The organism is Pseudomonas chlororaphis subsp. chlororaphis (assembly GCF_003945765.1).
GTDB classification, from domain to species: domain Bacteria; phylum Pseudomonadota; class Gammaproteobacteria; order Pseudomonadales; family Pseudomonadaceae; genus Aquipseudomonas; species Aquipseudomonas chlororaphis.
Map to the genome: position 1 here is coordinate 2,951,847 of NZ_CP027712.1, position 110,443 is coordinate 3,062,289.

Below are 110,443 nucleotides of genomic sequence, written 5' to 3' on the forward strand. Positions count from 1 at the left end.
GGACCACCCCAACCTGTTCCTGGTCGGCGCCGGAGTGTTCCCCACCACCGGCACTGCCAACCCGACCTTGACCATCACCGCGCTGACCTTCCTGGCCGCCGATGTGGTCGCCAGCGATCTGCTCAAGCGTACCGTGCAGGTGCAGGCCAACCAGGCCTGGCAGGGCACCGGTGTGCAGATCAACGGGCAGAGCTGGCAACTGGCGGTTTGCACCGGTGGGCAGTGGACGGCCGACCCTGCCACCGGGATGGTCAGCGCGGCGGGCAATCCAAAGTTGATCGCCAAGCCCGGCTATACCTTGCCCGGTCAACCGGAAGGAGCGTTGATCGGGCGTATCGGCAACAGCGGCGTGCCGTTCCTGGTCGGCAACCAGGCGCAACTGCCGCGTGGCCAGCAGGGGGAGTTGCAATTGTGCATCAATGACGACCTGGACCGGCGTTACGGGGTTGGCCTGAGCGATAACCTGGGCAGCCTGTCGGTGGAGGTGCGCTTCGGGACGGTGTAGGCGCTGTCATAGTAACCCCGCAGTGCTCCGGCTATGCCGCAGTACTGTGGGTTGCTCTCTCAGCCCAATGTTTAGGCAATGACCGCTTTTGGCCGATACCCACCCACACAAGGATATCGAATGATTATGTCAACGGACGAACTGGCGATACGCCAGATCTCAGCGCTTTCTCCGCAAGTCCTGGCACTGGAAGCGGAGGCGGTTGCGGACGGTTTCAGGTTTCTCACGCGCTTGGTCGCAGAGTGGGAGAACGGGTCGAATCGGTTCGATCAATCGGGTGAGTGCCTGTTGGGCGCCTTTCGCAACGGGCAACTGATTGCCATCGGTGGCCTTACTCGTGACCCCTATGTCGGGCCGGATATCGGCAGGCTAAGGCGGTTATACGTTGCGCGTGCAGCAAGGGGCCGGAATCTGGGCAAAGCCCTGGTGCAGCGGCTTTTGGAACACGCAGCTCAGCGATTTTGTGTGGTGCGCCTATCCACGGATACACCACAGGGAGCCGCGTTTTACCTGCGCTGCGGGTTCCAGCAGATACAGGATGATTTTGCTACGCACGCAAAGTCATTGGCCGATGCCACATAACCAGGTCATTGGAGGGCAGATGGGGTGGCGTAGCCGGTCAACGGCGAAGAGTGAAGGTTTTGCAGGCTTGCACAGCCTTGCAGCAGGGGACATCAGCGCGTTAGGCCCATCGTCGGAATGCACTGACGAACATAGTAATTATCGAATTCACCGCTTTCGATGAAGTGAAAACCATGGCGGGTATAGAAACGATTCGAAGCGCTGCCTTTAAGGGCACCCACTCTAATAGGGAGCCCAGCCACATCCGCCTCTTTGAAAATCTGGGCGAGAACAGCAGAGCCTATCCCTGATCCCTGCGCGGTCGGTCTCACATACAAGTGGTCGAGCAAGAGTTCAGTGCGCCGGTGCTTGACCACGACAAAACCAACCCTCTCTCCAGATACCTCGATGTAGCGTGTATTGCGGGCCTCAAACCCGCTAAGAAAGCGCTCGCGTGCGCGCACTGGATCAAATCGCCCAACCCGCTCCAGGCTTTCGCGCATGGCCTCGATTCGAATGGCTACCAGATTGTCCAAGTCGCTTTGTTGAGCCAAGACCAAAATGACCTGGGAATTTTTATCGGCTGTGGCGGGCATCATTTGCGCTCTGACTGTCATTCAGGGAAGCCAGTATAGAGAGAAGGGAAACAAGCGGCCCACCCGCTTTTTCTGTCGAGGCCAACAGGTGAAAGCAGCCACTCAACCGGTAGGTGAAATCAAGCCGGACTTGCAACGCATCGAGTCTCAGGCCCGATCCCGGCTCCTCAATGGAACGGGAAGATGTAGTTCATCCAGGCCGACATGCGCAGGAGGATCTTGCGCATGATCGCCACATGGTGGAAGTGCTGGCTGTAGAGCGCCGCCTGGCCATAGGCGCCACCGGGCATGAGTCTGGCGTAGGGCAGGTAGTCCGGGTCGGTGATTTCAATGACCACTGGCACCCGCCCCGGCGGCGGTGAGCCGGTGTAGCTCAGCAGGGTGCCGGACGGCTGTACCTGTCCTTCGCCGATCACCGTGATGACATTCTTCACCCGGCCCTTGAACACCCGGCCGGGGATACCGTCGAACGCCACTTCCGCCTCGTCCCCCGGGACCAGGCGCAGCAGGCTGTTCTGGCGCATCCAGGCCGCAAAATACTGGCCTTCGTCCGGAACGAACACCATCGACGGGCGCAGCGGCAGCTTGCTCGCCATCATTCCCGGGCGCAGCGACACGTGGGTGACGAAGCCTTTGCTCGGGGCGCGGACCACGGTGCTGTCCAGCTCGAACTGGGCGTTGTCGATCTGAGCCTGCAGGTCGTCGACCCGGGCAATCGCGGCTTCCTGCTCGCGGCGGGTGCCGAAGTTGCGCTTGATCAACTCGTTGATCCGGTACAGGTCGCCCCGCGCCGCCAACTGCTGGGCCTTGAGGGATTTGAGGCGGTTCTCGAAAGGCTCGGGGTCGATGCGAAACAGCACGTCGCCCGGCTCCAGCGGCGTGTTGCCCTGGACCGGCACCTCGATCACCCGGCCGGTGACGACCGGGATCACGGGCACCGAGACGAAGTAGGAGCGCGCCACTTCCGAATAGGGGTGGTTGTAGTTCATCAGGAAAATCAGCGCGCCGATCAATACCACGCCGCCCAGCACGGCGGTGGGCACCGTCCATTTGTTCAGCGGGATACGGAAGATCTTGAAGATGGCCACACAGATGGCGGTGTAGGTCAGGATCAGTAACAGGTCCATGGGTCACGGCTTCCCTTCCGGACGGGGTCCGGCCTGGGATTGTCCTTCCAGTCGCTCGATCCGCTGTCGCAGCTCGGCCAGTTCTTGGGCCAGATCTCTTTCGGCCTGCATCCGCGCCTTGTCGGTCGCGAAACCCCAGCCCCGGTCCTCGCGGTACAACATGGCCCAGATCCACAGGAACGGCCACAGGGCATGGAGCGTGAACAGACTGACCCAGCCTGCCGCGTGAATGGCGTCCTGATGTGGATGGTTCCGATGGACGGCAATTTCGTAGGGAATGTCGTGCAGGACGATGATTCCGTAGAACAGGATTATTCCGGCGAAGATAAGCATGCCCAGCGCAATCTGATCGAGCATGATTCGCCTCCCGGAAGCCTTCAGCTCGCACGCAACCGCTTATGAAGCACCTTGGTCAGCCACGGCCATGGGACAGCCCGATGGCGCGGGCCTTACGCAATCCATACTAGTTCAAGTTCGTTCATCTGCCTGGCTGCCCTGCAGGGCGCGCACGGCCCTGGACCTGGAAAGCTGCGCTCGCCCAGGCCGCGGTTTATGATCGCTGCCTGTCGTCTATCACTGCGAGCCCGATCATGCCTTTTGAACTGGACCTTCTCGAAATCCGCGCCGGCATCGTTGAATTCCCTGTGTGGCATGCGCGCGGTGGTACCTCCACCGGTTTGATCCTGGCTCGCGAAACCCTGCCCGAGGACCCGTTGCTGGTCGAAGAACTGCTGCGCCACCTGATGGGGGTGCCGTTGAGCGGCGAGCTGCCGGGCAATAACCAGATCACCGGCCTGGGCCGTGGCGGGCCCACCAGCAACAAGGTGTTCATCGCCGAGCGCCAGCCCGGCGAGTCGCGGATGGTCAGCACCCTGGCGCAGCTGGCGGCGGGTAAAAGCGCGATCGACTGGAGCGTCAACTGCGGCAACATGTCGGCGGCCTTGCCCCTGTATGCCCTGGAGCGTGGCTGGCTGAGCGCGGACGAGGACAGCGCGCAGATCGAGATCTTCAACAGCAATACCCAGACCACCATGCTCGCGCGCCTGGCGTTCCGCAACGGTCGCCTGCTGAGCGATACGCGCATTCCCGGGGTCAATGGCGTGTTCCCCGGGGTCGACCTGTTTCTCAGCGATCCGGTGGGGGCCAAGACCGGCCAGCTGTTTCCCACCGGGCAACGCATCGACCTGCTCAATGGCGTGCGCGCCACCTGCCTCGACGTGGCGGTGCCAATGGTCATCGTCCAGGCCGCGGACCTGGGCAAGACCGGCCTGGAAACCCCGGCACAGCTGGACGCCGATGCCGACTTCAAGGCCCGGTTGATTGGCTTGATGGTCGAGGGCGGCTTGCGCATGCAACTGCGCAACCGCGGCGGCGCCTTGATGAGCGCCGAGGAGCTGCAACGCAGCGAAACCCTGCCGAAGATCTGCATCGTCAGCCCGGCCCAGGGCGCGGGCGATATCAACACCCGGTATTTCACCCCGCAAAACGCCCATCCTTCATTGGCCGTCTCCGGTGGCTGCTGCCTGGCCGCCGCCTGCCTGGCGCAAGGCACCGTGGCCTATGAACTGCTCAAGACGCCCAAGCCCCTGAGCGCCACCACGGCGGAATACCCGGTGTCGATCGAAAACCCGGCGGGGTTGCTGGACACCTTGATCACCGCGCGCGAGGAGGGTGCCTCAATGCGCATCGACGCGGCCGCCTACCGGCGCAGCGCGCAGATCCTGCTCAAGGGCCGGGTGCCGTTGTACAACGCCTCGGCGGCGTTGGTCGCGGCGTTACAAGGGCGGGGCTGAGGTCCCGGACCGGAAAGGTGGCAGCAAATCCGCTCAACCCCGTGAGCGATATTCGCTGGGGGCGACCCCGAACTCGCGGCGAAAGGCCCGGCTGAAGGCGGCTTCGGATTCATAGCCCAGCTGTTCGGCGATCCGTGAAATGCGCAGGCTGGAGGTCTGCAAGCGCTGACTGGCCAGTTGCATGCGCCAGTGCATCAGGTAGCGCATCGGCGATTGGCCCACCAGGCGGGTGAAGCGTTGCGCCAGGTTGGAGCGCGACTGGTTGACCAGGCCGGCCAAGCGCTCGACGCTCCACGCCGCGCCCGGTTCGGCGTGCAGCAGCGCCAGCGCCTGGCCGACCAGCGGGTCGCGCAGGGCGGCGATCCAGCCGCTGATGCCTTGCGGGGCGTGGGCCAGCCAATGGCGCACGGCCCAGATAAACATCAGGTCGATGATCCGCGACAGCATGATGCTGCTGCCGATCGACGGGTTGCGCACTTCCTTCTGCATCGCCGCCACCGTCAGCGACAGCCATTCACGGGAGCCGATCAGGTCGCTTGGGTCCTCGCCCTGGCAGCTGACTTGCAGCACCCCGGGCAAACCCTGGCTCAAGGCCTGGCCGCACCCGCCCTCGAACCGGAAGACTCCGCTGGTGATGCGCGCTGGCAGGTCCGGGCTGGCATCCGCAGTGCTGTGCAGTTGATGAGCCTGGCCGTGGGGCACGAACAGGATGTCCCCGGGCATCAGGCTGGTGGTTTGGTTATTGCCGTCGAGCCTGAGCTGGCAGCCGGCGTCCTGGATCACATGGAAGCAGGCGCCGCCCGCCGCTCGCTGTAGCAGCTGGCCGGGTTGCAGCAGCGTCTCGCCCAGCAGCTCGCCATGCATCCGCGCCAGGCTGAACACTTCGAAAAACACATCGGCGGACGGGTGCCGGAGGTCGGCTGGCGAGGCGGCTGGGGGCAGGTGTCTCTGCACAGTCTTCGGCTTTTCGGTCATGGTCGGTCGGCACCGTCCCCTTCGATAATGAGCGTGCCCGAGCATAAGCCAGCACGGGGGAGGGCGTCTCCTGCCTGTCACTTGACGAGCGACCTGCCCCGCAATGCCCAGGGCCCGGCAGTACCGCCGCCATCGGCGAGCGGTCTTTATCCAGACAGAGGATTCAAGCTCATGAGTGGTCAGCCTACGATTGTGTTGGTGCACGGTTTTTGGGGCGATGCGGCCCATTGGAGCAAGGTGATCATCGAGCTGGCGCGCAAGGGTTACAGCGCGATCCGCGCGGTGGAAATGCCCTTGACGTCGCTGGCCGATGACGTCGAGCGCACCCGCAAGATGATTGCCCAGGTCGATGGCCCGGTGTTGCTGGTGGGGCATTCCTACGGCGGCGCGGTGATTACCGAAGTGGGCGACCAGCCCAACGTGGTCGGGCTGGTGTATATCGCCGCCTTCGCCCCGGATGCCGGGGAAAGCCCGGGCTGGATCACCCAGCAGCACCTGCCCGCGGCGGCGGCCAACCTCGAGCCCGACAGCGACGGCTACCTGTGGCTCAAGCCAGCGGCCTTCCATGAGAGCTTCTGCCAGGACCTGGGCGCCGACGAAGCGCTGGTCATGGCGGTGACCCAGAAGGCGCCGCTGGCCAGCACCTTCGACGATACCATCAGTGCGCCGGCCTGGAAGAAAAAACCGTCCTGGTACCAGATCTCCAGCGACGACCGCATGATCCATCCACGCAACCAGCAAATGATGGCGGCCCGGCTCAACCCACAAAAGACCCTCACCCTGGCCAGTTCCCATGCCTCGCTGGCCTCGCGGGCGGCGGAGGTCGCGGCCTTTATCCACGAGGCCGCCAGCGCCACCGTCAAGGGCTGACCAGTCCCCCCCTCAGGCCCCGCTCGCGAGCGGGGCCTTGCGGCCTACAGGTCCAGGTCGACCCACACCGCCGCGTGATCCGAGCCGGCGTTTTCCTTCTTGTCCAGCTGCGGGTAGACCTCCCAGCGCTTGGGCTGGCTGCCCGGCCACATGCCCTTGCGCCAGACACCGCCGGCGGTGACGGTGGCGAACAGCGCGGGGGAGAGCAGCAGGTAGTCGATCTTGTTCGCCGCTTTGCAGGTGTCGAAGGTGCCGGGGTAACCGCCGTCGTCGAAGGCCGGATGGACGAAGGCATCCTTGAGGTCGGTACCCTTGAGCAAGGGCTCCAGCGGCGCGCTGTCCGGGGTGTCGTTGAAGTCGCCGACCACCGCGATATAGGCCTCACCCTGGGCCACCAGCGCCTGGTAGATGAGCTTGACCCGCTCGGCCTGGGCCAGGCGTTTTTTCGCCGAGGCCGCAAGGCCGCCGAAACCTTTGCTCTTGAGGTGGTTGACCAGGACGATCAGATGCTTGTCCTTTTGTTTTCCAGAAGGCAGCGGGATATGGAACTGCGCGCAATCGCGGGAAAAGATCAGCTCGCCGTTGGCCGCGGTGTCGTCGACATGGCTGCGCAGCTGGCCGATGGGGTAGCCTGCGGCGGTCATCAGGCCGACATCGATGCCCCGCGTATCGTTGCCGTCGATCAGCATCACATGCCGGTACAGCGGGCCGCCCAGGGCGCCGATGATTTCCGTGTTGAAGTCGCGCAGGGCCGGGCGGCTTTCCGCCTCGACCACCGCCAGCACATCGGCGTGCAGGTCGATCATCACCCGCGCGGTATTGCGCATCGCTTCCAGGTCCACCGGGGCCTCGATCAGCTCCAGCGAACCGACCCACTCGGTGCGGCCGTTGGCGACAATCTCCAGGCCGCCGACCTTGGGCCGCTTGACCAGGCTGCCGCGGTTCTGCCGCAGGATCACAAACGGGCCCTGGTCCGACTTGCTCAGGCCCAGCTCGGTCAGCAGCTTGACCATCTGCGCCTTGTCCTGGTCGGTGTAGATGGGCTCGCCCAGCAGCTGGTTGAGCTTGGCGAAACGCTCCAGCACCGGCTTGCCTTCGGCCCAGCCTTCCAGGTTCATGGCCTTGGCGCGGTTGAACAGGTTTTCAACGTTGTAGGACGCGAGTCTCATCGGGCTCTTCCTTTGCGTGGGGCGGACGTCAATGGGCATTACAACCGATAAAAATGACCGAATGCCGACAGGCGCGGCGTCTTGTTGCCTTCTTTATGCTGAACTCAAGAAAGGGCTAAACCGGCCTGAGATTCCCGGTGGGCGAGTCGCAGAGGGCCGGTGGGGGAGTGATCTGACAGTGAGCACTTCGCCCGAACCGAACGGGGAGGACAGGGCATGCATGATGAGTCCCGCGAGCAGGGCGAGCCGTTCAAGCGGCTGTTCTTTGCCTTGCCCTGCACCGCCGCCCAACGCCGGGCCATTGCCCAGTGGCGCAGCGCCCTGGGGCTCAGGAGCGGCCGTCCGGTGCCGGCGGAAAACTTTCATTTGACCCTGATGTTCCTGGGCTCGGTCACCGTGGCGCAGATTCCGCGGATCTGCGCCGCGGCGGCGAACGTGCGAACGCCCGGTGAGGCGCTACACGTCCCGCTCGACCGCCTGGAGGTCTGGCGCCGGGCCGGGGTCTTGTTGCTGGCGCCGGCACAGGCGCCGCTGGCGTTGCGTCAGCTGGTGTATGCCTTGCAGGAAGCGCTGCTGCCCCTTGGGCTGGTCGATTCGCCGCGGGAATTTCGCCCGCACTTGACCTTGATGCGCGACTATCGGGCAGCGGTTCCCGAGTCCCAGACCCCTGCGGATTTTCAGCTGAGTGCCCGGCACTTCGCCCTGTACGAGTCGCATAAGGGCCGTTATCGGCCGCTGGCCGAATGGGCGCTGGCGCGGTGACGCTCGGGGCAGCCCTGTCGGCAGGTTCGCCGGTCAGCCGAAATCCGAGTGCCCCAGGGCCTGCACGTTATAGTTGATGAGGCCGAATCAATGGGAGGAGGACATGCGCCAGATCGTCAGCAAAGAGCCGTGGTGGGCCGCGCCGCCGAAACCGGGCCAGGATGAGTCCGAGCTGGACTGGGGCTGGCTGGTCACTTACAACGAGGGCGAGCCGCGCTTCGAGTTCGTCAAGGAGCGCCCTTCGGAGCAGGAGATCCGTCAGCGCAAGAGTTGCCGGACCACGCCGTCCGAGTAGCCGGTCGGCGCGGAGGGCAATCTTGCGCGACCCTCACTGCTTGTAGCCGATCTGCCGCAGCAGGTTCTTGCGCCACAGGATGTCGTCATCGCCTTCCAGGCCCTTGGCGCAGAAGCCATCCACCACCCCCAGCACCGCCCGGCCCTGCGCCGTTTCAGCGAGAATCACCTGGCTCGGGTTGGCGGTCGCGCAGAAGATGCGGCACACCTCAGGCACCATCTTCAGGGTGTTGAGCACGTTCAATGGATAAAAACCGTCGCCGAGAAACACGATAAAGCTGTGGCCGGCGGCGATCGCCTGGGCGTTCTTTTGCGCCAGCGCGATCATCGTCGGATCGCTGCCGGACCAGCGCACCAGGCATTGGCCGGAGGCTTCGCAAAAGGCCAGGCCAAAAGCGATGTTCGGCACGCTGGCGACCAGGGCTTCGTGGATGTCCTCGACGGACTTGATGAAGTGGGTCTGGCCGAAAATGAAGTTGGTGGCTTCCGGCTTGTCGATGTTTACGCTGATCAGTTGCATCTCGAACCGCTCCTTGCCGATGTCGCGCGGCGCTGGGGGGGGCGTTGACGGAAAGGGGACGCCCGTCGTAGCCCGTTACCGGCGAGGCGGGATTGCTTCCAGCAACAGATCAAGCATAGCCATTCATTGGCTGCTGCCGGGTTGGTCATGCCTGAACGATGGCCGTCAACAGCTGATCGGCCCGTTCGTTCCTGACCGCCGGTGCCTAGAACTTCGCGTAATTCAATGCGTCGACAATCAGTGAGCCGCCCACGCCGGTCAGCGACAGCAGCAGGGCGCGCACCAGTGGTTCTTGCGAGTAACTTGAGAAGGCTCCGGTATTGAGGGCAACGATGCGTCCGCGGATCAGTTCGAGCTTGTTGTAGATCGGTGCGTCCTCGGGTGTTTCCAGCCGGTAGTTATCCAGACGCTGTAACGCTGCGCCACGTGCCTGTTCCGCGGCACGGCGCAGCGACAGCGCGGAAGCGAGCAAGATCAATGTTGTCAGCAGGAAGGAAATGACGATGCTGGGCGGTGTCGGCCAGTTGTCGAACACGCTGTTGCGTGACGCAATCAGGATCAGCATGACGACCGTGGGGGCATAGATCAGGCGATTGACGGTCGCCGTGCGCTTGGCGATCAGTTGCATGTCCATCCAGTCGTCGATGCAGGGGTGCAGAGGCACGCCGAAAACCCTCCAGTGCTCCTTGCGCAGTGCTTTTGGCCAGATCGCGTAATGCGTGCTCAGGTTGCGGATGAACCGTGTCAGCAGGAGGTTGGCATCCACTACCCAGAACACCAACAGCTGGAAGGTCAGGGTTGGCAGCAGCCAGTTCAACATCCAGATCGATGACTCGCCCCGAATGGGCGCGCCTTCCATTGGCCAGAGCACGAAGAGCGCGCTGGTGATTACGACGAATATCCAGGTGGCGAGGAGGGCGCGCAGCATTCGGGCGCCGAAGGTGCCAGCCACGCAGTGTTCTCTCCAGAAGCTCGTGACGAAAATGATCCTGCGCTTGTCGGCAACATATGACTGGATTGTGGTCGTCAGTCTCTTCGGCGTGTGCCAGTCGCGCTCGCTGACTAAGAGCGGGAACAGGATCAGGAACAGGCAACGTCCCAGGGCGGCTCGCCACCTATGTGGCGTTGTGCCCCTTTCTCGGTTGACCAGGCGCAGTAGCTGCCCCCACAGGCTCATCTGCAGCCTGCTCATGTGTCGATCCAGGTGGTAGGCCTTTTCGATCTCGACACGGTTGATGCGCAGGGTGCGCCAACCCCAGGCCAGCGCCGTGATCGAGATGACCACGGCGAGCAGGCGCAGGGCCAAGGTGGGCCAGGCGCTGATGCCCTCGAACAGGAACATCGGCTCACCCAGCCCGTCATCCGTCAATACACGCCGGATCTGGTACATCCACAGCAAGGCCAGAACGAATACCACGATCGGTACCACGACGTACCACGCCGAGGCGTCGAACAAGCCACTGCTTGCAGGAGCGGGGACCTGTCCGGGTTGCGCTGGTTGGGGCTGATGACGGCGGATAAGTTCCGAGCAAACGATGCCCAACAGGATCAGTACGAAGGCGGTCCACATGAACTCCACGCGCCAGAACCGCATGGCGAGCCACGCCGACAGTCCGGACACCACATACAGCGTCAGCGGGATACTGTGCACCCAGGCTGGCAGTTTGCTGTCTCTGGATTGCGCATAGGTCCACCACCAGCCAAGGAGGATCACCACTACCAGCAGGATGAACGTCAGCGGCCCGGCCCAGAAAAACGACTGCCTTTCATCGAGCTTGTCGCGTACCGACTGAGAGAGTTCGGGATAAGGAGGGGGCGAAGGATCCTGCAGGCAACGCAACGCCATGAGGTCGTGCGTTGCTTGCCGGGTCTGGCCGGGTGTCGCGCAATCCTTGGGGCGTTCGGCGCTCTTCTTGTTTGACAGGGGGATGAAGCCGCTGATGCCCACCTCATAGATGCCCGGCGAAAGCAGCTCCGATTTGTAGTCGAACTTTGCCCGCTTGACGTCGTAGGCCCGGGGGGACTGCGCCGCCAGGATCGCGATGAATACCGCACTTTGCAGACTCTCGCGAAACGGCGGCACATCCTGTTGCAGGGCGCGTGTCAGCGTGAGCCCGTAGGGTGCTGCCAGGACCAGGTTGCGCGTGGTCTGGGCCTGGCCACGCTGGAGCATGCGCGCATCGAGGTTGGTGGAGAAAAACACTTTGTTCGGCATCCGGCCCTTGAGGGCCTGCAGCACCAGCAGCTTGTCGTAGGTATCGGCCCCCAGCACACCGATGGCGCCGATACCGCTGGTGCCCTTGCGGCGATAGGCTTCGTCCTCGCGCGCGATATGGTCGGCGAGGCGGCGCAGGTAATCGAGCTGGGAATTGCCGTCGGACTTTTCCAGCGGGCTCAGATCCAGGGTGTTCTTGTCCTTGCTGTTTTTATTGTCATCGCTACCAGGCGCCTTGTTGCCGCTGGCGGCCTCCTCTGGCAAACGCCCGTCCACGCCTCGCAGGTAACTGAAGCGCAATACCCAGTCATTGACCGCCGCCTGGTCTTTGCTGTCGATGCCGGCATCCTGGGCAACCTGCGATTTAAAGCTCTCGCTCAGTGCGCGGCTGTAGAAACTGTCCCACTCGGAGACCAGCGCGATGCGACTGGGGCGCTGCCAGCCAGTGTCGCAATGTGTTCCGATTAGCTGCGGTGCCCCTTCTCTGCATCGCACACCCGCGACTGGATCCACATGGCGCAGCTTCAGCTCCTCCAGCAGCAGGCGTGTCATGACGCCGTCGTCGCTGACAGTACGCAGCAGTTTCATGGAGGGTTTCGGCGTCGCTGGTGTTTGCTGCTGGGAGATTGCTTCGCCGGGCGAGGGCTTGCCCAAGGCATGCATCAATGTGGCGTAATCAGCGGTGGCCAGGGGGGAGTAAATCTCGATATCGGGCTTGGCGTGGCCGTTGGCTTCGTCCCGATACATATCGAGCAAGACTTTCGAGGTGGAGGGGCCGATGACCTTCAGTAGTGTCTGGTTGGACACACCAGGGCAGGTTTGTGGCGGGCCGCAATCCGAATGAAGCCTGCTCTGCAGGGTGAGGCGCAAGGCTTCGAGTTGTTGTAGCGGGTGTGAGCCCAGATGCTCCTGCTTTACCCAGAGCAGTATGGTCCGGGCGGATGGGCGCTGTTTGTCCTGCATGTCCCTGGGTGGGTCGAATGGATTGGCGATGAAGGCTTCATAGGGGATTTCTGCGTACTTCGACTTTCCTTGCTGACCGGCTTGCGACGTTATCTGCGTGCCTGACAGGTCGTCGGCAAGGGCCAGGCAGCGGATGTGCTGCTCGTCCTCGGGCACCATGCGCGAGTTTTTGAACCCGGCCAGGATTGCATAGCGAATGCGCCGGCGCAGCTCCACTTCATCGGCATAGGGGCCGCCTTCGACCAGCGCCACTATGAGTTGGGGAGGCTCTGGCGGTGGTTGCTGCAGTTCGGCGTCCAGTACCAATGGCTTGCTGACTACAAGCTGGGGGCTGCATTCAAAGTCATTACTTGGGGGCTTGTTACCCTCCTTGAACTTTTTGCGATAACGCTCGAGCGCATCGAACGGGTCCTGCCACAACCGGGCTTCTATCGGTGGTTGCGCCTGGAATTGTGCGCCGATGGGGCGTGGTTCGAGGAAAGGCTCGCGAGTGAGGGCGAAGGTCGAGACGACCAGACTGAGGATGAGGGCGCTACCGGGTAACCAGAGGACGAGGTTGTTACCTGAGCCATTGCTGTTGTCCATGGTCTTTTCCCCCTTCCTTAGGTGTAGGGCCGACCGCTATGCATAGGTATAGCCCCCGGATCAGGCTTTATCTACCGGCCCTCCGACGCTGCAACGAGGGTGTCGCAGGGCCAAACGAGCGTGCTTTCAAGCGGCCTGGGGCGCGCGAGCAATTGGGCCGCTGACCGGTGGCTTCATGCTGGGGGCGGGAACAGGATCGGCGGTCATGCGGCGGGGGCGCAAGGCTGCTATTCCTTCCCTTGGGACAATCGTTTCAGACCAGACGGAATGCGGGTCGATACCGATGCGTGGCCGTGGTCAAGGTGCCTGCCAGGTGCGCGCGCAGAACAACGGGCGCCAGTTTCGCTGGAGGTGGCAAATGTTATTCATTGTCAGCTGGTCAATCAGTCCCGAACGTCGTAACAGTGCGATCGAGCGATTTCTCAAGACGGGTGGGGCGCCACCCGCAGGGGTGAGCATGCTGGGGCGTTGGCATGCCGTCGGTGGTATGACGGGGTTTGGGATCGCGGAAACCAGCGATCTCGCGCTGATGCAGAAATGGGTGCTTGAGTGGAGCGACCTGCTGCGCATGGAAGTGCACCCGGCGTTGACCGATGAACAGGCCGCGCCGCTATTGGCGGCAGCGCTTGGCAGGTAACGGGCAAGCAGACCGTTGGCGATCCGCCGAGGGCTGTCTGCCTCGGCCAATATACGGGGTAACGCTGTTTGTCGGCGTGCCCCGGCCATTCACGAAGTGGAGGTTGTCATGCCAAAGTTCGTCATCGAGCGCGAGATGCCGGAAGCCGGGGCGCTTACGCCGCAGGATCTGCAACAGATCTCGCAAAAATCCTGCAAGGTTATCAGTGAGCTGGGGTCGCAAGTGCAGTGGCTGCATAGCTACGTCACGGGCGACAAGATCTATTGTGTCTATATCTCCCCGGACGAGGAACTCGTCAGGGAGCACGCCAGGCTAGGCGGTTTTCCGGCGGACCGGGTATCGCGAGTCACGTCAATCATCGATCCGACGACGGCGGAGTAGGGGCTGCCGCCGAGGTTCGCGCGCCAACAGCTAAGGAGGTTGTAGGAACGAGCTTGCTCGCGATGAACGTGAGAGCGCCGCGTTTACCCAGTCAGTGGGCGTTATCGTTAACGGCTATCGCGAGCAAGCTTCGCTCATACAGTAACGAGCTGGGATCAGCTTTTTTGTGGTCACGGCGTGCCGCGCGGCGGTCCGCTGGGCGTCTTGATAGACAAACGGCTGCGCAGCGCTTGGCTATGCTGTCGAGTCTATAGCCGGTATGCAGCCGGTCCCCATGTCCCCAGCCCCAAGAGCGCCATGAGAAAAACCACCCAGCAGATGTTGCTCCACGAAATCGCCGACTGGCGCCACCGTGGCCTGATCGATGCCGAGGCGCAGCAGCGGCTCGGCGCCCTGTACGAACGTCCCGAACACCGCTTGTCCACGGTCCTGCAATGGCTGGGCATCGGCGCGGTGCTGCTGATCGGCATGGCGGTGCTGGGCGGCATTGGCCTGCTGGCCGAGTCGGTGCTGGTGGGGGCGGTGCTGTTTTTCGCCGCCGGTGCCGGGCTGTGGCTGATCGGCGCGCGCCTGGCCCGCGACCCGGCGCGGCGCATGCCGGTCACCGGGGTGGCGATCCTGACCATTGGCCTGATCCTGATGGGCGCCAGCCTGTTGCTGGGCAGCTCCGACAGCGAGACCGGCGACTTCGGCAACCTGTCCCTGGCGCTGCTGGTCAGCGCCGCCCTGAGCATCGCCACCGCCTATGGCTATCGCCTGCGCTGGCCGCTGCTGCTGGGCCTGCTTTGCGTCTTCCACGGCCTGGGTTCGTGGGAGTGGTATGGCGGTTCCGGCACGTACTATTTTGGCATCCAGGACCCGCGCTCCATGGCCGTGATTGCTGCGTTGACTGCGCTCCTGGGGCTCTGGCACCAGCGCGCCGAGGATCACGCCTTGCGCCGCTTCAGCGGCTTCGGGCGGTTGTATGTGATCTTCGGATTGTTGTACTTCAACTGTTCGCTGTGGTTCCTCAGCCTGGAGGAAGCTTACCGGCAGACCCTGACCTGGACCCTGTTGTTCACCTTGGGCGCCATCGTTCAGCTGGTGCTCGGCGCGCGCTTCAAGCACCCCAGCTTCACCGGTTTTGGCGTGGTGTTCCTCGGCATCGACCTGTACACGCGCTTTTATGAGTACGCCTGGGAACAAATGAGCGCCGCGGTGTTTTTTGCCGTGGCCGGCGCCCTCGGCATGCTCCTGGGCTGGTTGTTCGAACGCACCGCGCTGCGCGCCGGGGAGGCTGGCCAATGAACCCGGATCGCCGTAATCGCCAGGTGCACAACGCCCTGGACCAATGGCTGCGCGACGGCCTGATCGACACCCAGGCCCACGCGCGGATCGCCCAGCTGTACCCGCAGACCCGCTGGGACTGGCGCTCCCTGGGGCGCTGGTTCCTGACCTTCGGCGCCATCAGCCTGGCGGCGGGCTTGCTGATCCTGCTGCATGAACACCTGACGTTCACCTTGCCGAAACTGGCGGGCGGCCTTGGCCTGTTGATGGTCGGCTTGTTTGTCGCCGGGCGCTGGCTGCTGGGCAAACAGCTGAAGCTGCTCGGCGCGACCCTGGAGTTGCTCGGCGGTTTTGCCCTGATCGGCCTGAGCCTGGTGCTGGGCATGATCTACTCCGACGGCTCGGGCAACTGGCCGGCGCTGTTGCTGGTGGACCTGCTGCTGTTGCTGGCGCTCAGTTATGTGCTGAACAACGTCTTGCTGCTGACCCTGTGCAGCGTGCTGTTCTTTATCTGGTTCGGCGGGCGCAGCGGTTATGAGTCGGGGTGGGGCGCCTACTGGTTCGGCATGAACTACCCGCTGCGCTTCCTCGGCGCGGCCCTGGCCATGGTGCTGTTCGGCTTTGTCCATCTGTGGGGCGAGGCCTCGACGCTGGCCCGTTATCGCGGCTTTGCCAAGGTGTGGATTTCCGCCGGGCTGTTCATGGCCCAGATGTCGTTGTGGCTGCTGTCGTTGTTCGGCAGCTACGACCTGATCGATGGTCCGTGGCACCTGGCCGAGTCCGGCGAACTGGTGCTGTTCAACGGGCTGTGGGCGGCGTTCAGCCTGGGCTTGCTGGCACTGGGCATTCGCCTGCGCTTTTCCATGCTGGTGGGCTATGGCGCGACCTTCTTCATCATCCAGCTATACACGCTGTTCTTCACCCAACTGGCGGACACCCTGGGCTGGTTCGTCAGCCTGCTGATCGCCGGCGGCAGCCTGTTGGGGCTGGTGATCTGGCTGGAAGGCAAACGCCAGCAACGCCGGACTGTGCCGGGCGAAGCCGGATCGGTGTAGGGAAGGGGAGAAGCCCATGCCCGAAGTTGTGGGCATGGGCAGGCGACGGACCCTAGGCTGTCAGTCGTTTTTCGATATCCCGGTAGGTTTCGCTGTCTGTGGCCGCCAGCAGTTTGCGCCCATCCTTGAAGGTGCCGATGAAGGTCACCTCGGTTTCCTTGCCGGCTATCAGGTAGCCCGCAAGCGCACCCACCGGACCCAGCAGCATGGCCCCGGCGATGCCGTAGCCAATGGCGTCCCTGTTGGTGATGCTGTCCTGTGTCGCGATTTCCAGGTGTTTGAATGCGGAGGCTTTGACCTCGACACCCGGCGAGGGGTTGGTCACGGTCGGCAGCTTGAAGACGCCCTGTCGGTACTCGCCATTCCCTTGTAGAAAATCACCAGCCAATACATTGATCTTTGCCATGTTGAATATCCTTGTTCAAGCATTGCGGATTGACCATACAGCGCCGTCCCACGCCCACCGTCAATGGGCGGGCGATGAAGGGCGGTACCACTGATCGGTGATGTTGCGCCTAACAGCATCGGTCTCGAGTGTAGACGCCTGGTTGACGCAGATCAGTGCGCTGGTCGCAATGGGCTACCGCTCGTCCGTTTGATTCTGCGCGGGCTGCAAGGCTGCCACGAGCTGTCTGGTGTTCATGGTTGGCAATGTTAATAAATGTTAGATTGAAAAAATACTTCACATAATCTGTTCATTGGTAGATGATCGGCCACAACCTGATAACAACAAATCACAGGACGGCCCTCGATGTCCGACAAGGTCTCGATTCACCCGCCAGGCGACCCTGTCGCCCCCGCCGCCCGTGCTCCCATTCATCCTGCGGCCCGCCGCCCGCGCCTTGCCGGCGTGGACCAGACTGCTGTCACCCCTGGAGTACCCCATGAATAACAAGAATGTCGGTGTTGTCGGCCTGGGCGCGATGGGCCTGGGCATTGCCCGCTCGCTGCTGCGTGCAGGTTTTAATGTGCATGCCTGTGACGTGCGTGAAGCGGTCACCCAACAGTTCGCCAGCGAAGGCGGGGTGGCCTGCGCATCGCCGGCGCGGATGGCCGAGGCCTGTGATGTGATCATCACCGTAGTGGTCAACGCCGAGCAGACCGAAACCGTGCTGTTCGGTGGAGAGGGCGCCGTGTCGGCCTTGGGTGCCGGCAGCCTGGTGATCGGTTGCGCCACCGTGGCGCCGACCTACGCCGTGGAGCTGGGCGAGCGCCTGGCCGAGCAGGGCCTGCTGTACCTCGATGCGCCGATCTCCGGCGGCGCGGCCAAGGCCGCCGCCGGCGAGATGACCATGATGACCTCCGGCCCGGCTGCCGCCTACGCCAAGGCCGAAGCGATACTCGCCGGCATGGCGGGCAAGGTCTATCGCCTGGGCGACGCCCACGGCCTGGGTTCCAAGGTCAAGATCATCAACCAGCTGCTGGCCGGGGTGCACATCGCCGCGTCCGCCGAAGCCATGGCCCTGGGCCTGCGTGAAGGGGTGGACGCCGACGCCCTGTACGAAGTGATTACCCACAGCGCCGGCAACTCCTGGATGTTCGAGAACCGCGTGCCGCACATCCTCAAGGCCGACTACACACCGCTGTCGGCGGTGGACATCTTCGTCAAGGACTTGGGCCTGGTGCTGGATACCGCCCGCGCCAGCAAATTCCCGCTGCCGCTGTCGGCCACCGCGCACCAGATGTTCATGCAGGCCTCCAGCGCCGGTTTCGGCCGCGAGGACGACTCGGCGGTGATCAAGATTTTCCCGGGCATCGACCTGCCGACCGCCAAGCACGAGCCTGTCTGAGGAAGCTTTCATGACCCATTCCACCGCACGCCCGTTGCTGGGCTGCATCGCCGACGACTTCACCGGCGCCACTGACCTTGCCAACATGCTGGTGCGCGGCGGCATGCGCACGGTGCAAAGCATCGGCATCCCCAGCCGCGAAGTGGCGGCCGGGCTGGATGCCGACGCCATCGTCATCGCCCTCAAGTCGCGCACCACACCGGTCAAGGACGCAGTCGAGGAATCCCTCGCGGCCCTGGACTGGCTGCGCGAACAGGGCTGCGAGCAGATTTTCTTCAAGTACTGCTCGACCTTCGATTCCACCGCCGCCGGCAATATCGGCCAGGTCAGCGAGGCCCTGCTCAAGACCCTGAACAGTGATTTCACCCTGGCGTGCCCGGCGTTCCCGGAAAACGGCCGGACCATTTTCCGCGGCCACCTGTTCGTCCAGGACCAGTTGCTCAGCGAGTCGGGCATGCAGCATCACCCGCTGACGCCGATGACCGACGCCAACCTGGTGCGCGTGCTGCAGGCCCAGACCCAACTGAAAGTCGGCCTGCTGCGCTACGACAGCATCGCCGGGGGCGTCGAGGCGGTGCGGGCGAAGATCGTCGAACTGCGCGCGCAGGGCGTCGGCATGGTCATCGCCGACGCGCTGTCCGACCAGGACCTCTACACCCTGGGCAGCGCCTGCGCCGACCTGCCGCTGCTCACCGGCGGTTCCGGCCTGGCCCTGGGCCTGCCGGGCAACTTCCGCCGCGCCGGCAAACTGCGCGACTTCGACGCGGCGTCGCTGCCGACCGTTGCAGGCGGCGAAGTGGTGCTGGCCGGCAGCGCCTCGGTGGCCACCATCGGCCAGGTCGCTGCCTGGCTGGAGGCCGACCGTCCGGCCCTGCGCATCGACCCCATGGCCCTGGCCGCCGGCGAACCGGTGGTGGAGAACGCCCTGGCCTTTGCCCGCGACAGTGACGAAACCGTACTGATCTACGCCACCAGCACCCCGGCCGAGGTCAAGGCGGTGCAACAGCAGCTCGGCGTCGAACGCGCCGGCGCGCTGGTGGAGAACGCCCTGGGCGAGATCGCCGCGGGCCTGCGCCAGAACGGCGTGCGCCGTTTTGTGATTGCCGGTGGCGAAACCTCTGGCGCGGTGGTCAAGGCGCTGGGGGTCAACTTGTTGCAGATCGGCGCGCAGATCGACCCGGGCGTGCCGGCCACCCTCAGCAACGCCGCCGAGCCGCTGGCGCTGGCCTTGAAGTCCGGCAACTTCGGCAGCCGTGACTTCTTCGCCAAGGCCCTCAGGCAACTGGCCGGAGGTGGCCGATGAGCGCCGCGGCGAACAAGGAACAGGCCCTGCGCGAAGAGATCTGCGACGTCGGCCGCAGCCTCTACCAGCGCGGCTACACCGTGGGCAGCGCCGGCAACATCAGTGCGCGCCTCGACGATGGCTGGCTGATCACCCCGACCGATGTCTGCCTCGGCCGCCTCGACCCGGCGGCCATCGCCAAGGTCAACCTGGCGGGGGAGTGGGTGTCCGGCGACAAGCCGTCCAAGACCCTGGCCCTGCATCGCCAGGTCTATGACCGCAACCCGGGCGTCGGCGGCGTGGTGCACACCCATTCCACCCACCTGGTGGCGCTGACCCTGGCCGGGGTATGGAGGCCGGACGACATCCTGCCGCCGCTGACGCCGTACCAGGTGATGAAGGTCGGGCACATTCCGCTGATCGGCTACCAGCGCCCGGGTTCGCCCAGGGTCGCCGAGCAGGTGGCGCAACTGGCCAACAGCGTGCGCGGGGTGATGCTCGAACGCCTGGGGCCGGTGGTCTGGGAAAGCTCGGTGGCCAAGGCCAGCTACGCCCTGGAAGAGCTGGAAGAAACCGCGCGACTCTGGCTGATGAGCAATCCCAAGCCGGCGCCGCTGGATCAGGCAGCCCTGGATGAGCTGCGCGAGACCTTCGGCGTGCATTGGTAGGTAGCGCGCTGCTGCAACTCGAAACTGTAAACCGACATTGCAAGCACCGCCCGGGAGTCGTCGTCAGGCTCTCGACGGCCCCGGCTTGCCTTTAAAAAACAATAACAACAGGACATCCCCGCATGACGTTCCCTGACTGCAGCTGTTTTGGCTTCACCGGCGCTTCTTTCTCTTATGAGGGAGGGGCCGCGCAATGAGCCCGCTTATCCTGATGTTGACGGCCGGCGCGGGCATTGCGCTGCTGCTGTTCCTGGTGCTCAAGTACAAGTTCCAGCCCTTTGTCGCGCTGATGCTGGTGAGCATCCTGGTGGCGCTGGTGGCCGGGGTGAAACCGGCCGACCTGGTGGCGACCATCGAAGGCGGCATGGGCAAGACCCTCGGCCATATCGCGATCATCATCGCCCTCGGTGCGATGATCGGGCGGATCATCGAGCTGTCCGGCGGCGCCGAGGCCCTGGCCAAGACCCTGATCGAGCGTTTCGGCAACCGCCGCACGCCGCTGGCGCTGACCATCGCCGGGTTCATCATCGGCGTACCGGTGTTCTTCGAAGTCGGGGTGATCATCCTTATGCCGCTGGCCTATGGCGTCGCTCGCCGGGCGCGCAAGCCGCTGCTGGTGTTCGCCTTGCCGATGTGCGCGGCGTTGCTCACCGTGCATGCGTTCCTGCCGCCCCATCCGGGCGCTGTGGCCGCGGCCAGCCAGCTGGGCGCCGACCTGGGCCGGGTGCTGATGTTCGGCCTGCCGATCACCGCCTTCCTGTGCTACGTCGGCTACCGCGTGGCCGGGCGTATGACCCGGCGCTTCTACCCGATGACCGACGACATTCGCGCCGAAGTCTATGGCCCCCACGTGACCAACGAGGACCTGCTGGCCTGGACCAACGGCAATGCCAAGGACCCGCAACAGGCCGCGGTGGCCGTGTCCCACATGGGCCTGGAAGAGTCCACCAGCGCCATAGTCGCCAAGCTGCCGCCAGCACCCGCGCCCGGTTTCGCCCTGATCGTCAGCCTGATCCTGCTGCCGATCGTGCTGATCCTGCTGGGCACCCTGGCCACTTCGCTGCTGCCGGCCGAATCGACCTTGCGCGGTGTCATGACCGTACTCGGCGCGCCGCTGGTGGCGCTGCTGATCGATACCTTGCTGTGCGCCTGGCTGCTGGGTTCGCGCCGTGGCTGGAGCCGCAACCAGGTGTCGGACGTGATCGGCTCGGCTTTGCCGGGCGTGGCCATGGTGATCCTGATCGCCGGGGCCGGCGGGGTGTTCGGCAAGGTGCTGGTGGACACCGGGATCGGCGCGGTGGTCTCCGACCTGCTGCGCACCACCGGCCTGCCGGTGCTGGCCCTGGGCTTTTTGCTGACCATGCTGCTGCGCGCGGTGCAGGGTTCGACCACCGTGGCCCTGGTGACTACCGCCGGGATCATCAGCCCGCTGATCGCCACCCTTGACCTGACCCCCAACCACATGGCGCTGCTGTGCCTGGCCATGGGCGGTGGCGGGCTGGCGATGTCGCATATCAACGACGCCGGCTACTGGATCTTCACCAAGCTCGCCGGGCTCAACGTGGCAGACGGCCTGCGCACCTGGACCGTCATCACTACCTTGCTCGGTACCCTGGGTTTCTGTATTACCTTGCTGATCTGGCCTTTTGTCTGAGCCGTTTTTAGGAGCCAACATGCCTCGTTTTGCTGCCAACCTAAGCATGCTCTACCCGCAACACGGGTTTCTCGAGCGTTTCGCCGCCGCGGCGGCCGACGGTTTCGAAGCGGTGGAATACCTGTTCCCCTACGACTACAGCCCCCAGGAGCTCAAGCAGCGCCTGAGCGACAACGGCCTGGTCCAGGCGCTGTTCAACGCGCCGCCCGGCGACTGGGCGGCGGGCGAGCGGGGCACCGTGACCCTGCCGGGGCGCGAGGCGGAATTCCGCGCCGGCTTCGAGCGCGCCCTGGAATACGCCGCTGTGCTGGGCAACTCGCGCATCCACGTGATGGCCGGCCTGCTGCCCTCGGAAGAGCTGCGCGAACGCCATCATGCGGTGTACCTGGAGAACCTGGCCTACGCCACCGCCCAGGCGGCCAAGGCCGGGGTCACGGTGCTGCTGGAGCCGATCAACACCCGCGACATGCCGGGCTTCTTCCTCAACCGCCAGGACCAGGCCCAGGCGATCTGCAAGGAAGTCGGCGCGAGCAACCTCAAGGTGCAGTTCGACTGCTACCACTGCCAGATCGTCGAGGGCGACCTGGCGACCAAGCTGCGCCGCGACTTCGCCGGCATCGGCCATATCCAGATCGCCGGCGTGCCGGACCGCCACGAGCCGGACCTGGGCGAGTTGAACTACCCCTACCTGTTCGGGCTGATGGATCAGCTGGGCTACGACGGCTGGGTTGGTTGTGAGTATCGGCCGCGCGGCGATACCTCGGCCGGCCTGCAATGGCTGCGGGACTGGAAAGCCTTCTGAGGGGCGGGCAGGGCGGCGCCACGGGGTAGCGCGCGCCGCCCGAAAACCGCGATTCTGCGGGAATCTGAACATTTCTGGAGGTGTCGGCCTTCGCTCCCCAGCTGCGGGTACATTGGCTCCCTGTCGCCAGGGCCATCACTGGTGCCATCAATGGGAGCGGGGAGCATGGAAAAGTCGATATTCGTCGATCAGTCGGGCCTGGACGACGCGCCTTGTCGCCCGCGCGATCTGCATTGGGAACAGATCCCCACCGTGACCCTGGAGCGCATCGAACGCGAATACCGCCGTGCCCGGCGCACCACCATTCTTGGTCAGTGGATCAATATCGCCAGCGTGCTGCTGGTGGTGCTGAGCGCCGCCTGCGGTCTCTGGCTGTGGAACCACTTCCGCGCCCAGGGGCTGGACCAGGGCTTTGGCCTGCGCCAGTTGTTCGTGCTGTTGTTCTTTTTCGCCAGCCTGTGCACGGTGGTGGAGTGGCTGCGGCGCATTCGCCGCACTACCCGGGTGGCCCTCGACGGGCTGGGCGAAGACCTGCGGGATATCGCCTGCGTGCTGTGGTTCAGAAAGCAGCACCGGTGAGCGGCACCCGCGCAGCGGCTGTCAGTCTTTCGCGGCAACCGCTTGCGAGTCGGACGGCAGCAGCAATTCCACCCCTTGCTTGCGAATCCCGTCCGCCGCGGCCTGGGCCAGGTCGTCGTCGCTGATGATCACGTCGAACTGCTCCAGCCCGGCGATGCGGTACATGCTGAAGGTGCCGTACTTCGAACTGCTGGCCACCAGCACCACCTGGGACGCCGACTGCATCGCCACTTGCTTGACCTCGACCTTCAACGCCGACGGCGTGGTGATGCCGCGACGCAGATCCCAGGAGCTGGTGGACATAAACGCGATATCGGTCACCACCTGGCGCAGGGTTGCCACCGCCAGCCCGCCGACGCAGGAATGGTTGTCGTGGTCGAGCTGGCCGCCGGTGTGGATCACCGTGACCTGCGGCGCCTCCATCAGCGCCTGGACGATACCGAAGTCATTGGTCACCACGGTCATGCCCGACAGCGCCTTGATGTACGGCACGATCTCCAGGGTGCTGGTGCCGGCGTCAAGGTACACCGTCATGTCCGCGTGCAGCAGGCGCGCCGCCAGCCGCGCCATGGCCTGCTTCTGCGGCAGCTCGACCACCGCCTTGCTCTGGTGGCTCGGCTCGCTGTGCAACTGGCTGGCGATACGCACCCCACCGGTCACCGAATAGGCCCGGCCTTCCTGCTCCAGCAGGGCAATGTCGCGACGCACGGTCATGTGCGAGCAGTCGAACATCTCCATCAACTGATGCACGCTCAACACCTGGTGCTTGCGCAACTGGCGCAGAATCAGCTCGCGACGCTGCTCGGGAATCATCGGGGCGCCGCTATCGCTGGCGATGTCCTTGGGGTTGGGCATTGAGGCTCCGCAGTGGCTGGGCAGAAGGCAGGTAACTGGCGGACATAGTAGCGAATCCGCGAGGTGGGAACGAGAAGCACGCAACCGATCGTCCCCCCGTACCACCGCGCGGCTCTGCTTCTGTAGGAGCGCAGCTTGCGCGCGAAGAACGATGACGCGATATTCCTGCATTGCGCGTGACGGCTATCGAGCATCGACCGGCGAGCAGTTACCAAGGAGCGGTCATGGACCCCAAGCGTTATGAACACCTGACGATCAGCGTCGAGCCCCATGAAATGCGCATGAGCCATTGGGTGTACGGGCCCAGGGTGGTGGATGCTCGCGATGGCCGGGTCGTGCTGGACTTGAGTGGCGGGCCGTGGGACCTGGTGTCCTGCTCGCCATCGACGGCGGCGGTGGAGCTGCTGTTGCGCAAGTATCCCGGAGAGCGTGAGGCGCTCCGCCTGAGCATTCGCCTGGCCGACAACAGCCTGTGGCTGGAGGGCACTGCGGTTGCCACCGAGGATATCGAGGGGGCGTTGGAGAGGGCGCATGGCTGAGCCGCGCCGTGGCTCATGCCGGCGAAGCGTCACCGGGGCCTGACGACCGTTGGTAAGCTGGTGGTTCTTTATTTTGCCAAATGGCATTAAAGTGAATGCCATCTGTCATCAGGCCGGGAGATGATCATGACCGCCGCCGCCAAGAAAACAGCCACCGTGAAACCTTCGGCCGAGGCTGAGAAGGCCAAGGGCAGTGCGCCCAAGGCCATCGCCAAGGTCGAACCGCGCAAGCCCTCCGCCAGCCGCATCCGTAGCCCCAAGGCCAACCTGCTGCGCGAAGAGGCGGCGGTCTATGCGCTGCCTTCGCCCATGGTGCGCGGGCTGCTGCCGGGCACTGACGCCGATGACCCGATGGCGGTGTTCAGGGCCACCCAGCTGGGGTTCTCCCTGGGCGCGGTGATCGAGCTGGTGGAGTCGGTCGAGGCCTTCAAGCGCTACAACGTGCTGGCGAAGATCGTCGGGTTTTCCGAGCGCACCCTGGCGCGGCGGCTGAAGAACCAGGACCAGGCCCTGACCCCCGAACAGAGCGCCCGCGCCTTGCACTACGCGCAAGTGCTGGAAAAGGCCGAGGCGGTGCTGGGCTCCCGGGCGCTGGCCGAAGAGTGGATGACCCAGCCGGCGCTGGGCCTGGATGGCGAAGTCCCCATCGACCTGCTGGCCAACCCGGTGGGCTATGAACTGGTGACGGACTTTCTGCACCGGCTCGAGTTCGGGGTCTACTGATGCTCACCGACCCCTTGGCCCCGGCCCTGCATTTCTGGCGCCTCGACCAGGCCCGGCATGCCTCGACCTGGAACAGCGGCATTGGCGCCGAAGGCAGCGGCGGGCGCTGGAACCCCAAGGGGGTGCAAGTGGTGTACGCCAGCCTGGACGCCTCGACCGCGATCCTGGAAGTGGCGGTGCACAAGGGCTTCAAGGCCCTCGACTGCCTGCCCCACACCCTGACCGCGGCCCGGGTGCTGGACCCGTCGCGGGTCCACACCGTCCGCCCCGAAGACATCCCCAACCCCAACTGGCTGATCCCCGGCACCCCCAGCCACAGCCAACAAGCCTTCGGCGCCAGCCTGCTGGAACAGCATCCCTTCGTGCTGATCCCCTCCAGCGTGTCGCGCCATAGCTGGAACCTGCTGATCAACCCCTTGCTGGCCACGGGGTTGTATGAGCTGGTGTTGCAGGAGCGCTTTGCGCTGGATGGGCGGTTGAGTCCGCCGGAGCATGTCGTGTAGCGCAGCAGCACCGAGCAATTTCAGAATCTTCCTACACCCCGGCTCTAGCCACTTAGCGTAACGTTCCGTTGCCAACTGCAACCAAACTTGCCCCCATCTTGATGGGGGCTTTTTTATGGACGATGTGGAAGTGGACACGGATGAGCGGCTATGTACCCAACGCCCCGAAGGGCTATCGCAATAGAGGCGTGGAGCCTGTCGATATTGGTGAACAGCGCTGGGCCGAATACAAAGACCTGCCAGCTAAACCAGAGGCAAAACCTGGTCCTGTTGGCTGTGTCTTCGCCAAGTCCTGCACCTTGCCCAATGGGGTGATAAACCACAGCAACCCCGGTGGTTTTGTGCCCGTCGAGTCGTTGAAACAGTACGGCACCTTTGCGGTATTGGGCACCGGCTCGCCGATAGCCGCAGGCGCTGCTCCACTGCAATGGATTGGTGGTTCAGCGAGTGCTTCAGCCCTCGCAGCCCGACTGGGAGGCGCCCTGGCCTTGGCGGGTTCCACGGCTGTGGGTTTCGCGGCATTACTGCTGCCTGACGATACGTCAGCTGACAGCGCCTTCTATACCTCCGAGCAATACGCGCAGTTAAGCCAAGGGAACACCCGTGTACGGGTCAACGTAAAACACCTGCCGGATGGCTCTGTGAGCGTGTACGGGTTCTATACCGGGACCAAGACGGAGTGGCAGCAGGTGCCTGTCATCGAAGCGAAGAGCCGTGGCGATCAGCTCGTAGCAGACATTGGAAATGGGATAGAGGTCATATGGACCCCGGCAGCCGATCCAAAGGCTGTGCTAGGAATCCCCGCCTTGGAAGGCGCCTCGTTGAAGCCCGGGACCTGGGTTTTTCCTCCCACTGAGCAGGCCGATAAGATACTGGTCAACCCAGTGCATCCCCCCGACTACCAAGACGCGATCATCTGGTTTCCCAACACGGGTATTCAGCCGATTTATATTTCGCTGAGTGTTCCGGGGGACCATAGCTATCATCCCGCCCCTAAAGGACTGACGGCCTTTCCTGATGCCAAATGGGCCAAATCGAAAGCCTCAATTCAAGGGGGCGGAGGGAAGCGGCACCGTTGGGTGGATAGCTCAGGAAAAATTTACGAATGGGACAGTCAGCATGGGACTGTTGAGATGTACGACAAACGGGGTAAGCATCTAGGCGAGTATGACCCCGAGACAGGGGAACAGACCAAACCGGCTAAGCCGGGTAGGACAACCCCAAAGTAATCGTTAGGAGTAGTTCATGTATTTATGTATTGCAGGCTTTTTCCCCGATGGTCACGAAAATGAATTTGTGCAATTTGAACTGGACGTAGCACCGGAATTCAATCAGACCGTGCTTGATCTGGTCGGCTGGGGCTCCCTCGAAGAGGGCGTGAGACATGGCGTTATGGAGTTAACCGCAGCACAAGTCAGGCAGATTGAGAATGTGCTTGGAAAACCCATACCGAGTGATCTGGATATCTGTATTAGCGTTTTTGCCTAGAAACTGGGATGCGGTCTATGCACCTGTACCTCACCGGCTTTTTACCCGATGGCTTTGATGACACGTCATTAAAATATGAGCTGGACGTCGCTCCAGAATTTGAACAGAAGGTCATGGACATCTTGGGCTGGGAAAGCCTCGCTGCAGAGGCTGATGGTGAGTTGCCACTGACCAAGGAGCAGGTCAGTCAGATAACCGTAGCCATCAAGGAGTCCTTACCCGATCACCTCGATTTGTTTATTGGTGTCGTCGCGTAGCGCCATTGTTGGGGCGATAGAAGTACGAGCTCAATGTACCTCACGAGTTTGAACGAAAAGTTCTGGATACTCTTGGATGGACAGACTTGGAAAACGGCCCCGAGGGCGATTGGCTGCTTAACACGATGCAGGTACAGCAGATTGCAAAAATTGTTGGCGAAGCTCGCCGGCCCGATGTGGTGATCGTTAAAGACCCGAAAAAACCGCCGACTCAGGACAATATCAAGCAGGTGGTGGAGATGAAGTTTTCGCCTGATCCACCGGATAGAAAACAGGCAAGAGCCTACGAGAAGATTGCTGGCGATGAACGCAAGCTCGTCGAAATGAAATCTACCGATTGCGACTGTAGCCAGGAAAACCAGCAGTCCAAGGTTCCCGTGGAGCAACTGGGATGGGCTGCGGCTATCGCTGGTGGAGTGATGTTTATCCTGACGCGCGGTCGCTCCCCTCGACCCATGATCCCAGCCTATTAATTCGGAGGAAGTCTTATGGAACAGGAGTTCAATTTGGCTGAGGAGCTGGCCAAACAGCCTCATCTGCTGGAAGTGCCCGGCAACCTGCTAATGAAGGGTGGCCCCGAGGACTATATCGGCGCCGTGCTCTGCCTACGGGGCACGCTCTACTTCAAGGAGGTCCATACCCCTCTGGTGCGCGAGGCGCTGTGCCAGTGCTTCGACGACTTCAAGCGACTGGCCGAGCCTTATCTCACCTGGCTTTGGCGTGAGGAACCGCCAGAGGGCAAGCCTCTGACTGCGTACCGTGATGCAAAGCCATTACGCGACATGCTGGCCAATATGGATGAGGATTACCCGCTGAGCTTTTACTACACCAGCGGCAAGCAATCTAACGATGCGAGTGCTTGGTACTTCGATATTTTTGGCCAAGCCGCTTGGGAAGCAAAGATAGGGGATGACCTTAGCGTTCTGGAATTCTCCGTACCACTTCTCTACCAGGAACAGCAGCCGCTGAGATTCTTGCAACTGTTCCTAGACTTTGCACGGCGACTGAACCCAGAGCAGGGCTATGCTGGCCATGCCTACAACCTCTCAATAACCAACCGGGACGATAATCAGCCGACTGAGGCTTTTATGGCTGCGCGCATGCCTGGCCTGGATGTCGGCACTGCGGGATTGTTGGCTAATCGTCCGAAGTTCAAACCCACCAGGATCAAGACCGTCAGTTGGCTAACCGTACTCGATCAGGAACGCCTGGACCTCGTTGGGGGGCTGGACGCTTTGCGCGCCCAACTGCCCTCCAGCCATTTCGCTTTCTACGACTACGGTGCCGGCGTGGTGATCCAGGCCGGAGCCTACCCCTACCTCGGCGGTGATGCCGAAGACCCGCGACCCGCCCCCTACGTACTGCTGAACCATGTGCTCAAGGGCATCCGCTACGAGACCGTGGGCTCGCTGCACGGTGGCTCCCACGACGGCGAACTGCGCCTGTTCGGCTGGTCGGCCGATCAGTGGCTCAAACGCCTGGATGTGGATGAGAGTGAGATACCTGGCTGGCGTGCCAAGCTGCTCACTGACGAACCCAGCCTGGACGCTGCGAATACCTTGATAGAGCGCCTCTAGTGCAGGACGTAGCGACGACAAAAGAGCAACTATGCTAGGTCTGATGCGGGAATTGATTGAGCCGATCGGGCTTTGCGTCCTTACGTCGTGGAAAAGCAATGGGAATGGGCTCGATCCGCTTGGGTTGAATTGACCGTCGCTGCCTCTCAAGGTCAGTCTGTTGGAGGTCTGAAGTTGCGTATCGCTTTTCTGGTGAACCGAGACGTGGAGAGCAATCTCACGCTCAACTTCCTGTTGCCCGAGATCCACGAGAGCACAGTGGGGATCTTCCTTTCGGAGAGAGTGGGAGCGGGCAGGCAGGTACCGCGCATGCTCGGGCAACTCGCATTGATCGAGCAGGACCTCTTCAATGCCTTGGCTCCGGGGTTGAGCGGATCGAGCGACCAGGTCGGCAGCGGGCATCGATTCGGTTTTGCAGAGCTGCAGCAACGCTTTGGGGTACCTGTGCGGGTCTTGCCCAGCTTGCGGGAACCGCAGGGCCTGCAAATGCTGCGGGATGCGGGAGCGGATCTGTTTGTCTCAATCCGCTTTGGTCAAATCCTCTCCAATGACGCGTTGGTCATTCCGTCACGCGGCGTCCTCAACCTTCACTCTGGCCTCTTGCCTCACTATCGAGGCGTTCTCGCGACGTTCCGGGCGCTGCTCAATGGTGACCCGGAGATCGGCTGTACGCTCCATTGGATAGACAGTCCCGGCATTGATGTGGGGCGCATCATTGAGACGGCGCGGGTGACGGTCGAAAAGGAGCGCTCCTTGCTGTGGCACATCCTTGCACTTTATCAACCAGGCGCGGGCCTCATCCTGGACGCAATCAGACGCCTGGAGCGCGGCGAGCCCATGACGGGGGCGCCTCAGGATCCATCCGCAGGGGCCTACTACTCCTTTCCCAGCGAAGATGACCTGATGCGCTTCACGACACTGGGGTGGCGGCTCTTCGATCGCGAGGACGTCTGGGATCTGTTCGAGTCGTACGGCTTTCCGTTGCGCACGCGCACGCTTTGAGTGTTGAACGAACGAAGGAAGAGGTTCACCGGGCTGGAGAGGCATTGATCTGGCTTTTTTCTAGCGTTGAATCTGACAGTCTCGCGCGGGCGGCTGCATGACTGTGTTTCCAGTTGCGACCATGGCCGGATAGGCCGCCTCCTCGATACCCCGCGCAGAGCGCAGCCCGCCCTGAGTGACCGCACTCCAGATATTTCCAAGACGATGGGTTAGACATAAACTGCCACGCCTTTGTCGTTGCCCTGTATAGAAGCCCGAGACTAGCCTTTGATCGTCGCTGCCAACTCAGCGATCGGGTTTGGTCGCCCGACTTTGATACAGGCGCAACAGCGCCCCCTTGACGAATGCAGGCGCTTTTTTTGCGCTCGCATTTCCGTGCAATGGCGGCTGTGCGTGGAAGGGCTTCGGCCCTGCCGGGTTCCTGTATCTCCGGTCGACCAATCCGCGCACGGCTGCCACCCATTCGTTTGGTCGCGAACGTGGCAGCTCTCACTTTGATATGGGAGTTTCAATCATGTGCGCTATCAAAACCGCCGCAAATCGTGGTCGCTTCAACGGGGTAAAAAGAGGTGCACTATGAGCACCTCCACCCCGGTCAAAACCCTCGGCTTCGTCACCTTCGGCCCTTGCGGCGACGGCGACCAAACCCTGTTTCGCGTCAACGCTGACGTGCCTCTGCACCAAGCCCTGGAACACGCTTCGACCCTGCTGTACTACGCCAAGAAACTCGCCCTGGATGCGGCGATGGAAGAGCAGGGCGAACGTTACGCCTGGGCCGCGCACTTTCTGGCGGAGATGGGCAAGGCGGTGATCGATGATGTGGGGTTGGGTTTGAGGGAAGGGGAGGAGCTGAAGGTTTAGTGGAGGGATGTTGCAGAGCGCCGTTTCTGGGTGGCAGGGAAGCGGCGTTTTTTAGGGTGGTTACCCCGCATCGCACTGTCGATTTCCCAGAGTCTGGTTCGACTATCTTTCAGGGAATGCAGCCGATGGGTCGCAATGATCGTCGGCGCTCCCTGCCTGAGCACTTTTACGCAGACGAACCAGGAGAAGACCATGCGCAAGCTAATCGTTGCCGCTTTCATGAGCCTGGATGGCGTTATCCAGGCGCCCGGCGGGCCCGAAGAAGATACCAGCGGCGAATTCCGCTTCGGTGGCTGGGTCGTACCCTACGCCGATGAAGCCTTCGGCCGGGCCATGCAGGAGCTGTTCTCGCAGCCGTTCGACTTGCTGCTGGGGCGACGTACCTACGACATATTTGCCGGGTATTGGCCGCACATACAGGCCGGCTCAAGCAACAGCGCCATCGCCGACCTGTTCAACCGCGTGCCCAAGCACGTGGCCACCCATAGTCCCGATACGCTTGATTGGCACAACAGTCATGCGCTGCAAGGAAACCTTGCCGAGGCCATACAGGCCCTCAAACAGCAGGACGGCGCCAACCTGTTGACCCAGGGTAGCGGCGATCTGGTGCGCCAACTGCTTGCAGCCGGGTTGGTGGATGAGTTGCGGCTGATGATCTTTCCTATCGTATTGGGACGGGGCAAGCGGTTGTTTGATGAACACGCACAGGCATTGGCTTTCACTTTGGTGAGCTCGACCAGCACGCCTGGCGGGGTGTTGATTGCCCACTACGTTCGTAGTAGTGAGGTGCGTACGGGAACGTTTGAGGAATAGGAAAGACCGTGACGACGTTGATTTGAGCAGATGTGTACTTGAGTAAATAGTCGTATCTTTGCTCCCCCGCGGACTCATTCCGTCTCTCGTATTGAATGAAACCAATATGGGCTCTTAGGTCAGGTTGCAACACGTAATGACCTGAACTGACAGTCACCTCCGGAGCTTTAGGGTGTGAGTAGAGACTCTTGGGTGCTGGCGCGGGTTTGTTGTGAATGACCGCTAACGGCTGTGGATTCAAGCGGGCTAAATTGTCTGCGGATGCCGTAAGACGCTCGGGGCATGAACTGCTCAGATACCATTTGAATTTTTGCGGTTGGATGTATAAAAGTGGATGGCGCTGCTTGCAGCGGTTTTAGAGAGGTTCACTGCAGGAGGCATTGTGGATACATTCGTATGGTGGCTAGGGTTAGTATCTGCGATAGCTTCAATAGGTAGTGCCATCTGGGCAGGAGTCGAAGCGCGGGCTTCAGCTAGGTCGGCCTCCAAAGCGGAGCTCATGCGGGATCGAATGGTTAACCATCGATACGTGGCCGAATCCCACCAACTCCTCCAGTCCACACGAGCGATGCTTCAGACGGTTTCTGCGATAGGCCCATCGTGCATGCAACGTAATCTTCGTGGTCTTGATATCAGAAATATATCTGCACAACTTGTTACTTATTGCACGACGTTAAATGAAAGTAGCTATCTCTTTGACGGCGGCACCGCCAATCCTGCTATGACGCTGTCAGAAGAGCTTTTGCAAAAGGCAGGAGTCATTGCAGCCGCCCAATCGTTTGAAGACGTGACGCTCGCGGGGCGACAGGCTTTTGCAGCAGTAAATTTGTTTCTGCCTAAGATAAAACAAATATCGGATGATCGACGGGAAAATGTGTGAGGGAGTTCAATGAAACTGACTAATGGTGAACGGCTGATAACGCTGATGCTGTGCGAGTTGTACGACAAGCTGGACGTTGTCGGCGAGGTTGACCCAGACTTTTTACGCACCGCTATCTATACTGAGAACGAGTGGAGCCTAGCGTGGAAATATCCAGGTATTCCTTTTGAGTCGGGGGAGGAGCCGCCTGAACTGCGAGAAGTACTTGATATCTTGGAGATGTGGAGCTTTATCGAAGCTTCATACACAGAGCTAAGCGAGGAAGACAAAAGCTCTTTACTAGCTGAAACACAGCCTTTTACAGCAGCACCAAGATTTCCAGGCTTTGATGGGAACAATGAAGCTGAATACATCAGCATCAGTTCGATACTGATCGACCAGCTTGATCGGTTCCAAGACTTCAGTGGCAGAGACCTCAACGCTCATATGCCAACATTGGACATGTATCGCAGAATGCTTGCCAAATTCAGAGAGGCGAGAGAAGGCAACTGGGATCCTCTAGGCGTCGATGAGCTTGAGAGTATTTTGGCTGAAAGAGTACACCCAGAAAACAGAGCTGATTAGGGCATAGTACTGATCGGCGAATTGTAGTCTCCACCGATGCCAAGTTGTTCGGTTTATTCAGATAAAAATTCTCAGATGATAGAAAACCCCGCCTAAGCGGGCTGGTGGTTAGATTTGGTGCGGTCTCGTACACCTAATCATCCTGTCGAGCGCCGATGCACAACACCAAAATGGCCTCGAAAGGTCCACTTGAGTAGAAAGTTACCGGCTAGTAATGACCATTTTCTCTCCATGGTCGGAGTTGAGGAGTCAAATAGGTCTTAGTCTGATTTTTACCGGTTACAACGTCCAAGCAAGATTGCTGATATTTGATTTTAGTCGCAAAATTAATCGCAGACCAGATATTTATAAGTTTGGTTTTGCCCGCTCTTAGAGGGAAGTCCAAAGTGAAGAATCCGACTTTTGATACAGATGATGATTTCGTGTTTAACGCTTGCGTGGGCAACAATGGATGGGTAGATCACTCAACGTACTCTGATGGCTTTGACGAAGCTGTTACCGATCTGTGTCAGGCAGTATTCAACGGAGGGACTATAGACACTCTGATCTATCCGATAGTTTTTTGCGCTCGCCATAGAATTGAACTTTTCATCAAGTCCCAGTTGAGACGCATTGGTCATATTCGGAGTGGAATATCTGTTCCAGACGAGAAAATTATCAAAACACATAACCTCCAAGTTTTGTGGAATCTGTTTGAGGATATGACTAAGCAGTGCGATAAGCGATATGCTGAGTTGGTTGATAAATGCACACCCACCGTAATGGATTTTTTTGCAACGGACCCAGTCGGAGAAACCTTCCGATATCCATACTCTCAAGATGGCATTAAGCACCTCAAGGATCAGTCCATTATCGGACTACGTCGCTTTACCAAATCATACACGACCCTTACTGAGTTAATGGAAAAAATAGAGGAGCTTTCAGATTTTCTCTACGGAGAATATGCAACAGCTACGTACACAAAATCTTTATCTAGAAGTGATCTTGAATATATCGCCAAACTCCTTCCGGCTCGCGAAGCATGGGCTGATCCCGCAGGTACATTTGATGCTGTGAAACAGAATGTTCTTTCTAATTACGGTATCGGTTCGCGTGAGTACAGCGAAGCACTCAATGTAATCCAGAAGCACAGAGAATTTTCGGGCTACCTAGGAATGGATAACTCTATTCCGAACTGTAATCCAGAAAAACTTCGCGAAATATTTAGGCTGCGCACGAATATCAATCGGTTCTCGAATGGCATGAAAGATATTTTTAATTCGGGGTATTTACAGTCTAGAGCGAAATACATGGAGTATTTGGAGGGCAATTTTAGTGCTGAAGAGCTTGCGAGTTTGCTTGCCTTGTACGAGTTGGGCTCTTCCCGTGGCTACTATTCTGAACGTTACGATGCGCTTTACTCCGATAACTTGATGGAGGTGCAACATAATAAGCGCGAGCAGATGGATTACATCATAAGTAGAGGCCTGATTGAAGATAGGTCTAATTTTGCGCTGCGTAAAATGAATCAAATTAGCATTCTTGCGGAGTTGGCTATTACGGAGCCTCCAGCCAACACGTAGAGCATCGAGGTCGGCGATACCGTGAACAATCAGTAGCCGCACATATTCGACTGCTTGCGTCAAGCAAGTGAGGCTCGCTTCGGCAAATTCGAATTCATCAAATCAGGCTTGAATAGTTATGGACGAAGAAGAACGGAAAAAGGTCGCTGGCTTTCTGTTGAGGAGCATGGAGGCCACCGCCGCCCGTATGCGCGAGCTAATTGTTTTAATGCCGCCGCATGATCTGCTCGGATACATTTACGCCCAGTACATGATGAAAGCGATGTCAGACCAAAGCATTGCTGAGGGGAAGAGGCAGCACGAAGCGGATGCTCCGTCTGATCTGATTAACCAAAATCAATTCCTGTTGGAGTATGTGCACGCGGTTCTAGCATCAGATGTGGCCCCTGCGGACGTGACATTTGACGAAGTCCAGTGCGCCGAACTGTTTGAGCTTTCCAGCGAACTGCGAGAGCAGGCAATGCTTTTCGCCGTGGTCTCATCAGCCGGCACTAAAGATGGTGTCTTCGGCCCAGACACAGCTGACATTGAATTCCGCGCGAAATCCACCTGGGTCATGTTACGCGGGAACCGCTACCAAGTCCTGGAAGGCGAGTTTTACCGCTATGTTCTGGCACCTCACGATGATGTTTTGAAGGAAGTATACGGCGTCAGCTCTGCCGATATTGCTGAAGGTCTCCAGGCCATGGCTAACGCCACGCGTTCTGGGCATGCCGGCGCTGTCTCGGTGATGATGAACCAATTCGAAGCGGCACAGGCATTCGCTAAGGCACAGGGAAAGGCCCTAGAACAAGTTATGGAGGCATGGCTTGAGGCGAATTCCGAACAAACGGAATCTGCTAGGCAAGCGATGGAGGACATGTTTCGGGGCGGCATTGCCAATGTGAGTCGACACACAAAGCTGCCGTCGATACTACTGGGGGATCTAGCGTACCAACGTGGAGAAGAAACTGAGTTCTTTGCAGCGGGTGATTTCGCGGGGACACCCTACCGGACACTACCCGCCCGGAAGAAACCATTAATCCAGCTTGAATCGGACTACTACGCCGTCGATCCATGCTTCACCCGCGATGCGGGGTATCGTGCACTTCTCTACAACCTCCTTCAGAGAAAGTCGGACTACAAGAAGACCTTCGAAAATCGGCAGAAGACGATGAGCGAAGTTGCCTTCGCCGACATCCTGACCGCCCAGCTTCCCGGTGCTGCAGTATTCCAAGAGGTCTACTACAAAGATCCTGCCAGCAAGAAGTGGTCCGAAAACGACACCCTAATTCTGGTCGATGACGTACTGTTCCTGGTTGAAGCCAAGGCTGGCGCGGCCGCGACCATCGCATCTCCAGCGCATGATTTCGGCCGCCATGCCCAGTCCGTGCAGGACTTGGTACTCAAGGCCTACAAGCAATGTGAGCGTTTTTTCAATTATCTTAATTCTGCGGATGAGGTGCAGCTCTATCACCTAGTGGACGGCAAATACGAAGAGTGCGGCCGTGTCCGCCGCTCCAACTACCGTGTGATGGTGCCGATTGGGCTGACGGTCGAGTCGTTCTCTCCCTTCTCGGCGTACTGCAAGGAACTGCCGCAGATTGAGCCGCTACTTGGGAAGCATGCCTTCGTTTCGCTGTCTATCGACGACCTGTTCGTGCTCAAGCGATTCTTGCCCACACCAGGCGAGTTCGTCCACTACATGGAGGTACGGCAATCTGTGGCGGGGAAACGCCGAGCTCATATCTTCGATGAGTTCGACCATCTGGGGGCGTACCTGAAGAAGAACCGTTTTGATCAGGATATTGCCGACCAGCTAAAGGGGGGCAAGGTGGACATCCTCATCTGGGACGGCATGAGCGACATCGTCGACAAGAGTTTCGAGGGTGAAGACTGGGAAAGCAGGCCTTTACCGAAGCAGGACTTCCCAGAGGAGGTGCTGAAGTTGCTTGGAGCGCTCGACGCGACCCGAACAAGCGGATGGCTTTCAGCAGAGAGCCATATCCGTGATTTGGGAGGGGAAGGACGGAGTAATCTGGCTAATATGTTGTCCGACCTTCGCCAAACCCTGAACCAACATCCCGCGCGCTACTTTATTCTGTCCGGGGATGGCGACCCGTTCTTCGTTTGGCTTCAACAACACGGCCATCAAATTGACTGGATTGGGGTGAATGACAAGGCCAGCGCAGCGGCGTTGGCTGTCAAGGCGGCTAATGTCATCGGTGTTGTAGTAGAGGTTAGTGCCGCTGGGACCTACCACCGTGCGCAGTCTTTCGTGATCCACATACCGACAGTGCGAACGGAAGAAAATGACCATATCTACGAAGATGCCGCGCGAATGGCTCGGCCCTCGCGGGCGGTGAATCTCAATCAGCCGAAAAATGTCATCCCTCCCTTGAATATCAAAAAGCCTGGGCGGAATGATCTGTGTCCGTGCGGCAGTGGCGCAAAGTTCAAAAAGTGTCACGGCCGTTAAGTTGATCGAGACCTGTTACGTTATTGGGCGGCCTTTATGTCAGCTTCGACGGTCAAGTTTGGGGTGTTCCTGTTAATAGCAGCCATTCAGAACTCTTACTTCGACCGTTAGCTGAGATGGCCAGTTGTTCCACTTTCAAGCTGGCGTTGAGGTGGGTGTCTATCCGCGCAAAAGCACACTGACAGCCAAAGACATAACGACTAAAAGCACGGATACCCAGGCCCCACCCCACCCAAATACCCGCCCCCCGTTTTTTGTCACTCCAACCCAAACAAGCGCTGCGCATTCCCCCGCCCAATCTTCTCCCTATCGTTCTCACTGATCAGCGCCTGATCAAACCAGTTACTCGCCGTCGCCATGCTTTCATACGGGTAATCCGCCGAAAACAGCACACGATCGACCCCAATTTCGCTGATGGCATCCAGCAAACCCTTGGTGTGGAAGTGGCCGGCGGTGGTCAGGTAGAAGTTGTGGCTGAAGTAGTGGCTGACCGGTTTTTTCGCGTTGCCCAGGCCTTCGCCTTCGCGTTGCATGTGCAGGCGGTGTTCCAGGCGCGGCAGCATCAGTGGCAGGCCTTCGGCGAGGTGGCCGAGGATGAGGGTCAGGTTGGGGAAGCGGTCGAACAGGCCACTGAGCATCAGGCGGATCGCGTGGGTGGCGGTTTCATGGGCGAAGCCCCAGGCCGAGCCGACCAGGGATGGGTAACCCTCGTAGATCCGCCGTTGGCTTGGCAGCGGTTCGCGTGGGTGCAGGTAGACCGGCACGTTGAGCGCCGCGACGCGCTCCCAGAATTCCCATACCGGCGGTTCGTCCAGGTACTGCGCGGTATCGGCGTTGCCGATGTTGGTGTAGCCGTTGATCAGTGCCCCGACCATGCCGTAATCCTTTACCGCACGTTCCAGTTCGTCCGCCGCGGCCCTGGGCGATTGCAGGGCCACCGTGGCGAAGGCCTTGAAGCGTTGCGGGTGGCGGGCGACGAACTGCTCGGTGATCTGCTCGTTGGTGCGTTGCGCGAAGGCGATGGCCTGGCGTGGATCGAGCAGCGACTGGGCACCGGGGGAGGTGAGGGACAGGATGGCGAGGTCGATGCCATTGCGGTCCATATCGGCGATGCGCTGGTCGCTGTCCAGCAGGCGCCTTTCCACATCCGCCATATAGGCCCGGCCATTGCGCGTGGCTTCGCCGGAAGCATCCCACAGGCTGTTGTTCAGCTCGGTGCTGACGTGTTCCTCGAGTACGATTTTGCCTTTCATGCTGATGTAGCCTCTTTAAGGATAAACAGGTACGTAGCGCATCAAACTCGGTCTGGCCTAGGCCTCGGCGGTGGACAGGCTGATGTGTTTGTATTCGATGAAATCGTCGATCGCCGCGACGCCGTTCAGGCGGCCCAGGCCGGACTGGCGATAACCGCCTTCCTCGAATTCGTCGTAGACCTTGGCCCAGTCGTTGATCCACACGGTGCCGGCCTGCACCTTGCGCGCCACGCGCAGCGAGCGCTTGGTGTCGCGGGTCCAGATGGCGGCCGCCAGGCCGTATTCGCTGTCGTTGGCCAGGGCCACGGCTTCGGCTTCTGTATCGAAGACTTGCAGGGTCAGCACCGGGCCGAAGGTTTCCTGTTGCACGATGTCCAGCTTCGAGTCGCTGACTTGCAGCAGGGTCGGGCGGTAGAAGGCGCCGTTGGCCAGCTCGCCTTCGGTGATGGGGCCGCCGCGCACTATGACCTTGGCGCCGGCGGCGATTGCCGCTTCAACCGTTTGATCGACCCGCTGCACGTTGGCCTTGTCGATCAAGGGGCCCATGTCGCTGCGCGGGTCGGACGCCGGGCCGACCCGCACTGCTTGCAGGCGTGCGGCCAGGCGCTCGCGCAGTTGCTCGGCGATGCCGCGCTGCACCAGCAGCCGCGAGCCGGTCATGCAGAACTGCCCGGCGAACACGGTCAGGGCTTTTTCCAGGACCGGCAGGGCGGCGTCGAGGTCGGCGTCGTCGAACACTAGGTGCGGGGTCTTGCCGCCCAGCTCCAGGCCGAAGCGCTTGAGCGACTGAGCGCCCACCGCGGAAATCGCGCGGCCGGTGGCGGAGGAACCGGTGAAGCTGATGATCGGCACCTGGGGCGAGGCGATCAGCCGGCGCGAGCCTTCGCCGCCGGACTCGGTGAACAGGTTGATCACCCCGCGCGGCAGGGAAGGCGCCTCGGACATGACCCTGGCCAGCAGGGCGTTGGTCTGCGCGGTCTGCGCCGGCATCTTGATCACCACCGTGGTGCCGGCGGCCAGGGCCGGTGCCAGCGAGCGCACCATCAGCACCACCGGCGAGTTCCACGGCACGATGATGCCGGCCACGCCCATCGGCTCGCGCAGCACGATGGACAGCACGTCGGGGCGCGGGGTGCCGCTGTGGCCGCGTTCGGTGCGGGTCAGCGCCGCGTAGTAGCGCAGCTTGGAGGGCACCATGCTGACTTCGAAGCGGGCTTCGGGCTTGATCTTGCCGTTCTCCAGCGCCAGTTGCTCGATCAGCGCCTCGCTGTGGCGCTCGAATGCGGCGGCCAGCTCGTCGAGGACCCGGGCGCGCAACGCGCTGTCGTCGCTCCAGCCACTGTTGAAGGCGCGCACGGCCGCGGCGATGGCCGCATCGGCCTCGGCGGCGCCGCCATCGGCGTAGTGGCCGATGACCTTGGAGGTGGCCGGGTCGATGGAATCGCGGTGTTCGGTCGAATCGACCCAGGCGCCGTCGATCCAGTGTTGGGCAGCGGTGTTTTGCGTGGTCATGGCAGTGTTCTCCACATTAGCTGTAGCGACGCGCGATGTATTCGGCGGTGGCGATGGTGGTGATATTGGTGGCGACCGAGATGGCGTCCGGGAAGATCGACGCATCGACTACCCGCAGGCCCTGCACGCCGTGGACCCGGCCTTCCAGGTCGACCACCGCGCCGGGGTCGCCGGCAGGGCCCATGGGGGCGGTGGAGGTGGGGTGGTGGTAGGTGTCGAGGGTGGCCAGCATCGACTGCTCGATCTGTTGGTCGCTGGTGGCCTGGGCGCCCGGGTTCAGTTCCAAGTGGATCAGGTCCTTGAGCGGCGCGGTCTGGCCGATCTTGCGCGCCAGCTTCACCCCTTCCAGCAGGCGGGCGCGGTCCTCGGCCCGGGCCAGGAAGTTGAGGTCGATCAGCGGCGCCTGGGCCGGGTCGCGGCTGGCCAGTTTCAGGCTGCCCACCGACAGCGGGCGGGTCAGGGCCACGGCGAGGACAAAACCGACCTGGGTCGGGCTCTGGTCGTGGGGGAACAGGTGGGTGGCGGTGATGTGCAGGTCGAGGTCGCCGTTTTGCGCCGTGGAGCTGTGGGTCCAGAGCTTGGCGCCGATCACTGGGGACTGATTGCCGATCAGCTCGGGGCGGGCGGCGTAGGCGTTGTAGTAGAAGGGGTGGTCCTTGAGCCGCTGGCCGACGGGCAAGGCGGCGATCAGGGGGATCGACAGCGACGCCAGGTGCTCGCGCGGGCCAATGCCCGAGCGCAGCAGGATAGCCGCGCTGCCGTAGGTGCCGGCGGACAGTATGACTTCGTTCGCATGGATGACTTCGCCGCTGGCCAGGCGCACGCCGGTGGCGCGGCGGCCGTCGAACAGCACCTTGTCCACCAGCACGTCGCCGCGGATCTGCAGGTTGCCGCGGGCTCGCACGGCGTTGTCGAGGTAGGCGATGCCGGTGTTGACCCGCACGCCGTCGACGATGTTCATCGGGTAGGGACCGACACCCTTGGCGTCGGCGCCGTCGAAGTCGTCAATCATGCGGAAACCGTTGGCGACGGTGGCGTCGACGAAGGCCCGCTGCATGGGGCTGATGTCATTGCGGGTCAGCTGGTGCACCGGCAGGGGGCCGTCGTGACCGTGCAGCTGGTTGCTGCCGGTGTTGCGTTTTTCCAGCTTCTTGAACGACGGCAGCAGTTCTTCATAGGACCAGCCGGGCAGGTTCCAGTTGACCAGGTCCTGCTTGCGGGCGCGGATCGCCACCGCGCCGTTGACCGCCGAGCTGCCGCCCAGCACCTTGCCGCGAATCGCGTGGATCGGGTGGCCGATATAGCCGGGCAGGGTCTGGTAGCCCCAGTCGCTGCCGGCATCGCCGCCGACGCTGTCGCTGCTGGCGATCACTTTCGGGTAGTCGCGGGTGCTGTAGACGTGGCCGGCTTCGAGCAGCAGCACGTTGCGCTCGCGGCGTTCGCTCAGGCGCCGGGCCATGACCGCGCCGGCCGAACCGCCACCGATGATCAGCACGTCTACCGGGCTGCCGGCACTGCCGTCGCGCTTGCCGTTGGCGCCTTGCGGGGCTGCCGCGAAAGCGGGGCCGGCGCCCAGCATGGAGCCGATGGCCAGGGTCGCCGAGCCGGCGACTGTCTGGGCCAGCAGTTTGCGGCGCGAAGGATTTTCTGGTTGGTGGTGACTCATCGCTCATCTCCCATAGCAGGCGAATGCCTGTCAGATGGAAGCTGAGGCTAAGGTGCGCTCGGGTTGAGCGACAGCCACTGTAAAGTGAACCGCTGGTTCAGTATTGCTTGACCAGGCGGCGGGCCCTGTGCGCTCAGGCGGTGGCGCCGCCCGGCAGCAGCCCGCGAGCGATCAACGCCGCGTCCCAGGGCGCCGGGCGACCGATTTCCTCGCCGAGAAATTGAATCAGCGCCTGGACCTTGGGCGGGGTTTTCAGGGTCTTGAGGTACACCGCCGAGATCTGCCCGCCGGACGGCGCATAGTCGTCCAGCACCGACACCAGCCTGCCGTCGAGCAGGGCGTCGGCGGCCAGGAAGGTTGGCAGGATCGCCAGTCCCAGGCCGGCCAGCGCGCCTTCGAGCAACTGGTGCCCGGAGTCGGTACGCATGCGCACGCGGACGCGGAACGAGTGCTGCGCGCCGTCCATGGGCAGGCTCCACATGCCGTTGGGTTCGCGGTTGTAGTAGATCAGCCCGTCGTGCCGCTGCAGGTCGCCGGGGTGCTCGGGAGTGCCTTGGCGCGCCAGGTAGTCGGGGCTGACGCAGATCAGGTGGCGGTTCTCGGTCAGTGGCCGTGCCACCAGGCAAGAGTCGTGGAGGTTGCCCAGGCGGATGGCGACGTCGAAATGGCCATCCTGCAGGTTGGCCACCCGGTCATGGGCTTCCATGTCGACGCACAGTTGCGGGTATTGCAGGGCGAAGCGCGCCAGCAGCGGCGCCAGGTAGCGCGGGGTGAAGGCCATCGGTGCCGCCAGGCGCAGGGTGCCGCCGAGGCTGGCCTGGTGGTCCTGCACCGACTCTTCGGCGCGCGCCAGGTCCAGCAGGATGCGTGTGCAATCGGCGTAGAACAGCTGGCCGGCCTCGGTCAGCTTCAGCGGCCGGCCACGGGTCAGCAATACCACGCCCAGGCGCTTTTCCAGCTGCTGCATGCGTTGGCTGACCAGCGACTTGGTGGTCCCCAGGCGTCGCCCGGCTTCGGAAAAACTGGCCGCCTCGACGACCGCGACGAAGGTGCTCATGTCCGAGAATTTATTCACCGCCACTCCTGTTGCCCTGGGTTGAAGAACCTGAAAAGAAACACGCAGGTCCGCGTGCTGCTCAGGGGCGCCATGAGAAGCCAAGCGTATCGGGCAACGCAAGTGGCGAACCGGCCAGAGATGAAGTTGCCACCCGGGGCGACGGACGGGGCTTTTGCCGATGGACAGACGCCCGGGCTACCTGGCGTTGCCGAAGTTTGGCGCGGTTCGCACGGTTTTCCATGGCCCTGCCACTTCGCGGCTATTCTCTAATTTCAGGTCGATGGCCTAAAAGATCCATGTCCACGCCTATGGCCTGATGTCCTGCTCGCCCGGGTAAAAACGCTTTTCTCAGCCTTGCTGAGCCGTATCGGGTGTTGCTTCGAGGACGGGCCCCTCCAGTTCGAGGGCGGTTAATGGCGCTTCACGGTGATCAGGGACGATGACAGTGAGGGCATGCATGCAGTGGCGGCCATGGATATGAGCGTCGGGTCAACGACCGGAGAAGAGGCGGCGGACTTTTTCGTGCAGACCCTGGAACAGGCCAACGATGCCGTGGTGATCATCGACGATCGCAACCAGGTGGTGTTCTTCAACGCGGCGGCCGAACGTTTCTGGGGCTGTCCACGGTGCGAGGTGCTGGGCAGTGATGTCAGCACCCTGGTGCCGATCCCCATCCGCTCGCGGAACGACGGCGAGACCGGGGTCAACAAGATCATCGGCACCAGCCGCGATGTGTGCATCACGCGCAAGGATGGCGAAGAGCGCTGGGGCGCGATGGCGATCTCGAAGATCACCCTGCAGGGGCGCATTTTGTATGCCGCCTTTTTCAAGGACGTGACCCAGACGCGGCTGAAGGATATCGAGCAGCGCTTGCTGTCGATGTCGGTCAATGCCAGTAGCTCGGCCACCTGCATCGTCGACGCCGACGGCCGACTGATCTACATCAACGACGGGCTGGTGCGCTTGCTGGGGTATTCCCGCGAGGAATTGCTGGAGCGCTCGCCGCAGATGTTCTTCGTCGCCGATACCCCGGGGCAGGTCCGGGCCGACGAGCTGCAACTGGAGAGCATCCTCAGTGGCCAGCCCCATGAAGCCTGCGGCCTGGTCAGCAAGCGCAACGGCCAGCGGCTGTGGGTGCAAGTCTGCTCGGCGCCGGTGTTCGACGCCGGCGGGCGGATCGGCAACATCGTCATCGTGTTCACCGACATCACCCGTTCCAGGCTGCCCGAAGTGCTGCAGGACAAGGTCATCGGCGCCTTGTTGCAAGAGCAGCCCCTGGCACGCGTGTTGACGCTGCTGTGCCAGGAAATCGAGCGCCTGGCGCCGGAGGTCATCGTCTCGATCCTCGGCGTGGACCCGCAGGGGTTGCTGCACCCGTTGGCCAGTCCCGGCCTGCCGGCCGACTATTCCCAAGCCATGGAGGGGCTGCCGATCGGGCCCGCCGCCGGCTCCTGTGGCACCGCGGCCTTTCGTGGCGAGCCGGTGCTGGTCACCGATATCGACACCGATCCGCTGTGGGCCGATTACCGTTTGCTGGCACGGCAGGCCGGGGTGCGGGCCTGTTGGTCGATCCCGCTGCGCAACAGCGCCGGCAGGGTGTGCGCGACCTTTGCCCTGTACTTTCGCGAGAGCCGCAAGCCCGATACCACCCATGCCCATCTGATCATGACCGGGACCCACCTGTGCATGCTGGCCCTGGAGCGCGAGGAGGCGCGCCAGTCGATCCGCCACATGGCCTTGTCCGATGCCCTGACCGGCTTGCCCAATCGCAGTTCCCTGTTGGCCGAGGCCAACCGCAGCATCGCCGAGGTGGCCCTGGAGCAGGGCGAGCTGGCGGTGCTGTATGTCGACCTGGACCGCTTCAAGCAGGTCAACGAGGCCCTGGGGCATGCCTCGGGCGATGAGCTGCTGCAGGTCATGGCGCAACGGCTGCGCAGCGTGCTGCGCGAGTCGGACATCGTCGGCCGGCTGTCGAGCGACGAGTTCGTGCTGGTGCTGCCCCGGATGAACGCTACCCGGGTCACGACCTTTCTCGAACGCCTGATGCCGACCCTGGGCGCCCCGGCCGATATTGCCGGGACCGCCGTGGTGCCTTCGGCCAGTGTCGGCGTCAGCCTGTACCCCAGCGACGGCCAGGATATGGAAAGCCTGCTGCATTGCGCCGATATTGCCATGTACCAGGCCAAGCGTACCGAGCGTGGCGGTTTCAGGTTCTTCCTCGAGGAGATGGACCAACTCGCCCAGCAGCGCCTGCAGCTGGAGACGGCGCTGCGCCAGGCCCTGACCAGCGACGGCCTGCATCTGGTCTATCAACCGCAGATCGACTTGCGCAGCAACGGCCTGGTCGGGGTCGAGGCGCTGGCGCGCTGGGAGCATCCGCGCCTGGGCAATATCCCGCCCGCGCAATTCATCGCGCTGGCCGAGGAGTGCGGGTTGATCAACTACCTCAGCCAGTGGGTGCTGTGCGAGGCCTGCGAGCAACTGGCGCGCTGGCGTCGATCGGGCATCAGGGTGCCGTCCATCTCGGTCAACCTGTCGCCGATCAACTTCCACAATCTCAACCTGGCGGCGCTGATTGCCCGCCAGTTGCAGCGTTGCGGCCTGCAGCCGGCGGACCTGTGCGTGGAGGTCACGGAGGGCGTTTTCCTGTGCAGCAGCCCGACCACCGAGCAGACCCTCCAGGACTTGCATACCCTGGGCGTGCGCCTGGCCATCGACAACTTTGGCGCGGGCTATTCCAGCCTGGGCTATCTGCGGCGCTTGCCGATCAACGAGCTGAAGCTGGACCAGAGCTTCGTCGAGGAGCTGGAGCACGACGCCTCCTGCCGCGCCTTGAGCGAGGCGGTCATCGGCATCGGCAAGGGCCTGTCCCTGCGGGTCATCGCCGAGGGCATCGAACACCCCGCGCAGCGCGACATCCTGCAGGCGCGGGGCTATGACGTGGGGCAGGGCCAGCTGTTTTCCTCGCCCTTGCCGGCCCGGGCGTTCGGGCAGTGGTTTGTGGGTTGGCAGAGTTAGCCGGCCGGTCGATGGGGCAGCGCCGCGCTCCAGGCGGACGCGAAGTGGACCGCGACGGGCCTGCGCACGACCCTTTCTTTTCCTTCTTTCCAGGGCCGCTGCGGGCATTGCCCGGTGCCAGGCGTGGGCGTGGTCATTCAAACACTATGTTCTTTAAGTCAAGTTGTTAGCCTGTAGGGATTTTCTGTTTTATGCCGTCGAAAACCAATTAAACCTGACGGTTTGTTAGATGTTTAGTTGTGGGTATTTAGTGTTTCTGCTTATTGGGTTTTGTAACTGTTGGCGTATTCCGTATGGGACTGATGTGATTCGGGAAAATCATTTGTCAGCGGTATTTTTGTGGGCTTTAGTGGGGAGGAAAAACACTCCAGGGACACTGCCATACCGCGTGAGTTAACTCATCGGTGGCTTAAATATAATAAAAAGGTGATCCATGACAGACTCCACAAAAGTGCCGGGTGCGTGCGACCTGACCGGCGATTTTCACAGCGAGAAAACCGCCGGCGGACTGAAAAGAACCCTGACGCCCCGGCACCTGAGCATGATCGCCATTGGCGGCAGCATCGGTACCGGGCTGTTCGTCGCCTCGGGCTCGACCATTGCCCAGTCCGGGCCGGGCGGCGCGCTGCTGGCCTTTGTGGTCATCGGCGCCATGGTGTTCTTCCTGATGACCAGCCTCGGTGAACTGGCGTCCTGCATGCCGGTTACCGGTTCGTTCTCGACTTATGCCGCGAAGTATGTCGATGAAAGTTTCGGCTTCGCCCTGGGCTGGAACTACTGGTATGCCTGGGCGGTGACCATTGCGGTCGATCTGGTGGCCGCGCAGATCATCATGGCTTATTGGTTTCCGGAGGTGCCGGGGTATATCTGGAGTGCGGGTTTTCTATTGATCATCACTGCACTTAATATGGCCTCGGTGCGCTTGTTCGGTGAGTCCGAATATTGGTTCGCCCTGATTAAAGTCATCACTATCCTGCTGTTTATCACGGTGGGCATTCTGATGTTGTTCGGCATTCTCAGCGGCGGCGAAAATGCCGGCCCCAGGCTCTGGTCGATTGGCGATGCGCCGATTGTCGGCGGCCTGGGGGCCCTGGTCGGGGTGGCGATGATCGTGGGTTTTTCGTTCCAGGGCACCGAGTTCGTCGGCATCGCCGCCGGCGAGACCCGGGACCCCGGGAAAAACGTGCCGCGCGCGGTGCGGCAGATCTTCTGGCGGATCCTGCTGTTCTACGTGCTGACCATCCTGATCATCGGCCTGTTGATTCCTTACAACGACCCGAGCCTGTTGAGGAATGGGGTGTCCGATATCCGTGTCAGCCCCTTCACCCTGATCTTCGAACGGGCCGACATGCTCGGCGCGGCCGTGGTGATGAACGCGGTGATCCTGACCTCGGTGCTGTCCGCCGGGAACTCCGGTATGTACGCCTCCTCGCGGATGCTCTACAGCCTGGCCCTGGAGGGCAAGGCGCCGGCGATCTTCGCCCGTTTGAGCGCATCCGGCACCCCGCGGTGGGCGTTGCTGGCCACGGCCACGGTGGCGGCCTTGTGCTTCCTGACCTTCATCTTCAGCCCGGGGCAGATCTATAACTGGCTGCTCAACACCTCGGGCATGCTCGGTTTTATCGCCTGGCTGGGCATCGCGGTCAGCCACTATCGGTTTCGTCGCGGTTATGTGCGCCAGGGCCATGACCTGGGCAACTTGCCTTATGTGTCGCGGTTCTTTCCGTTCGGGCCGATTTTCGCCTTTGTCCTGTGCCTGTTCGTCACCCTGGGGCAGAACTATCAAGCCCTGCTCGGCGACTCGATCGATTGGGCCGGGCTGACCGCCACCTATATTGGCCTGGTGCTGTTCCTGGCGATCTGGTTGGCGCACAAAGTCATCAGTGGCTCCAGGTTTGTCAGGTTCGATGACATGAGCTTTTCGATGATTCGCAACAAGTCCGAGACTTGCCCGCCGCTGGAATCGGCGATGAATGAGAATGCGGGTCTTCCTGTGCGAATGACCCAGGTCGGAGCCAAGTGATGAGTCAGGATTTTCTCGAAAGTTATTACCAGGCCACGGTTGAAAAGACCGCTTATCCGGCGCTCGGCGGCCGGGTGGAGACCCGGGTGTGCATCCTGGGCGGCGGGCTGGCCGGGCTTTCCACGGCGCTGGGCTTGGCCGAACGCGGGGTGACCGACGTGGTGGTGCTGGAGTCCCACACCGTGGGGCACGGCGCCTCGGGGCGCAACGGCGGTTTTGTATTCGGCGGCTATTGCCTGGGCAATGCCGAGCTGCTCAAGACCCTGGGCCGCGAGGAAGCGCGGCGGCTCTACCGGCTGACCATAGACGCGGTCGAGCTGATTCGCCAGCGCGTCCGGCAATACGGTATCCAGTGCGACCTGACCGACAGGGGCGTGCTGCTGGCCAACTGGTTCAACGACCCGGCGCGCCTGGAAAAACCTCGGCAGTTGATGAAGGAGGTCTACGGCGTCGACTGGCAGTACGTGGCGCCAGGCGAGTTGCGCGAAAAGCTCAAGACCGAGCGCTATTTCGGCGCCTTGTTCGAAAGCAATGCCTTTCACTTCCACCCGCTCAAGTATGTCTACGGGGTGGCGGCGGCTGTGGCCGGGTATGGCATCGATATCCACGAGCACTCCGCGGCCCTGGCGATCGAGCAGCAGGGCGGCAAGTACCTGGTCAGGACCGCGGGTGGTGAAGTCCTGGCCGAACAGGTGGTGTTCGCCGCGGGTGGTTACGCCCGTGGGCTGTACCGGCCGGTGGAGCGGGCGACACTGCCGATTGCCACCTATGTGGTGGCGACCGAACCCCTGGGCGAGCGTTTGCGGGAAGCGATCAACTGCGAGTCGGCCATTTACGACACCCGCTTTGCCTTCGACTATTACCGCCCACTGGCGGACAGCCGGATTCTCTGGGGTGGGCGTATTTCCATCCTCAATCGTGGCCCGCAGGCGATCGCCGGCTTGCTCAAAGCCGACCTGATCACGGTCTACCCGCAACTGGCCGACGTCGAGATCGAGTATTCCTGGGGTGGGCTGATGAGCTACGGCCGCCAGCAGATGGCACAGATCGGCCAGGATGACAACGGCGTGTGGCATGCCGTGGGGTTTGGCGGTCACGGCATGGCGCCGACCACGGTGGCGGGGGAGGTGCTGGCGGATGCCATTGCCAAGGCCATTCCGATTCCCCAGGGCTTTGGCCGGTTCGGCCTGGTGCCCACCTTCGGCCTGGCCGGCCTGGTTGCGGCGCAGGCGACCTACAGCGCCTATCAGGCCCTGGACGCCTACGATGCCCACCGTTTGAACAAATGACCGCCGCTTTTCCCAGGCCGTACAGGCTATGGAGCAATCTCAGCGTTTTCTGGCCCAAACCCCGGAATGAACTTATGCTGGCGGGCAAATCTGCACTCATTGAAAACCCAAGGCGTGACGCGAGGACGTTCCGAGCGTCTACGACTTGAACAAGTGACGCTGCTGCAGCCCGTATTGGCTCTTGGCATATTGAAATTGGGAGATTGTGTATGGTCATCAAACCCCGCGTTCGCGGCTTTATCTGTGTGACGACCCACCCGGTCGGTTGCGAAGCCAACGTCAAGCAACAGATCGACTACGTCACCGAACAAGGCACCATCGACGCTGGGCCAAAGAACGTACTGGTGCTCGGCGCTTCCACCGGCTACGGCCTGGCCGCACGTATTACCGCCGCCTTCGGTTGCGGCGCCAACACCCTGGGTGTGTTCTTCGAGCGCGGCAGCGTTGACGGCAAGCTCGGCACCGCCGGCTGGTACAACACCGCGGCCTTCCACAAGTTCGCCGAAGAAAAAGGCCTGTACGCCAAGAGCATCAACGGCGACGCCTTCTCCGACGAAGTCAAGCGCCAGACCATCGAAACCATCAAGCGCGACCTGGGCAAGATCGACCTGGTGGTCTACAGCCTGGCCGCTCCGCGCCGTACCCACCCGAAAACCGGCGAAGTCCTGAGCTCGACCCTCAAGCCGCTGGGCAAATCGGTGACCCTGCGCGGTGTCGACACCGACAAGGAAATCGTTAAGGAAACCACCCTGCAGCCAGCCACCCAGGAAGAAATCGACGGCACCGTAGCCGTGATGGGCGGCGAAGACTGGCAGATGTGGATCGACGCGCTGCACGAAGCCGGCGTCCTGGCCGAAGGCGCTAAAACCACCGCCTTCACCTACCTGGGCGAGAAGCTGACCCACGACATCTACTGGAACGGTTCCATCGGCGAAGCCAAGAAGGACCTGGACCAGAAAGTCATCGGCATCCGCAAGGAACTGTCGGACCTGGGAGGCGACGCGCGGGTATCGGTGCTCAAGGCCGTGGTGACCCAGGCCAGCTCGGCGATCCCGATCATGCCGCTGTACCTGTCGCTGCTGTTCAAGGTCATGAAAGAGCAGGGCAGTCACGAAGGTTGCATCGAACAGGTCTACGGTCTGTACAAGGACAGCCTGTACAACCCGAACCCGATCATCGACCAGGAAGGCCGCCTGCGTGCCGACTACAAGGAACTGGAACCTGCCGTCCAGGACCGCGTGAAGCAGCTGTGGGATGAAGTCACCAGCGAAAACCTCTACCAGATGACTGACTTCGCCGGCTACAAGCAGGAATTCCTGCGCCTGTTCGGTTTCGAGATCGACGGCGTCGACTACGAAGCCGATGTCGATCCGGACGTGAAGATCGCCAACCTGATCCAGGTGTAAGCGAACTTAACGCATCATCGCCAACGCCCCTCCCATGAGGGGCGTTGTCGTTTCTGCGTCAGGCGGTTTTCACGTTCATGGTGATGCGCGCGCTGAAGACCTTGAGGTCTTCCTCATCGTAGATTTCCACCGCGACAATCTTGTCGCCGCTGCTGCTCCAGTCCACCGCGCCGCCATCGGCCACCGCGCGCACCGAAGTCTTGGCCTTGGCCAGGTATTCCACGGTCATGCCCTTGGGAATCCAGCGCGCGCCGGCCGGGATCGACACGTCGGTCATCACCCCGGCCGCCAGTTCGGCGGCGTTGCACAGGGCGATGGCGTGCACCGTGCCCAGGTGGTTGGTGATCTCCTTGCGAAATGGCACCTGCACCACCGAACGTCCCGCGCTCAGCTCGGCGATCAACGGATTGATGGTGCTGAAGTAGGGGGCCATCTGGCAGGCCATCTGAGTGAATTTTTCCGGGCCGGCGGCGCTGAACATGCTGAGAACCTGACTCATGGTGATGCCTCGTAGCGGGATTGTTTTTGGGGTTTACAGAATAATATTCTGTAAAAGAACAATATTCGGCTTTCGCGAAATATGTCAAGCTGGCGCAACCATTCACTGAGGCGTGCGCGCCTTGTTCCCTGGACCTTGGTTTTGTGATGGGCAATGGACACGATCGATCTGCTTGAACGCTGCTACCCCGGCCGCAGGGCCGAACTCAAACGCGACATCCTCCGCCGAGCCCTGGCGTGCTTCAACGAACAGGGCATCGAAGCCACCACCATCGAAATGATCCGCGCGGCCTGCGATACCAGTGTCGGTGCGATCTATCACCACTTCGGTAACAAGGAAGGGTTGGTGGCCGCGCTGTTTTTCGCCGCGCTGGACGATCAGGCCGGCCTGCGCGAGCGCTACATGAGCGACGCCCAGACCCTGGAGCAGGGCGTGCAGGCGCTGGTGCACAGCTATGTGGATTGGGTCGATGCCCAGCCCGAATGGGCGCGGTTCCAGTTCCAGGCGCGATATGCGGTCGCCAAGGGCCCGTTCGCCGAAGAACTGGTCAACCGCAACAAACTACGCAACCGCCAGTTACGCGAATGGCTGACAGCCCACACCCGGGCCGACGAGTTACCGCCAATACCGGCCGAGTTGCTGCCGTCGCTGATCGTCGGGCAGGCGGAAAACTACTGCCGCGCCTGGTTGTCCGGCCGGGTCCAGAGCAGCCCGAGCAGCTATCGCCAGGAACTGGCCGAGGCTGCCTGGCGCTCGATCGGCACCCATCAGTGACGGGTTGAACGACACCCCATTGCCAAGAGGGAAGACCATGCAAGCCGCACCCGTGCGCATCACCGCCGAGGAGATGCTCTCCGACAACTGGTACCTGCTGAAGAAATACAGCTTCGACCTGCAGCGCCGCGACGGCAGCTGGCAGGCGCAGACCCGCGAGGTCTACGACCGCGGCAATGGCGCGACCATCCTGCTGTACAACCGCGAGCGGCGCACGGTGCTGCTGATCCGCCAGTTCCGCATGCCGACCTACGTCAACGACCACAGCGGCTACCTGATCGAGACCGCCGCCGGCCTGCTGGACAATGCCAGCCCGGAGGAGCGCATCCGCCTGGAAGCCGAAGAGGAAACCGGCTACCGCGTCGGCGCGGTGGAGAAGGTCTATGAAGCCTTCATGAGCCCCGGCTCGGTCACCGAGCGCATCCACTTTTTCATCGGCGAATACTCCCCCGACGACCGTATCGGCGACGGTGGCGGCCTGGAGGAAGAGGGCGAGGACATCGAGGTGCTGGAACTGGGTTACCAGCAGGCGCTGGACATGGTGCGAAGCGGCGAGATCGTCGATGGCAAGACCATCATGCTCCTGCAATACCTGGAACTGCGCCTGATGCCGCCGCGCCGCCTGACGATCCTGGTGGCCGTGCCCCGGTACTCGGCAACCGACGATGCGACGGCGCTGGCGCAGCAGGTCGCCAGCCTGGATGACTGGGCCGCGCAGTTGTTCGAGGCCGGGCACAGCCCCGTGTTCGGCCAGTGGCTGGGGTTGGCGGCGGACGCTTCGAGCGCTGCCGACGAGTTCCAGGCGCGTGCGCGGCAGCAGTTGCAACGTTGCGACGCGCTGCTGCGGATCGGCGGGGCCTGCGCCCGTGCCGATGCCCTGGTCGCCATGGGCGAGCAATTGGGCCTGCCGGTCTACCGTTCGCTGCAGGACATCCCGCGTTGCACTTCGGCCAGTTGAGCCAGGGCTCAACCGGCCGGCCCGCCGACGGCCTTGTATCGGAGTGTGTATCGGCCCGGTGCTGATACACCTGCTTGTCCTGGCGCCGGTTGCGCACACAACCCGGATACACCCCGAGGATTAACTACGCCCACCCGCCAGCACCGAGCTTCTCGGTGTCGGTGGCGGGAACCGTTAATCAATCCATCGAAGGGGTATCAGCATGTTCAAACTCTCCAATGTTTCCAACGTCGCGCTCGGCCTGGCACTGGTCGGCGGCCTGGGCCTGTCCACCGCCGCTTCGGCGCTGAGCATGACCGAGCTGTCCCAGGGCTACACCCTGGCCGCGGCCGACGGGGTCAAGACCCCGGCCGAAGGCAAGTGCGGCGAAGACAAGTTCGCCAAGACCGACACTAACCACGACGGCAAGGTCTCCCGCGAGGAGTTCATCGCCGCCGCCCCGAGCGCGCCGCCGAGTTCGACAAGATCGACGCCAACCACGATGGCGCCATCAGCCTGATCGAAGCCAAGCAGTACCTGGCGGCCAAGGCCGGTTCGGCCGAAGGCAAATGTGGCGAAGGCAAATGCGGTGCGGCGATCGAGTCCTGATCGGCGGTGGCGGGGGGCACCCGGGTGCCCCCCGGTTTTTTCCGGGGCAACCAGGAGACTGGCCCATGCAACCCTCTCACAGCGTGTTATCTGTCCAGGCTCCGCGGCTGCCCGTTTCGGCAACCGTGGGGCTTGGCTTGCGTCGAGCCTTGCTCGACTCATTGCATACGGCGCCTGCGGGCGCTTTTGACTTTCTGGAACTGGCGCCGGAAAACTGGATCGGCATCGGCGGTGCCCATGGCGCCGCGTTACGCGCCCTGGCCGAGCGTTACCCGCTGAGCTGCCACGGGCTGTCGTTGTCCCTCGGCGGCCCGGCACCGCTGGACCTGGGGTTCCTGCGGGAAGTGCGGCAGTTTCTCGAGCGTTTTAATGTGCCGCTGTACAGCGAACACCTGAGCTACTGCGGCGACGACGGGCACCTCTACGACCTGCTGCCGCTGCCGTTCACCGAAGAGGCGGTGCGCCATGTCGCGGCGCGCATCCGCCAGGCCCAGGAGGTGCTGGGTCGGCGCCTGGCGGTGGAGAATGTCTCGTACTACGCTGCGCCGCGCCAGGACATGGACGAGCTGGCCTTCACTAACGCGGTGCTGGCCGAAGCCGATTGCGATCTGTTGCTGGACGTCAACAACCTCTACGTCAACTCGGTGAACCACGGGTTCGAGCCCCAGGCCTTTCTTGCCGGCCTGCCGCCCGAGCGGGTGGTGGCGATGCATGTGGCCGGGCATTACGACGAGTCGGAAAGCCTGAAAATTGATACCCACGGCGGGCCGGTCAAGCCGGTGGTCTGGGGGCTGCTGGCGCGGGCCTATGAGTTGTTCGGCGTGCAGGCGACGCTACTGGAACGGGACTTCAACTTCCCGCCATTCGCCGAGCTGCTGGGCGAGCTGGACAGCATCCGCCAATTGCAGGCCAGCGCCTGTCAGGCCCAGGGGAGGCTGGCCCATGGATAAGCCGATGATCGCCCTCGACGCCCAGCAACAGGCCCTGACCGCCTACCTGCGCGACCCAGAGCACCGGGCGCCGCCCGCCGGGATGGACCGCGCGCGGGTGGAGATTTACCGCGAGCTGGTGTTCGACAACCTGCGGTCGTTGCTCAGCGGTACTTTTCCGGTGCTGCGTTCGGTGCTCGGTGAGACGGAATGGCGCCGGCTGCTGCGGGTTTTCCTGCGCGAGCACCGCTGTGCCACGCCAAAGTTCGGCGAGATCGCCGGCGAGTTCGTGGCCTGGATGGCTTCCACGCCCGCCGGTTTGCAGGACGGCAGTTGGCCGGCCTTCATGGTCGAACTGAGCCATTACGAGTGGATCGAAATGGCCCTGCAACAGGCCGAGGCCGAACCGCTGCCGGCCAGCGACCCGCGACGGTTGCTGACCCAGCCCTTGCGCCTGTCGCCCCTGGCCTGGCCGCTGGCCTACGTCTGGCCGGTGGAGCGCCTGGGCCCGACCTGGCGTCCCAGCGAGCCCGGGGCTGAGCCGACTTTGCTGCTGATCCGCCGCGATGCCGACTACCGGGTGCGCTTCTCTGAACTCAGCCCGCTGGCCTGGCGCCTGCTGGAGCGTATCGAGGCGTTCCCCCAACTCCATGGTCGCGACCAGTTGCAAGGCCTGGCCCTGGAAGCGGGCATCGACGACCTCGACACCTTTCTCGCCAATGGCCAGAGCCTGCTGCGACAGCTGCACAACCAAGGTGTTATCGGCCCTGTGTAGCCGCTGGCGCAGCCTGCAGCTTGGCTGCGCAGCGGCCGCAAACCCAGGCAACGCGGTGTATCAGATCGAATGCGATCACCGGTTTTACGACGGCTGCGCCACCGATCGCAGGCTGCGCCAGCGGCTACAGGGAGATGCGCCTGTTATCGATCTTTCTACTTCGTAGAAACACCAAAGCCGCAGCTCAAGCTGCGGCTTTTTTTGCCCCTAGATATCAGCACCCGTGACGCAGGCGCCCGATTAACTGGCCAGAACCTGCTGCGACAGCTGCACAACCAAGGTGTTATCGGCCCTGTGTAGCCGCTGGCGCAGCCTGCGCTCGGCTGCGCAGCAGCCGCAAACTCAGGCAACGCGGTGTATCAGCTCGAACGCGATAGCCGGTTTTACGACGGCTACGCCGCCGATCGCAGGCTGCGCCAGCGGCTACAGGGAGATGCGCCTGTTATCGAACTTTCCACTCCGCAGAAACACCAAAGCCGCAGCTCAAGCTGCGGCTTTTTTGCCCCGGGGTATCAGCGTCCGTGGCGCAGGCGCCCGATCAATGTATCCAGGTTGAGTTTGCCCGGGCCCTGGAACAGCAGGGGCAGCAGCGCCGCCAGGTAGATCACCGGCAGTTTGAAGTTGCCGTGGCCCTTGTTGCTGATGGCGTAGCCCTGGGCCAGTTCACTGAGGCTCGACCAGTCGGCCGGCCAGTGCACGGCGGCGGTGGCGACCACAGTGACCACGATCAGCACCAGCGCGGCGCAGCGGGTGCCCAGGCCCAGCAGCAACGCCAGGGCGCACAGCAGCTCGGCCCACATCGACAGCTGCCAGTTCAGGCTCGCCGGCAATTGGTCGAAGGGAAAGGGGAAGGCGGACTGGATCTGCTGGAACCAGTTTTCCCCGCGCCATTTTTCCAGGCCCGACTCGAAGAACTCCCAGGCCAGCAACAGGCGCAGGCTGAGGAGCGCGACCCAGGGGGACAGGCGATTGAGCTGGCGTTGCAGCCCGTCGAGGGCGGATGAAAGGGTGAGGATCATGGGGTGGATCTCCTGGGCAAAGTGGGGGGCATTACAAAAGCGGCGCCGTCTGCGGTGTCGATCGCAGCCTGCGGCAGCGGCTACCGGGGCGGCATCAGCTCAGTGCGGGCTCAGGGCCTGGCGTTGCCGGCGTTTGTTGGCCTGGGCCAGCTTGCCCAGCAGGTTGATCGCCATGGCCGAGCAGGTGATGGCGAAGGGCAGCAGGTACCAGGCGCTCAGCGGAATGCGTTTGAAGTTGGAGTAGGCGAATATCGTCGCGATCACCCACATGCCGGTGGTGTGCAGGCGTTTCCAGGCGACACGGCTGAGCAGCGAGGCCGGGCCTTTGAACGAGGTCAGGGTCAGCAGCAGGATAAACAGGTAACCCACGGACCCGGGCAGGTTGCCCAGGGTGCTGCGGCCGGGCCAGAACTCCGGGTTCAGTTGCCCGTAGCTGTAGATCAGCAACGCGTGCACCAGGTGCGAGAAGGCGAACGCCAGGCCGATGAAACGGCGCTCGCGCACCAGCGTCTGGCTCAGGGGAGAGGGCAGCAGCACGGCGAATGCCGAGGCAGTGAAGGCCAGCAGAAACAGCACGAAGGACGAACGCGCGGTGGCGCGGATGGCGCTGCGGGTGGCCTCGACCAGGTTCGGCTCGAGCAGCAGCACCAGCGCGGTCATCAGCAGTACGGCGGCGGCCAGCAGGCTGAACAGCCGCCAGCCGTGGAAACGCAAGGGGAGGGTTTGAGTGGGCATGAGAGGCTCCTTGAGGTTGGGCGCCGCTGTCGCGGCGCGTCCCAGGAGTTTTGCAAGGCCATGTATATCGGCTGTGTCGGCGAGGGGCGGTTATGTATGCCTGTGTAGCGAGGCGATCAGAGGCTGGCCTTGTTGCTGACCAGGATCAGTTCCGCGCACAGGCCGCCGCCCTGGCGATTGCTCAGGCGCAGCGAACCACCCAGGGCCACCGCCAGTTGCTGGGCGATGGCCAGCCCCAGGCCGGTGCCGCCGGTGTCGCGATTGCGCGAGCTTTCCACCCGATAGAACGGCTTGAGCACTTCGGCCAGTTGCTCTTCGCTGATCCCCGGGCCGCGGTCCAGGACCTTGACCGACAGGCGATCGCCCGCTTCGGCCTGGACCTCGATCCGCGCCGCGCCAGAGAACTTCAGCGCGTTGTCCACCAGGTTCACCAGCACCCGGCGCAGGGCGTGGGGGCGGGTGTCGATCAGCGCGCCGTTCTTGCCGGCCAGCTCGACGTCCTGGCCGGTGTCCTGGTAGTCGAACACCAGGCTGTCGAGAAACGCGTCCAGGTCGATGCGGCAACTGGCCTCGGTGGCGCCATGGATGCTGCGGGCATAGGCCACGCCTTCGCGCACCAGGTGCTCCATTTCGCTCAGGTCGTTCCACAGCTTGTCCTTCTCGGCGGAGTCGTCCATGAACTCGGCGCGCAGTTTCATGCGGGTGATCGGCGTCTGCAGGTCATGGGAGATCGCCGCCAGTAGTTGCATGCGTTCCTTGAGGTAGGCGCCGATCCGCGCCTGCAGGGCATTGAAGGCCTTGGCCGCGTGCACCACTTCGATCGGGCCTTTTTCGTCCAGGTGCACGCCGTGGGTGTTGGGGTCGAGGCTGTCCACCGCCTGGGCCAGCCGGGTCAGCGGGCGCACGGCGATACGTACTGCCAGCCAGGCGCAGAGGATCAGCACCAGCAACTGCCCCAACAGCACCGCCGGCAGCCAGGGCGACATCGGCGTCAGCGCCGGGCGCACGTCGATGGTCAGCGGGCTGCCGTCGGCCAGTTGCAGGTGGGCCTGATAGTGCTGGCGCGGTCCGGGGATGGTGTTGAATGTCAGGCGGTAGTCGCCGCCAATGGCGTTCTTGATCGAGTTCACCGAGACCGGTACATCGGCGCTGTCCATGGGCTGGCCGGGTTCGCCGGCGCTGAGCAGGTAGCCATAGTTGCGCCGCTGCAGGCGCGGCAGCCAGGCGGGGCGCTCGGCGGCGGGCAGGCGGTCGAGGATGGCGATGGAGGTGGCGACGTCGCTCTCCAGGTTGCCGAGCATGGTCATCTTCGCGCTCTGGTAGCGCTCGTAGGACTGCGCGGCGAACGACAGGCCCTGGGCCAGCGCCAGGCCGATCAGGAAAATCAGCGACAGTCGCGAGGCGAGGGTGCGCGGCCAGTGCAACGCAAGCTTCATGACGCGGCCTCGAGGATCTCCACCGGCAGCGAGAACACATAACCCTCGCTGCGCACGGTCTTGATGTAGGCCGGTTCGCGAGCGTCGTCCAGCAGGCGCTGGCGCAGGCGGCTGACCAGCAGGTCGATGGAGCGGTCGAACAGGTCGGCGTCGCGGCCCTGGGTCAGGTTGAGCAACTGGTCGCGGTTGAGCACCCGTTGCGGGTGGTCGAGGAACACCCGCAGCAGCCGGTATTCGGCGCCGCTCAGGGCGACCAGAGTGCCGTCCTGGTCCAGCAGGTGGCGCGCGGTGGTGTCCAGGCGCCAGCGGCCGAAGCCCAGCAGGCGGCCGCTCTCGGTGACCACCAGGTTCGGCGGCAGCATGCGCGTGCGCCGCAGCACGGCATTGATCCGCGCCAGCAGCTCGCGGGCGGCGAAGGGCTTGACCAGGTAATCGTCGGCGCCCATCTCCAGGCCGATGATGCGGTCGGTCTCGTCGTTGCGCGCGGTGAGCATCAGCACCGGCGTGGCCTTGTGCTTGCCGGCGCGCAGCTCGCGGCACAGCAGCAGGCCGTCGTCGCCGGGCAGCATGATGTCGAGCACGATCAGGTCCACCGGGGTGGTTTCCAGGAAGCTGCGCATCTGCCGGCCGTCAGCCACTACCGTGGTGCGCAGGCCGTTCTTTTTCAGGTAGTTGCCTACCAGCTCTCTGATCTCGCGGTCGTCATCGACTATCAATACGTGATCGACATGATCCATGGGGTTGCCTCTGTATAGGGTCGTGCTGCCTAGTCTATAGGGCCCGTGCGGGCCTGCCTGCGGCGCTTTGTATTGCAGTGTATCTGGCGCCTGGCTGAATACACGGCGATGCAAAACAGGGTTTTTCCGACGCCTTTGTATCGCTGTGTATCCCCCGGCGGCGTGGATACGCAGGGACACCGCAAGGGCGGTTTGCCGACACAGGCGCGATACCTTGCGCGCATTCAATGGGCTCCATCGAGGCACAGCCACTGGCCTCGCTGCCAAAACCCATTGTCGCCCGAGGAAACCATCATGCAACGCACCGCCCTCTACGCTGCCTGCCTGTTCGCCGCGCTGAATATCTGCACCCTGTCGGCCCGTGCCGAAAGCACGGTACAGGCCCAGACCTACAGCTACGGCACCCAGCTGGATATCCAGAAAGTCTTGTCGATGACCGAAGACGCCGAGCCGAGCTGCGGCGTGGTCAATGCCCGCATGACTTACCTCGATTCCCAGGGCCGCACCCAGGCCCTGGATTACCGCAAGTTCGCCAACAACTGTAACGACGGCAACTGAGTGCACTCACTTGTCATGTAGTCCCTGTTGAACATGAGGATCAGCCCATGAACACCCTGAAAACCTGCCTGCTTACCCTGACCTTGACCCTGGCCGGCGTGGCCGTGGATGCCAGCGCCGCCGATGCGTCCTGCACGACCTGCTTCCAGCTCGCGCCCTTGAGCCAGGGCGGCCAGCCAGAGCGAGCGGCGCCGCTGCTCGCCGAAGGCGGCTACGAGCGCACCCCGCAGGGGATGCGCGCCGACAACCAGGCCTGAACCGGGCCTGCCACCCCTGGAGACGCCCGCCATCGATGGCGGGCGGGACATTGACCGATCACAGGTGATGCCATGTTGCTCATAGCGTTTCTCGGCGGGGTCCTGACCATCCTCAGCCCCTGCATTCTTCCGGTGGTGCCGTTCCTGTTCGCCCGGGCCGACCGCTCGCGCGGCTCGGTGCTGCTAACCCTCGGCGGCATGGCGCTGACCTTTGCCCTGGTGTCGAGCCTGGCGGTGGTCGGCAGCGACTGGATCGTCCGGGCCAACGGCATCGGGCGCCAGCTGGCGCTGATTGTGCTGGGGCTGTTCGCGCTGTCGCTGATCTTTACCCGCTTCGGCAACTGGCTGGCGCGGCCCTGGGTCAACCTGGGCAATCGCCTGGACGGCCTGCGCCTCGATCGGGCGCGCAAGGTCTCCGGGCCCTTGGCGGCGTTGTTGCTGGGGGTGGCCACCGGTCTGCTCTGGGCGCCCTGTGCCGGGCCGATTCTCGGGGTGATCCTGACCGGCGCAATGCTGCAAGGGGCGAGCGCCCAGACCAGCCTGTTGTTGCTGGCCTACGGCCTGGGCAGTGCCCTGTCCCTGGGGCTGCTGATCTTTGCCGGAAGAGGGCTGGTCAACCGGCTCAGGCCGTCCCTGCCGGCCACCGCTTGGCTGCGCCGCGCCGCCGGTTGCCTGGCGTTGCTGGCGGCCGTGGCGATCGGCAGCGGGGTGGACGACCGCCTGCTGGCCAGCACCTCGTCCCAAGGCGGCGCGGCCCTCGAGCAAGGCCTGCTGAAGAGCGTGCCCAAGGCCCTCGACTACCTGATCGACAAGGCTGGCGCGGCACCCGCCGAGACGCTGCCGAGCAAGGGCCCGATGCCTTCGCTGAGTGGCGCGGTGCAATGGCTGAACTCGCCGCCGCTGGACGCCGAAGCCTTGCGCGGCAAGGTGGTGCTGGTGGACTTCTGGACCTACGACTGCATCAACTGCAAGCGCAGCCTGCCGTATGTGAACGCCTGGGCGAAAAAGTACGCCAAGGACGGGCTGGTGGTGATCGGCGTGCACACCCCGGAATACGCCTTTGAAAAGGTCATCGACAACGTCAAGGCCCAGGTGCGCAAGCTGGACATCGGCTACCCGGTGGCCATCGACAACAACTACGCGATCTGGCGTGCCTTCGACAACCAGTACTGGCCGGCCCACTATTTTGTCGACGCCCGCGGCCAGGTGCGCTACAGCCACTTCGGCGAAGGCAGTTACGAGACGCAGGAGCAGGTGATCCAGCAGCTGTTGCGCGAAGCCAAGGCGTCTTAAATGGGGGAGTCAGCGGTCGGTGGTTCGCGAGGCGGTGTGTTCAGTTACACCGCGTCGCCGCCATCGCTACAGAAGCCGAAGCGGCGGCGGACGCCGGCTTCCGCTTCCGTAGAAGCGCAGCTTGCGCGCGAAGCGATGCGTCAGGCACGCCGCGAGTCCCTACAACCACCACCGCAGCAGGAAAAAGAACGCCATGCTCAGCAGCATGCTGACCAGGGTGTTGCGGGTGTAGATCACCAGCACGATGGCCACCAGCGAGCTGATCAGGTACGGGTTGTCGTAGGCCAGGTTCAGCTGGTGCTCGGGCATGAACACGATCGGCCCGCAGATCGCGGTGAGCATGCCCGGTACGGCGAAACCGAGGAACTGCCGGGCGTTGCTGCTCAGGCGCACCGGCAGGCGCGGTTCGAGAAACACATAGCGGTTGAGAAATACCAGCAACCCCATGCCGAAAATCACTGCCCAGACCATCATGTGCGCTCCCGGTAGAACTTGTTGCAGAGAAAACCCGCGGTCATGCCCATCAGGCCCGACAGCACCAGGGCCGAGCCCCATTGCCAGTAGCTGAACAGCACCGAGCAGAACAGCGACACCGCCACGCAGACCACGGTCGGCACGTTGCGCACCAGCGGCGTGATCAGGGCGATAAAGGTGGCGGCGATGGAGAAGTCCAGGCCCAGGTGCTCGAGCCCGGGAATAGCGCGCCCGAGGACGATGCCGGCCAGGGTGAACAGGTTCCAGGCGATGTAGAAGGTCAGGCCCACGCCGAGGGCGTACCAGCGATCGAACTGCTGCTTGTCGTGCTGGCTGGTCAGGGCAAACAGCTCATCGGTGAGCAGGAACCCCAGGCCGACCCGCCAGCGCCCCGGCAGCGGCGCAATCACCGAACGCATGCTCATGCCGTACAGCAGGTGCTGGGAGGTCAGCAGCAGGGTGGTGAGCAGGATCGAGAAAATCCCCGCGCCGCCCTTGAGCATGCCGATCGCCACCAGCTGCGCGGCGCCGGCGAAGACGATGCTCGACAAGCCCTGGCCTTGCAGGGGCGTGAGGTTGGCCTCGATGGCCATGGAACCCGCCAGCAGCCCCCAGGGCGCGGTGGCCAGGGACAGCGGCAGGATGGCAACGGCACCGCGCAGGAACGCGGTGCGGGGAAGAAGAACGCTGGACATGACAGCCTGCAATCAAGGAACGGGAACCGACTGTGCCAGCCCGCGACGGAAATGGCTTGAACGATCTTGCGCACTTGGCGCCAACGATCGTTATTTCGTTCACCCCGCAGATGCTTCTGTAGGAGCGGCCGGTCGACGCTCGATTGCCGGCGATTGGGGTAACGCGGTGTGCCTGATACGACGCCTCGCGAGCAAGCTTCGCTCCTACAGAGGCTAGTATTCACCGCGAGTCCATGACCGGTTCGTAATCTGTCGGCCATGGCGCCAACCCGATCTGTCTGCTACAACGCTTCGCTAGTATCGACCGGCTTCTCCCGCGGAGAAGCCGGCCTGTCATCTTCCTGCAACAGCCCCGTGCCAAGAAGAGTGTCTGGCCGCTACCGGCCAGGTCACTACGGGGCCGTTCATTCACTGCCCCATCCCAAGGAGAGGGTCTATGAGAAAACTGTTTGCAACCGCGGCACTGGCCGCGCTGATGATCTGCACCGTCGGGGTCAGCCAGGCACGAGAGGCGCGGCAGCAGCGCGACTCGGTCGCCGGGGTGTTCGACTACTACCTGCTGTCGCTGTCCTGGTCGCCGACCTTTTGCCTGACCCATCCGGAAAACGAGCAGTGCTCCGGCAAGGGCTACGGTTTTGTCCTGCATGGCCTGTGGCCGCAATACGCCAAGGGCGGCTGGCCGCAGTCCTGCCCGCCCTTGACGCAGCTGAACGCCGAAGAGCGGGCCAAGGGCCTGACCCTGTTCCCCACCGCCAAGCTGATGGAGCACGAATGGAGCAAGCACGGCACCTGCAGCGGGCTGGGCGCCATGGGCTACCTGGAGACCTCCGACCAGGCCCTGGGCAAGGTGAAGATTCCTCAGGTGCTGGAACCTTCGACCACCGTGCATTACTTCGAGGCCCGGGAGATCGAACAGTTGTTCCGCCAGGCCAACCCGGGCATTCCGGAGAAGGGCGTAGCGGTGTTGTGCAGCGGCCCGGAACTCTCCGAAGTGCGGGTCTGCCTGGACAAGAACCTGGGGTTCGGCGCCTGTGGCAAGGGTGTGCGCACCCAGTGCCGCCAAGGCGATATCCGCATTCCGCCGATTCGCTGACCGGCGAGCGTCCAGGGGGGAGGCGGCATAGGCTAGCTTGAGCATCTATGGTTGCAAGACGCCCGTCTTCGTCCAAGGAGCCCATGATGCTGCATATCCGCACCCCCCTGATCCTGCATCCCGGGTTGTCCACGGCTACCCGGCGTATCTGGCTCAAGCTGGAAAACCTGCAGCCCGGCGGCTCGTTCAAGATGCGCGGCCTGGGCCTGCTCTGTACCCAGGCGGCGCGGCAGGGCAAGCGCCGCGTGGTCTGTCCCTCCGGCGGCAATGCCGGGCTGGCCACGGCGATGGCGGCGGCCAGCCTTGGCCTGCAAGCTTGCATCGTGGTGCCGCAGACCACCGCGCAAACCACCCGCGAACGCATCGCCCGGACCGGCGCCGAGGTGCTGGTGCATGGCCAGGTCTGGGATGAAGCCAATGAACGCGCGCTGCAACTGAGCAGCGCTGCCGACAGCGAATACGTGCCGGCCTTCGACCACCCGGTGCTGTGGCAAGGGCACAGCAGCATGGTCGATGAAATCCTCGAAGACTGTCCGCAGGTCGACACGATAGTGGCGTCGGTGGGCGGTGGAGGCTTGTTGGCCGGCATCCTCACCGGCCTGCTGCACCACCAGCGCCAGGACTTCCGGATCATCACCTGCGAAACCACCGGCAGCGCTTCCTTTGCCGCGGGGCTGGCGGCCGGGCATCCGGTCAAACTGGCGAAGATCGACACCGTCGCCAGTTCCCTCGGCGCGGCCCAGGTGGCGGCCTGGCCGTTGCAGCAGATCCAGGGTTTTCCCTATCAGTCGCTGGTGTTGTCGGATGCCGAGGCGATCCTCGGCGTGGTGCGTTATGCCGACGATCTGCGGCAATTGGTGGAGCCGGCCTGCGGCGTCTCGCTGGCGGTGGCCTACCTCGATCACCCGGCCATCGCCGCGGCGCGGGACGTGGTGATCGTGGTGTGCGGCGGCGTCAGCATCAGCGCCCGCCAGGTGGCGGACTGGGGCGCGTCACTGCCGGGCTGAAAGCGCCTGGTGTATGCTGGCCGACCTGTTGTACCTGTGGTTTTACGGAGGGTTCGGATGGACGCCACCACATTGTTTTTGTACGTCGTCACCGTCAGCGCGGTGATGATGACCCCGGGGCCGTCGATGCTGCTGGCTCTCAATAACGGTGCCACCCATGGCATGCGCATCGCCGGTTGCGGCATGGCTGGCGCGATGCTGTCCGACCTGTTGCTGATCGGTGCGGTGGGCTGCGGCCTGGGGGCGTTGCTGCAAGCCTCCGAGCAGCTGTTTTCCATCGTCAAGTGGGGCGGTGCGGCATACCTGTTGTACCTGGCGTGGGTGCTGTGGAAGGCGCCGACAACGGCGCTGGCCGCGCAGAGCAGCGGCGCTGCCAGCAGCGGGCGCGGGGCTTTCATGCGCTCATTGCTGGTGGGGCTGTCGAACCCCAAGGGGTTGCTGTTTTTCTCGGCCTTCCTGCCGCAGTTCGTGCGCCCCGACCAGCCGGTGGCGCAGCAGTACCTGATCCTGGCGCTGGTCAGCACGGCGATCAATTGCGTGATGATGGCGACCTACGCTTTTGGCGGGCGCTATGCCATGCGTACCTTCTCCGCGCGGGCGATGCTGTGGATCAACCGCAGCTGCGCCGGCATGCTCGCGCTGCTGGCGCTGGGCCTGAGCCTGTATCGGCGCAGCGATATCCGTTGAAGCGGCATTGACCCGATAGACCGGCGTCCTGCTTCTGTAGGAGCGGCCGGTCGACGCTCGATTGCTGGCGATAGATACGCTGCGGTATGTCTGACATACCGCCTCGCGAGCAAGCTTCGCTCCTATAGACGCTGTCTTCGCGCAGCTTGTGCGGCACACCGCCAGAAGCCATTTAGAACCTCAAGGTTGCGCCGCTGGTCAGCCAGCGGTCGCGGCCTTCGTTCAACTGGCCACCGAGCACCAGGTCGAGGTCCAGGTTCGCCCCCAGGTGCAGCCGTGGCCCGGCTTGCCAGGCCTGCTCGCCGCCGCGCTGGCCGTAACGCTCGGCGACCAGGGTCAGGCGTTCGCCCAGGTCGTATTCGAAGCCGCCGCCCCAGGTCCAGTGGTGGTTCTGCTGGCCGTCGTCATAGGCGTGTGCCCAGCCAGCGTTGAGGTTCAGGCGCAACCTGTCCAGGGGCTGATAAGTCAGGGGCAGACTGATGTCGCCACCGTCGAACGAGTGGTTGCGGTTGAGGGCGAAATGCGCGGACGACGCCAGCGCCAGCTGCAGGCCCAGGTCTTCGCGGTTCCACAGTTGCGCCTTGAGTTGCGGGCTCAGCTGGGTTTCGCCGTGGCCGTCCTCACGGTTGCGCTCAATGGCGGCACCCACCTGCAACCAGGGCAGGGCGGCGAAGGTGCAGGCCGGGGAGATCACCGCGCCATGGTTGGAACCCTGGTGACGCAGGCTCTGGTACCAGATATCCAGGTTGCACTCTCCCGGGGCGTTGATCGCGCCATCGTCCACCACATAGGCGCCGCCCGCGGCGTTGGCCTTGGCGACCAGGGTCAGCAGGCCGATCAGGCTCAGGGTGATGGTGACGAACATCAGGTTGCGCCGCAGCATGCGCCGTTTCGCCGGGGGCAGGTCGCGGGTGAGGCTGGCAAAGCGGTTGTGGCGCGAAGGGCTGTATTTGGACATGTCGGTTCTCGCTAAGGCATGGGCAGCGGCCGCGCTGTGTGGGCCGCTGCGTAGTCGAGTGGGGATGGGGAAAAGGGTCATTGCCAGTCGCTCACTGACAGGGTCTGGATGCCTGCGGCCCTGGCCAGGGCCACCAGCTCTTCGGTGTCGTCGCCGCCGGGCAGGGCGATCACCATGTCGGGCCGGCTGTCACGCAGCATGAAGGCGTTGCGCAGGCGTTCGGCGAGCTTGCCGTGCAGCTGCCAGTTGGCCGGGTAACGCACGATGTCGGCGCCGATTTCCCGGCCCCAGTCTTCTATTTCTGCGCCGAGGAACTGGCTGCCGCCGTGGATCAGCACCTGCACTTCATGCAGGCGCTGGAAGGCGTCGAGCACCCGCCGGCACAGCTGGACGTCGGCGCAGTGGCGCCCGGCGCAGATCAGGACACGCATCGTGCGGTCTCCTGCGTCGTCGGCTGGATGCTCAACGGGTTGTCCAGCAGCATTTCGCCCAGTTCGGCGTTATCCAGGTCGCGCTCGCCGGCCCGCTCCAGCGCCGGATAGGCCAGGGCCGCGATGTGGTGGTGCACGCGCCGGTAGTCGCGCAGCACCCGCTGGAAGATGTCGCCGGACTCGGCCCAGGCCGTGCGGTCTTCGCGCAGGCTGCGAAAGTGCTCGCGGCTGGCGTCGGCTTCCAGCCGCCTGACCAGTTCCTTGCGGTTCACCAGTTGGTGGGCGTTGGCCAGGTCTTCGCGCAGGAACACGGTGATCGCCAGGCTCAGGCTGTCCACCACGGCCTGGTGCAAGGGCTCGATGCAGTCCAGCTCGAACACCGAGAACTGCTCGCCACGCCGCAGCCGGCGCGCCGCCAGCTGGGTCAGGCTGCTGGAGAGGATGTCGCCGGCGTGTTCCAGGTTGATCACGAACAGCAGGATTTCCTGGGCACGGTCGGCGTCCTGGTCGCTGATGCCGTCCTGGCCGATATCCGCCAGGTAGGCGCGGATCGCCGCGCTGAGCAGGTCCAGCGACTGGTCGATGCGCCGCACCTCATCGGCGCCGGCCGGGGTCGAGGCCTGGAACAGGCGCAGCACCCGGTCGAGCATCAGCGACAGCATGTCGGCCAGGCGCAGGGCCTCGCGGGCGGCGTTGGACAGGCCGATATTGGCCACCGCCAGGCCGGCTTCGTCCAGGTAGTGCGGCATGCCCGGGTCGACGTCGCGCGGCGGCTCCGGCAGCAGGCGGCTGAGCAGCGTCGCCATGGGCCCGGTCAGGCCGATGAACAGCAGGGCCAGCACCAGGTTGAACAGGCTGTGCAGGTACACCACTTGCAGGCTGGCATCGAGGGCGGCGACCGGCGCGCTCTGGGCGATCCAGGGCAGGCACGGCAGCAGCACGGCGGCACCGCACAGGCGCACCAGAAGATTGCCCAGGGGCAGGCGCCGGGCGACGCTGGAATCGGCGTTGAACAGCGACGGCAGGGCGCCGCCGATATTGATCCCCAGCACCAGGGCCATGGCGGTCATCGACGACAGCAGCCCGGTGGCGGCCAGGGACGCCACCAGCAGCACCACGGCGACGCTGGAATGGCACAGCCAGGTCAGCAGCGCCGCCGCCAGCAGGGCGATCAGCAGGTCGCCGTCGAGGCCACGCATCAGCGCGGTGAACACCGGCGTGCCTTCCACTTCGCCCAGGGTGCCGCCGAGCATGCGCAGGGCCAGCAGCATCAGCCCCAGGCCGATCAGCGCGCAGCCGAGGCTTTCAAAACGCGAGTCGTCGCGCAGGCGGAACACGATAAAACCCGCCAGCAGCACCAGCGGCGTGAGGATCGAGATATCGACGCTGAGCAGTTGCACCACCAGGGTCGAGCCGATATTGGCCCCGAGCATCACCGCCAGCGCGGGGGCCAGGCCCAGGGTGCCGGTGGCGGTAAAGGAGCTGGCCATCAGGCTCACCGCGGTGCTGCTTTGCAGGACCCCGGTGATGGCGATGCCGGACAGCAGGGCCATCCAGCGGTTGTTCAGGTGCTGCCCCAGCCACTGGCGCAGCTGGGTGCCGAAGCCGCGCAGCAGCGACGAGGAAATCATCTGGGTGCCCCACAGCAGCAGGGCGATGGAGCCAGCGAGGTTGATCAGCAGAGTAGTTCCCGACATGAGGACTCTCCCTTGTGTGTTTCATGGCTTGGCGGATCGCAGCAGGCGGATGCAGCGGCGATGAAGGGCGCTGGCAAAGCCCAGCAGCAGGCGAATGGCAACGCGGCTCAACAGGCCCTTGGCATACAGGCGGATGCCGACCAGGGTGATCAGGGTGGCGATACCTTCCAGGGTGCTCACCAGCAGGGCGCGCAAGGTGCGCTCGCCGCGGGCCAGCAGCTCGGCGATCGGTTTCATGGTTGTTCTCCGGGTGGCACAAAACCGTAGGAGCGAGCGGGCGGCGATCCGACTTGCCCGCGATTGGAGCGCCACTGGCTGTCGGAAGAACCGCGTCATCGCCGAGCATGAACATGTCTTGCTGCGGCCAATGACGCGGTCCCGGCTCAGTTCCTCAGAACCATTGCTTGAAGCGACGGATATAGAGGGTCTTCATGGTCTGGGCGACGACGCAGTAGCACAGCAGGGTGCCGACCAGCCAAGGGAAGTATTCCCACGGCAGCGGTACCAGGCCGACCATTGCACCCAGCGGCGAGAACGGCACGTAGATACCCAGGGCCATCACCAGGCCGGTCATCAGCATCACCGGCAGCGCCGCGGTGCTCTGGATGAACGGGATCTTCTGGGTGCGCAGCATGTGCACCACCAGGGTTTGCGAGAGCAAGCCTTCGATGAACCAGCCGGACTGGAACAGGGCGGCCATTTCCACGCTGTTGGCGGCGAACACGAACCACATCAGGGCGTAGGTGGTGATGTCGAAGATCGACGAGGTCGGCCCGATCCACAGCATGAAGCGCCCGATGTTCTTGGCGTCCCACTTGCGCGGCTTGCGCAGGAATTCCTTGTCCATCTTGTCCCACGGCAGCGACAGCTGGGAGATGTCGTACATCAGGTTCTGCAGCAGCAGGTGGATCGCCAGCATCGGCAGGAACGGAATGAACGCACTGGCCACCAGCACCGAGAACACGTTGCCGAAGTTGGAACTGGCGGTCATGTTCAGGTACTTCATGATGTTGCCGAAGGTCTCGCGGCCCTTGATCACACCTTCTTCGAGGACCATCAGGCTCTTTTCCAGGAGAATGATGTCCGCCGACTCCTTGGCGATGTCGGTGCCGCTGTCCACCGAGATACCGACGTCGGCGTCGCGCAGCGCCGGGGCGTCGTTGATGCCGTCGCCGAGGAAGCCCACGGTGTGCCCGTTGGCCTGCAGGGCCTTGAGTACCCGGGATTTCTGCAGCGGGGTGAGCTTGGCGAATACCGTGCGTTCTTCCACCAGGCGCGCGAGTACCGCGTCGTCCATGTGCTCGATATCGCGCCCGAGCAGCGGCTGGCCGACCTCCAGGCCGACCTCGCGGCAGATCTTCGCGGTGACGATCGGGTTGTCGCCGGTCAGCACCTTCACCGTCACGCCGTTTTCGCGCAGCGCGGCGATGGCCGGGCCGGCGGTTTCCTTGGGTGGATCGAGGAAGGTCAGGAAGCCTTCGATGATCAGCTCGCGTTCGTCGCTGGCGCTGTACTGCTGGCGGGTCTGCCCCGGCGCCAGGTCGCGGGTGCCGACCAGCAGCACGCGGAAACCGTCGCGGTTGTATTCCTCGGCCAGCTCCAGCAGCGCCGCCCGGCGCCCGGCGTCGAGGGCCACGGTGACGCCGTCCTGGCGCACCCGGGTGGCGGTGTCGAGCATTTCCTCGACCGCGCCCTTGCACACCAGCAGGTGATGGCCGCTGGCGTCGGCGAGGATCACCGAGAGGCGCCGGCGGACGAAATCGAACGGCAGTTCATCGACCTTGCTCCAGGCGTCGGGCGCGCTGAACTTCGGGTTGTTTTCGGCATAGCTCACCACCGCGCGGTCCATCAGGTTCTTCATGCCGCTCTGGTGATAGCTGTTGAGCCAGGCCAGTTGCAGCACCTGGTCGCAGCGGCTGCCGCTGATATCGACGTGGTGCTCGAGGATGATCCGGTCCTGGGTCAGGGTGCCGGTCTTGTCGGTGCATAGCACGTCCATGGCGCCGAAGTTCTGGATCGCGTTGAGGCGCTTGACCACCACCTTGCGCTTGGCCATGGCCGCGGCGCCCTTGGCCAGGTTGGCGCTGACGATCATCGGCAGCATTTCCGGGGTCAGGCCGACGGCCACCGCCAGGGCGAACATGAAGGCTTCGGCCCAGTCACCCTTGGTGAAACCGTTGATCAGCAGCACCACCGGCACCATCACCAGCATGAAGCGGATCAGCAGCCAGCTGACGCTGTTCACCCCGCGGTCGAAGGCGGTCTGGGTCCGCGAGCCGACGATGGAACGCGCCAGGGAGCCGAAGTAGGTGCGCGACCCGGTGGCCACCACCACCGCGGTGGCGGTGCCGCTGACCACGTTGGTGCCCATGAAGCAGATGTTCGGCAGGTCGAGCAGGTCCTGCTGGTCAGCCGCCGCTGTGCGATGGGCGGATTTCTCCTGCACCGCGCCCAGGGTGTCGTACTTCTCCACCGGCAGCGCCTCGCCGGTCAGCACCGCCTGGCTGATGAACAGGTCGCGGGATTCGATCAGGCGGATATCGGCGGGGATCATGTCGCCGGCCGACAACTGCACGATGTCGCCGACCACCAGGTCGCGCATCGGCACTTCGCGCAGCGCGGCTTTCATGCCCATCTGCTCGCGGCGCAGCACGGTGGCGGTGGTCCGCACCATGGCCTTGAGCGCCTCGGCGGCCTTGGCCGAGCGGTACTCCTGCCAGAAACGCATCAGGCCGCTGGCCAGGACCATGACCAGGACGATGATCACCCCGGTCAGGTCGGTTTCCTCGCCGGCTTGCAGGGGCAGCCAGAAGTCGGTGAAGAAGCTGATGGCGGTCAGCGTCATCAGCACATAGATGAACGGGTTGTTGAAGGCTTGCAGCAATTGCACCAGGGCATGCGGCGGCCGGTCGTGGGCCACTTCGTTGAAGCCGTCGCGCTGCAGGCGGCCTTCGGCGTCGAGCTCGGTCAGGCCGTTGGCGTTCGACTTGACGTTGTCCAGGGTCACGCCAAGGCTGTTCTGCGCTTCGCGGGCGGCGCGCATCGACAGCCGGGTGTCGTCGCGGGTGGAGTTTTGCGAGGAGGCGGTGCGGGTTTTTACCGTAGTCATTACGTGTGCTCCTGCCGCAGGCTTGCGGCACGACACACAGACCACTCACCTATTCAAAGACGAGCGAACGTATGTCGAGCCGCAAGTAAGCGATCGATTCAGGTAGTTGCGTTTTATTGGTTTTAACGTTCGCCGCCTATTCAATGAACATGAACAGGCGACGAATCTACTACTGGCTTCGTCCATAACAATGACCACCAACTTTTAGTTGTAAGCAGGCAATAGGAAGTTGCCGAATTCCTTATTAGGGAAAACGTTAAGGAAGGACTTGAAAGTGCCTTCGGTTGAACTAGAAGTGCGAGTCCCGGGATAGGCTCAGCAGCAGGCCGGCCTGCATGAGGAGGCCGGCCAGGCTCCGACTCTGAGGGTCCTGGCTGTCGTCGAAACTCCAGCGTTGCTGGAGCCGGCAGGTGACCGGGCAGACGCGCCAGTTGGCCCGCGGCCGGGTTTGCGAGGAGGGGGTGGAATACAGGGTGCCGACCCGGGAAACGGCCGCGCGCTCAGCGCAGGGCTTGACCCGCATGGTCGATGCAAAGGCGCGTACGCCGGGCATTACAGTGGATTTGAAGTTCATAACAGTTGCCTCGCGACCGGACTGGCTCCGGTGAAGGCAAGTTACGAAGGAGCGTCAAGCTCTAGCGCAGCTCACCCGACCGAAAAGTCGAGTCCCGTCATGTTCTGGGTTAAGTGCCCAGCCTTGCGCAAGCGCATCGACCAGGCAGCGTCTAGATACTGTGTCCATTGGCTTCTTTTGTGAGTTGAAAAAAGGCCGGTTTGGCCGGCCCGCGCAATTTACTCAGGGCCACCTGTCAAGTCAAGATTAAATTGCCACGAATCATATGTTCGTTCAGCTTTAAGCAAGGTCTGTAGCGAAACTCAGATAAATGATGGGCAAGTTATATAAGGCAGTTCTGAATGACGGCCATAACAATGCTGGAGATAGTTATTGTGCTGTAGCCGTTGAGAAACAGGCCGAGGCGCATTGCGCGCCCCGGCGGATATATCAGTCGAGGATCAGGTGCGGCAGGAAGCGGCTGGAGTCCTTGGTGATCAGGCTGTCGTCTTCACGCACGCCGATACCGGCGGCCTGGTCGCCGATGACCCAGGAGCCGATCAGGGTGTAGCTGTCGCCAAAGCGCGGCAGCGGGGCGAAGGACTGCAGGATGTAGGGCGCGTCGGTGTAGGGGCCGTCTTCCTTGACCACCTCGTCCTGCGGGGTGCGCAACTCGATGTTGGCGCCTTCGCGGGAAAAGAACGGCTTGCGTACCCAGCCCTTGGGCACCTCGCGTTGCGGGTGCGGGTCCAGGTGGGTTTCCAGCAGGTTCGGGTGGCCCGGGTGGGCTTCCCAGAGCAGCGGCAGGATGCCCTTGTTGGAGAGGATGGATTTCCACGCCGGCTCGAAGAACTGCGTGTCGCTGGCGGCGATCGCCGCGCCGAAGGGTTCGTGGAAGATGAACTCCCAGGCGTGCAGCTTGAACAGGTGCGGGATCCAGCGGTCCTGCAGGTCGACGAAGCGGCCTTCGGCGGTGAGGCCGATGTCTTCCACGTCGATGTGCCGCGACTCGATGCCGGCCTTTTCCGCGATCAGGCGCAGGTAGTCGGTGGTGGCGCGATCTTCCACCGAATCCTTCATCGAGGCGAAATAGAACGGGCGCTTGATCCCCAGCTGGGCGAAAGCCTGGTGCAGCCGGGTGTCGATGCTGTTGAACTGGTCGGCATGCCGTGGCAGCAGGCCGCGCTCGATGTTCTGCTCCAGCCAGCCCCATTGGAACGCCGCGGTTTCATAGAGGCTGGTGGGGGTGTCGTAGTTGAGCTCCAGCAGCTTGGCCGGGCCCTGGCCGTCGTAGGAAAAGTCCAGGCGGCCGTAGAGGTGCGGGTGACCCTCGAGCCATGAAGTGCGGATCATGTCGTAGAAGGCCGGCGGAATGCTCAGGCGATCGAGCAGGGCCTCGCTGCGCACCACCCGGTCCACCAGGTCCATGCACATCTCATGGATCTCGGTGGTCGGGTCTTCCAGGTCGTCCTCGATCTGCTTGAGGCTGAACTGGTAGTAGGCGCTTTCGTCCCAGTAGGCTTCGCCGTCGATGGTGTGGAACAGGAAGCCGAGCTTTTGCGCGGTCTGTCGCCAGTCCGGACGTTCGTTGCAGAGGATCTTCTTCATGGCGCGGTTCCTTAGCTGCTCGAGCGTCCCGAACTCCAGCTCGAGGAGCTGGAGCCGCCCCAGCCGCTGCGGGCGCTGGCCTGGCTGCCGAAGCCGCCGCGGGAGGTAGAAGAGGACACGGACATCGGCCGGGTGGTGGTCCGGAAACCGCTGCCCGACTGCGCCTGGCGCGACTTGGAGAAGGTCGAGCCGCTGGCGATGCGCTGGTTGAGCGTCGAGTTGGCATAGCTGCCGCGGTCGTCGCGATAGCGGTAGACCGGCTCGGAGTAATAGTTGCGGTTGCCGCCGCTGAGCAGGTTGCCGATCAGCAGTCCGGTGAGCAGGCCGCTGTCATTGCTGCTGAACGACGAGCTGCGGCCAGCCTCGGGGCTGACCCCGGCCGCTGCCAGCTGTTCGCGGGTGAAGGCGCCCTGGGCGTTGATTTCAAAGCCGCCGAGCTTGGGCACGAACTTGCCGCTGGAATCCACCTGGCACCAGTTTTCGACGAAGTCGGCATCGCAATCGGCCTGGTTGTCGTAAACCGGCGCCTGGGCGCGGTGCTCCGCCATGGCCTTGATATAGGCATCGGAGCAGACGTCCACGGCGATCTTGCCGTCCACGCATTCCTGCACCGACTGGAAGTTGAATTTCTGCTGGACCGCGAGGGTCTCCGGCTCCGAGTTGCAGCCCGAGATCGCCAGGGCCACCGAGGCGGCCAGGGAGAGCTGAACGTATTGGCTTCGTTTCATCGAGGGCTCCGTGCGGTCGATCAGTTCTGCGAAGGGGTCATGCAGGCGGCGTTGAGCAGGCCGACGCTGATGGCCACGGCGGCGACATAGATGCCGGCGGCAATTTCGCCGTTGCGGATGCGCTGCGAAGTGCCCTTGAGCACCAGGCTGGTCATCAGGAACGCCAGCAGTTGCACCACGGCGGCGATCAGCGCCCAGACGGCGAAGTCCAGCAGGCTGATGGAGTAGGCGATGACGTTGCTCGCCGGAATGGCGAAACCGATGATGGCGCCGCCCAGGGCGATAGCGGCGGAGACGTTGCCCTCGCGGATCAGCTGGAACTCCTTGTGCGGCGTCAGGCGGGTGTAGACGAACTGGAACAGGGCGAACAGCACGGCCGCGCCGAGGATGTAGGTCAGGAAACCGACCACGGCGAATTTGTTCAGGGAAATGGAAAGGGCTTCAAGCATGGGTTCTGGTCCTTGTCAGAGGGTTTGCAGGTCGGTCATGTACAGGGAAATGCCCAGTGAGGTCACCAGGCTGACGCTGCCGTCGGCGTATTGCTCCACGGAAAACAACAGGAACTCGCGGCGATTGGTCAGGCCGGTGTCGCGGGCATAGAGCATCGAGTGGCTTTCGAAGGCGAAGGTCTCGTCCGGCTTGGACACTTGCTCGCGCAGCGGCACCAGCTCGGTCTGTCCGGCTTCGGTGCCCCATTCGCGCAGGTACTCGACGCCGTCGAGGCTGTAGGTGGGCTGGCCGATCAGGCTGTTCGGGCCGGCCAGGCGCCGCAGCTCGGCTTCGCTGTTGACGGCCTGGTTGCTCAGGTAGTTGAACAGGATGATCGATTTGACCTGGCCGTCGATGCCGCCGCTGGTGTGCACCTGCAGCCAGTAGTCTTCGTCGTCCAGGTAGTAGCGCGACAGCCATTCGGACTGGCCCAGGTCCACCAGGCCTTCGCTGTAGACCGCCTGGTCGCCGGGAATCGCCACGCGGCTGTTGTCGGCGAGCAGCAGCTTGAGGCTGGCATCGAAGCGGATGCCCGCGCCCATGCTCAGGCCCAGTGGGCCGGTGGCGAAGCTCGAGCTTGTGGTGGCCGGGGCCTGGAGCCCCAGAAAGCGTTTAAACCATCCCATTGTCGATGTCCTTGAGGCGGCTGGAAGCGATGTAGAAGAGTTCGCCGCCCTGGATCCGCGTATCGCTGTGCGGGTTGATCTGCGGGTGTTGCGCGCCGCGGGCGCGGTAGCCGATCAGGGTGGCGTTGTAGCGTTCCTTGAGGTGTACGTAGAGCTCGGCGAAACGGCCTTCGTAAGTCTCGGGCAGGCGCATGACGTATTGGGTGGCGCCCTGGCCGACGCACAGCAGTTCGTTGATCACCACCGAGGAGCCCGGGTCCTGGGAGGAGCGCACCAGCATCTCGATGGCCATGCTCGAGGTGCACTCCAGCTTGGGTGCGTAGGAGGCGGCCAGGGTGGCAATTTCGCTGTCGTTGAAGTGGGCGACCACATGGCCGGCGGGGCGCAGCTGGTTGATCGCCAGCACACTGGCCAGGGTCAGGTCGTCGGAACTGGTGCGCACCAGTACCCGTTCGGCGCCGGGCACCCCGGCGCGCAACAGCAGGGCCGCGGACGACAGGCTTTCGCCCTTGACGAAGGCGGCCTTGCCCTGCATCGGGTTCTCGTCGAGGCTGGCGTCGCAGATGACGATCAGGTTGTCGTTGGAGGTTTCGTCCTGCAGCAGCAATTCGATCACCCGCTCGCTGGACGCGCCTTCCCAGCCGACCAGCACGGTATGCCCGGTCTTGCCGGTGAAGTCGCCTTTGCCTTTCATGCCTTTTCTCCATAGGTCCATAACGCTGCTGGTGGTCTTGCCGATGGCCGCGGTCAGCAGCGCGATGCCGCCGAGCATCACCCACACGGCGACGAACACCCGGCCGGCGGCGGATTGCGGCGACAGGTCGCCATAACCCACGGTCAGGGTGGTGGTGAAATAGAAATAGATGAAGGTCGCGGGCGCGGTGAGGTGCTGCTCGCCCAGGGCCACCAGGCCGAGATAGGAGGTCGCGGCATGCACGCCGAGCGCGATGGCCAGGCCCATCCAGCCGAAGCGCTGGAAGAAGGTGGCCGCGTATACCCGAAGCAAGATGAAAATCGACATCGAATCCCTGATTTCCTGATGAGCAGATCTATCCGTGATGCAGCGCGCCGTGCCCGGGCAAGGCATGGTTCATTGCCGCGCGGCATTAGACATCGGCTTGGCGCCGGATAAAAGCATTTTTGCTGCGATAAACCCCGCGAAGGCGCCAAAGATGTGCCCTTCGAAGGACACCCCGGCCCGTGGCAGGAACCCCAGGACCAGGCCGGAATACAGAAACATCGTCACCGCGGCGGCCAGCAGGCTGCTCCAGCTGCGCAGCAGCCAGGCGCGGGTGAGGATGTAGGCCCACAGGCCGAAGACCCAGGCGCTGGCGCCGACGTGGATGCCCCTGAAGCCGAACAGCCAGACCAGCGCGCCGCCGAGCAGGATGATGATCAGGCTGACCACCACGAAGCGCTGCTGGCCTTCGGCGATCACCATGGCGCCGAGGATCAGGAAGGGCACCAGGTTGGCGGTCAGGTGGGTAAAGGAGCCGTGGAGAAAGGGCGAGGCGAGTATCCCCGGCAAACCCTGCAGGGTGCGCGGGATCAGGCCGAAGAGATTCAGGCTGTAGCCGCTCAGGCTGTTGAGCGCCTGCACGGCGATCATTACCAGAGCCAGGCCCGCCAGGGTCTTGAAACCATTTGCAACGGCCATCGAGGCCCTCCAAGAGGCCGAAAAAAACACAGACGATTCACTGTAGGAGCGCAGCTTGCTCGCGATGGACTGGAGGGCGCCGCGCTCATCCAGGCAGTACGCGACATCGTTAACGACCATCGCGAGCAAGCTGCGCTCCTACAGGTTGAGTGGTGCAACAGCGCTGTTTACTCGGCCGACTTCTGTTTTTTCAGGCGCTCGAGGATGGCGTTGGCGCTGCCCTGGTCCGGCACGATGTTGGCTTCGCGCAGGCGGCGTTCCAGGTCGTTGCCATTGCTCGCATCGGCCAGTTGCTCCTGGGCTTCCATTTCCGCCGCGCGCTGGTCTTGCTTGGCTTGCAGGCGGTTGAGGGTGTTGACCGCGGTTTCCAGCTTGCCGTTGGCGCCGCCGCTGGCGATCGAGGCACTGACCTGGGCCTTCTGCACGCTCTCCCGGGCCTTGGCCATGTCCACTTGCTGGCGCAGGCTGCGGATGCGCGCTTCGGCCTTGCCGATGTCCTTGCGCATATTCTCGGCGTAGGCGCCGAATTCGCTGGCTTGCTTCTGCTCCGCTTCCAGGCCGGTGGTCAGGGTCGAGATGGCTTCGGCGACTTCCAGGGCCAGGTCTTCGCGGTTGGCCTGCAGCGAGGCGAGGGCCTTGGATTCCAGGTCGGCGATCTTCGCGGTGAATTCGCTGACCCGCTCAGTGGACAGCTTGTGCTTGGCCATGATGGTGACCAGCTCGCGCTTGGCGTTGGACAGGGCGTTGTCGGCGTCGCGGATTTCCTGGTCGAGGATGCGCAGGGCCTGCTGGTCGGCGATGCTTTCGCCGACTTCGTTGGCGCCGCCGCGCAGGGCGGTGAACAGTTTGTTCCAGATGGACTGAGTCATGTAGGTGTACTCCGGATTCTCGGCAATCAGTTGAAGAAGCTTTCGAAGGCTTCGGTGGCGCGTTGGACGTTGTCCACCAGGGTCTTGACCTCGGTCACCACGTTGGTCAGGTTCGAGCTGGCGCTCAGGGCGCCGAACATGTTGTAGACGGTCTGGCCGTTGGGCATGGACTCGATGCCGATCGAGGAGAGGGGGAACATCTCCCGGCTGCGCAGCACCGCGTCATTGAAGCGGGCAACGTCGTTGATCGACTCCAGGTCCACCAGCACGGTGTCGACGATGATCTGCTCGCCGACCACCGCGATGTAGATCGGCAGGCCGCCGAAGTCGTGCATTTCCAGCTTGATGCTTGGCTCGGCGCCTTGAATCAGGCTCAGGCCGATTTCGTTCGAGGTCACTTCGTCCAGGGCCTGCAAGGCGCCGAAGAGGCGGTCGATGGTCCAGTTCTCACCTGCGATCATGTCATTCTCCAATACCGGTGCGCCGCCGATCAGGGGTTGGCGCAGCTTCTTCTCAATGTGCTTGAGCACGCTCCGGTTTTCCGGAAGTACCCAGGTTTCGTGTTTCACATAACCAGCGGCACTCAGGCCCGCGCGCATCTGCTTCATGTAGAAGCTCGACGGCTTCTTGGCGGAAGCCTTGCTGGGGGCCTTGTTGCTGGAGGCCTTACTGCTGGAAGGTTTCGAGCGCTCTCCTTGTCGACTCTCTGAGGAAGCCGGTAGGTCAGCAGGCTGCCTGGCCGGGAGGGTCTTTTTCATGGGGTGACTCCGTTGTGCACGTATCACGCGTGAGAACATTACAGGGGATTTCGTTACGGCTCAATGACTCACGCGTGATATTTTTTCGCTCGGCTAAACAACGGTCGCAGGGCTCTGGAGCGGCATTTTGCGTTAATCAGCCGACTGCCGTGGCTCAGGGGGCATACCGGTGCCTGGGCGCTGGGCGAGGCTTTCCGGGCCTCGATCATTGCCCGGGCGATGTCGGGGTGTGGAATTTATACAGGGTGCAGGGGTAGCCGTCTGCCGTGATTGGATGACAGCTGTAGGCGTCGCCGACGAGCGTGGGAATGACCCGGGCCCAGAAATCCCGGGCCGGCCGGTTGTCATCGATGTGGACGATCTGCCAGTGCCCGGGCAGCTGTTCCAGCAGTTGCCTCACCACCTGCCGGCCGATGCCGCGACCGCGAAAGCGCCGGGCCACGAAGAAGTAGGCGAGGTTGTACTGCACCTCGGCAAAGTGCACCTGCTCGTCGACGATGGCAAAGCCCGCCAGTTCGCCGTCGACCCGCAGCAGCCAGGGACGGGTGCCGGGCTGGCGCCAGGATTCGGCCTGCGGCTGGATGGCGTACAGACCGTGGCGGCCGAGCTTGATCGGCAGCCATTCGCTGAGTTCGTACAGGTAGAACTGCATCAGGTTTTCCAGGCATTCCAGCTCGTCGTGCTGGGCCGGGTGCAGTTCGATCTGGCTCATGGTTCCAGGCTCCGGGCAGGTTCGTCGGGCGACGCAGCCTGGGCCGCGAATGGGTACGGGGCGCCAAGGCTGTAGCGCGGGCGGGCGTCGAGGGTGAGCGCGTCGGGCATGGGATTTGTCCGTGAGCGAGGGGGGTGTTTTTCTTCAATACAGGGGGCGGCCTGCGCACTTACCTTGGTCACCGGACTCTCCGATTGATCCTTTGAAGGTGTGTGATGAGCGTAGTGTTTTCCATGGCGGCCTTCGCGCTAGCCTCTTCGATTACCCCCGGCCCGGTCAATATCGTGGCCCTGAGTTCCGGCGCGCAGTTCGGCTTTCGCGCCAGCCTGCGGCATGTCGGTGGCGCGACCCTGGGCTTTGTCCTGTTGCTGGTGCTGATCGGCCTGGGTTTGCATGAGCTGTTGCGGCTATGGCCGTTCCTCGCCCGGGGCATCCAGCTGTTCGGGGTGGCCTTCCTGCTGTTCATGGCCTGGAAGCTGGCGGTGGACGACGGCCGGCTGAGCAGCGATGGCCAGGCCAAGGCGCCGTCGGCCTGGTACGGCGCGATCATGCAATGGCTCAATCCCAAGGCCTGGCTGGCCTGCGTCGCCGGCATGGGCGTGTTCGCCGCCAATGGCGAGGCGCTGCTGGTGTGGCAGTTCGCCCTGGTGTACTTCGTGATCTGCTACCTGTCGATTGCCTGCTGGGCCTACGCCGGGACTTTTTTGCGCCAGTACCTGAGCAACCCGAAGGGCATGCGTCTGTTCAATCGCAGCATGGCGGCGCTGCTGGCGGCGAGCGCGGTGTATCTGTTGTTGCCTTGAATCGGCGTTGGCTTTATCGCGAGCAAGCTCGCTCCTACAGAGATCGCGTCCTCTGTAGGAGCGAGCTTGCTCGCGATGAGGGCGTCAGGTCTGCCAATCACCCGCGATACTGCCCCGGCGTCGCCGCCAGATGCTGCTTGAAGGCGCGCTGGAAATGCGCCTGGTCGGCGAAGCCGGCTTCCAGGGCCACATCGGCGATCGGCTCGCCGTCACGCAACCGGGACTGGGCGAACTGCACCCGCTGGTTGACCACGAAGGCGTGGGGCGTCATGCCGTAGTGCTGCTTGAAGGCGCGGATCAGGTAGGACGGCGACAGCTCGGCGGCCTGGCAGATTTCCTCGAGCTTCAGCGAACGGGTGCAGTGTTGGCGAATGTAGTCGGCGGCCCGTTGCAGTTTCTGGTTGCTCTCGCGCGGCGGTCGGCTGGCCGGGTTCAGGCGCTGCTGCAGGTCGCTGAAAAACGCCACTGCGGCGCTGTGCTTGTGCAGCGTCTCGGCCTGTTCGTCCACCAGCACCTCATACAAACGGTTGAGCCCGGCATAGAGTTCGGGGTGGTCGCTGTGGGGCGTGGAAAAGGCGCGAAAGCCCAGGTCCTGGCTGAACCCCAGCTGATGCTGCAGGTCTGTCAGCCAAGGGGTGTCGACATAGAGCATGAGATACGACCAGGGCTGGTCGTCGATAGGGTTGCAGGCGTGCACTTCGCCGGGGTTCATCAGCACCACGGTGCCGGCGCCGATGCGAAATTGCGCCTGCTCGTGCAGGTAGGTGCTGTGCCCGGCGGTGATGGCGCCGATGGAAAAATGCTCGTGGGCATGCCGGGCGTAACAGACCTTGCGCCCGTCGGCGATCGAGCGGGCCTCGATAAAGGGCAGCGCCGCATCGCGCCAGAACTGCGGGGCGGTATCGGGGCTGTGGCTCAAGCTCGGCTTCATCAAAGGCATCCCATCGGCAAGCGTCGGCCACCGAGTGTATTAGCTCTCGCCGGCGAAGGCTCGTTCCAGCGCGGCGATATCGAGTTTTTTCATCTGCAGCAGGGCCTGCATCACCCGCTGCGACTTGGCCGTGTCGGGGTCGGTCATCCAGTGGTTGAGCGCGCAAGGCACGATCTGCCAGGACAGTCCGAACTTGTCCTTGAGCCAGCCGCACTGCTGGGCCTGGGGATCGCCGCCGTAGGACAGGGCGCTCCAGAAATGATCGATTTCGCCCTGGTTCTGGCAGTTGACCTGCAGCGAGACCGCTTCGTTGAACTGGAACACCGGGCCGCCGTTGAGGCCGGTGAAGGTCTGCCCGTCGAGCTCGAAGGACACGGTCATCACCGAGCCTTCGGGGCGGCCGTGGAACTCGAAGCCGGCCTTGCCGTAGTGGGTGAGGGCGGTGATGCGCGAGTGCTCGAAGACCGAACAGTAGAACTGGGCGGCGGCTTCGGCCTGGTGGTCGAACCACAGGCAGGGGGTGATGCGATGAATGAGCGACATGACGGTTCTCCTCGGCGGATGGTCCACGCTTGAGCAAGCGTAGCCAGCCCGGGGGCGGCCGGGACTGCCGTAGATCGACAAAGCGCAGCCGGGCGAGGAGCGGTATCGAGCCCGCGCATCCGGCTCAGGATCGCCGCCCTTGCTCGGCTACCCAGGCGTTGGCCATGTCGATGAAGGCGCGCAGTTTCGGCTGGCTCTGGGTGCGGCTGGGAAAGTACAGATACAGGCCCGAGCTCAGCGGGACGAACGGTTGCAGCACAGACTCCAGGCGCCCGCTGGCCAGGTCGTCGGCCACCTCGAAGTCGCAGGCGTAGGCCAGCCCCTGTCCGCCCCGCGCCATGGCGACCAGCAAGTGCCGATCGTTGACCACCAGCGCACCCTCGACGCCGACGGTGAAATCCCGCCCATTGCGCCGGAATTCCCAGCGATGGGTCGTGCCCGAGGTGAGGAAGCGAAAGCCGATGCCCTGGTGCCGGGTCAGTTCTTCCGGGGTCTGCGGCCTGCCGGCCCGGGCGAAATAGTCCGGGGAGCCCACCACCGACCATTGCAGGTCCGGGGTCAGGCGCACGGCGACCATGTCCTTTTCGATCGACTCGCCCAGGCGCATACCGGCATCGAAGCCCTCGCTGACCAGGTCGACCGCGGCATCGTCCAGGGAAATCTCCAGCCTGACCTCGGGATAGGCCGCGCGATAGCGCAAGACCAGGGGTTCGATCAGCAGCTTGGCGGACAGCCGTGGCGCGGTCAGGCGCAAGGTGCCCATCGGCCGGTCGCGGTAGCTGCCCAGCACCGCCAGGGCGTCGCCGATTTCACTGGCGGCCGGGCGCAGGCGGATGAACAGGCTGCTGCCGGCTTCCGTCAGGGCCACGCGGCGGGTGGTGCGCTGGAACAGCAGCACCCCGGTACGCCGCTCCAGGGTCTTCACCGCATGGCTCACGGCGGTCGGGGTGACCCCCAGCTGGGTAGCGGCGAGGGTGAAGCTCTTGTGTTCGGCGACGGCGAGAAACTCGGTCAGGCCGTCGAAAGGGTCCTGGTTCATTGCAAGTCCATTATGAAAGAGAGGTTCATAGTGCTTGTAGCACAAGGCCATTTTTCCAGCTAATGCGCTTGCGTACCTTGTGCTCTCCCACTTCTCACAAGGTATCGATCATGACTTCGCAAACGACTTTCAAACGTGTCTGGCTGATCACCGGGGCTTCCCGTGGCATCGGCGCGAAAATCACCGCCGCGGCCCTGGCCCATGGCGATGCGGTGGTGGCCACCGCGCGCAATGCCCAGTCGCTCAGCGAGCGTTTCGGCGCGCAGCCGGGCCTGCTGGCGGCGCAGCTGGATGTCACCGACGAGGCCCAGGCCCGCGACGTGGTGCAGATGGCCGTCGAGCATTTCGGCCGGATCGATGTGCTGGTCAACAACGCCGGCTTTGGCCTGCTCGGCGCGGTGGAGGAGGCCAGCGGCGACGAGATCCGCCGGGTCTATGAAACCAACGTGTTCGGCCTGCTCAACGTCACCCGCGGGGTGCTGCCGCACATGCGCGCCGCCCGCAGCGGCCATGTGATCAATATCTCATCGATCGGCGGCTATCAGTCGGGGCCGGGCTATGGCGTCTACTGCTCGACCAAGTTCGCCGTCGAAGGCTTGAGCGAGGCCCTGCACAGCGAGCTGGCGCCTTTGGGCGTGAAGGTCACGGTGGTCGAGCCGGGCTTTTTCCGCACCGATTTTCTCGATGGCAATTCGTTGCTGGAGTCGCCGGCCTCGATCGCCGACTACACGACCACCGTTGGCCAGGTACGCCAGCAGGCCAAGGCCTATAACCAGCAGCAGCCGGGCGACCCGGACAAACTGGCGCAGGCGATGATCGCCCTGGTCGAAGCCAAGCAACCGCCGCTGCGCCTGCCCCTGGGCACTGACACCCTGGGCGCCATCGCGGCGAAGAACGCCTACGTCGAGCAGGAAACCGCGACCTGGCGGGCGCTGTCGGCCTCCACCGATTTCTGATGCTGCGCTCATGGCCTGGCCGCCCGTTCAGGGCGGTTGGGCGTGACCGGTGGTCGCAGAATCCGGCCTGTTCGGCAAACTGCGCTTAGCTGTATGGAAAACCTCGCGGCGCGCGTAGGCCTTCGGCCACAGCGACGCCGCTCCAGGATCCCGTGAATCCTGTCCCCCCTCGGCCTGAGGAGTTGCGCATGTTGACACTCAATATCAATGGCAAGGACCAGCAGCTCGAGGTGCCCGCGGACATGCCGCTGCTCTGGGTGCTGCGCGATGTGGCGCACCTGACCGGCACCAAGTTCGGCTGCGGCATGGCGCAATGTGGCGCCTGCACCGTGCATGTTGACGGCGCGCCGCTGCGTTCCTGCGTGACCCCGGCCGCGACAGTGGCCAACGGGCAGAAAATCCTCACCATCGAAGGCCTGTCGGCGGACGGCTCGCACCCGGTGCAGCGCGCCTGGGCCGAGCTGGACGTGGTGCAGTGCGGTTACTGCCAGTCGGGGCAGATCATGTCGGCCGCGGCCTTGCTGGCGAAGATCCCGTCGCCCACCGACAGCGATATCGACCAGGCGTTGTCCGGCAATATCTGCCGCTGCGGCACCTACCCAAGGATCCGCGCGGCGGTCAAGCGCGCCGCTGAAATCGGCTGAGTCGGCATTAAGAGGGGCAAGGCATGATCACTGCATCGCGTCGTGGATTTCTCAAAGGTGGCGCGCTGCTCGGCGGCGGGCTGGTGGTGGCGTTCGTCATCCCGGGAGCCAATCGTTTTGTCCGGGCGGCGAGCGAAGCGTTCGTACCCAATGCGTTCTTGCGTATTGCCCCGGATGGAGTGGTCACCGTGGTGCTCGGTCATTCGGAAATGGGCCAGGGCATCTGGACCGGGCTATCGATGCTGATCGCCGAGGAACTGGATGCCGACTGGTCGAAGATTCGCGTCGAGCACGCGCCGGCCGCTGCGGTGTATGGCTTGCCGGCGTTCGGCGGGATGCAGATCACCGGCGGCTCGACCTCGACCTGGATGGAGTTCGACCGCTATCGCCAGGCCGGCGCCGCGGCCCGGCAGATGCTGATCGAGGCGGCGGCCAAGCGCCTGCAGGTGGCGCCCTCGACCCTGCACACCGAGCAGGGCTGGGTGGTGGCCGGCGACCAGCGCCTGAGCTACGGCGACCTGGCCAACGACGCCGGGCAGCTGCCGGTGCCGGACCCGGCCTCGTTGCGCTTGAAGGAGGCCAAGGACTGGCGGCTGATCGGCAAGCCGACCCAGCGCCTGGACACCCCGGAGAAAATCACCGGCCGCGCGCAATTCGGCATGGACATGTATTTCGACGGCCTGCTGACCGCCGTGGTCCTGCGTTCGCCGGTATTCGGCGGCACGCTCAAGTCGTTCGATCCCCAGGCGGCGCTGGCGGTGCCCGGAGTGATCAAGGTGCTCCAGGTACCCACGGGCGTGGCGGTGGTCGCCGAGCATTACTGGGCGGCCAAGCAGGGGCGCGATGCGCTCAAGGCCGAATGGGACCTGGGGCCGAACGCCAACATGAGCAGCGAAAGCCTGATGCAGAGCTTTCGCAAACTGGCGCTGACCCCCGGGACCAAGGCCGCCGAGGCCGGCGATGCGGCCGGGAGCATGGCCAAGGCGACGCAGGTGATCAAGGCCGAATACAGCGTGCCGTACCTGGCCCATGCGCCGATGGAACCGCTCAACTGCACGGTACGCATCGGCGCCGACAAGTGCGAGATCTGGACCGGCACCCAGTTCCAGACCCTGGACCAGATGGTCGCGTCGAAGATCACCGGGCTCAAGCCGGAGCAGGTACAGATCCACACACAATTTCTGGGCGGCGGTTTCGGCCGCCGGGCCAACCCGACCTCGGACTTCGTCAGCGAAGCAGTGGAGGTGGCCAAGGCCGCCGCAGCCCCAGTGAAAACCGTCTGGTCGCGGGAAGACGACGTGCGCGGCGGCTACTTCCGTTCGGCCTTCCTGCATCAGGCGCAGGTCGGCCTGGATGCCAAGGGCATGCCGCTGGCCTGGCAGCATGTGCTGGTGGGGCAGTCGATCATGGCCGGCACCTCGTTCGAGGCCAGCTTCGTCAAGAACGGCATCGACAACACCTCGGTCGAGGGCCTGGCGGACGGGCCTTACCTGAAGGGCACGCCGAACCACCGGGTCGACCTGCATTCGCCGATGACCGGCATCACCGTGCTGTGGATGCGTTCCGTGGGCCATACCCACACCGCGTTCGTCGTCGAGTCGTTGATCGACGAGATGGCCGCCGCGGTGGGCAAGGACCCGGTGGAGTACCGCCGCACCCTGCTCAAGGATCACCCACGGCACCTGGGCGTGCTCAACCTGGCGGTGGAGAAGGCCGGCTGGGGCAAGCCCGTGCCCAATGGCCATGCCCTGGGCGTTGCGGTGCACGAGTCCTTCGGCAGCTATGTGGCGCAGGTGGCCGAGGTGTCCCAGGAGGCCGAGCGGATTCGCGTGCACCGCGTGGTCTGTGCGGTGGATTGCGGTATCGCGGTGAACCCGCAAAGCATCGCCGCGCAGATGGAGTCGGGCATCACCTTCGGCCTGGGCATGGCCCTGCACAGCCGCATTTCCTTCAAGGACGGCCGGGTGGTGCAGTCCAACTATCACGACTTCCAGGTGTTGCGCCTGAACGAGATGCCCGAGGTCGAGGTACACATAGTCGCCAGCAGCGAGAAACCCGGCGGTATCGGCGAGGCAGGCGTGCCGCCCACGACGCCGGCGGTGGCCAACGCGGTGTTCGCCCTGACCGGCCAGCGCCTGCGCGAGCTGCCGCTGCAACTGGCGGGGGTGTGAGATGAAACGCCACCTGCTCCTCGGTTCGCTGATCCTGGTCGGCCTGGGCGGTTATGCCTCGGACCTTTTCGCCGCCGATGAACCGGCGCTGGCGGCGTTCGCGACGGTGCAGAAGGTGTTCCAGAGCCCGCGCTGCCAAAACTGCCACATTCCCGGAGATGCGCCCTTGCAGTTCGACGCCGGCACGCCCCACGCCATGGCCGTGGTCCGTGGCCTGGACGGCAAGGGCGCGGCGGGGCTGCCGTGCGCCACCTGCCATGGCGCAAGCAACCCGCCGGCCAGCTACGGCCCGCACATGCCACCGGGGGCGCCGCACTGGAGCCTGCCGCCGGCGGCGCACAAGATGGCCTGGATTGGCCTGCCGGCCGACCGCCTGTGCCAGATGATCAAGGACAAGGCCAGCAACGGCGATCGCGACTTTGCCGCGCTGATCAAGCATGTCAGCGAAGACAAGCTGGTGCTCTGGGGCTGGAACCCCGGTGGCAACCGCGCGCCGGTACCGGTGCCCCACGACGTGTTCGTCAGCCAGTTCAAGCTCTGGGCCGAGGCGGGCGGACCCTGCCCGGCGGTCGGAAGTTGACGCCAGGGGGCCCCAGCGAGGGCTGGTTGCGGGGCAGTCGCAGGCCTCGGCAACTAAGCTCTATAGGTGATACCCGCCAATGGAGTGTGCGATGTTTTCCCCAGACAAGCCTGTCCAGGCACCGAACCAGGTGCCAGCCCCGGAGGCGGACGACCCGTCCCGGCAACTGTTGCGCGATCAGAACCGCCGGGCCGAGCAGGAGCTGGCCGCGGTGCAGGTAGCCAACCTCGATAAACTGACCCTGCTGCCCAACTCGCACGGCTTTGCGGTGCTGGCCGGCGATGCGCTGCAGGCCTGCAAGGACCTGAACTGCCCGGCGACCTTGCTGCTGTTCGATCTTGACGACATCTACCGTATCGCCCGCGCTTATGGGGCGGAAGAAGGCGAGGCGGCGCTCAAGACCTTCGCCGACGGCCTGCGCATCGCCTTTCGCGAAAGCGACGTGGTCGGGCATCTGGAGTACCAGCGTTTCGCGGTGCTGCTGACCGGCTCGGAACGGATGGAAAAGCTGGCGATCATCACCCGCCTGCAGGCCATCCTCGACGAGCGCACCGCCACCCAGCAGTGCATTTACGACATCTGTTTCAGCATCGGCCAGATCGAGTTCGATCCGGCCCGGCCGACCGATGTGGAAACCTTGCTGGCGGACGCCGACCAGACCATGAGCAGACCGGGCCGCGGGCCGCAGGTCAAGGAGTAGCCGCTAGCTGCGTGGGCTGGACGGGGAGAAAGTCCAGCCGATAAAAAACCGCCCAAGGGCGGTTTTTTATCCTGTGGCGGTCACTCGGTGGCCGGCACCAGGAACGCGGCCTCCAGCAACTGTCGGGTGTAGGGATGCTGCGGCGCGGCGAAGATATCTTGCGCGTCGCCCTGTTCCACCACCTGGCCATGCTTGACCACCATCAACTGGTGGCTCAGGGCCTTGACCACCGCCAGGTCGTGGCTGATGAACAGGTAAGTCAGGTTGTACTTGGCCTGCAGCTTGCGCAGCAGCTCCACCACCTGGCGCTGCACGGTGCGGTCGAGGGCCGAAGTCGGCTCGTCCAGCAGGATCAGCGCCGGCTTGAGCACCAGGGCGCGGGCGATGGCGATACGCTGGCGCTGGCCGCCGGAGAACTCGTGGGGGTAGCGGTGCCGGGTTTCCGGATCCAGCCCCACTTCCTTGAGCGCTTCGATGATCGCCTGTTCCTGTTCGGCGGCGCTGCCGATCTTGTGGATGCGCAGGCCTTCGCCGACGATCTGGCTCACGCACATGCGCGGGCTGAGGCTGCCGAAGGGGTCCTGGAACACCACCTGCATCTCCCGGCGCAACGGCCGCACCTGCTGCTGCGACAGGCCGTCCAGCTGCTGGCCTTCGAAGCGGATGGCGCCCTTGCTGGCGATCAGGCGCAGGATCGCCAGGCCCAGGGTGGATTTGCCCGAGCCGCTTTCGCCGACGATGCCCAGGGTCTGGCCCTGGGGCAGGCTGAAGTTGATGCCATCCACCGCCTTCACATGGTCGACGGTGTGGCGCAGCAGGCCTTTTTTGATCGGGAACCAGACCTTCAGGTCCTCGACCTGCAACAGCGGCGGGCCGACCACGTTGCTCGCCGGCTTGCCGCTGGGTTCGGCCGCCAGCAGTTCGCGGGTGTAGGGATGCTGTGGCGCGCGGAACAGTTCTTCGCAGGACGCCTGTTCGACGATGCAGCCGCGCTGCATCACGCAGACGCGGTGGGCGATGCGCCGGACCAGGTTGAGGTCGTGGCTGATCAGCAGCAAGGCCATGCCCAGGCGCGCTTGCAGCTCCTTGAGCAGTTCGAGGATCTTCAGTTGCACGGTGACGTCGAGGGCGGTGGTCGGCTCGTCGGCGATCAGCAGTTCCGGCTCGTTGGCCAGGGCCATGGCGATCATCACCCGTTGCCGCTGGCCGCCGGACAGCTCGTGGGGCAGGGCCTTGAGGCGCTTGTGCGGCTCGGGGATGCCCACCAGTTCCAGCAGCTCCAGGGTGCGCCGGGTGGCGACCTTGCCGATCAGGCCCTTGTGCAGGCCCAGCACCTCGTTGATCTGCTTCTCGATGCTGTGCAGCGGGTTGAGCGAGGTCATCGGCTCCTGGAAGATCATGGCGATGCGGTTGCCGCGAATATGCCGGATGGTTTTTTCTTTCTGGGTCAGCAGGTCCTGGCCGGCGTACTGGATGGTGCCGGACGGATGGCGGGCCAGCGGGTAGGGCAAGAGGCGCAGGATCGAGTGCGCGGTCACCGATTTGCCGGAACCGCTTTCGCCCACCAGGGCCAGGGTTTCGCCGCGCTTGATATCGAAGCTGATGCCCTCGACCACCCGTTGCGTGTGGGCGCCGACGCCAAACTCGACGGCGAGGTCGCGGACTTCGATCAGATTGTCCTGATTCATCTCATTTCCTCGGGTCGAAGGCATCGCGAGCGGACTCGCCGATAAATACCAGCAGGCTCAACATGATCGCCAGCACGGCAAAGGCGCTGATGCCCAGCCACGGCGCCTGCAGGTTGGATTTGCCCTGGGCCACCAGTTCGCCCAGGGACGGCGCGCCGGGGGGCAGGCCGAAGCCGAGGAAGTCGAGGGCGGTCAGGGTGCCGATGGCGCCGGTGAGGATGAACGGCATGAAGGTCATGGTCGAGACCATGGCGTTGGGCAGGATATGGCGGAACATGATCGCGCCGTTCTGCATGCCCAGGGCGCGGGCGGCGCGCACGTATTCCAGGTTGCGCCCGCGCAGGAACTCGGCGCGCACCACGTCCACCAGGCTCATCCAGGAGAACAGCAGCATGATCCCCAGCAGCCACCAGAAGTTCGGCTGCACGAAGCTGGCGAGGATGATCAACAGGTAGAGCACCGGCAGCCCGGACCAGATCTCCAGGAAGCGCTGCCCGGCCAGGTCGACCCAGCCGCCATAGAAGCCCTGCAGCGCCCCGGCGATAACGCCGATGATCGAACTGAGCACGGTCAGGGTCAGGGCGAACAGCACCGAGACCCGGAAGCCGTAGATCACCCGCGCCAGCACGTCACGGCCCTGGTCGTCGGTGCCCAGCAGGTTGTCCGCCGAGGGCGGCGCGGGGGCCGGGACTTTCAGGTCGTAGTTGATGCTCTGGTAGCTGAACGGGATCGGCGCCCACAGCACCCAGGCGTCCTTGGCCGCCAGCAGTTCGCGAATGTACGGGCTCTTGTAGTTGGCCTCCAGGGGGAACTCGCCGCCGAAGGTGGTTTCCGGGTAGCGCTTGAGCGCCGGGAAGTACCAGCCGTCGTCGTAGTGCACCACCAGCGGCTTGTCGTTGGCGATCAGCTCGGCGCCCAGGCTTGCGCCAAACAGGATCAGGAACAGCCACAGCGACCACCAGCCGCGCTTGTTGGCCTTGAACAGCTCGAAACGCCGGCGATTGAGGGGGGACAGGTTCATCTCAATGCTCCCGGCTTTCGAAGTCGATGCGTGGGTCGACCAGGGTGTAGGTCAGGTCGCCGATCAGTTTCACCACCAGCCCCAGCAGGGTGAAGATGAACAGGGTGCCGAACACCACCGGGTAATCACGGTTGATCGCCGCCTCGAAGCTCATCAAGCCCAGGCCGTCGAGGGAGAAGATCACCTCCACCAGCAAGGATCCGGTAAAGAAGATGCCGATGAAGGCCGAGGGGAAACCGGCGATCACCAGCAGCATGGCGTTGCGGAACACATGGCCGTAGAGCACGCGGCGCCTGGTCAGGCCCTTGGCCCGGGCGGTGACCACGTACTGCTTGTTGATCTCGTCGAGGAAGCTGTTCTTGGTCAGCAGGGTCATGGTGGCGAAGTTGCCGATCACCAGGGCGGTCACCGGCAGCGCCAGGTGCCAGAAGTAGTCGAGGATCTTGCCGCCCCAGCTCAGCTGGTCGAAGTTGTTCGAGGTCAGGCCGCGCAGCGGGAACCAGTCGAAATAACTGCCGCCGGCGAACATCACGATCAGCAGGATGGCGAACAGGAACGCCGGGATCGCGTAGCCGACGATGATCGCCGAGCTGGTCCAGACGTCGAAGTGGCTGCCGTGGCGGGTGGCCTTGGCGATCCCCAGGGGGATCGACACCAGGTACATGATCAGGGTGCTCCACAGCCCCAGGGAGATCGACACCGGGAGCTTTTCGCGGATCAGGTCGACCACCTTGGCGTCGCGGAAGAAGCTGTCGCCGAAATCCAGGGTGGCGTAGTTCTTGATCATGATCCACAGGCGTTCCGGCGCCGACTTGTCGAAGCCGTACATCTTCTCGATTTCCTTGACCAGGGCCGGGTCCAGGCCCTGGGCCCCGCGGTAGCTGGACCCGGCCACCGAGACTTCGGCGCCGCCGCCGGCGATCCGGCTGGTGGCGCCTTCGAAACCCTCGAGCTTGGCGATCATCTGTTCCACCGGGCCGCCGGGCGCGGCCTGGATGATCACGAAGTTGATCAGCAGGATGCCGAACAGCGTGGGGATGATCAGCAGCAGTCGCCGCAGAATGTAGGCCAGCATCTTATTGCTCCACGCCGTCGGGGGCGGCCTGCGAGTGGGTGTCCGGGGTCACGGCCGGCTTGGCGTCGGGCTTGATCCACCAGGTCTGGATGCCGACGTCGTACTTGGGCGAGACGCTCGGGTGGCCTATGTGATCCCAATAGGCCACGCGCCAGGTCTTGATGTGCCAGTTGGGAATCACGTAGTAGCCCCATTGCAGCACCCGGTCGAGGGCGCGGGCATGGGCCACCAGGCTCTTGCGCGAGTCGGCGTTGATCAGGTCTTCCACCAGGGCGTCGATGGTCGGGTCCTTGAGGCCGATGAAGTTGCGGCTGCCGGGGTTGTCGGCGCTGGAGGACTTCCAGTATTCGCGCTGCTCGTTGCCCGGCGAACTCGATTGCGGGAAGCCGCCGACCACCATGTCGAAGTCCCGCGAGCGCAGGCGGTTGATGTACTGGGAAACGTCGACCCGGCGGATCACCAGGTCGATCCCCAGGTCCGCGAGGTTGCGCTTGAACGGCAGCAGCACGCGCTCGAACTCGGTCTGGGCCAGCAGGAACTCGATCACCACCGGCTTGCCCTGGGCGTCGACCATCTTGTCGTCGACGATGCGCCAGCCGGCTTCCTGCAGCAGCTGGTAGGCATGGCGCTGCTGGGCGCGGATCATGCCGCTGCCGTCGCACACCGAAGGCTGGAAGGCTTCAGTGAAGACCTGGTCGGGGATCTTGCCGCGCAGCGGTTCGAGGATCTGCAGCTCGTCGGCGTCGGGCAAGCCGGTGGCGGCCATTTCCGAGTTTTCGAAGTAGCTGCGGGTGCGGGTGTAGGCGCCGTTGAACAGTTGCTTGTTGGTCCACTCGAAGTCCAGCAGCAGGCTCAGGGCCTTGCGCACCCGCACATCCTGGAACAACGGACGGCGGATGTTGTAGACGAAGCCCTGCATGCCGGTGGGGTTGCCGTTGGGGATCTGCTCCTTGATCAGCCGGCCTTCGCTCACGGCCGGGATGTTGTAGGCGTTGGCCCAGTTCTTCGCGCTGGTCTCCAGCCAGTAGTCGAACTGGCCGGCCTTGAGGGCTTCCAGGGCCACGGTGTTGTCGCGGAAATAGTCGGTGGCCATGACGTCGAAGTTGAACTGGCCGCGGTTGATCGGCAGGTCCTTGCCCCAGTACTCCTTGACCCGCTCATAACGCACCGAGCGTCCGGCCTTGACCTCGACCACCTTGTACGGGCCGCTGCCGAGGGGGATTTCCAGGTTGCCCTTGGAAAAGTCGCGGTGTTCCCACCAGTGCTTGGGCAGTATCGACAGTTGCCCGAGAATCAGCGGCAGCTCGCGGTTGTTCTTGTGCTTGAACTTGAACAGCACCTTGAGCGGGTCTTCGGCGATCACGTCCTCGACGTCGGCGTAGTAGCCGCGGTACATCGGCGCGCCGGCCTGCATCAGGGTCTGGAAGCTGAACACCACGTCTTCGGCGCGGATCGGATGGCCGTCGTGGAAGCGCGCCTCGGGGCGCAGGTAGAAACGCACCCAGCTGTTGTCCGGGGCTTTCTCGATCTGCCCGGCGATCAGGCCGTATTCGGTGAAGGGTTCGTCCAGGCTCTGGCGCATCAGGGTGTCGTAGATCAGGCCGATATTGTCCGCCGGCACGCCTTTGTTGATGAACGGGTTGAGGCTGTCGAAGCCGCCGAAGCCGGACTCGCGGAAGGTGCCGCCCTTGGGTGCGTCCGGGTTGACGTAGGCGAAGTGCTTGAAGTTCGCCGGGTACTTCGGCGGTTCGTTGTACAGGGTCAGGGCGTGTTGCGGGGCGGCCTGGGCGAGGCAGGCGATCCCCGCCAGCAGCACGCCGCCGGCCCACGGGAGCAGGGCACGCAGGGGCATCATTGGGCTTTCTCCAGAGACTTCAGCCACCAGGCGCTCAGGCCCAGTTGGTAGGGCGGCGTGGTGACGAAGGCGAACCGGTTGCGGTACGCCAGGCGATGATAGTTGAGGTACCAGTTGGGGATGATGTAGTGCTGCCACAGCAGCACCCGATCCAGGGCCCGACCGGCGGCCAGTTGCTCGTCGCGGCTCTGCGCGGCGAGCAGGTGTTCCAGCAGGTGATCGACGATGGGATTGTCGATGCCCGCATAGTTCTTGCTGCCCTTGACCCCGACCTGGCTGGAGTGGAAGTACTGCCATTGCTCCAGGCCCGGGCTCAGGGTCTGGTTCAGGGTCATGAGGATCATGTCGAAATCGAACTGGTCCAGGCGCTGCTTGTACTGCGCCCGGTCCACGGTGCGCAGGCGCGCGTCGATGCCGATGCTGGCCAGGTTTTCGACGTAGGGCTGGAGGATCCGTTCCAGGTTCGGGTTGACCAACAGCAGCTCGAAGCGCAGCGGCTGCCCGTTGCTATCGAGCAGGCGCTGGCCGTTGAGCTTCCAGCCGGCTTCGGCGAGCAGGCCCAGGGCTCGGCGCAGGGTCGCCCGCGGGATGCCGCGGCCGTCGGTCTGCGGCAGGCTGAAGGGCTGGGTGAACAGGCTGGCGGGCAACTGCTCGCGGTAGGGCGAGAGCAGCAGCCATTCATGGCCGACCGGCAGGCCCGTGGCGGAGAACTCGCTGTTGGGGTAGTAGCTGGTCGCGCGCTTGTAGGCGCCGCTGAACAGGGTGCGGTTGGTCCACTCGAAGTCGAACATCAGGCCCAGGGCTTCGCGCACCTTGCGCTCGGCGAAGATTGCCCGGCGGCTGTTCATGAACAGGCCCTGGGTCTGGGTCGGGATCTGGTGCGCCACCTGGGCCTTGATGATGTCGCCGCGATTGACCGCGGGGAAGTTGTAGCCGTTGGCCCAGTTCTTCGCCTGGTGTTCGATGTAGATGTCGAATTCGCCGGCCTTGAAGGCTTCGAAGGCGACGTCGCTGTCACGGTAGAACTCCACCGCGACCTTGTTGAAATTGTTGAAGCCGCGATTGACCGGCAGGTCCTTGCCCCAATAGTCCTTGACCCGCTCGAACAGCAGCGAGCGCCCCGGTTGCACCCGGGTGATGCGGTAGGGGCCGCTGCCCAGCGGCGGCTCGAAGGTGGTGGCCTTGAAGTCGCGGTCTTTCCAATAGTGCTGCGGCAGCACCGGCAACTCGCCCAGGCGCAGGATCAGCAGCGGGTTGCCGGAGCGCTTGAAGACAAAACGAATGCGCTGCGGGCCGAGGATGTCCACCCGCTGCACTTCCTGCAGGTTGGTACGGTATTGCGGGTGGCCTTCCTTGAGTAGCAGCCGATAGGAAAACGCCACATCGTAGGCGGTGATTGGCTGGCCGTCGTGGAAGCGCGCCTCGGGGCGCAGGTTGAACACCACCCAGCTGCGGTCTTCGCTGTATTCGACGGAGCGGGCGATCAGGCCGTAGCTGGAAGTCGGCTCGTCGCCGGACGGCGCGTACTGGCCGGTGCCGACCATCAGCGGCTCGTTCAGCTCGTTGACCCCGTATTGCAGGAAGTTGGGCGTGGAAACCGGGCTGCTGCCCTTGAAGGTGTAGGGGTTGAGGGTGTCGAAGGTGCCAAACGCCATGACCCGTAAGGTCCCGCCTTTGGGCGCGGCGGGGTTGACCCAGTCGTAATGGGTGAATTTGGCGGGGTACTTGAGCGTGCCGAACTGCGCGTAACCATGACTTTCAGTGATCGTTGCGCTTGCGGGAAAGCTCAAGGCCAGACTGATTAGGGGCAGGAGGAGGGGACGCATCAAGTCAGAGATCCGATCCAGGCGGCTTGGGCTTTGTGCTCCGTACAGTAACAGCTTGTATCGACAGGAAAAAGGCCGCCCCGGGCTGGTCACGACATTTGCTTGTCGCCGCTGGATACAGCGCAATCCGTAACCGTTGCCGAAGGCTGCGAACGACCGGTACGGTCGCGGCGATCTTGCTGGCGCAGGAGGGCCTGCGCCAGGAGCTGCAGATCAGTGAGGCAGGTAGACGGTCAGCATCTGGCCTGGCTTGAGGGCCTGGCCGGCGCGGGGATTCCAGCGCTTGAGGTGCTGCATCTCGACGTTGAAGCGCTTGGCCACCATGTACAGCGAATCGCCTTGCTTGACCTTGTACTGGGTCGACTTCTTGTCGGCGCGGGCGACCAGGGTCTTCTTGCCGGACGTCTTGGCGCTGGTCTTGCTGCTGGCTTTGGCCCGGGTGTCCTGCATGACCAGGGTCTGGCCGACCTTGAGCTGCTTGCCGCTGAGTTTGTTCCAGCGTTGCAGGTCCTTGACGTCGACCTTGTTGGCCTTGGCGATCTGCGACAGGTTATCGCCACGCTTGACCCGATAGTTGCGCTTGGCCTGGGCCATTTCGCGACTGTCGGCACCCTCGAACACCGGCTTGAACGAACGCTGGCTGATCAGCTCTTCGGGTTTCATGGTCGACAGGCTGGCGCTCAGCAGTTGCGCCTTGGACGTCGGCACCAGCAGATGCTGGGGACCGTCGATGGTAGTGCGCTGCTTGAAGGCCGGGTTGAGCTGGAACAGCTCGTCTTCGTCGATATTGGCCACCGCGGCGACCTTGGACAGGTCCATGCGCTGGTTGATCTCGACGACCTGGAAGTAGGGTTCGTTGGCGATCGGGTTCAGGTTCACGCCATAGGCTTCCGGTGCCAGCACCACCTGGGACAGGGCCAGCAGCTTGGGCACGTAGGCCTGGGTTTCCGACGGCAGCGGCAGGTTCCAGTAGTCGGTGGGCAGGCCGAGCTTCTCGTTGCGCTCGATGGCCCGGCTGACCGTGCCTTCGCCAGCGTTGTAGGCCGCCAGGGCCAGCAGCCAGTCGCCGTTGAACATGTCGTGCAGGCGGGTCAGGTAATCCATGGCCGCGGTGGTCGAGGCGGTGATGTCGCGACGGCCATCGTAGAAGCGGGTCTGGCGCAGGTTGAAGGAACGCCCGGTGGACGGGATGAACTGCCAGAGGCCTACCGCGTCGGCCCGGGAATAGGCCATCGGGTTGTAGGCGCTCTCGATCACTGGCAGCAGGGCCAGCTCCAGCGGCATGTTGCGTTCTTCAAGGCGTTCGACGATGTAATGAATATAGAGGCTGCCGCGTTCGCTGGCATTCTCGAGAAACGAGGGGTTGCTGGCGAACCACAGGCGCTGCTGTTCGATGCGCGGGTTGACGCCGATGCCTTCCTGCAACTGGAAACCTTCGCGCATGCGCTCCCAGACGTCCTGGGGCAATTGCGGGCTGGGTTTTTCATTCAGCCAGATGGGTTTCTGCTTGATGCGGGCGTTGAAATTCTGGGTGTGCGAAGCGTCGGTTTGTGGGACGTGGCTCGTGCTTTGGCAGCCCGCCAGGGTGGCGGACACAGCCACCGCGATGGCTTGAGCCAACCGCGTCAATGCGTCTGAATTGATGGATTTACGAATAGATGACGACATTGGCTGGAAGTAAGTTCCGGGCAAAAATGTCGGGCGATTCTAGAAAGCGCACCCGGTGCGGTCAACCATTCAGAATTTTCGTACCAACCCGCAACCTGCTTAGAACTTATCTTTCCAAGCCCGCAAGGCAGCAAAAACCGCACTCTGAGCCCGGTTATCGAGGCCATTCCGTTCGTCCGCTTTTTGTTTAACGGATGTTTCACCGGTACGCAGGAAAGGATTGGTGAGCTTTTCCAGGGCCAGGGTGGAGGGCAGGGTCATGCGGCCGTTTTCCCGCAGTTCGCTGACTTTGCGCAGGCGCTCGGCGATGTCCGGGTTATCCGGTTCCACCGCCTGGGCAAAACGCAGGTTGCTCAAGGTGTATTCGTGAGTGCAGTACACCAGGGTGTCCGCGGGCAATGCGGCCAGGCGGCTCAGCGAATGGTGCATCTGCTCCGGCGTGCCCTCGAACAGGCGCCCGCAACCGGCGGCGAACAGGGTGTCGCCGCAAAACAGCAGGCCGTGATGGTAGTAGGCAATATGCCCCAGGGTGTGCCCGGGCACCGCGTAGATGTCGAAGTCCCAGCCAAGGATGCTGGCGCGGTCGTTGTCGTTCAGGGCCACGTCGCGCCCCGGGATGTTTTCGTTGGCCGGGCCCCAGACCTTGGCGCCGCTGGCTTTTTTCAGCTGTTCGACACCGCCGACATGGTCGTGGTGGTGATGGGTCACCAGGATATCGCTCAGCACCCAGCCCGGATGCTCGGCGAGCCAGGCCTGCACCGGCGCGGCGTCACCCGGGTCGACCACTGCGCAACGCTGATGGCTGTGGTCCTGTAACAACCAGATGTAGTTATCGGTGAACGCGGGCAGGGCACTGATCTGTATCATCGTTGGAGTCGCCAAGCGGAAAACATTGGCGCATCTTAGAACTTCTTGGCGGGTTGGAGAATGCAATGACCGATAAAGCGTTCGCTCAGGCCGATCCTGACTGGCTGGCCCTGATCAGTGCCGCCCGTGAGTGGCTGTCCGGGCCACTGGGGCAATTTCTGCTGGATGAAGAGCGGCGCATGCTCGACGACGAGCTGGGGCGCTTCTTCGGCGGCTACCTGGTGCATTACGGCCCGTCGGCGCAAACCCCGCCGGCGGCGCCCCAGGTGCAGCGCAATGTCCGCCTGGGTGCGCCGCTGCCCGGCGTCGAGATCGTCTGCGAGGAGCAGGCCTGGCCGCTTAGCGAGCATGCTGCCGATGTGGTGGTGCTGCAGCACGGCCTGGATTTCTGCCTGTCGCCCCACGGCCTGCTGCGCGAAGCCGCCAGCGCCGTGCGACCGGGCGGGCATCTGTTGATCGTCGGTATCAATCCCTGGAGCAGCTGGGGCCTGCGGCATGTGTTCGCCCATGACGCCTTGCGCAAGGCGCGCTGCATTTCCCCGTCGCGGGTCGCCGACTGGTTGAACTTGCTGGGCTTCGCGCTGGAGAAACGCCGCTTCGGGTGCTATCGTCCGCCGCTTGCCTCGGCGGCCTGGCAGGCTCGGTTGGCCGGCTGGGAGCGCAAGGCCGGCGACTGGCAACTGTCCGGCGGCGGCTTCTACCTGCTGGTGGCGCGCAAGATAGTGGTCGGCCTGCGCCCGGTGCGCCAGGTACGCCGCGAGCCGATGGGCAAGCTGGTGCCGCTGCCGATGGCCAAGGTCAACCGCCGGCACAGCGAACCCCCTCTTTAATTCAGCCGGGCCGAACCTGCCCGGCTTGGGCGTTGTCGATCGACGATCGGCAAGCCACAGGTATTTTCGATTGGAAGTCTGGCATGAGCGATAGCGTAGAAATCTTCACCGACGGCGCCTGCAAGGGCAATCCTGGCCCGGGAGGCTGGGGCGCACTGCTGGTGTTCAAGGGCGTGGAGAAGGAACTCTGGGGTGGCGAGGCCAACACCACCAACAACCGCATGGAGCTGATGGCGGCGATCCGCGGCCTGGAAGAGCTCAAGCGCGAGTGCCAGGTGGTGCTGGTCACCGACTCGCAGTACGTGATGAAGGGCATCAACGAGTGGATGGCCAACTGGAAAAAGCGCGGCTGGAAAACCGCGGCCAAGGAGCCGGTGAAAAACGCCGACCTGTGGCAGCAGCTCGATGAGCAGGTCAACCGCCATCAGGTCACCTGGAAATGGGTGCGCGGCCATACCGGCCACCACGGCAACGAACGGGCCGACCAACTGGCCAACCGCGGCGTCGACGAGGTGCGCGGTTACAAGCAGGCCTGATGCGTTGAGCTTGTAGTCAGTTGCAGCGCAGCGGCCGTTCGAGCCGCTGCTTCACTTCCCGCATCGCGCGGGGCGAATCCACCAGCACCGCGTCCATCTTCAGGCAGGCGGCCGCCTGGTAATCCTCGGTCGTATTGATCCCGATCGCCAGCATCCGCACCTTGCCCCGGGACTGGAAGCAGTCCACCGCGGCGGGCGTCCACAGCCGGGCATCGACCTTGGAGCGGGCCTCGCCCAGGGTGAAGGCCTCGACCAGTTGCACCGGGCGTTGGTACTCGAAGGCCACCCAACTGTCTGGCGCCGGCGGCGCCGTGCAGCTGTGGGCCAGGGCGATGCTGGCCAATCGATCCCGGGTGTTGTCCCGGGACTCGAACAGCCGCGCCTGCGGATAGTGCGCGAACGCCTGCTGGTAGCTGGCATCGGTGGAGTAGATCAGCACCCGGTTCCAGGCATGCAGCTGCTCCAGCACCTGGGCGACCGCCTTGGCCTGGGGCGCAGCGGGCAGGGCTTTCATGTCGAGAATGACCGGCACCGAGCCGGGGATCGCCGCTAGCGCCTGCTGCAATGAGGGGATGGTCGCCGCCTGGGAGCGATAGGGAAAGGTCACCTGGCCATCGGCCGCGGTCTGCTTGAAGTTCCAGCCGGCATTCAGTGTTTGCAACTGCGCCAGGGTTTTCTCTCTGACCGTGCCGGACGCCGGGGTATTGGCGCTCAGGTCCGCCGGTCGATACAGCACCGGCACGCCGTCGCGGCTCAGTTGCACCGTCAGCCAGAGCATGTCGACGCCGTTGCGCAGGGCGTTGTCGATGGCCAGCAGGGTGTTCTCGGGAAAGTCCGCGGCGCCGGCGCGATGGGCGACGATCAACGGTCGTGGCCCGGCGTCGCTGTCGGTTGCCGGAAGGGAAGAACAGCCACTGATGAAGGCCGCGGCCAGCAGCAGTGGGAGCATCTGTCGAGTCTCGAGCATGGGAGGGCGGTTTCCTGGAAATGAGCGCAAGGCCGGGGGCCAGCCCCCGCCCGCCTGAGTGGGCCGTACGGTAGCGCAATGACCTCGCTCAGTTAAAGAAACGCGTAATGCGCGGGGTGAATTAGTGATCCTGTTCCGGGACGGTCAAAGGGTAAGGATGGCGCTGGCCAGTTGCAGGTCGGAGTATCGTGGGTTGCCGAGTGTCTGGCGAATGTGCCGCATGGCCGCTTCCAGCTGGGCGCCGCGGATCTCGCCGGCGCTGGCGACAAAGGCCGCGGCATCGGTCCTGGCGGCGAGCACGAGTTTGTCGTCCTTGAAGGAACTGGTGGCTTTCGAACTGCCTTCGGTTGTGCTCAAGGCCAGGCTCATGGTGATGTCGGTGCTGATCACCAGGCTAGTGGCCTGGCCGATGTCGGCGAACAGGCAGGCGCAGAGCAGCAAGGTCAGGCGGGTTTTGCAGGGGGTCATAACAGGGCGAGGTCCGTTGAAAATATCGTCGGGCACCCTAACAAGCCGCCACGCGGCGAACTGCATGAGCTTTGCGAATGATTGTTAAAAACTGCGCACGCCGGGGCCAGGCGAATCCGCCATGCGTGCCATGCCGCGAGAGCGTGCTAAAATCCCGCGCCTTGAAAGACTTCCACCGTTGAGAACTGACCCCTGATGGCCAACAGATCTGTTGTACTCGATACCGAAACCACCGGCATGCCGGTGACCGACGGCCACCGGATCATTGAAATCGGTTGCGTCGAGTTGATGGGACGGCGCCTGACCGGTCGGCATTTCCACGTCTACCTGCAGCCGGATCGCGAGAGTGACGAGGGCGCGATCGGCGTCCACGGCATCACCAACGAGTTCCTGGTGGGCAAGCCGCGCTTCGCCGAAGTCGCCGACGAGTTCTTCGAGTTCATCCAGGGCGCGCAGCTGATCATCCACAACGCGGCGTTCGACGTTGGCTTCATCAACAACGAATTCGCCCTGATGGGCCAGCACGACCGCGCCGACATCACCCAGCACTGCACCATCCTCGACACCCTGTTGATGGCCCGGGAACGCCACCCCGGCCAGCGCAACAGCCTCGATGCCTTGTGCAAGCGCTATGACGTCGACAACTCCGGCCGTGAACTGCACGGCGCCTTGCTCGACTCGGAGATTCTCGCCGACGTCTACCTGACCATGACCGGCGGCCAGACCAGCCTGTCCCTGGCCGGCAACGCCTCGGACGGCAACGGCAGCGAAGGTTCGGGCAACAGTGCCAGCGAAATCCGGCGTCTGTCGGCGGATCGCCCGCGCGGGCGGGTCATTCGTGCCAGCGAAGCCGAACTGGTCGAGCACCAGGTGCGTCTCGAGATCATCGCCAAATCCGCCGGTGCCCCGGCGCTCTGGACCCAGCTGGCCGAGGCCAAGGCCCAGCAGCAGTAGTTGTTCGTGGGCGACCTTTTGTTACAGGAGGTCGTTGACGGGGTTCCGCGCCGGCCCCCGAGCTTCTACCCTGAGGTGATTGGCGGACCCTTGTCCGCCGCCTCAGGATGCCTGGTGCCATGTACAAAGACCTGAAATTCCCCGTCCTTATCGTGCATCGCGACATCAAGGCCGACACCGTCGCCGGCGACCGGGTGCGGGGGATCGCCAGGGAACTGGAGCAGGAAGGCTTCAGCATCTTTTCCGCGGTGGACTACGCCGAAGGGCGCCTGGTGGCCTCGACCCACCACGGCCTGGCCTGCATGCTGATCGCCGCCGAAGGCGCCGGGGAAAACACCCACTTGCTGCAGAACATGGTGGAACTGATCCGCCTGGCCCGGGTGCGCGCGCCGAACCTGCCGATCTTCGCCCTGGGCGAGCAGGTGACCCTGGAAAACGCCCCGGCCGACGCCATGAGCGAGCTCAATCAGTTGCGCGGCATTCTTTACCTGTTCGAAGACACCGTGCCATTCCTGGCGCGCCAGGTGGCGCGGGCGGCGCGCAATTACCTCGATGGCCTGTTGCCGCCATTTTTCAAGGCGCTGGTGCAGCACACGGCCGATTCCAACTATTCCTGGCACACCCCGGGGCACGGCGGTGGCGTGGCCTATCGCAAAAGCCCGGTGGGGCAGGCGTTCCACCAGTTCTTCGGCGAAAACACCCTGCGTTCGGACCTGTCGGTGTCGGTCCCGGAGCTGGGTTCGCTGCTCGATCACACCGGGCCCCTGGCGGAAGCCGAGGCGCGGGCGGCGCGCAATTTCGGCGCCGACCACACCTTCTTCGTGATCAACGGCACCTCGACCGCCAACAAGATCGTCTGGCACTCCATGGTCGGTCGCGACGACCTGGTGCTGGTGGATCGCAACTGCCACAAGTCGGTGCTGCACTCGATCATCATGACCGGCGCCATCCCGCTGTTCCTCTGTCCGGAGCGCAACGAGCTGGGGATCATCGGCCCGATCCCCCTGAGCGAATTCAGCCGCGAGTCGATCCAGGCCAAGATCGACGCCAACCCGCTGACCCAGGGGCGGCCGCCCAAGGTCAAGCTGGCGGTGGTCACCAACTCGACCTACGACGGCCTTTGCTACAACGCCGAGCTGATCAAGCAGAGCCTGGGTAACAGCGTCGAGGTGCTGCATTTCGACGAGGCCTGGTACGCCTACGCGGCCTTCCATGAGTTCTTCGAGGGGCGTTACGGCATGGGCACCTCGCGCAGCGCCGACAGCCCGCTGGTGTTCACCACCCATTCCACCCACAAGCTGCTGGCCGCCTTCAGCCAGGCCTCGATGATCCATGTGCAGGACGGCGGCGCCCGGCAGCTGGACCGCGACCGCTTCAACGAAGCCTTCATGATGCACATCTCCACCTCGCCGCAGTACAGCATCATCGCCTCGCTGGACGTGGCCTCGGCGATGATGGAGGGGCCGGCGGGGCGTTCGCTGCTGCAGGAAATGTTCGACGAGGCCCTGAGCTTTCGCCGGGCCCTGGCCAACCTGCGCCAGCACATCGCCGCCGACGACTGGTGGTTTTCCATCTGGCAGCCAGAGCGGGTGGAAGGCATCGACCGGGTCAGTACCGCGGACTGGCTGCTGGAGCCGGAAGGCGAGTGGCACGGGTTCGCCGGGGTCACCGACGACTATGTGCTGCTGGACCCGATCAAGGTCACCCTGGTAATGCCCGGGCTCACCGCCGGCGGTGCCCTGAGCGAGCGCGGGATCCCGGCGGCGGTGGTCAGCAAGTTTCTCTGGGAACGCGGCCTGGTGGTGGAAAAGACCGGCCTGTATTCGTTCCTGGTGCTGTTTTCCATGGGCATCACCAAAGGCAAGTGGAGCACCCTGCTGACCGAGTTGCTGGAGTTCAAGCGCAACTACGACGCCAACGTCAGCCTCGCCGCCTGCCTGCCGAGCATCGCCCAGCAGGACATGGCGCGGTACCAGGGCATGGGCCTGCGCGATCTGTGCGATCAGTTGCATGCCTGCTACCGCAGCAATGCCACGGCCAAGCACCTCAAGCGCATGTACACCGTGCTGCCGGAGGTGGCGATGAAGCCCGCCGACGCCTACGATCAGTTGGTGCGGGGCGAGGTCGAGGCCGTGTCCATCGATGCCCTCGCCGGGCGAGTGGCGGCGGTGATGCTGGTGCCGTACCCGCCGGGTATTCCCCTGATCATGCCGGGCGAGCGCTTCACCGAGTCGACCCGCTCGATCATCGATTACCTGGCTTTCGCCCGTACGTTCGATAGCAGCTTTCCCGGCTTTGTCGCGGATGTGCATGGATTGCAGCATGAAGACGAAGGCAATGGGCGGCAGTACACCGTCGATTGCATCAAGGTTTGAGGACGTTTCCCGCTATGCAGCCAATGATCAATCCCAAGTACCCCGGCCTGTCGGTGCGCGTTGCCGACGACGGTTTCGCCGCGTATGTCTGGGGCAGTGATTTCAGCTTCGAAGTCAGCGCCTATGCCCAGGCACAGAGCGAGCAGGTGGTGGCCAAGTGGCCGTTGCACCCCATCACCCCGTACCGCAAGTGCTACGGCATCGACCCCGAAGAGTTCAGCAGCTATCGCGATGCCGCGGACAGCGCGGTGTTCATGGCCTACCTGGACGACGAACCGGTCGGCCATGTGGTGGTCAGCACCAACTGGAACGGCTACGCCCATATCGACGAGTTGGCGGTGCATGCGCCGGCGCGACGCCACGGGGTGGCCAAGGCCTTGCTGGATGTGGCGCAGTTCTGGAGCCGCAAGAAAAAACTGCCGGGCATCATGCTCGAGACCCAGAACAACAACCTGGGGGCCTGCCGCTTGTACGAGCGCTGCGGTTATGTGGTCGGCGGCATCGATCACCTGCGATACCGCGGGATCGATCCGACCACGGCCGAGGTGGCGATTTTCTGGTATCGGCTGTTCAACGACGAGCTGGCTCGGGAAGCCAGGGTCTAGCCGGCCAGCATCCCTTCAGCCTTTTCCGTGAGAGTTTCCAGCAGCGCCTCCAGGGTTGGCGAGGATGGACTGCCGCCGCGGGTCAGGGCATAGAGGGTGACCGGGATCGGTGGCGACAGCGGGCAGACGTCCAGCCCGCCCTCACGCGCCCCGAGGGCGGTGAAGGGGTCGACAATCGCCAGGCCTTCGCCGGCCTCGACCATGCTGCGCATCATCTGGTGGGTTTGCACCCGGGTGTGGATGGTCGGGCTCGGGCGCAGGTTCTGCAGCTTGCTGTCGAGGGCCACGCTCAGCGGGTCCTGGCCTTCCAGGCCGACCATGGCCTGGCCCGCCAGGTCCTGCAGGGAAATGTACTTCTGCTTCGGTTGCAGCCAGCCGTGGGGCGCCAGCAATTGCAGCTTGCCCTGGGCCAGGGCCACGCACTGGATATCGGGGTGATCGGGGTTGTGCAGGCTCAGGCCCAGGTCGCCTTCGCGCAGCAACAGGCTCTTGACCATGTCGCGGGTGGCCTGGCTGGCGAGGTGGCACGGGGTGTCGGGAAAGCGCCGGCGCAGGGCGGCGATGCTCTGCGGCAACAGTTGCTGGGCCAGGGGCGGGGTGCCGATGATGCGCAAGGGCGGCGCCTGGTATTGCTTCAGGCTGTCGGCCAGGCGTTGCACGGGTTCGAAGGCGTCATACAGGGTGGCGATCGCCGGCTGTAGCTCGCGGGCCTCGCGGGTGGCTTGCAGGCGTCCGCGAACACTGGCGAAGAGCATGAAGCCCGATTGGCTTTCGGCGTCGCGCAGGATCGTTTCCACCTCGGCCACCGGCAATTGCAGCAGCTCGGCGGCCGTGCCCAGGTGTCCGGTTTGCAGGAGCGCCTGAATCACTTCGATATGACGTAAACGCATGCTTGAAGTCCATGTCCAGCCGGTGGGGGATTCACACTGAATCCTAACCCATGTCCGCGCCTATGACTTCTGCTCATAACGGTACGTTATGAAGGAAGGATGGTCTCGGGTTCGCGAATGAGGGTGATGCCCGATTGCACGAGGAGAAACTGGTTGTCGTCCATTTTGTTGACGCGATCGCCAATGGCCAGGCGATAGGTGGTGACAGGCTCCGAGCCGGCGATGCCCTCTGGCGAGGGGGTGGATTCCTGGAACTCATGCACCGAATAGACACGGCCTTCCGCGTCCCTTGCATGAAATTGTCCGACGAGTACTGCTGCCATCTTTAGAGCCTCTGGAGATAAAACACTCAATTTGCGGTCCTGTAGACCGTGCCTGGGCGAACTAAGTTTAGCGGCGGAAAAAAAATAGTCCGCGGCCCTGATTGCAGCTGGCGTACAGCGGCGTGAAGCCTGGAAAAGCTCACGGAACTTCCTTCGGCGGGTGGCTGTGGGCGGGGTGGATCATCTATAACTACCAGCCTCCTCAACCAGAAGTCGGGAATTCGCTATGAGCAACGTCTACGCGATTGCAGTGCTGGTGGGCAGCCTGAGAAAGGCCTCGATCAACCGGAAAGTGGCGCTGGCCCTGGCGGAACTGGCGCCGGCCAACCTGCGGCTTAAGATTGTCGAGATCGGCGATCTGCCGCTTTACAACGAAGACATCGATGTGGATCCACCGGCAGCCTACAGGACTTTCCGTGAACAGGTGAGTGCAGCCGACGCCGTGCTGTTCGTCACTCCGGAATACAACCGCTCGGTTCCCGCGCCGATGAAAAACGCCATCGACGTGGGGTCGCGCCCCTACGGCAAGAGCGCCTGGAGCGGCAAGCCGGGGGCAGTGATCAGCGCCTCCCCGGGCGCCATCGGTGGTTTTGGCGCCAACCATCATCTGCGCCAGTCCCTGGTGTTCCTCAATGTGCCATGCATGCAGCAGCCGGAAGCCTACCTGGGCGGCGCCGGTTCGGCCTTCGACGAGGCGGGCAAGCTGTCCGAGTCGGTCAAGCCGTTCCTGCAGAACTTCATCAATGCCTACGCCCAGTGGGTCGAGCAGCACAAAAAGCTCTGATCCTGCTACCGCGGGAGTCGGCCGACCGGCTCCCGTGGGTGATGGATATTCCGCTTGCCATGGTAAAAGCGCTTTACCGCATATCTGAATATTCATATATTCGCCGCTCCCAATGCCTGGAGTGGCCCTGGTGTCCGACTCTCTCAACCCCGCCGAGCTGTTCAAGGCGCTTGCCGACGAAACCCGCAGCCGCATCGCCTTGCTCGTGACCCGCGAAGGCGAATTGTGTGTCTGCGAGCTGACCGCCGCCCTGGGCCAGAGCCAGCCGAAGATCTCCCGGCACCTGGCGCTGTTGCGCAGTTGCGGCCTGCTGGCCGACCGCCGCCAGGGGCAGTGGATCTATTACCGGCTGCACCCGCAGTTGGCCCCCTGGGTGACCACACTGCTGCAGGACACGCTGCAGGCCAACAGCCCCTGGCTGCAGGCCGACCTGCAACGCCTGCAGACCATGATCGATCGCCCCGTGCGCTGCTGCTGAATTCTCATCACCTTCACTTTTCCTGCTCAAGGCTGCCCGGCATGCTGACTGCTTCATTGATTTTCCTGCTGACCATTACCCTGGTGATCTGGCAGCCCAAGGGCCTCGGCGTGGGCTGGAGCGCGGTGTTCGGCGCGGTGCTGGCGTTGCTGTTCGGGGTGGTGCAGCTGACGGATATCCCGGTGGTCTGGCAGATCATCTGGAACGCCACCGGCACCTTCGTCGCCTTGATCATCATCAGTCTGCTGCTCGACGAGGCCGGGTTTTTCGCCTGGGCCGCCTTGCATGTGGCGCGCTGGGGGCAGGGCAGCGGACGCAAGCTGTTTGCCTTCATGGTGTTGCTGGGGGCGCTGGTGTCGGCGCTGTTCGCCAACGACGGGGCGGCGCTGATTCTCACGCCGATCGTGATTTCCATGCTGCTGGCGTTGCGCTTCTCCCGGGCCGCGACCCTGGCGTTCGTCATGGGCGCCGGGTTTATCGCCGATACCGCGAGCCTGCCGCTGGTGGTGTCGAACCTGGTGAACATCGTTTCCGCGGACTTCTTCAACATCGGCTTCAACCAGTACGCCGCGGTGATGATGCCGGTGAACCTGGTCAGTGTGGCCGCGACCCTGGCGGTGTTGCTGTGGTTCTTCCGCCGCGATATTCCACAGGCCTACGACCCCGAAGAGCTGGCACAGCCGGCCAGCGCGATCCACGACAAGGCCACCTTTATCGCCGGCTGGTGGGTGCTGGTCATCCTGCTGCTGGGGTGTTTTGCCCTGGAGCCGCTGGGCATTCCCATCAGCGCGATTTCGGCGGTGTGCGCGGCCCTGCTGCTGGGCATCGCGGCCAGGGGCCACAAGATTTCCACGCGCAAGGTGCTCAAGGAAGCGCCGTGGCAGATCGTGATTTTCTCCCTCGGCATGTACCTGGTGGTGTATGGCCTGCGCAATGCCGGGCTGACCACGCACCTGGCCGGCTGGCTCGACCGCTTCGCCGACTATGGCATCTGGGGCGCGGCCATGGGCACCGGGCTGCTGACCGCGGTCTTGTCATCGATCATGAACAACCTGCCGACGGTGCTGATCGGCGCGCTGTCCATCGACGCCAGCCAGGCCAGCGGCCTGGTCAAGGACGCGATGATCTACGCCAACGTGATCGGCAGCGACCTGGGGCCGAAGATCACCCCGATCGGCAGCCTGGCCACCTTGCTCTGGCTGCACGTGCTGGAGCGCAAGAACATTCATATCGGCTGGGGCCGCTACTTCAAGGTCGGCATCGTGCTGACCCTGCCGGTGCTGCTGGTGACCCTGGCGGCGCTGGCCGTGCGCTTGTCGGTGATGTGAGGGGACTGACGTTCTGAGGGCGGCTCAACCCGTCCCCGGCACATTCGGCCAGAGGTCCGCCACCAGGAACAGGCGTTCGGCTTCTTCCCAATCGCCGGCGCGGTTTTCCGTCAGGCGCACCAGCAATTGCGCCGGAGCGTGCGGGGCGAGTTCCTCCAGCCAGGTTTGCAGCCGTGGGGCGCTCCAGGTTTGCTCCGCCGGGTAGGACGCTGGCGCCAGCCAGGCCTGGCGCGGCAAGGGTTGCCAGCGCCCGGGCGGGCTTTGATCGATAAAGGCCGGCCAGTCGCGCTGATGCAGCCAACGCCCGCGCAGGTGCTGCGGGTGGGCGCCGCGGGGCGGTTGCGTGGTGCCGGGCCAGGGGTAGAGCAGGTAGCCGCCGAGCCACAGGTGGGCACTGAAGTCCTGGATATCCATGGCCGCCAGCACCTCCAGGCTGTCGGCCCGGGCGGAGATCGGCAACTGGTGTTCGTTCAGGTGCGCCAGCTTGCGGTCCAGGCGGTCGTGGCAGCCGGGGCCCAGCCATAACGCGGTGTCCGCGCCGTTGCCCGATTGCGGGCCGAGGTAGAGCTTGATAGCCAGTTCCAGGTGGTGAATGCCGTCGCGGTCGCGCAGCAGCATGTCCAGTTCGCCCAGGGTGTGGCCGGCGCGGCGGATCGGCAGGTTGGCCGCCAGCAGCTCGACACCGGGCGCGTGCTGTACGGCAAATTGCCACAGGCGTTCGTAGTAGAGACCCAGGCGCTTGGTCGGCCCGAGGGCCAGCCAGCGGCGCAGGGCACGGCCGTCCTGGTCCAGCTGGCGCAGCCAGTGCGCCAGTAGCTGCGGCGCCTGCACCCAGTCGCTGCCGGCCAGTGGGTGGCGCTGCGGCCAGGGGGTCTCGTCGAGCATCGGCGGCGCGAGGATGACCCAGGCCAGGTCGCGCACTTCGGGGTGGCGCAACTGGCGGGGGAGGTCGAGCAAGCCGGGAAACAGGATCATTCTGCGAGCATAGCGCCTAACGTCGAGGCTGAAAGGATTTTGTCTATGGCCGGCTTTCGCCCATAATCTCTGCTTTGCCCGTCCCAGAACCCCTGCAGGAGCCCCATGGAGCAATTTCGCAATATCGGCATTATCGGTCGCCTGGGCAGTTCGCAGGTGCTGGACACAGTTCGCCGACTGAAAAAGTTTCTGCTCGCCCGCCACCTGCATGTGATCCTCGAAGACACCATCGCCGAAGTCCTGCCCGGCCACGGCCTGCAGACCTCCTCGCGCAAGCTGCTGGGCGAAGTCTGCGACATGGTGATCGTGGTCGGCGGCGACGGCAGCCTGCTGGGCGCGGCCCGTGCCCTGGCGCGCCACAACATCCCGGTGCTGGGGATCAACCGCGGCAGCCTGGGCTTTCTCACCGACATTCGTCCGGACGAGCTGGAGGTCAAGGTCGCCGAAGTCCTCGACGGCCACTACCTGGTGGAAAACCGCTTCCTGCTGCAGGCCGAAGTACGGCGTCACGCCGAAGCCATCGGCCAGGGCGATGCGCTCAACGATGTGGTACTGCACCCGGGCAAGTCGACGCGGATGATCGAGTTCGAGATCTACATCGACGGGCAGTTCGTCTGCAGCCAGAAGGCCGACGGCCTGATCGTCGCCACGCCGACCGGCTCCACCGCCTACGCCTTGTCCGCCGGCGGGCCGATCATGCATCCCAAGCTCGACGCCATTGTGATTGTGCCGATGTACCCCCATACCTTGTCGGGAAGGCCGATCGTGGTCGATGGCAACAGCGAGCTGAAAATCGTCGTGTCCAAGGATATGCAGATCTACCCGCAGGTTTCCTGTGACGGGCAGAACCATTTCACCTGTGCCCCCGGTGACACCATCACCGTCAGCAAGAAGGCCCAGAAACTGCGCCTGATCCACCCGCTGGACCACAACTATTACGAGGTCTGCCGGACCAAGCTCGGCTGGGGCAGTCGACTGGGTGGTGGAGGCGACTGATGCTCGATCCCGCGCGTAGCTACGACCTGATCGGTGACGTGCACGGTTGCGCCCTGACCCTTGAGCACTTGCTGGACAAGCTCGGTTATCGCAAGCAGGGCGGCGTCTGGCGGCATTCGTCGCGCATGGCGGTGTTCCTCGGCGACATCATCGACCGCGGCCCACGGATCCGCGAAGCCTTGCACATCGTCCACGACATGGTCGAGGCCGGCCAGGCGCTGTGCGTCATGGGTAACCATGAGTTCAACGCCCTGGGCTGGGTCACCCCGGCAGCGCCCGGCGGCGGCAGGCAGTTCGTGCGCGAACACACGCCGCGCCATGCCCGCCTGATTAACGAGACCCTGGCGCAATTCGAGCAGTACCCCAACGACTGGCACGATTTCCTTGCCTGGTTCTACCAGATGCCGCTGTTCGTCGACGCCGGGCGTTTTCGCGTGGTGCATGCCTGTTGGGACGCCGGCCTGATCGAGCCGCTGCGGGCGCAATACCCCGATGGCTGTATC

General features: G+C 63.5%; 110 protein-coding genes and 2 pseudogenes (2 of these 112 only partly in view). 62 read left to right on the top strand and 50 right to left on the bottom strand.

Annotated elements, in window-relative coordinates:
- Positions 1-505, top strand: partial view of a GMC family oxidoreductase gene (locus tag C4K27_RS13655; RefSeq protein ID WP_053260849.1) — the 3' portion only. The gene continues 1,754 nt to the left of window position 1, outside the view; only the last 505 of its 2,259 coding nucleotides appear in the window; its start codon lies beyond the left edge, outside the window; the stop codon is at positions 503-505.
- 120 nt (positions 506-625) lie between these two features.
- Complete coding sequence (locus C4K27_RS13660) at positions 626-1,087, top strand: GNAT family N-acetyltransferase (protein ID WP_053260850.1); 462 nt, start codon at positions 626-628, stop codon at positions 1,085-1,087.
- Between the two features lie 92 nt (positions 1,088-1,179).
- On the opposite strand, the gene C4K27_RS13665 is transcribed toward C4K27_RS13660, so the two are convergent.
- From C4K27_RS13665 to C4K27_RS13675, 3 genes are all read right to left on the bottom strand, one after another.
- Positions 1,180-1,662, bottom strand: coding sequence for a GNAT family N-acetyltransferase (locus C4K27_RS13665; protein ID WP_053260977.1), 483 nt, complete (start codon positions 1,660-1,662; stop codon positions 1,180-1,182).
- Positions 1,663-1,829: 167 nt separating this feature from the next.
- Entirely contained in the window at positions 1,830-2,789 is a 960-nt protein-coding gene (locus C4K27_RS13670; RefSeq protein ID WP_053260851.1) for an HlyD family secretion protein, read from the bottom strand.
- A gap of 3 nt (positions 2,790-2,792) precedes the next feature.
- Positions 2,793-3,146 carry a DUF3302 domain-containing protein gene (locus C4K27_RS13675; RefSeq protein WP_053260852.1) on the bottom strand — a complete coding sequence of 118 codons (354 nt, stop codon included), beginning with the start codon at positions 3,144-3,146 and terminating at the stop codon, positions 2,793-2,795.
- 233 nt (positions 3,147-3,379) lie between these two features.
- Between C4K27_RS13675 and C4K27_RS13680 the strand changes: the two genes are divergently transcribed.
- Positions 3,380-4,582, top strand: coding sequence for a PrpF domain-containing protein (locus C4K27_RS13680; protein WP_053260853.1), 1,203 nt, complete (start codon positions 3,380-3,382; stop codon positions 4,580-4,582).
- Positions 4,583-4,615: 33 nt separating this feature from the next.
- On the opposite strand, the gene C4K27_RS13685 is transcribed toward C4K27_RS13680, so the two are convergent.
- Positions 4,616-5,557, bottom strand: coding sequence for an AraC family transcriptional regulator (locus C4K27_RS13685; protein ID WP_053260854.1), 942 nt, complete (start codon positions 5,555-5,557; stop codon positions 4,616-4,618).
- 171 nt (positions 5,558-5,728) lie between these two features.
- On the opposite strand from C4K27_RS13685, the gene C4K27_RS13690 reads away from it, so the two are divergent.
- Entirely contained in the window at positions 5,729-6,427 is a 699-nt protein-coding gene (locus tag C4K27_RS13690; protein WP_053260855.1) for an alpha/beta hydrolase, read from the top strand.
- A gap of 44 nt (positions 6,428-6,471) precedes the next feature.
- Here the strand turns inward: C4K27_RS13690 and C4K27_RS13695 are convergent, their stop codons facing one another.
- The gene (locus C4K27_RS13695; RefSeq protein ID WP_053260856.1) at positions 6,472-7,596 is read right to left on the bottom strand and encodes an endonuclease/exonuclease/phosphatase family protein; all 1,125 of its coding nucleotides are present in this window, start codon (positions 7,594-7,596) and stop codon (positions 6,472-6,474) included.
- 216 nt (positions 7,597-7,812) lie between these two features.
- Between C4K27_RS13695 and thpR the strand changes: the two genes are divergently transcribed.
- Both thpR and C4K27_RS13705 read left to right on the top strand, forming a co-directional pair.
- Positions 7,813-8,358 carry an RNA 2',3'-cyclic phosphodiesterase gene (thpR, locus tag C4K27_RS13700; protein WP_053260857.1) on the top strand — a complete coding sequence of 182 codons (546 nt, stop codon included), beginning with the start codon at positions 7,813-7,815 and terminating at the stop codon, positions 8,356-8,358.
- A gap of 103 nt (positions 8,359-8,461) precedes the next feature.
- Complete coding sequence (locus C4K27_RS13705) at positions 8,462-8,653, top strand: hypothetical protein (RefSeq protein WP_007931882.1); 192 nt, start codon at positions 8,462-8,464, stop codon at positions 8,651-8,653.
- Positions 8,654-8,686: 33 nt separating this feature from the next.
- Here the strand turns inward: C4K27_RS13705 and C4K27_RS13710 are convergent, their stop codons facing one another.
- Both C4K27_RS13710 and C4K27_RS13715 read right to left on the bottom strand, forming a co-directional pair.
- Positions 8,687-9,172, bottom strand: a complete 486-nt coding sequence (locus tag C4K27_RS13710; RefSeq protein ID WP_007931881.1) for an adenosine-specific kinase — start codon at positions 9,170-9,172, stop codon at positions 8,687-8,689.
- 205 nt (positions 9,173-9,377) lie between these two features.
- The gene (locus C4K27_RS13715; RefSeq protein ID WP_053260858.1) at positions 9,378-12,935 is read right to left on the bottom strand and encodes a hypothetical protein; all 3,558 of its coding nucleotides are present in this window, start codon (positions 12,933-12,935) and stop codon (positions 9,378-9,380) included.
- A 358-nt stretch (positions 12,936-13,293) separates the two neighbouring features.
- On the opposite strand from C4K27_RS13715, the gene C4K27_RS13720 reads away from it, so the two are divergent.
- From C4K27_RS13720 to C4K27_RS13735, 4 genes are all read left to right on the top strand, one after another.
- Positions 13,294-13,572, top strand: coding sequence for a DUF3303 domain-containing protein (locus C4K27_RS13720; protein WP_007931878.1), 279 nt, complete (start codon positions 13,294-13,296; stop codon positions 13,570-13,572).
- A 108-nt stretch (positions 13,573-13,680) separates the two neighbouring features.
- Entirely contained in the window at positions 13,681-13,953 is a 273-nt protein-coding gene (locus tag C4K27_RS13725; protein WP_007931876.1) for a DUF4242 domain-containing protein, read from the top strand.
- Positions 13,954-14,250: 297 nt separating this feature from the next.
- Positions 14,251-15,240 carry a DUF2157 domain-containing protein gene (locus C4K27_RS13730; RefSeq protein WP_053260859.1) on the top strand — a complete coding sequence of 330 codons (990 nt, stop codon included), beginning with the start codon at positions 14,251-14,253 and terminating at the stop codon, positions 15,238-15,240.
- A complete protein-coding gene (locus C4K27_RS13735; RefSeq protein WP_053260860.1) occupies positions 15,237-16,274 on the top strand; it encodes a hypothetical protein in 1,038 nt (345 codons plus the stop codon). Before C4K27_RS13730 ends, C4K27_RS13735 begins: the two co-directional genes overlap by 4 nt.
- A 52-nt stretch (positions 16,275-16,326) precedes the next feature.
- On the opposite strand, the gene C4K27_RS13740 is transcribed toward C4K27_RS13735, so the two are convergent.
- Positions 16,327-16,680 carry a hypothetical protein gene (locus C4K27_RS13740; RefSeq protein WP_007931870.1) on the bottom strand — a complete coding sequence of 118 codons (354 nt, stop codon included), beginning with the start codon at positions 16,678-16,680 and terminating at the stop codon, positions 16,327-16,329.
- 478 nt (positions 16,681-17,158) lie between these two features.
- Here C4K27_RS13740 and ltnD point away from each other — a divergent pair, with 478 nt between their 5' ends.
- The 6 genes from ltnD (at position 17,159) to C4K27_RS13770 (ending at position 23,049) form a co-directional block, all read left to right on the top strand.
- Positions 17,159-18,064 (top strand): L-threonate dehydrogenase, encoded by a 906-nt coding sequence (gene ltnD, locus C4K27_RS13745; RefSeq protein WP_053260861.1) that lies wholly within the window; start codon positions 17,159-17,161, stop codon positions 18,062-18,064.
- Positions 18,065-18,074: 10 nt separating this feature from the next.
- Positions 18,075-19,367 carry a 3-oxo-tetronate kinase gene (otnK, locus tag C4K27_RS13750; protein WP_053260862.1) on the top strand — a complete coding sequence of 431 codons (1,293 nt, stop codon included), beginning with the start codon at positions 18,075-18,077 and terminating at the stop codon, positions 19,365-19,367.
- Positions 19,364-20,014, top strand: a complete 651-nt coding sequence (gene otnC / locus C4K27_RS13755; RefSeq protein WP_053260863.1) for a 3-oxo-tetronate 4-phosphate decarboxylase — start codon at positions 19,364-19,366, stop codon at positions 20,012-20,014. The genes otnK and otnC overlap by 4 nt, the downstream gene beginning before the upstream one ends.
- Positions 20,015-20,207: 193 nt before the next feature.
- Positions 20,208-21,668, top strand: a complete 1,461-nt coding sequence (locus tag C4K27_RS13760; RefSeq protein ID WP_053260864.1) for a GntT/GntP/DsdX family permease — start codon at positions 20,208-20,210, stop codon at positions 21,666-21,668.
- Positions 21,669-21,687: 19 nt separating this feature from the next.
- Positions 21,688-22,470, top strand: a complete 783-nt coding sequence (gene otnI / locus C4K27_RS13765) for a 2-oxo-tetronate isomerase (RefSeq protein WP_053260865.1) — start codon at positions 21,688-21,690, stop codon at positions 22,468-22,470.
- Between the two features lie 165 nt (positions 22,471-22,635).
- Positions 22,636-23,049 (top strand): hypothetical protein, encoded by a 414-nt coding sequence (locus C4K27_RS13770; RefSeq protein ID WP_053260866.1) that lies wholly within the window; start codon positions 22,636-22,638, stop codon positions 23,047-23,049.
- Between the two features lie 21 nt (positions 23,050-23,070).
- Here C4K27_RS13770 and C4K27_RS13775 read toward each other — a convergent pair whose 3' ends face one another.
- Positions 23,071-23,904 carry a DeoR/GlpR family DNA-binding transcription regulator gene (locus C4K27_RS13775; protein WP_007931857.1) on the bottom strand — a complete coding sequence of 278 codons (834 nt, stop codon included), beginning with the start codon at positions 23,902-23,904 and terminating at the stop codon, positions 23,071-23,073.
- 224 nt (positions 23,905-24,128) lie between these two features.
- On the opposite strand from C4K27_RS13775, the gene C4K27_RS13780 reads away from it, so the two are divergent.
- From C4K27_RS13780 to C4K27_RS13850, 15 genes and pseudogenes are all read left to right on the top strand, one after another.
- Positions 24,129-24,443 carry a hypothetical protein gene (locus tag C4K27_RS13780; protein ID WP_053260867.1) on the top strand — a complete coding sequence of 105 codons (315 nt, stop codon included), beginning with the start codon at positions 24,129-24,131 and terminating at the stop codon, positions 24,441-24,443.
- A gap of 126 nt (positions 24,444-24,569) precedes the next feature.
- The gene (parS, locus tag C4K27_RS13785) at positions 24,570-25,166 is read left to right on the top strand and encodes an Xre family toxin-antitoxin system antitoxin (protein ID WP_053260978.1); all 597 of its coding nucleotides are present in this window, start codon (positions 24,570-24,572) and stop codon (positions 25,164-25,166) included.
- Entirely contained in the window at positions 25,166-25,669 is a 504-nt protein-coding gene (locus C4K27_RS13790) for an RES family NAD+ phosphorylase (RefSeq protein WP_053260868.1), read from the top strand. The genes parS and C4K27_RS13790 overlap by 1 nt, the downstream gene beginning before the upstream one ends.
- Positions 25,670-25,809: 140 nt before the next feature.
- Complete coding sequence (locus tag C4K27_RS13795) at positions 25,810-26,898, top strand: colicin E3/pyocin S6 family cytotoxin (RefSeq protein WP_053260869.1); 1,089 nt, start codon at positions 25,810-25,812, stop codon at positions 26,896-26,898.
- A gap of 16 nt (positions 26,899-26,914) precedes the next feature.
- Positions 26,915-27,157: a pyocin S6 family toxin immunity protein gene (locus tag C4K27_RS13800; RefSeq protein WP_007931843.1), complete on the top strand. Its 243-nt coding sequence runs from the start codon at positions 26,915-26,917 to the stop codon at positions 27,155-27,157.
- A 17-nt stretch (positions 27,158-27,174) separates the two neighbouring features.
- Positions 27,175-27,414 carry a pyocin S6 family toxin immunity protein gene (locus C4K27_RS13805; protein WP_053260979.1) on the top strand — a complete coding sequence of 80 codons (240 nt, stop codon included), beginning with the start codon at positions 27,175-27,177 and terminating at the stop codon, positions 27,412-27,414.
- Positions 27,415-27,446: 32 nt separating this feature from the next.
- A pseudogene (locus C4K27_RS13810) lies at positions 27,447-27,887 on the top strand (pyocin S6 family toxin immunity protein); the annotation flags it as partial.
- A gap of 15 nt (positions 27,888-27,902) precedes the next feature.
- Positions 27,903-28,991, top strand: a complete 1,089-nt coding sequence (locus C4K27_RS13815) for a DUF3396 domain-containing protein (RefSeq protein ID WP_053260870.1) — start codon at positions 27,903-27,905, stop codon at positions 28,989-28,991.
- A gap of 174 nt (positions 28,992-29,165) precedes the next feature.
- On the top strand, positions 29,166-29,993 hold the full coding sequence (locus C4K27_RS13820) for a formyl transferase (protein ID WP_053260871.1): 828 nt from the start codon (positions 29,166-29,168) through the stop codon (positions 29,991-29,993).
- Between the two features lie 576 nt (positions 29,994-30,569).
- Positions 30,570-30,854, top strand: a complete 285-nt coding sequence (locus C4K27_RS13825) for a DUF3077 domain-containing protein (protein WP_053260872.1) — start codon at positions 30,570-30,572, stop codon at positions 30,852-30,854.
- A 192-nt stretch (positions 30,855-31,046) separates the two neighbouring features.
- Entirely contained in the window at positions 31,047-31,667 is a 621-nt protein-coding gene (locus C4K27_RS13830) for a dihydrofolate reductase family protein (protein ID WP_053260980.1), read from the top strand.
- 604 nt (positions 31,668-32,271) lie between these two features.
- Complete coding sequence (locus C4K27_RS13835) at positions 32,272-32,547, top strand: hypothetical protein (RefSeq protein ID WP_125738019.1); 276 nt, start codon at positions 32,272-32,274, stop codon at positions 32,545-32,547.
- A gap of 9 nt (positions 32,548-32,556) precedes the next feature.
- Complete coding sequence (locus tag C4K27_RS13840) at positions 32,557-33,111, top strand: YfbU family protein (RefSeq protein ID WP_053260873.1); 555 nt, start codon at positions 32,557-32,559, stop codon at positions 33,109-33,111.
- Between the two features lie 386 nt (positions 33,112-33,497).
- Positions 33,498-34,673, top strand: coding sequence for a hypothetical protein (locus C4K27_RS13845; protein ID WP_125738022.1), 1,176 nt, complete (start codon positions 33,498-33,500; stop codon positions 34,671-34,673).
- A gap of 118 nt (positions 34,674-34,791) precedes the next feature.
- The gene (locus C4K27_RS13850; RefSeq protein WP_053260875.1) at positions 34,792-37,131 is read left to right on the top strand and encodes a YecA family protein; all 2,340 of its coding nucleotides are present in this window, start codon (positions 34,792-34,794) and stop codon (positions 37,129-37,131) included.
- A gap of 257 nt (positions 37,132-37,388) precedes the next feature.
- Here the strand turns inward: C4K27_RS13850 and C4K27_RS13855 are convergent, their stop codons facing one another.
- From C4K27_RS13855 to C4K27_RS13870, 4 genes are all read right to left on the bottom strand, one after another.
- Positions 37,389-38,384 carry an amidohydrolase family protein gene (locus C4K27_RS13855; protein ID WP_053260876.1) on the bottom strand — a complete coding sequence of 332 codons (996 nt, stop codon included), beginning with the start codon at positions 38,382-38,384 and terminating at the stop codon, positions 37,389-37,391.
- A 57-nt stretch (positions 38,385-38,441) separates the two neighbouring features.
- Entirely contained in the window at positions 38,442-39,896 is a 1,455-nt protein-coding gene (locus C4K27_RS13860) for an aldehyde dehydrogenase family protein (RefSeq protein ID WP_053260877.1), read from the bottom strand.
- A gap of 16 nt (positions 39,897-39,912) precedes the next feature.
- Positions 39,913-41,562 carry a GMC family oxidoreductase gene (locus tag C4K27_RS13865; protein ID WP_053260878.1) on the bottom strand — a complete coding sequence of 550 codons (1,650 nt, stop codon included), beginning with the start codon at positions 41,560-41,562 and terminating at the stop codon, positions 39,913-39,915.
- 133 nt (positions 41,563-41,695) lie between these two features.
- Positions 41,696-42,637, bottom strand: coding sequence for a LysR family transcriptional regulator (locus C4K27_RS13870; RefSeq protein ID WP_053260879.1), 942 nt, complete (start codon positions 42,635-42,637; stop codon positions 41,696-41,698).
- A gap of 408 nt (positions 42,638-43,045) precedes the next feature.
- Here C4K27_RS13870 and C4K27_RS13875 point away from each other — a divergent pair, with 408 nt between their 5' ends.
- The 4 genes from C4K27_RS13875 (at position 43,046) to fabV (ending at position 50,355) form a co-directional block, all read left to right on the top strand.
- Positions 43,046-45,637, top strand: a complete 2,592-nt coding sequence (locus C4K27_RS13875) for an EAL domain-containing protein (protein ID WP_242627818.1) — start codon at positions 43,046-43,048, stop codon at positions 45,635-45,637.
- Positions 45,638-46,070: 433 nt separating this feature from the next.
- Positions 46,071-47,660 carry an amino acid permease gene (locus C4K27_RS13880; protein ID WP_125738024.1) on the top strand — a complete coding sequence of 530 codons (1,590 nt, stop codon included), beginning with the start codon at positions 46,071-46,073 and terminating at the stop codon, positions 47,658-47,660.
- Positions 47,660-48,949, top strand: a complete 1,290-nt coding sequence (locus C4K27_RS13885) for an NAD(P)/FAD-dependent oxidoreductase (RefSeq protein WP_053260881.1) — start codon at positions 47,660-47,662, stop codon at positions 48,947-48,949. Before C4K27_RS13880 ends, C4K27_RS13885 begins: the two co-directional genes overlap by 1 nt.
- Positions 48,950-49,158: 209 nt before the next feature.
- Positions 49,159-50,355, top strand: a complete 1,197-nt coding sequence (fabV, locus tag C4K27_RS13890; RefSeq protein WP_016704607.1) for an enoyl-ACP reductase FabV — start codon at positions 49,159-49,161, stop codon at positions 50,353-50,355.
- A 58-nt stretch (positions 50,356-50,413) separates the two neighbouring features.
- Here fabV and C4K27_RS13895 read toward each other — a convergent pair whose 3' ends face one another.
- Positions 50,414-50,854 carry a hotdog fold domain-containing protein gene (locus C4K27_RS13895; RefSeq protein ID WP_053260882.1) on the bottom strand — a complete coding sequence of 147 codons (441 nt, stop codon included), beginning with the start codon at positions 50,852-50,854 and terminating at the stop codon, positions 50,414-50,416.
- A 153-nt stretch (positions 50,855-51,007) separates the two neighbouring features.
- Between C4K27_RS13895 and C4K27_RS13900 the strand changes: the two genes are divergently transcribed.
- From C4K27_RS13900 to C4K27_RS13920, 5 genes and pseudogenes are all read left to right on the top strand, one after another.
- Complete coding sequence (locus C4K27_RS13900) at positions 51,008-51,628, top strand: TetR/AcrR family transcriptional regulator (RefSeq protein WP_053260883.1); 621 nt, start codon at positions 51,008-51,010, stop codon at positions 51,626-51,628.
- A 37-nt stretch (positions 51,629-51,665) separates the two neighbouring features.
- Positions 51,666-52,586 (top strand): GDP-mannose pyrophosphatase NudK, encoded by a 921-nt coding sequence (gene nudK, locus C4K27_RS13905; RefSeq protein WP_053260884.1) that lies wholly within the window; start codon positions 51,666-51,668, stop codon positions 52,584-52,586.
- A 202-nt stretch (positions 52,587-52,788) separates the two neighbouring features.
- A pseudogene (locus tag C4K27_RS13910) lies at positions 52,789-53,174 on the top strand (HvfA family oxazolone/thioamide-modified RiPP metallophore).
- Positions 53,175-53,239: 65 nt separating this feature from the next.
- Positions 53,240-54,124: an HvfB family MNIO-type RiPP peptide maturase gene (locus C4K27_RS13915; protein WP_053260886.1), complete on the top strand. Its 885-nt coding sequence runs from the start codon at positions 53,240-53,242 to the stop codon at positions 54,122-54,124.
- Positions 54,117-54,878, top strand: coding sequence for an HvfC family RiPP maturation protein (locus tag C4K27_RS13920; protein WP_053260887.1), 762 nt, complete (start codon positions 54,117-54,119; stop codon positions 54,876-54,878). Before C4K27_RS13915 ends, C4K27_RS13920 begins: the two co-directional genes overlap by 8 nt.
- A 512-nt stretch (positions 54,879-55,390) precedes the next feature.
- On the opposite strand, the gene C4K27_RS13925 is transcribed toward C4K27_RS13920, so the two are convergent.
- From C4K27_RS13925 to C4K27_RS13940, 4 genes are all read right to left on the bottom strand, one after another.
- Positions 55,391-55,897: an HvfX family Cu-binding RiPP maturation protein gene (locus tag C4K27_RS13925; protein ID WP_053260888.1), complete on the bottom strand. Its 507-nt coding sequence runs from the start codon at positions 55,895-55,897 to the stop codon at positions 55,391-55,393.
- Between the two features lie 99 nt (positions 55,898-55,996).
- Positions 55,997-56,632 carry a hypothetical protein gene (locus C4K27_RS13930; protein WP_053260889.1) on the bottom strand — a complete coding sequence of 212 codons (636 nt, stop codon included), beginning with the start codon at positions 56,630-56,632 and terminating at the stop codon, positions 55,997-55,999.
- A 116-nt stretch (positions 56,633-56,748) separates the two neighbouring features.
- Positions 56,749-58,068, bottom strand: a complete 1,320-nt coding sequence (locus tag C4K27_RS13935; protein ID WP_053260890.1) for an ATP-binding protein — start codon at positions 58,066-58,068, stop codon at positions 56,749-56,751.
- Positions 58,065-58,805 (bottom strand): response regulator, encoded by a 741-nt coding sequence (locus tag C4K27_RS13940; protein WP_023968023.1) that lies wholly within the window; start codon positions 58,803-58,805, stop codon positions 58,065-58,067. The genes C4K27_RS13935 and C4K27_RS13940 overlap by 4 nt, the downstream gene beginning before the upstream one ends.
- Positions 58,806-59,099: 294 nt before the next feature.
- On the opposite strand from C4K27_RS13940, the gene C4K27_RS13945 reads away from it, so the two are divergent.
- From C4K27_RS13945 to C4K27_RS13955, 3 genes are all read left to right on the top strand, one after another.
- A complete protein-coding gene (locus tag C4K27_RS13945) occupies positions 59,100-59,363 on the top strand; it encodes a DUF2790 domain-containing protein (protein ID WP_053260891.1) in 264 nt (87 codons plus the stop codon).
- A 47-nt stretch (positions 59,364-59,410) separates the two neighbouring features.
- Positions 59,411-59,620, top strand: a complete 210-nt coding sequence (locus C4K27_RS13950) for a hypothetical protein (protein WP_053260892.1) — start codon at positions 59,411-59,413, stop codon at positions 59,618-59,620.
- Positions 59,621-59,692: 72 nt separating this feature from the next.
- Positions 59,693-60,913: a cytochrome c biogenesis protein DipZ gene (locus C4K27_RS13955; protein ID WP_053260893.1), complete on the top strand. Its 1,221-nt coding sequence runs from the start codon at positions 59,693-59,695 to the stop codon at positions 60,911-60,913.
- Positions 60,914-61,072: 159 nt separating this feature from the next.
- On the opposite strand, the gene C4K27_RS13960 is transcribed toward C4K27_RS13955, so the two are convergent.
- Together C4K27_RS13960 and C4K27_RS13965 are read right to left on the bottom strand one after the other, a co-directional pair.
- A complete protein-coding gene (locus C4K27_RS13960) occupies positions 61,073-61,384 on the bottom strand; it encodes an AzlD domain-containing protein (RefSeq protein ID WP_009043562.1) in 312 nt (103 codons plus the stop codon).
- Complete coding sequence (locus C4K27_RS13965; protein ID WP_053260894.1) at positions 61,384-62,082, bottom strand: AzlC family ABC transporter permease; 699 nt, start codon at positions 62,080-62,082, stop codon at positions 61,384-61,386. Before C4K27_RS13965 ends, C4K27_RS13960 begins: the two co-directional genes overlap by 1 nt.
- Before the next feature lie 436 nt (positions 62,083-62,518).
- Here C4K27_RS13965 and C4K27_RS13970 point away from each other — a divergent pair, with 436 nt between their 5' ends.
- The 3 genes from C4K27_RS13970 (at position 62,519) to C4K27_RS13980 (ending at position 64,869) form a co-directional block, all read left to right on the top strand.
- Positions 62,519-63,175: a ribonuclease T2 family protein gene (locus C4K27_RS13970; protein WP_053260895.1), complete on the top strand. Its 657-nt coding sequence runs from the start codon at positions 62,519-62,521 to the stop codon at positions 63,173-63,175.
- Between the two features lie 86 nt (positions 63,176-63,261).
- Positions 63,262-64,182 (top strand): pyridoxal-phosphate dependent enzyme, encoded by a 921-nt coding sequence (locus tag C4K27_RS13975; RefSeq protein ID WP_053260896.1) that lies wholly within the window; start codon positions 63,262-63,264, stop codon positions 64,180-64,182.
- Between the two features lie 57 nt (positions 64,183-64,239).
- Complete coding sequence (locus C4K27_RS13980) at positions 64,240-64,869, top strand: LysE family translocator (RefSeq protein ID WP_053260897.1); 630 nt, start codon at positions 64,240-64,242, stop codon at positions 64,867-64,869.
- Positions 64,870-65,041: 172 nt separating this feature from the next.
- On the opposite strand, the gene C4K27_RS13985 is transcribed toward C4K27_RS13980, so the two are convergent.
- The 15 genes from C4K27_RS13985 to C4K27_RS14055 all read right to left on the bottom strand — a co-directional run bounded on the left by C4K27_RS13985 (position 65,042) and on the right by C4K27_RS14055 (position 79,064).
- Complete coding sequence (locus tag C4K27_RS13985) at positions 65,042-65,827, bottom strand: PA4824 family protein (RefSeq protein WP_053260898.1); 786 nt, start codon at positions 65,825-65,827, stop codon at positions 65,042-65,044.
- Positions 65,828-65,904: 77 nt separating this feature from the next.
- Positions 65,905-66,258, bottom strand: a complete 354-nt coding sequence (locus tag C4K27_RS13990; RefSeq protein ID WP_007920988.1) for a DUF2493 domain-containing protein — start codon at positions 66,256-66,258, stop codon at positions 65,905-65,907.
- A complete protein-coding gene (locus C4K27_RS13995) occupies positions 66,246-67,955 on the bottom strand; it encodes a Na/Pi cotransporter family protein (protein WP_053260899.1) in 1,710 nt (569 codons plus the stop codon). Before C4K27_RS13995 ends, C4K27_RS13990 begins: the two co-directional genes overlap by 13 nt.
- 21 nt (positions 67,956-67,976) lie before the next feature.
- Positions 67,977-68,192, bottom strand: coding sequence for a hypothetical protein (locus C4K27_RS14000; RefSeq protein WP_053260900.1), 216 nt, complete (start codon positions 68,190-68,192; stop codon positions 67,977-67,979).
- 154 nt (positions 68,193-68,346) lie between these two features.
- Positions 68,347-71,064 (bottom strand): magnesium-translocating P-type ATPase, encoded by a 2,718-nt coding sequence (gene mgtA / locus C4K27_RS14005; protein ID WP_053260901.1) that lies wholly within the window; start codon positions 71,062-71,064, stop codon positions 68,347-68,349.
- A 289-nt stretch (positions 71,065-71,353) separates the two neighbouring features.
- Complete coding sequence (locus tag C4K27_RS14010; protein ID WP_007920982.1) at positions 71,354-71,638, bottom strand: hypothetical protein; 285 nt, start codon at positions 71,636-71,638, stop codon at positions 71,354-71,356.
- A gap of 429 nt (positions 71,639-72,067) precedes the next feature.
- Positions 72,068-73,225 (bottom strand): glutathionylspermidine synthase family protein, encoded by a 1,158-nt coding sequence (locus tag C4K27_RS14015; RefSeq protein ID WP_053260902.1) that lies wholly within the window; start codon positions 73,223-73,225, stop codon positions 72,068-72,070.
- An 11-nt stretch (positions 73,226-73,236) separates the two neighbouring features.
- Positions 73,237-73,953: a DUF1190 domain-containing protein gene (locus C4K27_RS14020; protein ID WP_007920978.1), complete on the bottom strand. Its 717-nt coding sequence runs from the start codon at positions 73,951-73,953 to the stop codon at positions 73,237-73,239.
- Between the two features lie 20 nt (positions 73,954-73,973).
- The gene (locus tag C4K27_RS14025; RefSeq protein WP_009043573.1) at positions 73,974-74,402 is read right to left on the bottom strand and encodes a DUF350 domain-containing protein; all 429 of its coding nucleotides are present in this window, start codon (positions 74,400-74,402) and stop codon (positions 73,974-73,976) included.
- A gap of 15 nt (positions 74,403-74,417) precedes the next feature.
- Positions 74,418-75,068: a DUF2491 family protein gene (locus tag C4K27_RS14030; RefSeq protein WP_053260903.1), complete on the bottom strand. Its 651-nt coding sequence runs from the start codon at positions 75,066-75,068 to the stop codon at positions 74,418-74,420.
- The gene (locus C4K27_RS14035; protein ID WP_053260904.1) at positions 75,055-76,089 is read right to left on the bottom strand and encodes a potassium channel family protein; all 1,035 of its coding nucleotides are present in this window, start codon (positions 76,087-76,089) and stop codon (positions 75,055-75,057) included. The genes C4K27_RS14030 and C4K27_RS14035 overlap by 14 nt, the downstream gene beginning before the upstream one ends.
- A gap of 69 nt (positions 76,090-76,158) precedes the next feature.
- On the bottom strand, positions 76,159-76,725 hold the full coding sequence (locus C4K27_RS14040; protein WP_053260982.1) for a rhomboid family intramembrane serine protease: 567 nt from the start codon (positions 76,723-76,725) through the stop codon (positions 76,159-76,161).
- Positions 76,726-76,892: 167 nt separating this feature from the next.
- Entirely contained in the window at positions 76,893-77,594 is a 702-nt protein-coding gene (locus C4K27_RS14045; RefSeq protein WP_053260905.1) for a PspA/IM30 family protein, read from the bottom strand.
- 26 nt (positions 77,595-77,620) lie between these two features.
- Positions 77,621-78,352: a YjfI family protein gene (locus tag C4K27_RS14050; RefSeq protein ID WP_370686848.1), complete on the bottom strand. Its 732-nt coding sequence runs from the start codon at positions 78,350-78,352 to the stop codon at positions 77,621-77,623.
- A gap of 205 nt (positions 78,353-78,557) precedes the next feature.
- The gene (locus C4K27_RS14055) at positions 78,558-79,064 is read right to left on the bottom strand and encodes a GNAT family N-acetyltransferase (RefSeq protein ID WP_053260906.1); all 507 of its coding nucleotides are present in this window, start codon (positions 79,062-79,064) and stop codon (positions 78,558-78,560) included.
- A 215-nt stretch (positions 79,065-79,279) separates the two neighbouring features.
- Between C4K27_RS14055 and C4K27_RS14060 the strand changes: the two genes are divergently transcribed.
- Positions 79,280-79,867: a LysE family translocator gene (locus C4K27_RS14060; RefSeq protein ID WP_053260907.1), complete on the top strand. Its 588-nt coding sequence runs from the start codon at positions 79,280-79,282 to the stop codon at positions 79,865-79,867.
- A 97-nt stretch (positions 79,868-79,964) separates the two neighbouring features.
- Here the strand turns inward: C4K27_RS14060 and C4K27_RS14065 are convergent, their stop codons facing one another.
- The 3 genes from C4K27_RS14065 to C4K27_RS14075 all read right to left on the bottom strand — a co-directional run bounded on the left by C4K27_RS14065 (position 79,965) and on the right by C4K27_RS14075 (position 82,380).
- Positions 79,965-80,807 carry a helix-turn-helix domain-containing protein gene (locus tag C4K27_RS14065; RefSeq protein WP_394325642.1) on the bottom strand — a complete coding sequence of 281 codons (843 nt, stop codon included), beginning with the start codon at positions 80,805-80,807 and terminating at the stop codon, positions 79,965-79,967.
- Between the two features lie 30 nt (positions 80,808-80,837).
- Positions 80,838-81,341: a VOC family protein gene (locus C4K27_RS14070; protein WP_053260909.1), complete on the bottom strand. Its 504-nt coding sequence runs from the start codon at positions 81,339-81,341 to the stop codon at positions 80,838-80,840.
- Positions 81,342-81,465: 124 nt separating this feature from the next.
- A complete protein-coding gene (locus C4K27_RS14075) occupies positions 81,466-82,380 on the bottom strand; it encodes a LysR family transcriptional regulator (RefSeq protein ID WP_053260910.1) in 915 nt (304 codons plus the stop codon).
- Between the two features lie 110 nt (positions 82,381-82,490).
- Here C4K27_RS14075 and C4K27_RS14080 point away from each other — a divergent pair, with 110 nt between their 5' ends.
- From C4K27_RS14080 to C4K27_RS14100, 5 genes are all read left to right on the top strand, one after another.
- Positions 82,491-83,336: an oxidoreductase gene (locus C4K27_RS14080; RefSeq protein WP_053260911.1), complete on the top strand. Its 846-nt coding sequence runs from the start codon at positions 82,491-82,493 to the stop codon at positions 83,334-83,336.
- A gap of 188 nt (positions 83,337-83,524) precedes the next feature.
- Positions 83,525-83,980, top strand: coding sequence for a (2Fe-2S)-binding protein (locus C4K27_RS14085; RefSeq protein WP_009043583.1), 456 nt, complete (start codon positions 83,525-83,527; stop codon positions 83,978-83,980).
- Positions 83,981-84,003: 23 nt separating this feature from the next.
- On the top strand, positions 84,004-86,151 hold the full coding sequence (locus C4K27_RS14090; protein WP_053260912.1) for a xanthine dehydrogenase family protein molybdopterin-binding subunit: 2,148 nt from the start codon (positions 84,004-84,006) through the stop codon (positions 86,149-86,151).
- 1 nt (position 86,152) lies between these two features.
- Positions 86,153-86,731: a hypothetical protein gene (locus C4K27_RS14095; protein WP_053260913.1), complete on the top strand. Its 579-nt coding sequence runs from the start codon at positions 86,153-86,155 to the stop codon at positions 86,729-86,731.
- A 91-nt stretch (positions 86,732-86,822) separates the two neighbouring features.
- Entirely contained in the window at positions 86,823-87,431 is a 609-nt protein-coding gene (locus C4K27_RS14100; protein WP_053260914.1) for a GGDEF domain-containing protein, read from the top strand.
- 80 nt (positions 87,432-87,511) lie between these two features.
- Here the strand turns inward: C4K27_RS14100 and C4K27_RS14105 are convergent, their stop codons facing one another.
- From C4K27_RS14105 to gloB, 7 genes are all read right to left on the bottom strand, one after another.
- Positions 87,512-89,119: an ABC transporter ATP-binding protein gene (locus C4K27_RS14105; RefSeq protein ID WP_053260915.1), complete on the bottom strand. Its 1,608-nt coding sequence runs from the start codon at positions 89,117-89,119 to the stop codon at positions 87,512-87,514.
- Position 89,120: 1 nt separating this feature from the next.
- Positions 89,121-90,140, bottom strand: a complete 1,020-nt coding sequence (locus tag C4K27_RS14110; RefSeq protein ID WP_007920958.1) for an ABC transporter permease — start codon at positions 90,138-90,140, stop codon at positions 89,121-89,123.
- A 1-nt stretch (position 90,141) separates the two neighbouring features.
- Entirely contained in the window at positions 90,142-91,215 is a 1,074-nt protein-coding gene (locus C4K27_RS14115; RefSeq protein WP_007920957.1) for a microcin C ABC transporter permease YejB, read from the bottom strand.
- Position 91,216: 1 nt separating this feature from the next.
- Positions 91,217-93,070, bottom strand: coding sequence for an extracellular solute-binding protein (locus tag C4K27_RS14120; RefSeq protein WP_053260916.1), 1,854 nt, complete (start codon positions 93,068-93,070; stop codon positions 91,217-91,219).
- Positions 93,067-94,896, bottom strand: a complete 1,830-nt coding sequence (locus C4K27_RS14125; protein WP_053260917.1) for an extracellular solute-binding protein — start codon at positions 94,894-94,896, stop codon at positions 93,067-93,069. Before C4K27_RS14125 ends, C4K27_RS14120 begins: the two co-directional genes overlap by 4 nt.
- A 213-nt stretch (positions 94,897-95,109) precedes the next feature.
- On the bottom strand, positions 95,110-96,564 hold the full coding sequence (locus tag C4K27_RS14130) for a transglycosylase SLT domain-containing protein (protein WP_053260918.1): 1,455 nt from the start codon (positions 96,562-96,564) through the stop codon (positions 95,110-95,112).
- Positions 96,565-96,663: 99 nt separating this feature from the next.
- A complete protein-coding gene (gloB, locus tag C4K27_RS14135) occupies positions 96,664-97,431 on the bottom strand; it encodes a hydroxyacylglutathione hydrolase (RefSeq protein WP_053260919.1) in 768 nt (255 codons plus the stop codon).
- Between the two features lie 65 nt (positions 97,432-97,496).
- Here gloB and C4K27_RS14140 point away from each other — a divergent pair, with 65 nt between their 5' ends.
- Positions 97,497-98,261 carry a class I SAM-dependent methyltransferase gene (locus tag C4K27_RS14140; RefSeq protein WP_009043593.1) on the top strand — a complete coding sequence of 255 codons (765 nt, stop codon included), beginning with the start codon at positions 97,497-97,499 and terminating at the stop codon, positions 98,259-98,261.
- Positions 98,262-98,344: 83 nt separating this feature from the next.
- A complete protein-coding gene (gene rnhA / locus C4K27_RS14145; RefSeq protein ID WP_007920943.1) occupies positions 98,345-98,797 on the top strand; it encodes a ribonuclease HI in 453 nt (150 codons plus the stop codon).
- 16 nt (positions 98,798-98,813) lie between these two features.
- Here the strand turns inward: rnhA and C4K27_RS14150 are convergent, their stop codons facing one another.
- Positions 98,814-99,764 carry a glycerophosphodiester phosphodiesterase family protein gene (locus C4K27_RS14150; protein WP_053260920.1) on the bottom strand — a complete coding sequence of 317 codons (951 nt, stop codon included), beginning with the start codon at positions 99,762-99,764 and terminating at the stop codon, positions 98,814-98,816.
- Positions 99,765-99,908: 144 nt separating this feature from the next.
- Entirely contained in the window at positions 99,909-100,232 is a 324-nt protein-coding gene (locus C4K27_RS14155; RefSeq protein WP_007920935.1) for a DUF2388 domain-containing protein, read from the bottom strand.
- 195 nt (positions 100,233-100,427) lie between these two features.
- On the opposite strand from C4K27_RS14155, the gene dnaQ reads away from it, so the two are divergent.
- The 3 genes from dnaQ to C4K27_RS14170 all read left to right on the top strand — a co-directional run bounded on the left by dnaQ (position 100,428) and on the right by C4K27_RS14170 (position 104,166).
- A complete protein-coding gene (dnaQ, locus tag C4K27_RS14160; protein WP_053260921.1) occupies positions 100,428-101,186 on the top strand; it encodes a DNA polymerase III subunit epsilon in 759 nt (252 codons plus the stop codon).
- A gap of 119 nt (positions 101,187-101,305) precedes the next feature.
- Positions 101,306-103,561, top strand: coding sequence for an Orn/Lys/Arg family decarboxylase (locus C4K27_RS14165; protein ID WP_009043597.1), 2,256 nt, complete (start codon positions 101,306-101,308; stop codon positions 103,559-103,561).
- Positions 103,562-103,575: 14 nt separating this feature from the next.
- Positions 103,576-104,166, top strand: a complete 591-nt coding sequence (locus C4K27_RS14170) for a GNAT family N-acetyltransferase (protein WP_053260922.1) — start codon at positions 103,576-103,578, stop codon at positions 104,164-104,166.
- On the opposite strand, the gene C4K27_RS14175 is transcribed toward C4K27_RS14170, so the two are convergent.
- A complete protein-coding gene (locus C4K27_RS14175) occupies positions 104,163-105,056 on the bottom strand; it encodes a LysR substrate-binding domain-containing protein (protein ID WP_007920927.1) in 894 nt (297 codons plus the stop codon). The two genes, C4K27_RS14170 and C4K27_RS14175, sit on opposite strands and share 4 nt — an antisense overlap.
- Before the next feature lie 86 nt (positions 105,057-105,142).
- The gene (locus C4K27_RS14180; protein WP_025809195.1) at positions 105,143-105,379 is read right to left on the bottom strand and encodes a hypothetical protein; all 237 of its coding nucleotides are present in this window, start codon (positions 105,377-105,379) and stop codon (positions 105,143-105,145) included.
- Between the two features lie 226 nt (positions 105,380-105,605).
- Between C4K27_RS14180 and C4K27_RS14185 the strand changes: the two genes are divergently transcribed.
- From C4K27_RS14185 to C4K27_RS14195, 3 genes are all read left to right on the top strand, one after another.
- Positions 105,606-106,163, top strand: coding sequence for an NADPH-dependent FMN reductase (locus C4K27_RS14185; RefSeq protein WP_053260923.1), 558 nt, complete (start codon positions 105,606-105,608; stop codon positions 106,161-106,163).
- Between the two features lie 130 nt (positions 106,164-106,293).
- Positions 106,294-106,641 (top strand): metalloregulator ArsR/SmtB family transcription factor, encoded by a 348-nt coding sequence (locus tag C4K27_RS14190; RefSeq protein WP_037033643.1) that lies wholly within the window; start codon positions 106,294-106,296, stop codon positions 106,639-106,641.
- Positions 106,642-106,682: 41 nt separating this feature from the next.
- Positions 106,683-107,969, top strand: coding sequence for an arsenic transporter (locus tag C4K27_RS14195; RefSeq protein WP_053260924.1), 1,287 nt, complete (start codon positions 106,683-106,685; stop codon positions 107,967-107,969).
- A 24-nt stretch (positions 107,970-107,993) separates the two neighbouring features.
- On the opposite strand, the gene C4K27_RS14200 is transcribed toward C4K27_RS14195, so the two are convergent.
- Complete coding sequence (locus tag C4K27_RS14200) at positions 107,994-108,944, bottom strand: DUF1853 family protein (RefSeq protein WP_053260925.1); 951 nt, start codon at positions 108,942-108,944, stop codon at positions 107,994-107,996.
- Between the two features lie 105 nt (positions 108,945-109,049).
- Between C4K27_RS14200 and C4K27_RS14205 the strand changes: the two genes are divergently transcribed.
- The gene (locus C4K27_RS14205; protein ID WP_007920913.1) at positions 109,050-109,940 is read left to right on the top strand and encodes an NAD(+) kinase; all 891 of its coding nucleotides are present in this window, start codon (positions 109,050-109,052) and stop codon (positions 109,938-109,940) included.
- Positions 109,937-110,443: the 5' portion of a metallophosphoesterase gene (locus C4K27_RS14210; protein ID WP_173613343.1), read on the top strand. The gene runs 471 nt beyond the window's last position; the window shows 507 of its 978 coding nt (coding positions 1-507); it begins with the start codon at positions 109,937-109,939; its stop codon lies beyond the right edge, outside the window. Before C4K27_RS14205 ends, C4K27_RS14210 begins: the two co-directional genes overlap by 4 nt.

Excerpts from the sequence above, each read along its gene's own strand:
- C4K27_RS13660 (WP_053260850.1), top strand. The coding sequence starts at position 626 with ATGATTATGTCAACGGACGAACTGGCGATACGCCAGATCTCAGCGCTT.
- C4K27_RS13665 (WP_053260977.1), bottom strand. The coding sequence starts at position 1,662 with ATGCCCGCCACAGCCGATAAAAATTCCCAGGTCATTTTGGTCTTGGCT.
- C4K27_RS13670 (WP_053260851.1), bottom strand. The coding sequence starts at position 2,789 with ATGGACCTGTTACTGATCCTGACCTACACCGCCATCTGTGTGGCCATC.
- C4K27_RS13675 (WP_053260852.1), bottom strand. The coding sequence starts at position 3,146 with ATGCTCGATCAGATTGCGCTGGGCATGCTTATCTTCGCCGGAATAATC.
- C4K27_RS13680 (WP_053260853.1), top strand. The coding sequence starts at position 3,380 with ATGCCTTTTGAACTGGACCTTCTCGAAATCCGCGCCGGCATCGTTGAA.
- C4K27_RS13685 (WP_053260854.1), bottom strand. The coding sequence starts at position 5,557 with ATGACCGAAAAGCCGAAGACTGTGCAGAGACACCTGCCCCCAGCCGCC.
- C4K27_RS13690 (WP_053260855.1), top strand. The coding sequence starts at position 5,729 with ATGAGTGGTCAGCCTACGATTGTGTTGGTGCACGGTTTTTGGGGCGAT.
- C4K27_RS13695 (WP_053260856.1), bottom strand. The coding sequence starts at position 7,596 with ATGAGACTCGCGTCCTACAACGTTGAAAACCTGTTCAACCGCGCCAAG.
- thpR (WP_053260857.1), top strand. The coding sequence starts at position 7,813 with ATGCATGATGAGTCCCGCGAGCAGGGCGAGCCGTTCAAGCGGCTGTTC.
- C4K27_RS13705 (WP_007931882.1), top strand. The coding sequence starts at position 8,462 with ATGCGCCAGATCGTCAGCAAAGAGCCGTGGTGGGCCGCGCCGCCGAAA.
- C4K27_RS13710 (WP_007931881.1), bottom strand. The coding sequence starts at position 9,172 with ATGCAACTGATCAGCGTAAACATCGACAAGCCGGAAGCCACCAACTTC.
- C4K27_RS13715 (WP_053260858.1), bottom strand. The coding sequence starts at position 12,935 with ATGGACAACAGCAATGGCTCAGGTAACAACCTCGTCCTCTGGTTACCC.
- C4K27_RS13720 (WP_007931878.1), top strand. The coding sequence starts at position 13,294 with ATGTTATTCATTGTCAGCTGGTCAATCAGTCCCGAACGTCGTAACAGT.
- C4K27_RS13725 (WP_007931876.1), top strand. The coding sequence starts at position 13,681 with ATGCCAAAGTTCGTCATCGAGCGCGAGATGCCGGAAGCCGGGGCGCTT.
- C4K27_RS13730 (WP_053260859.1), top strand. The coding sequence starts at position 14,251 with ATGAGAAAAACCACCCAGCAGATGTTGCTCCACGAAATCGCCGACTGG.
- C4K27_RS13735 (WP_053260860.1), top strand. The coding sequence starts at position 15,237 with ATGAACCCGGATCGCCGTAATCGCCAGGTGCACAACGCCCTGGACCAA.
- C4K27_RS13740 (WP_007931870.1), bottom strand. The coding sequence starts at position 16,680 with ATGGCAAAGATCAATGTATTGGCTGGTGATTTTCTACAAGGGAATGGC.
- ltnD (WP_053260861.1), top strand. The coding sequence starts at position 17,159 with ATGAATAACAAGAATGTCGGTGTTGTCGGCCTGGGCGCGATGGGCCTG.
- otnK (WP_053260862.1), top strand. The coding sequence starts at position 18,075 with ATGACCCATTCCACCGCACGCCCGTTGCTGGGCTGCATCGCCGACGAC.
- otnC (WP_053260863.1), top strand. The coding sequence starts at position 19,364 with ATGAGCGCCGCGGCGAACAAGGAACAGGCCCTGCGCGAAGAGATCTGC.
- C4K27_RS13760 (WP_053260864.1), top strand. The coding sequence starts at position 20,208 with ATGAGCCCGCTTATCCTGATGTTGACGGCCGGCGCGGGCATTGCGCTG.
- otnI (WP_053260865.1), top strand. The coding sequence starts at position 21,688 with ATGCCTCGTTTTGCTGCCAACCTAAGCATGCTCTACCCGCAACACGGG.
- C4K27_RS13770 (WP_053260866.1), top strand. The coding sequence starts at position 22,636 with ATGGAAAAGTCGATATTCGTCGATCAGTCGGGCCTGGACGACGCGCCT.
- C4K27_RS13775 (WP_007931857.1), bottom strand. The coding sequence starts at position 23,904 with ATGCCCAACCCCAAGGACATCGCCAGCGATAGCGGCGCCCCGATGATT.
- C4K27_RS13780 (WP_053260867.1), top strand. The coding sequence starts at position 24,129 with ATGGACCCCAAGCGTTATGAACACCTGACGATCAGCGTCGAGCCCCAT.
- parS (WP_053260978.1), top strand. The coding sequence starts at position 24,570 with ATGACCGCCGCCGCCAAGAAAACAGCCACCGTGAAACCTTCGGCCGAG.
- C4K27_RS13790 (WP_053260868.1), top strand. The coding sequence starts at position 25,166 with ATGCTCACCGACCCCTTGGCCCCGGCCCTGCATTTCTGGCGCCTCGAC.
- C4K27_RS13795 (WP_053260869.1), top strand. The coding sequence starts at position 25,810 with ATGAGCGGCTATGTACCCAACGCCCCGAAGGGCTATCGCAATAGAGGC.
- C4K27_RS13800 (WP_007931843.1), top strand. The coding sequence starts at position 26,915 with ATGTATTTATGTATTGCAGGCTTTTTCCCCGATGGTCACGAAAATGAA.
- C4K27_RS13805 (WP_053260979.1), top strand. The coding sequence starts at position 27,175 with ATGCACCTGTACCTCACCGGCTTTTTACCCGATGGCTTTGATGACACG.
- C4K27_RS13815 (WP_053260870.1), top strand. The coding sequence starts at position 27,903 with ATGGAACAGGAGTTCAATTTGGCTGAGGAGCTGGCCAAACAGCCTCAT.
- C4K27_RS13825 (WP_053260872.1), top strand. The coding sequence starts at position 30,570 with ATGAGCACCTCCACCCCGGTCAAAACCCTCGGCTTCGTCACCTTCGGC.
- C4K27_RS13830 (WP_053260980.1), top strand. The coding sequence starts at position 31,047 with ATGCGCAAGCTAATCGTTGCCGCTTTCATGAGCCTGGATGGCGTTATC.
- C4K27_RS13835 (WP_125738019.1), top strand. The coding sequence starts at position 32,272 with ATGCAACGTAATCTTCGTGGTCTTGATATCAGAAATATATCTGCACAA.
- C4K27_RS13840 (WP_053260873.1), top strand. The coding sequence starts at position 32,557 with ATGAAACTGACTAATGGTGAACGGCTGATAACGCTGATGCTGTGCGAG.
- C4K27_RS13850 (WP_053260875.1), top strand. The coding sequence starts at position 34,792 with ATGGACGAAGAAGAACGGAAAAAGGTCGCTGGCTTTCTGTTGAGGAGC.
- C4K27_RS13855 (WP_053260876.1), bottom strand. The coding sequence starts at position 38,384 with ATGAAAGGCAAAATCGTACTCGAGGAACACGTCAGCACCGAGCTGAAC.
- C4K27_RS13860 (WP_053260877.1), bottom strand. The coding sequence starts at position 39,896 with ATGACCACGCAAAACACCGCTGCCCAACACTGGATCGACGGCGCCTGG.
- C4K27_RS13865 (WP_053260878.1), bottom strand. The coding sequence starts at position 41,562 with ATGAGTCACCACCAACCAGAAAATCCTTCGCGCCGCAAACTGCTGGCC.
- C4K27_RS13880 (WP_125738024.1), top strand. The coding sequence starts at position 46,071 with ATGACAGACTCCACAAAAGTGCCGGGTGCGTGCGACCTGACCGGCGAT.
- C4K27_RS13885 (WP_053260881.1), top strand. The coding sequence starts at position 47,660 with ATGAGTCAGGATTTTCTCGAAAGTTATTACCAGGCCACGGTTGAAAAG.
- fabV (WP_016704607.1), top strand. The coding sequence starts at position 49,159 with ATGGTCATCAAACCCCGCGTTCGCGGCTTTATCTGTGTGACGACCCAC.
- C4K27_RS13895 (WP_053260882.1), bottom strand. The coding sequence starts at position 50,854 with ATGAGTCAGGTTCTCAGCATGTTCAGCGCCGCCGGCCCGGAAAAATTC.
- C4K27_RS13900 (WP_053260883.1), top strand. The coding sequence starts at position 51,008 with ATGGACACGATCGATCTGCTTGAACGCTGCTACCCCGGCCGCAGGGCC.
- nudK (WP_053260884.1), top strand. The coding sequence starts at position 51,666 with ATGCAAGCCGCACCCGTGCGCATCACCGCCGAGGAGATGCTCTCCGAC.
- C4K27_RS13915 (WP_053260886.1), top strand. The coding sequence starts at position 53,240 with ATGCAACCCTCTCACAGCGTGTTATCTGTCCAGGCTCCGCGGCTGCCC.
- C4K27_RS13920 (WP_053260887.1), top strand. The coding sequence starts at position 54,117 with ATGGATAAGCCGATGATCGCCCTCGACGCCCAGCAACAGGCCCTGACC.
- C4K27_RS13925 (WP_053260888.1), bottom strand. The coding sequence starts at position 55,897 with ATGATCCTCACCCTTTCATCCGCCCTCGACGGGCTGCAACGCCAGCTC.
- C4K27_RS13930 (WP_053260889.1), bottom strand. The coding sequence starts at position 56,632 with ATGCCCACTCAAACCCTCCCCTTGCGTTTCCACGGCTGGCGGCTGTTC.
- C4K27_RS13935 (WP_053260890.1), bottom strand. The coding sequence starts at position 58,068 with ATGAAGCTTGCGTTGCACTGGCCGCGCACCCTCGCCTCGCGACTGTCG.
- C4K27_RS13940 (WP_023968023.1), bottom strand. The coding sequence starts at position 58,805 with ATGGATCATGTCGATCACGTATTGATAGTCGATGACGACCGCGAGATC.
- C4K27_RS13945 (WP_053260891.1), top strand. The coding sequence starts at position 59,100 with ATGCAACGCACCGCCCTCTACGCTGCCTGCCTGTTCGCCGCGCTGAAT.
- C4K27_RS13950 (WP_053260892.1), top strand. The coding sequence starts at position 59,411 with ATGAACACCCTGAAAACCTGCCTGCTTACCCTGACCTTGACCCTGGCC.
- C4K27_RS13955 (WP_053260893.1), top strand. The coding sequence starts at position 59,693 with ATGTTGCTCATAGCGTTTCTCGGCGGGGTCCTGACCATCCTCAGCCCC.
- C4K27_RS13960 (WP_009043562.1), bottom strand. The coding sequence starts at position 61,384 with ATGGTCTGGGCAGTGATTTTCGGCATGGGGTTGCTGGTATTTCTCAAC.
- C4K27_RS13965 (WP_053260894.1), bottom strand. The coding sequence starts at position 62,082 with ATGTCCAGCGTTCTTCTTCCCCGCACCGCGTTCCTGCGCGGTGCCGTT.
- C4K27_RS13970 (WP_053260895.1), top strand. The coding sequence starts at position 62,519 with ATGAGAAAACTGTTTGCAACCGCGGCACTGGCCGCGCTGATGATCTGC.
- C4K27_RS13975 (WP_053260896.1), top strand. The coding sequence starts at position 63,262 with ATGCTGCATATCCGCACCCCCCTGATCCTGCATCCCGGGTTGTCCACG.
- C4K27_RS13980 (WP_053260897.1), top strand. The coding sequence starts at position 64,240 with ATGGACGCCACCACATTGTTTTTGTACGTCGTCACCGTCAGCGCGGTG.
- C4K27_RS13985 (WP_053260898.1), bottom strand. The coding sequence starts at position 65,827 with ATGTCCAAATACAGCCCTTCGCGCCACAACCGCTTTGCCAGCCTCACC.
- C4K27_RS13990 (WP_007920988.1), bottom strand. The coding sequence starts at position 66,258 with ATGCGTGTCCTGATCTGCGCCGGGCGCCACTGCGCCGACGTCCAGCTG.
- C4K27_RS13995 (WP_053260899.1), bottom strand. The coding sequence starts at position 67,955 with ATGTCGGGAACTACTCTGCTGATCAACCTCGCTGGCTCCATCGCCCTG.
- C4K27_RS14000 (WP_053260900.1), bottom strand. The coding sequence starts at position 68,192 with ATGAAACCGATCGCCGAGCTGCTGGCCCGCGGCGAGCGCACCTTGCGC.
- mgtA (WP_053260901.1), bottom strand. The coding sequence starts at position 71,064 with ATGACTACGGTAAAAACCCGCACCGCCTCCTCGCAAAACTCCACCCGC.
- C4K27_RS14010 (WP_007920982.1), bottom strand. The coding sequence starts at position 71,638 with ATGAACTTCAAATCCACTGTAATGCCCGGCGTACGCGCCTTTGCATCG.
- C4K27_RS14015 (WP_053260902.1), bottom strand. The coding sequence starts at position 73,225 with ATGAAGAAGATCCTCTGCAACGAACGTCCGGACTGGCGACAGACCGCG.
- C4K27_RS14020 (WP_007920978.1), bottom strand. The coding sequence starts at position 73,953 with ATGAAACGAAGCCAATACGTTCAGCTCTCCCTGGCCGCCTCGGTGGCC.
- C4K27_RS14025 (WP_009043573.1), bottom strand. The coding sequence starts at position 74,402 with ATGCTTGAAGCCCTTTCCATTTCCCTGAACAAATTCGCCGTGGTCGGT.
- C4K27_RS14030 (WP_053260903.1), bottom strand. The coding sequence starts at position 75,068 with ATGGGATGGTTTAAACGCTTTCTGGGGCTCCAGGCCCCGGCCACCACA.
- C4K27_RS14035 (WP_053260904.1), bottom strand. The coding sequence starts at position 76,089 with ATGTCGATTTTCATCTTGCTTCGGGTATACGCGGCCACCTTCTTCCAG.
- C4K27_RS14040 (WP_053260982.1), bottom strand. The coding sequence starts at position 76,725 with ATGGCCGTTGCAAATGGTTTCAAGACCCTGGCGGGCCTGGCTCTGGTA.
- C4K27_RS14045 (WP_053260905.1), bottom strand. The coding sequence starts at position 77,594 with ATGACTCAGTCCATCTGGAACAAACTGTTCACCGCCCTGCGCGGCGGC.
- C4K27_RS14050 (WP_370686848.1), bottom strand. The coding sequence starts at position 78,352 with ATGAAAAAGACCCTCCCGGCCAGGCAGCCTGCTGACCTACCGGCTTCC.
- C4K27_RS14055 (WP_053260906.1), bottom strand. The coding sequence starts at position 79,064 with ATGAGCCAGATCGAACTGCACCCGGCCCAGCACGACGAGCTGGAATGC.
- C4K27_RS14060 (WP_053260907.1), top strand. The coding sequence starts at position 79,280 with ATGAGCGTAGTGTTTTCCATGGCGGCCTTCGCGCTAGCCTCTTCGATT.
- C4K27_RS14065 (WP_394325642.1), bottom strand. The coding sequence starts at position 80,807 with ATGCCTTTGATGAAGCCGAGCTTGAGCCACAGCCCCGATACCGCCCCG.
- C4K27_RS14070 (WP_053260909.1), bottom strand. The coding sequence starts at position 81,341 with ATGTCGCTCATTCATCGCATCACCCCCTGCCTGTGGTTCGACCACCAG.
- C4K27_RS14075 (WP_053260910.1), bottom strand. The coding sequence starts at position 82,380 with ATGAACCAGGACCCTTTCGACGGCCTGACCGAGTTTCTCGCCGTCGCC.
- C4K27_RS14080 (WP_053260911.1), top strand. The coding sequence starts at position 82,491 with ATGACTTCGCAAACGACTTTCAAACGTGTCTGGCTGATCACCGGGGCT.
- C4K27_RS14085 (WP_009043583.1), top strand. The coding sequence starts at position 83,525 with ATGTTGACACTCAATATCAATGGCAAGGACCAGCAGCTCGAGGTGCCC.
- C4K27_RS14090 (WP_053260912.1), top strand. The coding sequence starts at position 84,004 with ATGATCACTGCATCGCGTCGTGGATTTCTCAAAGGTGGCGCGCTGCTC.
- C4K27_RS14095 (WP_053260913.1), top strand. The coding sequence starts at position 86,153 with ATGAAACGCCACCTGCTCCTCGGTTCGCTGATCCTGGTCGGCCTGGGC.
- C4K27_RS14100 (WP_053260914.1), top strand. The coding sequence starts at position 86,823 with ATGTTTTCCCCAGACAAGCCTGTCCAGGCACCGAACCAGGTGCCAGCC.
- C4K27_RS14105 (WP_053260915.1), bottom strand. The coding sequence starts at position 89,119 with ATGAATCAGGACAATCTGATCGAAGTCCGCGACCTCGCCGTCGAGTTT.
- C4K27_RS14110 (WP_007920958.1), bottom strand. The coding sequence starts at position 90,140 with ATGAACCTGTCCCCCCTCAATCGCCGGCGTTTCGAGCTGTTCAAGGCC.
- C4K27_RS14115 (WP_007920957.1), bottom strand. The coding sequence starts at position 91,215 with ATGCTGGCCTACATTCTGCGGCGACTGCTGCTGATCATCCCCACGCTG.
- C4K27_RS14120 (WP_053260916.1), bottom strand. The coding sequence starts at position 93,070 with ATGATGCCCCTGCGTGCCCTGCTCCCGTGGGCCGGCGGCGTGCTGCTG.
- C4K27_RS14125 (WP_053260917.1), bottom strand. The coding sequence starts at position 94,896 with ATGCGTCCCCTCCTCCTGCCCCTAATCAGTCTGGCCTTGAGCTTTCCC.
- C4K27_RS14130 (WP_053260918.1), bottom strand. The coding sequence starts at position 96,564 with ATGTCGTCATCTATTCGTAAATCCATCAATTCAGACGCATTGACGCGG.
- gloB (WP_053260919.1), bottom strand. The coding sequence starts at position 97,431 with ATGATACAGATCAGTGCCCTGCCCGCGTTCACCGATAACTACATCTGG.
- C4K27_RS14140 (WP_009043593.1), top strand. The coding sequence starts at position 97,497 with ATGACCGATAAAGCGTTCGCTCAGGCCGATCCTGACTGGCTGGCCCTG.
- rnhA (WP_007920943.1), top strand. The coding sequence starts at position 98,345 with ATGAGCGATAGCGTAGAAATCTTCACCGACGGCGCCTGCAAGGGCAAT.
- C4K27_RS14150 (WP_053260920.1), bottom strand. The coding sequence starts at position 99,764 with ATGCTCGAGACTCGACAGATGCTCCCACTGCTGCTGGCCGCGGCCTTC.
- C4K27_RS14155 (WP_007920935.1), bottom strand. The coding sequence starts at position 100,232 with ATGACCCCCTGCAAAACCCGCCTGACCTTGCTGCTCTGCGCCTGCCTG.
- dnaQ (WP_053260921.1), top strand. The coding sequence starts at position 100,428 with ATGGCCAACAGATCTGTTGTACTCGATACCGAAACCACCGGCATGCCG.
- C4K27_RS14165 (WP_009043597.1), top strand. The coding sequence starts at position 101,306 with ATGTACAAAGACCTGAAATTCCCCGTCCTTATCGTGCATCGCGACATC.
- C4K27_RS14170 (WP_053260922.1), top strand. The coding sequence starts at position 103,576 with ATGCAGCCAATGATCAATCCCAAGTACCCCGGCCTGTCGGTGCGCGTT.
- C4K27_RS14175 (WP_007920927.1), bottom strand. The coding sequence starts at position 105,056 with ATGCGTTTACGTCATATCGAAGTGATTCAGGCGCTCCTGCAAACCGGA.
- C4K27_RS14180 (WP_025809195.1), bottom strand. The coding sequence starts at position 105,379 with ATGGCAGCAGTACTCGTCGGACAATTTCATGCAAGGGACGCGGAAGGC.
- C4K27_RS14185 (WP_053260923.1), top strand. The coding sequence starts at position 105,606 with ATGAGCAACGTCTACGCGATTGCAGTGCTGGTGGGCAGCCTGAGAAAG.
- C4K27_RS14195 (WP_053260924.1), top strand. The coding sequence starts at position 106,683 with ATGCTGACTGCTTCATTGATTTTCCTGCTGACCATTACCCTGGTGATC.
- C4K27_RS14200 (WP_053260925.1), bottom strand. The coding sequence starts at position 108,944 with ATGATCCTGTTTCCCGGCTTGCTCGACCTCCCCCGCCAGTTGCGCCAC.
- C4K27_RS14205 (WP_007920913.1), top strand. The coding sequence starts at position 109,050 with ATGGAGCAATTTCGCAATATCGGCATTATCGGTCGCCTGGGCAGTTCG.